This is a genomic window from Kitasatospora sp. NPDC001309, assembly GCF_042896295.1.
In the GTDB taxonomy this organism is placed as follows: Bacteria; Actinomycetota; Actinomycetes; order Streptomycetales; family Streptomycetaceae; genus Kitasatospora.
Genome location: NZ_JBIAXC010000025.1, coordinates 1 through 109,475, shown reverse-complemented (window position 1 = coordinate 109,475; position 109,475 = coordinate 1). Strand labels below are relative to the sequence as shown.

At 73.7% G+C, this 109,475-nt stretch carries 104 protein-coding genes, 1 tRNA gene and 1 pseudogene (1 of these 106 running past the window's edge); 46 read left to right on the top strand and 60 right to left on the bottom strand.

Features of this window, described 5'->3' with window-relative positions:
* Positions 1 to 74, top strand: the end of a protein-coding gene (locus ACFY2K_RS24365; RefSeq protein ID WP_380588664.1) for an SDR family oxidoreductase. 670 nt of this gene lie to the left of the window's left edge; 74 of the gene's 744 nt are visible here — the last part of the coding sequence; its start codon lies off the left edge, out of view; it ends in the stop codon at positions 72 to 74.
* A gap of 97 nt (positions 75 to 171) precedes the next feature.
* Positions 172 to 597, top strand: coding sequence for a hypothetical protein (locus tag ACFY2K_RS24360; protein WP_375891143.1), 426 nt, complete (start codon positions 172 to 174; stop codon positions 595 to 597).
* Positions 598 to 618: 21 nt separating this feature from the next.
* Here ACFY2K_RS24360 and ACFY2K_RS24355 read toward each other — a convergent pair whose 3' ends face one another.
* From ACFY2K_RS24355 to ACFY2K_RS24345, 3 genes are all read right to left on the bottom strand, one after another.
* A complete protein-coding gene (locus ACFY2K_RS24355) occupies positions 619 to 2,025 on the bottom strand; it encodes an SDR family NAD(P)-dependent oxidoreductase (RefSeq protein ID WP_387713943.1) in 1,407 nt (468 codons plus the stop codon).
* Positions 2,026 to 2,239: 214 nt separating this feature from the next.
* Positions 2,240 to 3,736, bottom strand: coding sequence for a carbohydrate binding domain-containing protein (locus ACFY2K_RS24350; RefSeq protein ID WP_387713941.1), 1,497 nt, complete (start codon positions 3,734 to 3,736; stop codon positions 2,240 to 2,242).
* Between the two features lie 229 nt (positions 3,737 to 3,965).
* Complete coding sequence (locus ACFY2K_RS24345) at positions 3,966 to 4,577, bottom strand: choice-of-anchor C family protein (protein ID WP_380644082.1); 612 nt, start codon at positions 4,575 to 4,577, stop codon at positions 3,966 to 3,968.
* Between the two features lie 425 nt (positions 4,578 to 5,002).
* On the opposite strand from ACFY2K_RS24345, the gene ACFY2K_RS24340 reads away from it, so the two are divergent.
* Positions 5,003 to 5,956, top strand: a complete 954-nt coding sequence (locus ACFY2K_RS24340; protein ID WP_380403183.1) for an aldo/keto reductase — start codon at positions 5,003 to 5,005, stop codon at positions 5,954 to 5,956.
* Positions 5,957 to 5,993: 37 nt separating this feature from the next.
* Here ACFY2K_RS24340 and ACFY2K_RS24335 read toward each other — a convergent pair whose 3' ends face one another.
* From ACFY2K_RS24335 to ACFY2K_RS24320, 4 genes are all read right to left on the bottom strand, one after another.
* Positions 5,994 to 6,596: a GNAT family N-acetyltransferase gene (locus ACFY2K_RS24335; protein ID WP_380523582.1), complete on the bottom strand. Its 603-nt coding sequence runs from the start codon at positions 6,594 to 6,596 to the stop codon at positions 5,994 to 5,996.
* Positions 6,597 to 6,716: 120 nt separating this feature from the next.
* Complete coding sequence (locus ACFY2K_RS24330; protein WP_375891153.1) at positions 6,717 to 7,391, bottom strand: nitroreductase family protein; 675 nt, start codon at positions 7,389 to 7,391, stop codon at positions 6,717 to 6,719.
* Positions 7,392 to 7,474: 83 nt separating this feature from the next.
* On the bottom strand, positions 7,475 to 9,112 hold the full coding sequence (locus ACFY2K_RS24325) for an ABC-F family ATP-binding cassette domain-containing protein (RefSeq protein WP_375891155.1): 1,638 nt from the start codon (positions 9,110 to 9,112) through the stop codon (positions 7,475 to 7,477).
* A 113-nt stretch (positions 9,113 to 9,225) separates the two neighbouring features.
* Positions 9,226 to 10,431 carry a trypsin-like serine peptidase gene (locus ACFY2K_RS24320; RefSeq protein WP_380523578.1) on the bottom strand — a complete coding sequence of 402 codons (1,206 nt, stop codon included), beginning with the start codon at positions 10,429 to 10,431 and terminating at the stop codon, positions 9,226 to 9,228.
* 545 nt (positions 10,432 to 10,976) lie between these two features.
* Between ACFY2K_RS24320 and ACFY2K_RS24315 the strand changes: the two genes are divergently transcribed.
* On the top strand, positions 10,977 to 12,584 hold the full coding sequence (locus ACFY2K_RS24315; protein ID WP_375891158.1) for an ABC-F family ATP-binding cassette domain-containing protein: 1,608 nt from the start codon (positions 10,977 to 10,979) through the stop codon (positions 12,582 to 12,584).
* Between the two features lie 9 nt (positions 12,585 to 12,593).
* On the opposite strand, the gene ACFY2K_RS24310 is transcribed toward ACFY2K_RS24315, so the two are convergent.
* The 9 genes from ACFY2K_RS24310 to ACFY2K_RS24270 form a co-directional block, all read right to left on the bottom strand.
* Positions 12,594 to 14,126, bottom strand: coding sequence for a S41 family peptidase (locus ACFY2K_RS24310; protein WP_387713934.1), 1,533 nt, complete (start codon positions 14,124 to 14,126; stop codon positions 12,594 to 12,596).
* A 234-nt stretch (positions 14,127 to 14,360) separates the two neighbouring features.
* A complete protein-coding gene (locus ACFY2K_RS24305; RefSeq protein ID WP_380588646.1) occupies positions 14,361 to 15,014 on the bottom strand; it encodes a Pr6Pr family membrane protein in 654 nt (217 codons plus the stop codon).
* Positions 15,015 to 15,193: 179 nt separating this feature from the next.
* Positions 15,194 to 15,895 (bottom strand): response regulator, encoded by a 702-nt coding sequence (locus tag ACFY2K_RS24300; protein WP_387713931.1) that lies wholly within the window; start codon positions 15,893 to 15,895, stop codon positions 15,194 to 15,196.
* Positions 15,892 to 17,160: a sensor histidine kinase gene (locus ACFY2K_RS24295; RefSeq protein ID WP_387713928.1), complete on the bottom strand. Its 1,269-nt coding sequence runs from the start codon at positions 17,158 to 17,160 to the stop codon at positions 15,892 to 15,894. Before ACFY2K_RS24295 ends, ACFY2K_RS24300 begins: the two co-directional genes overlap by 4 nt.
* Positions 17,157 to 18,194, bottom strand: coding sequence for a hypothetical protein (locus ACFY2K_RS24290; protein WP_387713925.1), 1,038 nt, complete (start codon positions 18,192 to 18,194; stop codon positions 17,157 to 17,159). Before ACFY2K_RS24290 ends, ACFY2K_RS24295 begins: the two co-directional genes overlap by 4 nt.
* A gap of 88 nt (positions 18,195 to 18,282) precedes the next feature.
* Positions 18,283 to 18,822 (bottom strand): GNAT family N-acetyltransferase, encoded by a 540-nt coding sequence (locus ACFY2K_RS24285; protein WP_380523565.1) that lies wholly within the window; start codon positions 18,820 to 18,822, stop codon positions 18,283 to 18,285.
* A 74-nt stretch (positions 18,823 to 18,896) separates the two neighbouring features.
* Positions 18,897 to 19,931 (bottom strand): hypothetical protein, encoded by a 1,035-nt coding sequence (locus ACFY2K_RS24280; RefSeq protein WP_387713923.1) that lies wholly within the window; start codon positions 19,929 to 19,931, stop codon positions 18,897 to 18,899.
* 5 nt (positions 19,932 to 19,936) lie between these two features.
* Positions 19,937 to 22,081, bottom strand: a complete 2,145-nt coding sequence (locus ACFY2K_RS24275) for a hypothetical protein (RefSeq protein WP_387713920.1) — start codon at positions 22,079 to 22,081, stop codon at positions 19,937 to 19,939.
* Positions 22,082 to 22,102: 21 nt separating this feature from the next.
* Positions 22,103 to 22,576 (bottom strand): hypothetical protein, encoded by a 474-nt coding sequence (locus ACFY2K_RS24270; RefSeq protein ID WP_375891174.1) that lies wholly within the window; start codon positions 22,574 to 22,576, stop codon positions 22,103 to 22,105.
* Between the two features lie 316 nt (positions 22,577 to 22,892).
* On the opposite strand from ACFY2K_RS24270, the gene ACFY2K_RS24265 reads away from it, so the two are divergent.
* The 4 genes from ACFY2K_RS24265 (at position 22,893) to ACFY2K_RS24250 (ending at position 28,736) form a co-directional block, all read left to right on the top strand.
* Entirely contained in the window at positions 22,893 to 24,035 is a 1,143-nt protein-coding gene (locus ACFY2K_RS24265; protein ID WP_387713983.1) for a CaiB/BaiF CoA transferase family protein, read from the top strand.
* Positions 24,036 to 24,037: 2 nt separating this feature from the next.
* Positions 24,038 to 25,180 carry an acyl-CoA dehydrogenase family protein gene (locus tag ACFY2K_RS24260; RefSeq protein ID WP_380523558.1) on the top strand — a complete coding sequence of 381 codons (1,143 nt, stop codon included), beginning with the start codon at positions 24,038 to 24,040 and terminating at the stop codon, positions 25,178 to 25,180.
* Between the two features lie 115 nt (positions 25,181 to 25,295).
* Positions 25,296 to 26,510 carry an acetyl-CoA C-acetyltransferase gene (locus ACFY2K_RS24255; protein ID WP_375891177.1) on the top strand — a complete coding sequence of 405 codons (1,215 nt, stop codon included), beginning with the start codon at positions 25,296 to 25,298 and terminating at the stop codon, positions 26,508 to 26,510.
* Positions 26,511 to 26,549: 39 nt separating this feature from the next.
* A complete protein-coding gene (locus tag ACFY2K_RS24250) occupies positions 26,550 to 28,736 on the top strand; it encodes a 3-hydroxyacyl-CoA dehydrogenase NAD-binding domain-containing protein (protein ID WP_387713915.1) in 2,187 nt (728 codons plus the stop codon).
* 122 nt (positions 28,737 to 28,858) lie between these two features.
* On the opposite strand, the gene ACFY2K_RS24245 is transcribed toward ACFY2K_RS24250, so the two are convergent.
* From ACFY2K_RS24245 to ACFY2K_RS24230, 4 genes are all read right to left on the bottom strand, one after another.
* Positions 28,859 to 29,653, bottom strand: coding sequence for a MerR family transcriptional regulator (locus ACFY2K_RS24245; protein WP_387713912.1), 795 nt, complete (start codon positions 29,651 to 29,653; stop codon positions 28,859 to 28,861).
* Between the two features lie 264 nt (positions 29,654 to 29,917).
* Entirely contained in the window at positions 29,918 to 30,964 is a 1,047-nt protein-coding gene (locus ACFY2K_RS24240; protein ID WP_380523551.1) for an isopenicillin N synthase family dioxygenase, read from the bottom strand.
* Between the two features lie 414 nt (positions 30,965 to 31,378).
* Positions 31,379 to 32,026 (bottom strand): response regulator, encoded by a 648-nt coding sequence (locus ACFY2K_RS24235; RefSeq protein ID WP_375891184.1) that lies wholly within the window; start codon positions 32,024 to 32,026, stop codon positions 31,379 to 31,381.
* Positions 31,978 to 33,429, bottom strand: a complete 1,452-nt coding sequence (locus tag ACFY2K_RS24230) for a histidine kinase (protein WP_380523549.1) — start codon at positions 33,427 to 33,429, stop codon at positions 31,978 to 31,980. The genes ACFY2K_RS24235 and ACFY2K_RS24230 overlap by 49 nt, the downstream gene beginning before the upstream one ends.
* A gap of 271 nt (positions 33,430 to 33,700) precedes the next feature.
* On the opposite strand from ACFY2K_RS24230, the gene ACFY2K_RS24225 reads away from it, so the two are divergent.
* On the top strand, positions 33,701 to 34,426 hold the full coding sequence (locus ACFY2K_RS24225; RefSeq protein ID WP_380403129.1) for an ABC transporter ATP-binding protein: 726 nt from the start codon (positions 33,701 to 33,703) through the stop codon (positions 34,424 to 34,426).
* Positions 34,423 to 36,813 (top strand): FtsX-like permease family protein, encoded by a 2,391-nt coding sequence (locus tag ACFY2K_RS24220; protein WP_387713906.1) that lies wholly within the window; start codon positions 34,423 to 34,425, stop codon positions 36,811 to 36,813. Before ACFY2K_RS24225 ends, ACFY2K_RS24220 begins: the two co-directional genes overlap by 4 nt.
* A gap of 187 nt (positions 36,814 to 37,000) precedes the next feature.
* On the opposite strand, the gene ACFY2K_RS24215 is transcribed toward ACFY2K_RS24220, so the two are convergent.
* Positions 37,001 to 37,765 carry a MerR family transcriptional regulator gene (locus tag ACFY2K_RS24215; protein ID WP_380523543.1) on the bottom strand — a complete coding sequence of 255 codons (765 nt, stop codon included), beginning with the start codon at positions 37,763 to 37,765 and terminating at the stop codon, positions 37,001 to 37,003.
* A gap of 244 nt (positions 37,766 to 38,009) precedes the next feature.
* Positions 38,010 to 38,900 (bottom strand): LysR family transcriptional regulator, encoded by an 891-nt coding sequence (locus tag ACFY2K_RS24210; RefSeq protein ID WP_380523598.1) that lies wholly within the window; start codon positions 38,898 to 38,900, stop codon positions 38,010 to 38,012.
* A gap of 153 nt (positions 38,901 to 39,053) precedes the next feature.
* Here ACFY2K_RS24210 and ACFY2K_RS24205 point away from each other — a divergent pair, with 153 nt between their 5' ends.
* Positions 39,054 to 40,097, top strand: coding sequence for an EamA family transporter (locus ACFY2K_RS24205; RefSeq protein ID WP_387713980.1), 1,044 nt, complete (start codon positions 39,054 to 39,056; stop codon positions 40,095 to 40,097).
* Between the two features lie 7 nt (positions 40,098 to 40,104).
* Entirely contained in the window at positions 40,105 to 41,577 is a 1,473-nt protein-coding gene (locus tag ACFY2K_RS24200) for an MFS transporter (protein ID WP_387713978.1), read from the top strand.
* On the opposite strand, the gene ACFY2K_RS24195 is transcribed toward ACFY2K_RS24200, so the two are convergent.
* The 8 genes from ACFY2K_RS24195 to ACFY2K_RS24160 form a co-directional block, all read right to left on the bottom strand.
* A complete protein-coding gene (locus ACFY2K_RS24195; protein ID WP_375891194.1) occupies positions 41,492 to 41,872 on the bottom strand; it encodes a hypothetical protein in 381 nt (126 codons plus the stop codon). The genes ACFY2K_RS24200 and ACFY2K_RS24195 overlap by 86 nt on opposite strands.
* A gap of 56 nt (positions 41,873 to 41,928) precedes the next feature.
* Positions 41,929 to 43,113 carry an SUKH-4 family immunity protein gene (locus tag ACFY2K_RS24190; RefSeq protein WP_387713903.1) on the bottom strand — a complete coding sequence of 395 codons (1,185 nt, stop codon included), beginning with the start codon at positions 43,111 to 43,113 and terminating at the stop codon, positions 41,929 to 41,931.
* A 327-nt stretch (positions 43,114 to 43,440) separates the two neighbouring features.
* Positions 43,441 to 43,905: a hypothetical protein gene (locus tag ACFY2K_RS24185; protein WP_380523538.1), complete on the bottom strand. Its 465-nt coding sequence runs from the start codon at positions 43,903 to 43,905 to the stop codon at positions 43,441 to 43,443.
* A 154-nt stretch (positions 43,906 to 44,059) separates the two neighbouring features.
* A complete protein-coding gene (locus tag ACFY2K_RS24180) occupies positions 44,060 to 44,650 on the bottom strand; it encodes a DinB family protein (RefSeq protein ID WP_375891200.1) in 591 nt (196 codons plus the stop codon).
* An 88-nt stretch (positions 44,651 to 44,738) separates the two neighbouring features.
* Entirely contained in the window at positions 44,739 to 45,047 is a 309-nt protein-coding gene (locus ACFY2K_RS24175) for a DUF6191 domain-containing protein (RefSeq protein ID WP_375891202.1), read from the bottom strand.
* A 128-nt stretch (positions 45,048 to 45,175) separates the two neighbouring features.
* The gene (locus tag ACFY2K_RS24170; RefSeq protein ID WP_375891204.1) at positions 45,176 to 45,748 is read right to left on the bottom strand and encodes a dihydrofolate reductase family protein; all 573 of its coding nucleotides are present in this window, start codon (positions 45,746 to 45,748) and stop codon (positions 45,176 to 45,178) included.
* Positions 45,749 to 45,874: 126 nt separating this feature from the next.
* Entirely contained in the window at positions 45,875 to 46,612 is a 738-nt protein-coding gene (locus ACFY2K_RS24165) for an SRPBCC domain-containing protein (protein WP_380641049.1), read from the bottom strand.
* The gene (locus ACFY2K_RS24160) at positions 46,609 to 47,307 is read right to left on the bottom strand and encodes a helix-turn-helix domain-containing protein (RefSeq protein ID WP_387713898.1); all 699 of its coding nucleotides are present in this window, start codon (positions 47,305 to 47,307) and stop codon (positions 46,609 to 46,611) included. Before ACFY2K_RS24160 ends, ACFY2K_RS24165 begins: the two co-directional genes overlap by 4 nt.
* A gap of 312 nt (positions 47,308 to 47,619) precedes the next feature.
* Here ACFY2K_RS24160 and ACFY2K_RS24155 point away from each other — a divergent pair, with 312 nt between their 5' ends.
* The 3 genes from ACFY2K_RS24155 (at position 47,620) to ACFY2K_RS24145 (ending at position 53,496) form a co-directional block, all read left to right on the top strand.
* Complete coding sequence (locus ACFY2K_RS24155) at positions 47,620 to 48,345, top strand: hypothetical protein (protein WP_387713896.1); 726 nt, start codon at positions 47,620 to 47,622, stop codon at positions 48,343 to 48,345.
* A 1-nt stretch (position 48,346) separates the two neighbouring features.
* The gene (locus tag ACFY2K_RS24150) at positions 48,347 to 50,134 is read left to right on the top strand and encodes a DNA polymerase Y family protein (protein WP_387713893.1); all 1,788 of its coding nucleotides are present in this window, start codon (positions 48,347 to 48,349) and stop codon (positions 50,132 to 50,134) included.
* Between the two features lie 68 nt (positions 50,135 to 50,202).
* Positions 50,203 to 53,496, top strand: coding sequence for an error-prone DNA polymerase (locus ACFY2K_RS24145; protein ID WP_387713890.1), 3,294 nt, complete (start codon positions 50,203 to 50,205; stop codon positions 53,494 to 53,496).
* Between the two features lie 202 nt (positions 53,497 to 53,698).
* On the opposite strand, the gene ACFY2K_RS24140 is transcribed toward ACFY2K_RS24145, so the two are convergent.
* On the bottom strand, positions 53,699 to 54,541 hold the full coding sequence (locus ACFY2K_RS24140) for a TIGR03084 family metal-binding protein (RefSeq protein ID WP_387713887.1): 843 nt from the start codon (positions 54,539 to 54,541) through the stop codon (positions 53,699 to 53,701).
* Between the two features lie 148 nt (positions 54,542 to 54,689).
* Between ACFY2K_RS24140 and ACFY2K_RS24135 the strand changes: the two genes are divergently transcribed.
* Complete coding sequence (locus ACFY2K_RS24135; protein WP_387713884.1) at positions 54,690 to 55,520, top strand: LuxR C-terminal-related transcriptional regulator; 831 nt, start codon at positions 54,690 to 54,692, stop codon at positions 55,518 to 55,520.
* On the opposite strand, the gene ACFY2K_RS24130 is transcribed toward ACFY2K_RS24135, so the two are convergent.
* Genes ACFY2K_RS24130 through ACFY2K_RS24120 form a run of 3 tightly spaced genes read right to left on the bottom strand, consistent with a single transcriptional unit; the run spans position 55,513 to position 58,263 of the window.
* Positions 55,513 to 57,048 (bottom strand): AMP-binding protein, encoded by a 1,536-nt coding sequence (locus tag ACFY2K_RS24130; protein ID WP_375891219.1) that lies wholly within the window; start codon positions 57,046 to 57,048, stop codon positions 55,513 to 55,515. The two genes, ACFY2K_RS24135 and ACFY2K_RS24130, sit on opposite strands and share 8 nt — an antisense overlap.
* A gap of 51 nt (positions 57,049 to 57,099) precedes the next feature.
* Positions 57,100 to 57,465, bottom strand: coding sequence for a MerR family transcriptional regulator (locus ACFY2K_RS24125; protein WP_380523515.1), 366 nt, complete (start codon positions 57,463 to 57,465; stop codon positions 57,100 to 57,102).
* A gap of 30 nt (positions 57,466 to 57,495) precedes the next feature.
* Positions 57,496 to 58,263 carry an SDR family NAD(P)-dependent oxidoreductase gene (locus ACFY2K_RS24120; protein ID WP_375891223.1) on the bottom strand — a complete coding sequence of 256 codons (768 nt, stop codon included), beginning with the start codon at positions 58,261 to 58,263 and terminating at the stop codon, positions 57,496 to 57,498.
* 215 nt (positions 58,264 to 58,478) lie between these two features.
* Here ACFY2K_RS24120 and ACFY2K_RS24115 point away from each other — a divergent pair, with 215 nt between their 5' ends.
* On the top strand, positions 58,479 to 58,703 hold the full coding sequence (locus ACFY2K_RS24115) for a hypothetical protein (protein WP_387713879.1): 225 nt from the start codon (positions 58,479 to 58,481) through the stop codon (positions 58,701 to 58,703).
* 4 nt (positions 58,704 to 58,707) lie between these two features.
* The gene (locus tag ACFY2K_RS24110; RefSeq protein ID WP_387713876.1) at positions 58,708 to 59,094 is read left to right on the top strand and encodes a VOC family protein; all 387 of its coding nucleotides are present in this window, start codon (positions 58,708 to 58,710) and stop codon (positions 59,092 to 59,094) included.
* Positions 59,095 to 59,221: 127 nt separating this feature from the next.
* Here ACFY2K_RS24110 and ACFY2K_RS24105 read toward each other — a convergent pair whose 3' ends face one another.
* Positions 59,222 to 59,617: a peptidoglycan-binding protein gene (locus ACFY2K_RS24105; RefSeq protein WP_387713874.1), complete on the bottom strand. Its 396-nt coding sequence runs from the start codon at positions 59,615 to 59,617 to the stop codon at positions 59,222 to 59,224.
* 408 nt (positions 59,618 to 60,025) lie between these two features.
* On the opposite strand from ACFY2K_RS24105, the gene ACFY2K_RS24100 reads away from it, so the two are divergent.
* Positions 60,026 to 60,676: an NAD(P)-dependent oxidoreductase gene (locus ACFY2K_RS24100; protein ID WP_380523507.1), complete on the top strand. Its 651-nt coding sequence runs from the start codon at positions 60,026 to 60,028 to the stop codon at positions 60,674 to 60,676.
* Positions 60,677 to 60,694: 18 nt separating this feature from the next.
* Here the strand turns inward: ACFY2K_RS24100 and ACFY2K_RS24095 are convergent, their stop codons facing one another.
* Positions 60,695 to 61,477: a dioxygenase gene (locus ACFY2K_RS24095; protein ID WP_380588589.1), complete on the bottom strand. Its 783-nt coding sequence runs from the start codon at positions 61,475 to 61,477 to the stop codon at positions 60,695 to 60,697.
* Positions 61,478 to 61,590: 113 nt separating this feature from the next.
* Here ACFY2K_RS24095 and ACFY2K_RS24090 point away from each other — a divergent pair, with 113 nt between their 5' ends.
* Positions 61,591 to 62,058: a MarR family transcriptional regulator gene (locus ACFY2K_RS24090; RefSeq protein ID WP_360237449.1), complete on the top strand. Its 468-nt coding sequence runs from the start codon at positions 61,591 to 61,593 to the stop codon at positions 62,056 to 62,058.
* On the opposite strand, the gene ACFY2K_RS24085 is transcribed toward ACFY2K_RS24090, so the two are convergent.
* The 3 genes from ACFY2K_RS24085 to ACFY2K_RS24075 form a co-directional block, all read right to left on the bottom strand.
* Positions 62,059 to 63,300 (bottom strand): RNA polymerase sigma factor, encoded by a 1,242-nt coding sequence (locus ACFY2K_RS24085; RefSeq protein WP_380523503.1) that lies wholly within the window; start codon positions 63,298 to 63,300, stop codon positions 62,059 to 62,061.
* Between the two features lie 86 nt (positions 63,301 to 63,386).
* Complete coding sequence (locus ACFY2K_RS24080) at positions 63,387 to 63,758, bottom strand: YciI family protein (RefSeq protein WP_375891234.1); 372 nt, start codon at positions 63,756 to 63,758, stop codon at positions 63,387 to 63,389.
* Between the two features lie 166 nt (positions 63,759 to 63,924).
* Positions 63,925 to 65,424 carry a PucR family transcriptional regulator gene (locus tag ACFY2K_RS24075; RefSeq protein WP_380523501.1) on the bottom strand — a complete coding sequence of 500 codons (1,500 nt, stop codon included), beginning with the start codon at positions 65,422 to 65,424 and terminating at the stop codon, positions 63,925 to 63,927.
* Positions 65,425 to 65,837: 413 nt separating this feature from the next.
* On the opposite strand from ACFY2K_RS24075, the gene ACFY2K_RS24070 reads away from it, so the two are divergent.
* From ACFY2K_RS24070 to ACFY2K_RS24060, 3 genes are all read left to right on the top strand, one after another.
* Positions 65,838 to 66,323, top strand: a complete 486-nt coding sequence (locus tag ACFY2K_RS24070; protein WP_375891237.1) for a molybdopterin-dependent oxidoreductase — start codon at positions 65,838 to 65,840, stop codon at positions 66,321 to 66,323.
* Positions 66,324 to 66,424: 101 nt separating this feature from the next.
* On the top strand, positions 66,425 to 66,943 hold the full coding sequence (locus ACFY2K_RS24065) for a GNAT family N-acetyltransferase (RefSeq protein ID WP_375891239.1): 519 nt from the start codon (positions 66,425 to 66,427) through the stop codon (positions 66,941 to 66,943).
* A gap of 232 nt (positions 66,944 to 67,175) precedes the next feature.
* Positions 67,176 to 68,213: a sphingomyelin phosphodiesterase gene (locus tag ACFY2K_RS24060; RefSeq protein ID WP_380523499.1), complete on the top strand. Its 1,038-nt coding sequence runs from the start codon at positions 67,176 to 67,178 to the stop codon at positions 68,211 to 68,213.
* 8 nt (positions 68,214 to 68,221) lie between these two features.
* Here the strand turns inward: ACFY2K_RS24060 and ACFY2K_RS24055 are convergent, their stop codons facing one another.
* Positions 68,222 to 69,256 carry a LacI family DNA-binding transcriptional regulator gene (locus tag ACFY2K_RS24055; RefSeq protein WP_380523497.1) on the bottom strand — a complete coding sequence of 345 codons (1,035 nt, stop codon included), beginning with the start codon at positions 69,254 to 69,256 and terminating at the stop codon, positions 68,222 to 68,224.
* Between the two features lie 159 nt (positions 69,257 to 69,415).
* Between ACFY2K_RS24055 and ACFY2K_RS24050 the strand changes: the two genes are divergently transcribed.
* Positions 69,416 to 70,369: a DUF4436 family protein gene (locus ACFY2K_RS24050; RefSeq protein ID WP_375891245.1), complete on the top strand. Its 954-nt coding sequence runs from the start codon at positions 69,416 to 69,418 to the stop codon at positions 70,367 to 70,369.
* Positions 70,370 to 70,387: 18 nt separating this feature from the next.
* Here ACFY2K_RS24050 and ACFY2K_RS24045 read toward each other — a convergent pair whose 3' ends face one another.
* On the bottom strand, positions 70,388 to 71,260 hold the full coding sequence (locus ACFY2K_RS24045) for a MurR/RpiR family transcriptional regulator (RefSeq protein ID WP_387713868.1): 873 nt from the start codon (positions 71,258 to 71,260) through the stop codon (positions 70,388 to 70,390).
* Positions 71,261 to 71,334: 74 nt separating this feature from the next.
* Here ACFY2K_RS24045 and ACFY2K_RS24040 point away from each other — a divergent pair, with 74 nt between their 5' ends.
* On the top strand, positions 71,335 to 72,192 hold the full coding sequence (locus ACFY2K_RS24040; protein ID WP_387713865.1) for an EamA family transporter: 858 nt from the start codon (positions 71,335 to 71,337) through the stop codon (positions 72,190 to 72,192).
* 81 nt (positions 72,193 to 72,273) lie between these two features.
* On the opposite strand, the gene ACFY2K_RS24035 is transcribed toward ACFY2K_RS24040, so the two are convergent.
* The 5 genes from ACFY2K_RS24035 to ACFY2K_RS24015 all read right to left on the bottom strand — a co-directional run bounded on the left by ACFY2K_RS24035 (position 72,274) and on the right by ACFY2K_RS24015 (position 77,284).
* Positions 72,274 to 73,029: a GNAT family N-acetyltransferase gene (locus ACFY2K_RS24035; protein WP_380523494.1), complete on the bottom strand. Its 756-nt coding sequence runs from the start codon at positions 73,027 to 73,029 to the stop codon at positions 72,274 to 72,276.
* Between the two features lie 137 nt (positions 73,030 to 73,166).
* Positions 73,167 to 74,261: a WD40/YVTN/BNR-like repeat-containing protein gene (locus ACFY2K_RS24030; RefSeq protein ID WP_375891253.1), complete on the bottom strand. Its 1,095-nt coding sequence runs from the start codon at positions 74,259 to 74,261 to the stop codon at positions 73,167 to 73,169.
* Positions 74,262 to 74,434: 173 nt separating this feature from the next.
* Positions 74,435 to 75,883 (bottom strand): dihydrolipoyl dehydrogenase family protein, encoded by a 1,449-nt coding sequence (locus ACFY2K_RS24025; RefSeq protein WP_380523492.1) that lies wholly within the window; start codon positions 75,881 to 75,883, stop codon positions 74,435 to 74,437.
* Positions 75,884 to 75,992: 109 nt separating this feature from the next.
* Positions 75,993 to 76,727 carry an alpha/beta fold hydrolase gene (locus ACFY2K_RS24020; protein WP_380523491.1) on the bottom strand — a complete coding sequence of 245 codons (735 nt, stop codon included), beginning with the start codon at positions 76,725 to 76,727 and terminating at the stop codon, positions 75,993 to 75,995.
* A 167-nt stretch (positions 76,728 to 76,894) separates the two neighbouring features.
* Complete coding sequence (locus ACFY2K_RS24015; protein WP_375891259.1) at positions 76,895 to 77,284, bottom strand: thioredoxin family protein; 390 nt, start codon at positions 77,282 to 77,284, stop codon at positions 76,895 to 76,897.
* 161 nt (positions 77,285 to 77,445) lie between these two features.
* Here ACFY2K_RS24015 and ACFY2K_RS24010 point away from each other — a divergent pair, with 161 nt between their 5' ends.
* Genes ACFY2K_RS24010 through ACFY2K_RS24000 form a run of 3 tightly spaced genes read left to right on the top strand, consistent with a single transcriptional unit; the run spans position 77,446 to position 79,384 of the window.
* A complete protein-coding gene (locus tag ACFY2K_RS24010) occupies positions 77,446 to 78,039 on the top strand; it encodes a hypothetical protein (protein WP_380523487.1) in 594 nt (197 codons plus the stop codon).
* A gap of 47 nt (positions 78,040 to 78,086) precedes the next feature.
* Positions 78,087 to 78,647 carry a sigma-70 family RNA polymerase sigma factor gene (locus tag ACFY2K_RS24005; RefSeq protein WP_375891263.1) on the top strand — a complete coding sequence of 187 codons (561 nt, stop codon included), beginning with the start codon at positions 78,087 to 78,089 and terminating at the stop codon, positions 78,645 to 78,647.
* Positions 78,644 to 79,384, top strand: a complete 741-nt coding sequence (locus ACFY2K_RS24000; RefSeq protein ID WP_380407433.1) for a zf-HC2 domain-containing protein — start codon at positions 78,644 to 78,646, stop codon at positions 79,382 to 79,384. Before ACFY2K_RS24005 ends, ACFY2K_RS24000 begins: the two co-directional genes overlap by 4 nt.
* Before the next feature lie 83 nt (positions 79,385 to 79,467).
* Here ACFY2K_RS24000 and ACFY2K_RS23995 read toward each other — a convergent pair whose 3' ends face one another.
* The 3 genes from ACFY2K_RS23995 to ACFY2K_RS23985 all read right to left on the bottom strand — a co-directional run bounded on the left by ACFY2K_RS23995 (position 79,468) and on the right by ACFY2K_RS23985 (position 81,718).
* A complete protein-coding gene (locus ACFY2K_RS23995; protein ID WP_387713860.1) occupies positions 79,468 to 80,172 on the bottom strand; it encodes a hypothetical protein in 705 nt (234 codons plus the stop codon).
* Positions 80,173 to 80,309: 137 nt separating this feature from the next.
* Positions 80,310 to 80,879, bottom strand: coding sequence for a DUF1990 family protein (locus ACFY2K_RS23990; protein WP_375891268.1), 570 nt, complete (start codon positions 80,877 to 80,879; stop codon positions 80,310 to 80,312).
* On the bottom strand, positions 80,876 to 81,718 hold the full coding sequence (locus ACFY2K_RS23985) for a YndJ family protein (protein WP_387713857.1): 843 nt from the start codon (positions 81,716 to 81,718) through the stop codon (positions 80,876 to 80,878). The genes ACFY2K_RS23990 and ACFY2K_RS23985 overlap by 4 nt, the downstream gene beginning before the upstream one ends.
* A gap of 158 nt (positions 81,719 to 81,876) precedes the next feature.
* On the opposite strand from ACFY2K_RS23985, the gene ACFY2K_RS23980 reads away from it, so the two are divergent.
* On the top strand, positions 81,877 to 82,146 hold the full coding sequence (locus ACFY2K_RS23980) for a DUF1876 domain-containing protein (protein ID WP_375891271.1): 270 nt from the start codon (positions 81,877 to 81,879) through the stop codon (positions 82,144 to 82,146).
* Positions 82,143 to 82,352: a hypothetical protein gene (locus ACFY2K_RS23975; RefSeq protein ID WP_375891273.1), complete on the top strand. Its 210-nt coding sequence runs from the start codon at positions 82,143 to 82,145 to the stop codon at positions 82,350 to 82,352. Before ACFY2K_RS23980 ends, ACFY2K_RS23975 begins: the two co-directional genes overlap by 4 nt.
* A gap of 107 nt (positions 82,353 to 82,459) precedes the next feature.
* On the opposite strand, the gene ACFY2K_RS23970 is transcribed toward ACFY2K_RS23975, so the two are convergent.
* The 4 genes from ACFY2K_RS23970 to ACFY2K_RS23955 form a co-directional block, all read right to left on the bottom strand.
* Entirely contained in the window at positions 82,460 to 82,900 is a 441-nt protein-coding gene (locus ACFY2K_RS23970) for a PPOX class F420-dependent oxidoreductase (RefSeq protein WP_375891275.1), read from the bottom strand.
* A gap of 29 nt (positions 82,901 to 82,929) precedes the next feature.
* Positions 82,930 to 84,576, bottom strand: coding sequence for a cytochrome bc complex cytochrome b subunit (locus ACFY2K_RS23965; RefSeq protein WP_380523478.1), 1,647 nt, complete (start codon positions 84,574 to 84,576; stop codon positions 82,930 to 82,932).
* Positions 84,577 to 84,843: 267 nt separating this feature from the next.
* Complete coding sequence (locus tag ACFY2K_RS23960; RefSeq protein ID WP_375891279.1) at positions 84,844 to 86,385, bottom strand: MFS transporter; 1,542 nt, start codon at positions 86,383 to 86,385, stop codon at positions 84,844 to 84,846.
* A gap of 184 nt (positions 86,386 to 86,569) precedes the next feature.
* A complete protein-coding gene (locus ACFY2K_RS23955; protein WP_380588560.1) occupies positions 86,570 to 87,250 on the bottom strand; it encodes a TetR/AcrR family transcriptional regulator in 681 nt (226 codons plus the stop codon).
* Positions 87,251 to 87,540: 290 nt separating this feature from the next.
* On the opposite strand from ACFY2K_RS23955, the gene ACFY2K_RS23950 reads away from it, so the two are divergent.
* Together ACFY2K_RS23950 and ACFY2K_RS23945 are read left to right on the top strand one after the other, a co-directional pair.
* Positions 87,541 to 88,008 carry a Uma2 family endonuclease gene (locus ACFY2K_RS23950; protein WP_387713851.1) on the top strand — a complete coding sequence of 156 codons (468 nt, stop codon included), beginning with the start codon at positions 87,541 to 87,543 and terminating at the stop codon, positions 88,006 to 88,008.
* Positions 88,009 to 88,129: 121 nt separating this feature from the next.
* Complete coding sequence (locus ACFY2K_RS23945; RefSeq protein ID WP_375891285.1) at positions 88,130 to 88,918, top strand: VOC family protein; 789 nt, start codon at positions 88,130 to 88,132, stop codon at positions 88,916 to 88,918.
* Between the two features lie 6 nt (positions 88,919 to 88,924).
* Here ACFY2K_RS23945 and ACFY2K_RS23940 read toward each other — a convergent pair whose 3' ends face one another.
* Positions 88,925 to 89,488 (bottom strand): hemerythrin domain-containing protein, encoded by a 564-nt coding sequence (locus tag ACFY2K_RS23940; RefSeq protein WP_380523472.1) that lies wholly within the window; start codon positions 89,486 to 89,488, stop codon positions 88,925 to 88,927.
* 122 nt (positions 89,489 to 89,610) lie between these two features.
* Positions 89,611 to 90,207: a TIGR03086 family metal-binding protein gene (locus ACFY2K_RS23935; RefSeq protein ID WP_387713848.1), complete on the bottom strand. Its 597-nt coding sequence runs from the start codon at positions 90,205 to 90,207 to the stop codon at positions 89,611 to 89,613.
* Positions 90,208 to 90,400: 193 nt separating this feature from the next.
* On the opposite strand from ACFY2K_RS23935, the gene ACFY2K_RS23930 reads away from it, so the two are divergent.
* On the top strand, positions 90,401 to 90,982 hold the full coding sequence (locus ACFY2K_RS23930) for a DoxX family protein (protein WP_375891290.1): 582 nt from the start codon (positions 90,401 to 90,403) through the stop codon (positions 90,980 to 90,982).
* Positions 90,983 to 91,095: 113 nt separating this feature from the next.
* On the opposite strand, the gene ACFY2K_RS23925 is transcribed toward ACFY2K_RS23930, so the two are convergent.
* Complete coding sequence (locus tag ACFY2K_RS23925) at positions 91,096 to 91,932, bottom strand: PP2C family protein-serine/threonine phosphatase (protein ID WP_387713845.1); 837 nt, start codon at positions 91,930 to 91,932, stop codon at positions 91,096 to 91,098.
* 146 nt (positions 91,933 to 92,078) lie between these two features.
* Between ACFY2K_RS23925 and ACFY2K_RS23920 the strand changes: the two genes are divergently transcribed.
* The 5 genes and pseudogenes from ACFY2K_RS23920 to ACFY2K_RS23900 form a co-directional block, all read left to right on the top strand.
* The gene (locus tag ACFY2K_RS23920; protein WP_380407403.1) at positions 92,079 to 93,176 is read left to right on the top strand and encodes an LLM class flavin-dependent oxidoreductase; all 1,098 of its coding nucleotides are present in this window, start codon (positions 92,079 to 92,081) and stop codon (positions 93,174 to 93,176) included.
* A complete protein-coding gene (locus tag ACFY2K_RS23915) occupies positions 93,173 to 93,802 on the top strand; it encodes an FMN reductase (RefSeq protein WP_380523463.1) in 630 nt (209 codons plus the stop codon). Before ACFY2K_RS23920 ends, ACFY2K_RS23915 begins: the two co-directional genes overlap by 4 nt.
* Positions 93,803 to 94,032: 230 nt before the next feature.
* On the top strand, positions 94,033 to 95,067 hold the full coding sequence (locus ACFY2K_RS23910; RefSeq protein ID WP_380641084.1) for a Dyp-type peroxidase: 1,035 nt from the start codon (positions 94,033 to 94,035) through the stop codon (positions 95,065 to 95,067).
* Positions 95,068 to 95,113: 46 nt separating this feature from the next.
* A complete protein-coding gene (locus ACFY2K_RS23905) occupies positions 95,114 to 95,914 on the top strand; it encodes a family 1 encapsulin nanocompartment shell protein (protein ID WP_387713841.1) in 801 nt (266 codons plus the stop codon).
* Between the two features lie 198 nt (positions 95,915 to 96,112).
* Positions 96,113 to 96,925: pseudogene (locus ACFY2K_RS23900) on the top strand (NB-ARC domain-containing protein); the annotation flags it as partial.
* Between the two features lie 1,295 nt (positions 96,926 to 98,220).
* Here ACFY2K_RS23900 and ACFY2K_RS23895 read toward each other — a convergent pair.
* Positions 98,221 to 99,441 carry a hypothetical protein gene (locus tag ACFY2K_RS23895; RefSeq protein WP_387713839.1) on the bottom strand — a complete coding sequence of 407 codons (1,221 nt, stop codon included), beginning with the start codon at positions 99,439 to 99,441 and terminating at the stop codon, positions 98,221 to 98,223.
* A 324-nt stretch (positions 99,442 to 99,765) separates the two neighbouring features.
* On the opposite strand from ACFY2K_RS23895, the gene ACFY2K_RS23890 reads away from it, so the two are divergent.
* Positions 99,766 to 100,551, top strand: a complete 786-nt coding sequence (locus ACFY2K_RS23890; protein WP_387713836.1) for an electron transfer flavoprotein subunit beta/FixA family protein — start codon at positions 99,766 to 99,768, stop codon at positions 100,549 to 100,551.
* Positions 100,552 to 100,625: 74 nt separating this feature from the next.
* The gene (locus ACFY2K_RS23885; protein WP_380408228.1) at positions 100,626 to 101,588 is read left to right on the top strand and encodes an electron transfer flavoprotein subunit alpha/FixB family protein; all 963 of its coding nucleotides are present in this window, start codon (positions 100,626 to 100,628) and stop codon (positions 101,586 to 101,588) included.
* A 161-nt stretch (positions 101,589 to 101,749) separates the two neighbouring features.
* Here the strand turns inward: ACFY2K_RS23885 and ACFY2K_RS23880 are convergent, their stop codons facing one another.
* The gene (locus ACFY2K_RS23880) at positions 101,750 to 102,184 is read right to left on the bottom strand and encodes a hypothetical protein (RefSeq protein WP_375891314.1); all 435 of its coding nucleotides are present in this window, start codon (positions 102,182 to 102,184) and stop codon (positions 101,750 to 101,752) included.
* A 183-nt stretch (positions 102,185 to 102,367) separates the two neighbouring features.
* Between ACFY2K_RS23880 and ACFY2K_RS23875 the strand changes: the two genes are divergently transcribed.
* A complete protein-coding gene (locus ACFY2K_RS23875; protein WP_387713832.1) occupies positions 102,368 to 103,519 on the top strand; it encodes an acyl-CoA dehydrogenase family protein in 1,152 nt (383 codons plus the stop codon).
* Between the two features lie 87 nt (positions 103,520 to 103,606).
* Entirely contained in the window at positions 103,607 to 104,350 is a 744-nt protein-coding gene (locus ACFY2K_RS23870; RefSeq protein WP_375897271.1) for a TetR family transcriptional regulator, read from the top strand.
* Between the two features lie 246 nt (positions 104,351 to 104,596).
* On the opposite strand, the gene ACFY2K_RS23865 is transcribed toward ACFY2K_RS23870, so the two are convergent.
* Positions 104,597 to 104,681 (bottom strand) — tRNA-Leu (locus tag ACFY2K_RS23865).
* Between the two features lie 303 nt (positions 104,682 to 104,984).
* On the opposite strand from ACFY2K_RS23865, the gene ACFY2K_RS23860 reads away from it, so the two are divergent.
* The 3 genes from ACFY2K_RS23860 to ACFY2K_RS23850 all read left to right on the top strand — a co-directional run bounded on the left by ACFY2K_RS23860 (position 104,985) and on the right by ACFY2K_RS23850 (position 108,010).
* Positions 104,985 to 106,316, top strand: a complete 1,332-nt coding sequence (locus tag ACFY2K_RS23860) for a M20/M25/M40 family metallo-hydrolase (RefSeq protein WP_360246117.1) — start codon at positions 104,985 to 104,987, stop codon at positions 106,314 to 106,316.
* 279 nt (positions 106,317 to 106,595) lie between these two features.
* Positions 106,596 to 106,838, top strand: coding sequence for a chaplin (locus tag ACFY2K_RS23855; RefSeq protein ID WP_375897268.1), 243 nt, complete (start codon positions 106,596 to 106,598; stop codon positions 106,836 to 106,838).
* Between the two features lie 317 nt (positions 106,839 to 107,155).
* Positions 107,156 to 108,010 carry a chaplin gene (locus ACFY2K_RS23850; protein ID WP_380595294.1) on the top strand — a complete coding sequence of 285 codons (855 nt, stop codon included), beginning with the start codon at positions 107,156 to 107,158 and terminating at the stop codon, positions 108,008 to 108,010.
* Positions 108,011 to 108,191: 181 nt separating this feature from the next.
* On the opposite strand, the gene ACFY2K_RS23845 is transcribed toward ACFY2K_RS23850, so the two are convergent.
* Positions 108,192 to 108,401 carry a DUF5703 family protein gene (locus ACFY2K_RS23845; protein ID WP_350517275.1) on the bottom strand — a complete coding sequence of 70 codons (210 nt, stop codon included), beginning with the start codon at positions 108,399 to 108,401 and terminating at the stop codon, positions 108,192 to 108,194.
* Between the two features lie 363 nt (positions 108,402 to 108,764).
* On the opposite strand from ACFY2K_RS23845, the gene ACFY2K_RS23840 reads away from it, so the two are divergent.
* Entirely contained in the window at positions 108,765 to 109,364 is a 600-nt protein-coding gene (locus ACFY2K_RS23840; protein WP_375897262.1) for a hypothetical protein, read from the top strand.
* Positions 109,365 to 109,475 lie beyond the last annotated feature (111 nt).

Genomic DNA, 109,475 nt, shown 5'->3' with positions numbered 1-109,475 from the left:
TCGCCGCCAACACCTTCGTCACCGGCGTGGTGCTCGACTGCACCGGTGGGGCCAACCTGCCGACCGGCCGCTGACCGCTGACCGCTGACCGCTGACCGCTGTACGGCGCGACGGCCCGCCCGGGAGCACCCCGGGCGGGCCGTCCTCGCAGGTCGGGCCTAGGGTTCGAGCATGAACGTACCCGCACTGATCCCGATCCGGCGCGAGCCGGACTGGCGCACGGACACCATCGGCCGCTGGCAGGGCGGCCAGTTCCTGGCCTCGGCCGTCGTGGCCGAGGGCCGACCGTACGCGGTGCTGCACCGTTTCGACCCGGCGGGGCAGCACCTGGAGTCGAGCATCCGGGCCGTCGGCACGGCGGCGGAGGCCCGTCGGCTGCTGGACGAGTGGCTGGACGCCCTGCCCGAGCGCGCGTACGGGGACATCGCGATCGCGCAGTTCTCCGTGGAGGTCGACGGCGTGCTCTTCGGGCTCCTCCTCGACGAGGAGGAAGCCGACGAGGACGACGAGGAGGGCGAGGAGGAAGGGCCCTGGGTCGAGCTCCGCCCCGACGGCCTCGGCTTCCACGCGCCGTGGGACGGCTGCTACGACACCTGAGCCGTCACCGCCCGCGGGCCGTCACCACTCCGCGACCCGGTAGTCCTTGAGGAACACCCCCGACACCGGGTGGCCCGCCTCGCCGCGCACGATCGGGTCGTACACCCGGGCCGCGCCGTCCACGATGTCCAGCGGGGTGCGGAAGCCCCGGGCGGCGATCCGGGTCTTCGCCGGCGCCGGGTTCTCGTCGGTGATCCAGCCGGTGTCGACGGCGCACATGTGCACGCCCCGTGGGGCGAGTTCGGCGGCGCTGGTGCGGGTGAGCATGTTGAGCGCGGCCTTGGCCATGTTGGTGTGCGGGTGGCGCGCGGTCTTGTTGCGGACGGCGAACCGGCCCTCCACCGCCGTGACGTTGACGATGTAGCGGGCGGGGTGCGGGGAGGCCAGCAGCAGCGGCAGTAGCCGGTCGCAGAGCAGGGCCGGGGCCAGCGAGTTGACCAGCTGGGTCTCCAGCAGCTCCGCCGGGTCGAGCGAACCGAGCGTGGCGGACCAGGAGTTGGCCGGTGCCAGGTCGGGCAGCAGCCCGGCCTCGTCGGTGAGGTCCAGCAGGGAGCCCGCCCCGGAAGGGAGTTGGGCCGCGACGGCGGACGGCCGGAAGCCGGGGGCGTGGGTGACGGCCCGGCGGTCGGCGCCCGGCAGGGCCGCGGCCTCGCCCGCCGCCAGCAGGGCGTAGGACTCCGGGGGGCGGCGCAGGGTCTGCGCGGCGTTGTTGACCAGGATGTCCAGCGGTCGGCCCTCGGCGCGCAACTGCTCGGTCAAGCCAAGGACTTGGCGCGGGTCACGGAGGTCGATGCCGACCACGGTCAGCCGCTCCCACCACTGCGCGCTGCCCTCGGCGGCGCGGAAGCGGCGGACGGTGTCCTGCGGGAAGCGGCTGGTGACGGTCAGCTCGGCGCCGTCCCGCAGCAGCATCAGCGCGAGCTGGAAGCCGATCTTCACCCGTCCGCCGGTGAGCAGCGCCCGGCGCCCGCGCAGGTCGGTGGAGAGGCCGCGGCGGGCGGTGTTGTCGGCCGCGCAGTCCGGGCACAGCATGTGGTAGAAGCCGTCGACCTGCCGGTACGCCTGCTTGCAGACGTAGCACTTGCGCGCGACGACCAGTTCGCCGACCGGCCCTCCCGGAGCCGTGGCGAGCGCTGTGTCCTCGCGGCGCTGCCGGGCGCCGGTCGCGGTGGCGGCGAGCAGTGCGGCGTCGGCCTGCCGGACGGCGTCCTTGGCCTCCTGGCGGCGGCGCTTGCGGCTCTCCATCACGAAGGAGCTGAGCTGGCGCTCGGCGACCAGCCGGGTGCGGTCGTGCGGGGGGAGGCCGCGCAGCCGGCCCAGGGTGACGCTGAACGCGCTGAGTTCCTCGGGGGTGAGGCCCGCCGCACACGCGGCTTCGCTGGTCGTGGTGGTGGTGATCAGCTGGTGGTGGTCGTCCCGGACCGTCATGTCCGCCCCCTCGTTCCGTACAGGTGGGAGGGACTGTAGTTGACGGTCCGGGACGATGAGATGCCAATTTCTTCCGGCTGCCCGAGCCGCCCGTGCCACCCGAGCTACCCGAGCTGCCCGAGCTGTCCGTGCCGCCCGAGAGTGTCGGCCCGGCCGTGACGCACGGAGGCGCCGACGGCCCCCTGGCCCGTCGGCGCCCCGCGGGGTCGTGGCGTCAGCCCGTGTACTTGCTGAAGATCTTCGCGAACTCGTACGGCTGCTGGGTGATGTTGGTGCACTTGGCCAGCGAGCCGGTGCAGGCGTTGGCGTCCCGGGTGGCGTCCCAGAAGGCGAGCAGGCCGAGGTGGTTCTGCTGGGCGAAGGTCGTCAACTGCTGGGCGGCGGCCTGGTTGTAGATCTGGTGATCGTCGTTCTCGCCGATCATCGGGGTGACCCCGACTATGGCCCACAGCTGGGCGTCGGTCTTCGCCGGGTAGAGCGCCTTGAGCTGGCCGAAGGTCGCCTGCGCGGCCTGGACGGCGGCGTTGCCGTAGTCGCTGCCGGAGCGGTAGTAGTCCATCGCCATGATGTTCACCAGGTCCAGGTCGACCCCGGCGTCCCGGGCGGACTTGACGATGGCGACGCCGTCGCTGGTCAGGCCCTCGGGCAGGACGGGCAGGGTGAGCGAGACCTTGAGGCCGGGGTGGGCCTGCTGGAGCTTGGCGAGTGCGGCGGAGCGGCGGTCGTTGGAGGCGGTGTCGGCGATCGCCGCGCCCTCGATGTCGTAGTCGACGTAGCGCAGGTTGTAGGCGTTGACGACCGCGTCGTACTCGTTGAACAGCGAGTCCACCGAGGTGCAGGCGGCGGCGAGTTCGGTGCCGCTGGCGCCGCCGAAGGAGAGCTTGACGTCGCCGCCGGCCGCGCGCAGCGCGTCGACCTGGTCCTTGGCCCAACCGGTGCGCGGGTCGTAGGCGTTGAACCAGCTGGCCTTGCAGCCGACGCCGGTGACGAAGCCCATGGTGTAGCCCTTGACGCTGCCGGCCTTGGCCATGTCGGGCATGGACGGGGTGGGCCAGGCGCCCATGTCGATGTACGGGGCGACGGGGAGGGCGACGTTCGGCGGCAGGGTGGTCGGGCCGCCGGTCGGGGTGGAGGTCGGCGGGGTGGTCGGGGGAGTGGTCGGTCCGCCGCCGCCGGGGCCGGTGAGGGTGACGTCGTCGGCGAGGTAGGCGCCCTGCCCGTACCAGCCGTGCAGGTAGACGTTGACGCTGGTGGTGCTCGGTCCGGTGGTGAAACTGGCGGACAGCTGCTGCCAGTTGGCGCCGCCCGGGGTCCACACGGCGGGGTCGGTGACGCCGCTGCCGGTGGCGCCGAGGTAGACGTACTGGCCCTGCACCCAGGCGCTCAGGGTGTAGGTGGTGTTGGGCTGGACGCTCACGGTCTGGCCGCACTGCGCGGTGTCGCTCGCGCTCACCGCCCCCTTGAGGGCGTCGGTTCCGCTGTGGGCGCCGGAGGTGACGATGCTTCCGGTGCCGGCGGAACAGCTCCACGGGGCGAGCGTGCCGCTCTCGAAGCCGCCGTTGGCGAGCAGGTTCGCGTCCGCGGCGCCGGCGTTCCCGGCGAGGGCGGCGAGGCCGCCGGCCGCGAGCGCGGTGGCGGCGGCGAGGCTCAGCAGGGTGGTCCGGCCGGCGGGGCGGCGGCGGGTGGGGGCGTGCTGGGGCGCGCTGGGCATGGGGGTGCCTCTCGGAGCGTGGGGCCGCCCGCGCCGCGAAGGGGGGAGACGCGGGGCGGGCGGCAGCATGGGGGCTGTTCCGGTGCGGGAGGAGCGCGGTGCTGAGGATCAAACTGGACTAGACCAGCTGTGCACGTCAAGCACTTCCCGGGGTTCGGGAGCCTTCCGAGAGCAGGTTTTAGGGAGGGTTTAAGGAGGGCGGGTCGGCCCGTGACGGCCCGTCAGCCGGTCAGCCGCCGCAGCAGGGCTTGCACTCCTTCACCTGGACGTCGTCGAGCACCGGCCCGAAGGCGCCCCGCACGGTGCTCTCGAAGGTCAGCGTGGTCGAGGAGTTGTACGCGACGAAGCTGAACTGCCGTCCGACGTAGCCCATGGCGGCGCGGGTCTTGCCGGTGACGTCGAAGGAGAAGTCCTGGAAGTCCTGTCCGTCGATCAGCACTCGGCCGGTCCGCAGGGCGGGCCCGCCGCCGGGGTTGCCGGCCAGTGCGTAGCTCACCGAGTAGGTGGCGCCGGGGATCGTGGTGAAGGTCTGGGCGATGGCGCCGCTGTCGGCACCGTTGAGGTCCACCGACTGGTCGCCCTCGGCGGCCTGCCAGAACCCGGCGCCGATCAGGTCGACGCTGCCGCTGGTGACCAGCCACGGGCCGATGCTCTGGCCGGCCACCGGCTCGGTGAAGGTGTTCGGCGCGATCTTGGGGGACTCGAAGCTGCCGTCGTCGAAGCGGCTGAGCGCGCGGTGGCCGGCCGCCTGGGCCGGGGTGGCGAGGCCGGCGGTGGTCAGCGCGGTGGCGGCGGCGAGGGTGAGGGCGAGGGCGGCGGTGCGGGTGCGCGAGAGCGACATGGGTTCCTCCCCGAGGCGGGCGACGTCTTCGGTCGCCTCCGTGGCGGCGGGCCGGGTCGACCGGCCGCGGACCGAGCCTCGACCGTCGCGGCGAGCCGTGCCAAGACCGGACCGGCGGCGCCAGGTGGCGCGATGATCCCGCGACCGGGCCCCCGCGCGCCGGTTTGGCGGGGCGGACGTCCGCCGGGCCCGGGCGGACCGTCCGGGGGCGAACGCCCGGGCCGACGGCCGGGTGCGGGAGCCCGGTGGTGAAACCGGAGGCGCGCGCCCCGTTCGCGCCGCACGGCGGTCCGATGACCGTACCGGAGGCGGGGGTTGACCTCGGAAGGCTTGACCTCGAGTGCACTCCAAGGGGGAAGCTGGCGGCGTTGATCCACTTCGGCTCAGCGGAACCACAGAGCGGAACCACAGAACGGAGCACCGTCATGCGCAGCGCCTTCTTCGGCAGCGGCGGCCCGGAGGTCGGCGTGATCGGCCTCGGCTGCATGGGGATGACCCACGCCTACGACGTCCGGAGCCGGGACGACGAGAGGTCCGTCCGGGTCATCCACCAGGCCCTGGACCTCGGCGTCACCCTGATCGACACCGCCGACGTCTACGGCCCGTACAGCAACGAGGAGGTGGTCGGCGCCGCCCTGGCCGGCCCGCACCGCGAGCGCGCCTTCCTCGCCACCAAGGTGGGCATCGTCCCGGGCGGCGGCGGCCCGAACGTGCGCGACGGCCGGCCCGAGCACGTGCGCCGCTCGATCGACGACAGCCTGCGCCGGCTCGGCACCGACCACGTCGACCTGTACCAGCTGCACCGGGTCGACCCGGCCGTCCCGATCGAGGAGACCTGGGGCGCGCTCGCCGAGGCCGTCCGGGCCGGAAAGGCCCGCCGGATCGGGCTCTCCGAGGTCGGCGTCGAGGAGATCCGGCGCGCCCAGGCGGTGCACCCGGTGGCCTCCGTGCAGTCCGAGCTGTCGCTGTGGACCAGGGACGTGCTGGCCGAGGTGCTGCCGTACACCGAGGAGCAGGGCATCGCCTTCCTGCCCTTCTCGCCGCTCGGCCGGGGCTTCCTGACCGGCAGCATCTCCTCCTTCGACGAGCTGCCCGAGGACGACCTCCGCCGCCGCCTGCCGCGCTTCCAGCAGGACGCGCTCAAGGCCAACCTGGCGCTGGTCGGCAGGGTCCGGGAGATCGCCGAGCGGCTCGGCACCACCCCGGCGCGGGTCGCGCTGGCCTGGGTGCTGGCGCAGGGCCGGTACGTCCTCCCGATCCCGGGCACCAAGACGCCGCGCTACCTGGAGGACAACGTGGGCGCGGCCGCGGTCGAGCTCTCGGCGGCCGACCTGGCCGAGCTGGACGCGCTGCCGGCCCCGGAGGGCGGGCGCTACTGAGCGCCCCGGGCGTCGCCCGCCCCGAGGGCCCGGGCCGTCACCGCTCCATGACCCAGACCAGCTGCCGTCCGGTCTCGCCCGGGGCCCGGACGGCGGCCTCGGTGACCCGGTCCAGCCGGTAGCCGAGCTTGCGCGGGACGGCCGCGCTGGCGGTGTTCGCCCGGTCGCAGCGGATCTCCACCCGGGCGATCCCGGGCAGCGCCAGCGCGGCCTGGGTCAGCGCCCCGGCCGCGGCGGTGGCGATGCCGCGGCCGACGTGCCGGGCCGCGACCCAGTAGCCGATCTCCAGCGCGCCCGGGCCGAGCCGCGCGTGCAGCCCGAGGGCGGCGACCACCCGGCCGGGGGCCTCGTCCAGGTCGGCGAGGTACATGAAGTCCGTCCCGGCCTCCCAGGCGGCGGTGCCGGCCCTGGTCCGTTCGGCGGTCCGGGCCCGGGTGGGGACCTCGGCCGCCCAGTCCAGCCAGGGCCGCAGGTGCTCCAGGTTGGCCCGGACCGCCCGGTGCAGCGCGGGTGCGTGGGCGCTGCGGCGGCGGTGCAGGCAGAGGCCGCCGGGCAGCCGCAGCAGTTCGGGCGGCCGCCCGGTGGTCACCTCGGGTGCCGCCCGGACGGGCTCGCAGGACTGCGGCAGTGCGGGGCTCATGGCGGCGATTATGTCCTTGGCCCGGACCTGCCACATCCGGACGGGGGCGCATCCCGTCCCGCCGACCGGCGGGGGCGGGCGGGAGCGGGAGAGGGGCGGGAGGAGGCGGCCTCCGGCGCGTCAGAGCCGGACCATCACCTCGTCCAGCTCCTTGCGCCGCAGGTCCGGCACCCGCGCCCCCTCGGCGGGGTAGCCGACCGGGATCACGTACGCGGCCCGCTCCTCCGCCGGGCGCCCGCACACCTCGTTGAGGAACCGCATCGGGCTCGGCGTGTGGGTCAGCGTGGCCAGCCCGGCCTGGTGCAGCGAGGCCAGCAGCAGTCCGACCGCGATCCCCACCGACTCCTTGGTGTAGTACGGGCGCGGCGAGTCGGGGCCCTTGTGCACCTCGAAGACCACGATCACGGCCGGCGCGTCCTCCAGGAACGGCTTGTGCCAGTCGGTGCCGATCGGCGCCAGCGCGGCCAGCCACTCCTCGGACGCCCGGTGGCCGTAGAACTCGCGCTCCTCCGCCTCGGCCGCCTCGCGCAGCAGCCGCTTGCGCTCCGGGTCGGTGATCACCACGAACCGCCAGGGCTGGACGTGGGCGCCGCTGGGCGCGGTGCTCGCGGTGCGGACGGCCCACTCGACCACCCCGTCCGGGATCGGTTCGGTGGAGTAGTCGCGGACGGTCCGGCGCTGCGCCATCACGTCGTGGAATGCCTTGCTGCGGGCCTCGGCCTGGTGGGCCGGCACCGTCATCGGGGTGAGCGGGACGGTCGGGTGGGGCGTCCCTGCCACTGCGCTGTCAACCATGGCCGACAGCACAGCACATGACGGCCGCTCCGGGAAGAGGTAGAGACCAATTCCCGGGGCGGCCGTCCGTGTCTCGAAGGAGCCTAGAGCTCGTGCACCCGGCCGCCCCGGACCTCGATCCGCCGGTTCACCGCCACCGTGTCCAGCATCCGCCGGTCGTGGGTGACCAGCAGCAGGGTGCCGGTGTACGAGCCGAGCGCGGACTCCAGCTGCTCGATCGCGGGCAGGTCCAGGTGGTTGGTGGGCTCGTCCAGCACCAGCAGGTTGACCCCGCGGGCCTGCAGCAGCGCCAGCGCGGCCCGGGTGCGCTCGCCGGGGGAGAGGGTGCCCGCCGGGCGCAGCACGTGCACCGCCTTGAGGCCGAACTTGGCCAGCAGGGTGCGCACCTCCTCCTCGGTGAGCTCCGGCACGGCGGCCGCGAAGGCGTCCGCCAGCGGCTCGCCCCCGAGGAAGAGCCCGCGCGCCTGGTCGACCTCGCCGACCACCACGCCGGAGCCCAGCACGGCACTGCCGGAGTCGAGTGCGAGCCGGCCGAGCAGGGCCGCCAGCAGGGTGGACTTGCCCGCGCCGTTGGCCCCGGTGATCGCGACCCGGTCGGCCCAGTCGATCTGCAGGTCCACCGGGCCGAAGGCGAAGTCGCCGCGCTGGGCGACGGCCGCCCGCAGGGTGGCCACCACCGAGCCGGAGCGCGGCGCGGTGGCGATCTCCATCCGCAGCTCCCACTCCTTGCGCGGCTCCTCGACCACGTCCAGCCGCTCGATCATCCGCTGGGTCTGCCGGGCCTTGGAGGCCTGCTTCTCGGTGGACTCGGTGCGCTTCGCCTTGGCGTTCTTGTCGTTGTCGCCGCCCTTGCGGCGGGCGTTGCGGACCCCGTGCTCCATCCAGTTGCGCTGCATCTGCGCCCGGGCCTCCAGCGAGGACTTGGTGTCGGCGTAGTCCTCGTACTCCTCGCGGGCGTGCCGGCGGGCCACCGCCCGCTCCTCCAGGTACGCCTCGTAGCCGCCGCCGTACAGGTTGACCTGCTGCTGGTGCAGGTCCAGCTCCAGCACCTTGGTCACGGTGCGGGCCAGGAACTCGCGGTCGTGGCTGATCAGCACGGTGCCGGCGCGCAGGCCCTTGACGAAGGCCTCCAGCCGCTCCAGGCCGTCCAGGTCGAGGTCGTTGGTGGGCTCGTCCAGCAGGAACACGTCGTAGCGGGAGAGCAGCAGCGAGGCCAGGCCCGCGCGGGCGGCCTGGCCGCCGGAGAGCGCCGTCATCGGCAGGTCGAGGGAGACCTTGAGGCCGAGCGAGTCGGCCACCTCCTCGGCCCGCTCGTCCAGGTCGGCGCCGCCGAGGTCCAGCCAGCGGTCCAGGCTCGCCGCGTAGGCGTCGTCGGCGCCGGGGCGGCCCTCGACCAGGCCCTCGGTGGCCTCGTCCAGCTCGGCCTGGGCGGCCGCCACGCCGGTGCGCCGGGCCAGGAAGCCGCGCACCGACTCGCCCTCGCGCCGCTCCGGCTCCTGCGGCAGGTGGCCGACGTTGGCGCTCGCCGGGCTGAGCCGCAGCGACCCGCCCTCGGGGGTGTCCAGCCCGGCCAGCAGCCGCAGCAGGGTCGACTTGCCGGCGCCGTTCACGCCGACCAGGCCGATCACGTCGCCGGGGGCGACGACCAGGTCCAGGCCGGTGAAGAGGGTGCGTTCGCCGTGGCCGGCGGCGAGGTCCTTGACTACGAGTGTCGCGCTCATGATGGAGCCGATTGTAGGAGGACCGGGCCCCGAGCCGGAAAAGGCGGCGGGGCCGCGGCTGCCTTCCGGCAGTCGCGGCCCCGCACGGGACCGGGGCGGGTCTCAGCCGCCGATCACTTGGCCTTCTTGGAGAAGTAGTCGAACATGTGCGCCGCGACGTCCTCCAGGTAGGGGCCCGCCTCGTAGGTGTTGGCGCCGTTGCCGACGGAGGTGTCGCTGACCAGGGCCGGCTTGCCGTCCTTGGTGGTGTACCAGCCGCCGCCGCTGCTGCCGCCGGTCATGTTGCAGCCGATCATCAGCATCGCCGGGCGGCTCGGGTCACCGGGCTTCGCGGCCGGCTTGCCGCCGTCGCAGTGCTCCAGCTCGACGCCGTCGAAGGGCTTGCCCTCCGGGAAACCGTAGTTGGCGACGGAGGCGAGCTGGTCGCGCGGGGCGTTGAACCACAGCGGCACGGAGCCGCCGACGGTCTCCTCCAGCGACTTGCCGCTCGGGTCGGGGTTGGTGACCTTGATGATGCCGAAGTCGTACTGGCTCCACGGGCCGCCCTTCTCCGGGTCGGCCTCCTGGGTCCACTGCGGGGAGACCATGCCGGCGGTCGCGCCCCACTCGCCGTACGGCTCGGCGTCGTCCAGCTTGGACTTCTGCTTGTTGCCGTTGCTCAGCACGCCGTTGCTGTTGAAGGCGGGGGCGAAGGTGATGTCGGTGTAGTACTTGTTGCCCTTGCCGCCGTGCAGGCAGTGGCTCGCGGTCCACACCAGGTTGCTCTTGCCCGGGTTGGCCGGGTCGGAGACGACGGTGCCGGAGCAGACGTAGTCCTCGTTGCCGTCCTTGAAGAAGATCTTGCCGTTGACGTGCATGTTCTTCGGGAAGGGGTGCGCCACGGGCTTGGCGGCGACGACCGGGGGCAGCTGGTCCGGGCCGGTCGGCGGCTGGGCGGCGGTGGGCTGGGCCGGGGCCGCGCTCGTCGGCTGGGCGGTCGGCTGCCCGGTGGGCTGGGCCGGCGCCTGCGGCAGCGGCTTCGGCTTGGCGTTCAGCAGCTTCTGCAGGGTCCAGTAGCCCTTGGCCGCCGGGGTGATCACGTTGGCCTGGGCCCATTTGTCCCAGTCGTCGAGCTTCCAGGTCTTCAGCTCTTCGACCGTCGGCAGCTTGATCGGAGCCGCGCCCGGCTTCCCGGAGGCACTGGCCGCGACCGACGGCGCGGAGGTCTGGGCGCCGGCCGGGTCGCTGTTGTCCGGGCCGCAGCCGCTGGCGACCACCATGGTGAGCGCGGCGACGGTGGCGCCGAGGACGGCACGGCTCGGCCTGGATATCGGTGACATGATTTCAAATCCCCCTGTTGACTACCGCCATACGGCCCGGTCCTCGGGTGCGGCCGACCGGGGCCGCAGGTATGGCAGGTGAGGAGTCTGCCATGCGGATAAGGAACTCCTTACAGGCGCCCCCGGCCGGTACGAGGCCGTCACCGGATCGGCACCGGATCGGCACGGGGCCGCGTTCGGCCCGGCGCGCGGGCGGTCCGGAAAACCGGTTGCGACCGTTCGCCGACGTGCCTAGCGTGGTTCGCGTCATCCGCCAGACAAGGAGAAGGCCGTTGCTCTACTGAGGTCCCGGGACACCGCCCCCGCCACGCAGGCCCCGCTGCCGCTGTCGTTCTGACGGCCGCAGTTGTCGCCGCAGTCGCAGTCGCAGCCGTAGTCATAGCTGTAGCTGTGGCCCTTGCCGCGTGGTGTGCGAGTGTGCGACCTCAGTCACGGCCCGTGGCGCGTCATCGCGCCGTCCTGTCCTCCGGCCGTCCCGGTTCCGCACCCGCGGTGTCTCCCCGTGTTGCTCGTCACCCCTTCAGCAACCACCCGGGAGGCCTTGCATGGCACAACCCACCACCGCCGTCCTCTGCACCGACCTCGCGTTCGAGTGGCCCGACGGCAAGTCCGTCCTGGACGGCTTCCACCTCGCCGTCGGCCCCGGCCGCACCGGACTCATCGGCCTCAACGGGGCCGGCAAGTCGACCCTGCTGCGGCTGATCGCCGGCGAACTCACCCCCACCGGCGGCACCGTCCGGGTCGAGGGCGAACTCGGCCACCTGCCGCAGGGCCTCACCCTCGACACCGGCCTGCGGGTCGACGAGGCGCTCGGCATCCGGGCCGCCCGCGAGGCCCTGCACGCCATCGAGTCGGGCGACACCGACCAGCGGCACTTCGACGCCGTCGGCGACGACTGGGACGTCGAGGAGCGCGCCCGCGCCACCCTCGACAAGCTCGGCCTGCGCCGCCTCGGCCTCGACCGCACCACCGGCGAACTCTCCGGCGGCGAGGCGGTGTTGCTGCGACTGGCCGCCCTGCTGCTGAGCCGCCCCGACGTGCTGCTGCTGGACGAGCCCACCAACAACCTCGACCGGGCCGCCCGCGAGCGGCTCTACGAGACGGTGGCCGGCTGGCAGGGCGCCATGGTGATCGTCAGCCACGACCGCGAACTGCTCCGGCACGTCGACCAGATCGCCGACCTCCGGGACGGCGGGGTGACGTGGTACGGCGGCAACTACGACGACTACGAGCGCACCCTCGCCGCCCAGCAGGAGACGGCCGAGCGGCTGCTGCGCAACGCCGAGGCCGACGTCCAGCGCCAGAAGCGGGACTTGGCCGAGGCCCGCACCAGGCTGGACCGCAGCGCCAGCTACGGCAAGAAGCGCGCGGTCACCCGCAACGACCCGCACATCTTCGCCGGGATGCTCAAACGCAAGGGCCAGGAGACGGCCGGCCGGCTCACCGGCATGCACGCCGAACGCCTGGAGGAGGCCAGGGCGCGGCTGACCGCCGCCGAGGAGGCGGTGCGCGACGACGCCGAGATCCGGATCGACCTGCCGCGCACCGAGGTGCCGGCCGGGCGCACCGTGCTCACCCTGCAGAAGGTCCGGCTGCCCTTCGGCGCCACCGTCGACCTCGACCTGCGCGGCCCCGAGCGGATCGCCCTGGTCGGGCGCAACGGCTCCGGCAAGACCACGCTGCTGCGCACCATCGCGGGCGAACTCTCCCCGCTGGAGGGGCAGATCACCACCCCGGAGGGGCTGCGCCACCTGCCGCAGCGGCTCGACCTGCTGGACGACGCACTCACCGTCGTGGAGAACGTCAAGCGGTTCGCCCCCGCCGCCGGGGACAACGCGATCCGCGCCCGGCTGGCCCGCTTCCTGTTCCGGGGCGCCCGGGCCGAGCAGCCGGTCGGCACGCTGTCCGGCGGCGAACGCTTCCGGGCGACGCTGGCCGCCCTGCTGCTGGCCGACCCGCCGCCGCAGCTGCTGCTGCTCGACGAGCCGACCAACAACCTGGACCTCGCCAGCGTCCACCAGCTCACCCAGGCGCTGGCCGCCTACCGGGGCGCGCTGATCGTGGTCAGCCACGACCTGCCCTTCCTGCGCGGCCTGGGCCTGACCAGGTGGCTGGAGCTGGACGGCGAACTGAGGGCGGTGGATCCGATGTAGCGGCTCCTGCTACCGCTGCCGCAGGGGGCCCTGGTCGCCCCGGGCGTCCTCGGCGAGCACCCGGCGGGCCGTGCTCAGGGCGGAGTCCTTGAGCGCGGCCAGCTCCTCGGGGCTGTACACCGGGGTCCGGAGGTCCGGCGTGATGCCCGGGCCGTCGAAGGTGCTGCCACTGCGGGTGAGGTACTCCTCGTTCGGCAGGACGACCGCGAAGTCCGGCGAGAGCGGCTTGATCAGGACGTCCGAGTAGACGCCCTGGGTGTTCTCGCCGATCCGGGTCACGTGCGGGGAGCGGCCCATCAGCGCCTGGGTGAAGGTCTCCGCCGCGCTGGCCGAGATCGAGGAGGTGAGCAGGGCCACCGGCCCGGTGAAGTGCTCGCCGTCCGAGGGCTCCACGCGGACGGGTACGGGCCGGGTGAACTTCGTCGGGTCGGCCGGGTCGTTCCGCGCCACCTTCCGGTAGGCGAGGTACGGGCGGTCGGTGAGCCGGGCGGCGATGTGCAGCCCGAGCGCGTCCGAGCCGCCGCCGTTCAGCCGGACGTCGAGCACCAGCCCGGTGAGCCCGTCCGGGTCGGCGAGCAGGGCGTCCAGCGCCCTGTCCAGCTCGGCGACCTGGCTGCGGTAGTCGCCGCCGGTGTAGCCGTCGAAGCTGCCCACCCGCAGGTAGCCGACGTCGTCGGGAAGCCGGCCCACGCCGAGCTTCCCGGCGGCGAAGAGCTGCTCCGGCCCGGTGAGCTGGGCGGCGACGGCCTCCCCGGCCCGGGTGGTCAGCTCCTTGGTGCGCACCGTCGAGCCGGGCCGCCGTCCGCCGAACACCCCGGTCGGCTGCCCGTCGACGATCCGCGCCAGCCCGGTGTGGGCGTCGCCGAGCGGCCGCAGCATGTCGACGAACACCTCCTGCAACTGGTCGGTGGTCGTCGTCGGCGTGATCCGTCGCCGCTGCTCGTCCCGGACGGCGTGCCAGTCGATCCCCTTGGCCGCGAAGAAGGGGTAGTTCTCCTCGAAGTCCTCCCAGAACCGGTCGAAGACCGCGAGCGTGTCGTTCGGTGCCGGGGTGGTGCACAGGGCCGGCAGGGCGGGGAGCCGGTACAGGTCCTTGGTGCCGACCCCGCCCTCCTCGCGGTCGACCAGCCGGTCACGGCCCTTCGGGGTGAGGGTCACCGCGTTGCTGCCCACGACGTAGCGGACGGTACCGTCCGGTCCCGGCGGGCCGGCCTGCGTCGCGGTGATCCAGCCGGGCACGCAGCTGTGCGCGGTCACGTCGTAGGTGGTCAGCTTGCCCCCGTCGACGGCGACCACCGTGCCGTAGCCGTCCATCCGCCAGACGCCGGTCGGCGGACTCCCCGGCCGCCCCTCGGCGGCGGCCGCCGTCCCCGCCGCCGGCCCGACCGCCGCGGCGAGCACCAGTGCCGTCGCCAGCGCCGTGGTGGTGGCCGCCGCCCTGGCGACCTTCCGGGACCTCGCCCTCGGCCCCCGCCGTCCCTGTTCGAGGTTCGGCCTCCGCCGACCCTGCTCGATGTTCGACCCCCGCCGACTCTGCTGCATGTCCGGCCTCCGCCGAGTGTCCGGCCTCCCCCGCGGAACCCCTCCGCCACCGTGCCCACGACGCTACGGTCGCCCGCACCGCCCGGTCGTCATCCGACGCGCCGCTCCCGTCCCCTCCTCCGGGCCCACTCGCACGCCCGGTCGAACCACCTCGGGAGGGATGGACGGCAAACCCTTTTGACGGCGGGTGGAAATCCGTCGTGGCGGATCCGAGGCCGGCCGCGTCCGCCTCTCCTACTCCTGCGCCTCTTCCCGCTTCCACCTGTCCGCGACCAGGGTGCCCAGCCGGTCCAGCCCGACGACGGCCGCGCCGAGCACGATGAACTCGACCGTCAGCTGGGCTATCTGGCCCCAGACGTAGCCGTAGCCCTTGGTCGTCGGGTCGAAGAAGAAGTACGGGTAGGGCCTCGGGAAGTCGGCGAACAGCGCGTTGCGGGCGAGCACGATCGCCGCGTAGCCGAGCGGGAAGGCCAGCCAGAGCGGGAGGTTCTTCCAGGTCGACGCATTGCGCGGCTTCAACGCCACCCAGTCGACCAGCACCATCACCGGCGTGACGTAGTGCAGGAAGAAGGAGGACCAGTGCGCCAGCCGGTCCGGCCCGTCGACCAGTCCGGGCAGCGGGCTGGCGCCGTGCTGGAGCAGGACGTGCGAGACCAGTCCGGTGATCAGGATGTACAGCGTGGCGGCCCCGCGCAGCCGGGGCGCGGGCGCGTCCACGGTGTCGCGCTGGAGCATCCAGTACACCGCGCCGATGAAGTAGCCGAGCACGATGACGTTGCTCTGCACGGTGAAGTACACCAGCGACGCGTCCCCGAGGGTCAGGCCGAGGCCGGCCGAGAGCACGATGCCCATGCGCCACCACAGCGCGGGACGGGTCCGGACGGTCATGCGGCCACCAGTTCGTTCCAGGCGATACGGGAGGTATCGGACGTTCGGAGGGGAAGATCGCACTCTACTCGGTGGTACCCATCGAGGGAACTTGTGTACGAACTTCTGCCGCCGAACCGCCGCCGAACCGCTGTGGAACCGCCGCCGAACCGCGGCGGAACCGTCGCGGCCCCCTTCGGTCACCCCGGCAGGACGAAGCCCGACTCGTAGGCCGCGATCACGGCCTGGGTGCGGTCCCGGGCGCCCAGCTTGGCCAGCACGCTGCCGACGTGGGTCTTCACCGTCTCCTGGCTCACCACCAACTGCCGCGCGATCTCCGCGTTGTTGAGTCCGGTGGCCATCAACCGCAGCACCTGGCCCTCCCGTTCGGTCAACCGCCCGATCGGCCCCCGGTCCGCGGCGGCCTCCCGGCGGCCGTCCGCACCGTGCCGCAGCGCGAGTTCGCGCACCGCCGCCGGGAACAGCAGCGAGTCACCGCGCGCGACCAGTCGCACCGCCTGCACCATCTCCTCGGCCCGGGCCCGCTTCAACAGGAAGCCGGCCGCGCCCGCGCGCAGCGCGTCGTACACGTGGTCGTCGTGCTCGAAGGTGGTGACCACCAGGATCCGCGGTGGCTCGGCCATCCCGCGGACCAGCTGCTCGGTGGCCCGGATCCCGTCGATGCCGGGCATCCGGACGTCCATCAGCACCACGTCCGGGCGCAGTTCGCGCGCCAGCGGTACGACCTCGGCGCCGTCGGCGGCCTCGCCGACCACGGAGAGGTCCGGTTCGGCGTCGATCACCACCCGCAGGCCCATCCGGACCAGGCGCTCGTCGTCCGCGATCACCACGCGGATGGGCCCGCCCTCCGTGCCGCCCCCCGCGCCGTTGCCGTCGTTCATCCCCCAGTCCCTCCCAGCGGCAGCCACACGGCCAGCCGCCACGTCGTCCCGTCCTCGCTCGGCCCGACGGCGCTCCTGCCGCGCAGGGCCGCCGCCCGTTCCCCGATCCCGCGCAGCCCGCGCCCGCCGCCGGGGCGGCTCGGGCGGGCCGCGCCCAGCGGGTTGGTCAGTTCGATCTCCAGTCGGCCCGCGTCCAGCGCGACCCGCAGCCCTGCCGGGGCGGGCCCGGCGTGCCGGAGCACATTGGTCAGGCCCTCCTGGACGATTCGGTACGCCTCGCGGGAGACCCCGGCGGGCAGTGCGCCCAGGCCGGGCGCCAGCTCGGCGTCCACCGTCACGCCGGTGCGGGCGAGTTGGCGCAGCAGGTCGTCCAGCCCGGCCAGCGTGGGCCCGGCCGGTCCGGTGCCACCGTCCTCCTCCTCGCGCAACAGCCCCAGCACGGTGTCCAGTTCGGCGACGGCCCCGCGCGCGGTCTCCTCGATCGCGCACAGCGCCTCCGCGGCGAAGTCCGGGTCGGTGCGCAGCACCCGGGCGGCCGCCGAGGCCTGGATGCCGACCGCGCTGAGCGCGTGCCCGACCGAGTCGTGCAGTTCCCGGGCCAGCCGGTTGCGCTGGGCGAGCACGGTGGCACGCCGTTCGGCGGCGGCCAGCCGCTCCTCCGGGGTGGGGCCGAGCAGCCTGGGCGCCCAACGGGCCAGCAGCGCACCGCAGCCGGCGTTGCTGACGACGATCAGCAGCAGAACGGCCAGGCCCAGTGCGGGGCCGGTGAGCATCCAGCCGGGGAAGCGGTCCGTCCAGTAGCCGGAGAGGTCCTCGGACCCGATGAGGCCGAACATCAGCACCACCGCGAAGGGCGCCCCGGCCAGCGTCATCCCGGCGACCACCCCGCCGGTGAACAGGTGCAGCACGAAGAACGCGGCGGTCCGCCACCGGGCGGCCCAGGACCGGGACGGCCCGGTGGCCAGTTCCTCCGGCCGGGCCACCGCGCACAGCGCCCGGGCGGCCGCGCCCTCCAGCCCCCGGACGGTCGGCACCAGCGCGGTCACCGCGGCCATCGGCAGCGAGGTGAACAACGACAGCATCTGCAACAGCAGTTGGCGGGCGTGGCCCTGGTTCGGGTTGAGCGCCCCGAGTCCCACCGTCGACAGCAGGTAGTAGGGCATCAGCAGCGCGCCGCCCAGCACCAGGTGCACCCAGCGCAGTCGGGCCCGCCGTCCGAACAACACCTCGCCCGCCCGCCGGATCCGGCGGCCCCCCGTACTCACCCGGGCGACTTTACGTCAGCACCGCCGGGGCCGTCAGTGCCGTCGGGCCCGTCAGTGCCGTCGGGTCCGGCTCCCCGGCCGGGCGCGGCCCCCCGTTCGGTCAGGGCCACCGCGCCCGCGGCCAGCATCAGGGCCCCGGCCGTGAACTGCCCGGCCTCCACCAGGGCCAGGAACCCCGGTACGGCCCGCGGCAGGTCCGGCACCGTCGTCGAGGTCCCGAACGCCACCAGCAGGAAGCCGCCCCAGCCGAACAGCGAGCCCGCGCCGGTCCAGGCCACCAGCAGCGGCACCCGCAGCCGCCGTCGCGGCCCGATCCGGAAGACCAGCACCAGCAGGGCCAGGGCCGCGGCGACGGCGGTCACGGCGGTGGCCGCGTCCATCGTCGCCATCGACCGGTCGTACTCCTCGGCCATCCGCAGCGGCAGTCCCACCGTCCCGCCCGCCGCCCAGTACGCCCGGGCCGTCGCGACCCCCAGCGCGACCAGCGCGGCCACCACGGCGAAGGCCCGCTGCACGTTGCGGGTGGGGGAGTCGGGCAGGTCGCCGATTCGGTCGTGGAGCAGGCCCGTCCAGCGTCGGCGGGCGTACAGCGCGAACGCGGTGAACAGGGCGGCGCCCTGCACCCCGAAGCCCCCGTAGACCACGGCGTACACCCACCCCGCGAGGCCGTCGTCGGCCTGCTGCGCCGCCGTCCGGTGCTCCGCCCCGAACACCAGCGAGCCCAGCAGGTCCAGTGGGACGACCACCAGGATCGTCCCCAGCAGCCCGGTCGCCACCCACATCGGGAACGCCACCAGCGCGGCCGGGGCCCGCCGCCCCCACGGCCGGACGAAGGCGAGCGCGAGCAGCAGCGCGACCACCTCCATGCCGAAGGTGAGGAGGTTGAGCGTCCACAGCCCGTCCAACGCCTTCGCGTCGCGCACGCCCACGGGGGAGCCGGACAGCCACAGCAGTTTCAGCGTCAGATAGGGCACCGTGGCGGCCATCGCGATCCCGGCCGCCGCCCCCCGCACCACGTCTTCCTTGCGCCTCATGCCCCCTACGCTGCCGCCCCACCCCGGGCCGCGGCCTCGGCCCGGGGTGCGATCCCCCTCCCCCCGGCGGGGGATCTCCGGCCCCTCCCTACGCCATCCGGTGGATCAGCCGGTCCTCCTGGTCGACCCGCCCGTCCGGGTCCGGCACCAGCCCGAGCCGCTCGGCCAGCCGGCGCGACGGCAGATTGTCCGCCCTGATCAGCGCCGTCACCGGAATCCCGGGGAACCGCGGCAGCGCCTCCGCCATCGCCGCCCGGCACGCCTCCGCCGCGTACCCCTTGCCCCACGCCGACGGCCGGAACCGGTAGTACAGGTTGAACACCGGCTCCCCGTCCAGCGAGTGCAGGAACAGCCCGGCGACCCCGATCACCACCCCCGGCTCCTCCCGGGTCGCCACCATGCAGTACCCCACCCCGTCCCGCGGCCAGTCCGCGATGAACCCGGCCAACTGCTCCCGCGCCGCCCCGAGATCCCGCTGCGGCCCGTCTGGGTTGTACCGGTTGGTCTCCGGATCCCCGTGGATCGCGAACATCGCCTCCGCGTCCCCCTCCTGCGGCCGGCTCAACACCAGCCGCTCGGACACGGCGACGACCGTGCGGGCATCGGTGGGCAGATCAGTGGTGGTCATGGAGGCTCCCCCTGCGGTGCGTAATGGTCCGATGGCACGATAGACCATTACGCCGACACCCGCCCGTCCATTTCCTACAGGATCGGCTCACACCCGATCGCCTTGCCCCCGGCGACGAGGAACTGCTTCCAGGTCTCGTCGGTGTCGGTGAACAGCGGTTCAAGGAAGTTGGAGTCCATCCGGAAGTAGGTGGGCCTGCCGTGACAGGTTGCCATCACCTCCCGGTCGGTGATGGGTGAGCCGGCCCAGCGGGAGCGGCCGAATGCGGGCGACGCGGTCTTCTCGGCCAGCGGTCCGCGGAGCCGGGGATCGGTGCCGATGGTGAACGAGTAGGCGAAGGGGTTCTTCTCGCGACTGATCCGGCAGGTCCACACCGGGTCGAATGCCGTGCTGGCGATCTCCTTGTACCCCTTGTCCCCTGCTGCGCCGGCTGCGGCGAATCCTGGTAGGTCGCAGACCGAGGCGAGGTTCAGATCGTGCTCCTGCCCGGATCGGGACAGCCCGTTCGGGGTGGGAAGCGGTGACTTCCCGCAACCCTGGTCCGCCGCGACGCCGTTCGCCGCGGCCACTGCGAGTCGGGCCAGCTTCTCGGCACCCGGTGCGCCGCCGCCTGACTGGACCTCGGCTCGCAGGCCGGTGTCGCACCCGCCGGGAAGCAGTGCCCACGCCCGGTCGTCACGAGCTGCTCCGGCCGCGCCACTGTCCGCCGGACCAGCGAACAGCTGGTCCCCCGCGCTGGCCGGATAGGGCCCCAGGTCATCGGCCTGGACTACCCGCACGAAGACGGACCGGCTGTTGCCGAAGACCCCGTAGCTCACCGTCGCAGTGCAGAGAGCCCCGCTCCGGGGTGATTCCCAGGCGCCGTTGTCCCGGCTGCTGACCTGGCCCGGCCCGAGCGCGTCGTTGAGCGCGTCGGCACTCACAGCGCCACCGCACACGCTGTCCGGCCCGAAGGCATTGCTCAGGTTGTTCGCGAGGAACGCCCCCGCTCCGGCCACCACTGCCGTCACGCCGGCTGCGGCTACCGCGGCCCGTAGCCGGAGCGGCCAGGTGGTGAACCCGCGCCGGTCCAGGGCCGCGTCGGGACCTCCGTGCTGAGACTTCGTCATTCCGATCACGCGTTTCCGAGGCCGGCGCGATAGGCGTTGGAGATGGATGTTTCGTAGTGGTCGTTGGCCCTGGACGCGAGCTGCTTGACGATACTGCCGTCCGCCGCGATGTCGGCCTCCGGAATGCCCAGGCTCAAGGCCTTCTCCTTGAGCATGACGGCCATCTGCGGTTGGCCCATGGCGTAGAGCTTGCTGATGTTGGCCTGGGCATCGGTGTCGAGAGCGGAGTTGGCCTGATTCGCCCAGTCGGAGGTTGCTACGTCGACGATGCGTTGGGCGACGTCGCCCAGGGGGATCCAGTCCACGCCCGGCACCTTCAGCATGTTCGCGGCGGTTCCCCAGTAGTGGTAGTCCATCTTGGCCTTCCAGTTGTTCCTGAACTGCTGGTCGGCCTTGTGGTCCATGATCGTGTCTGCTTGGACGGCGTCGAGCGCTCCGAGGGCTTTGCTGGATTCGAGCACGAAGCCCTCGAGCTTCGGGTCGGGGCGCCCGGCTACGGCTTGGAAGGACTCGGGTCCGTACTCGGCCAGCCTCCGCGCCACTTCCTGCCTCTCGGCCATGTGGATCAGGGCGTATGCGTCGGGGTCCTCCGCGGTGCCGCGGATCACGCGGAGCAATTGCTCGCGGGAGGTGTTCAGGCCGCCCGGGTGGGAAGGGCCGGGCAGGTCCTTGCCGAGGATGTCGTGGGCGTCCGGCGCGTACTCGGCGATCACGTTGGCGAGCGGGCGGCGCAGCCCGGCGTACAACTCGTTCTCGTGGCCTGCACTGTCGCCGCCCAGGACGGAGAGCGCGGTATCGGTGATCCGCGTCATCACCGCACTGTGCGGGCGCGTCGGGGACTGGTGTCCCACGGGGTCGCGGCCCGTCGCTGCGGCCTCGAGCATCTCCGCGAACATCTGGTGGGAGGTGTTGGGCAGGGCGCCGGTGGGGAGTTTGTGCTCCTGGTCCTCGCTGAGCCAGCCGCGGTCCCTGAGCAGGTGGTTGAGGTTCTGGTTCTGGTTCGGGTCGAGGAAGGCCTGGGTCGTCGCCAGATCGCCCTTCATCATCCGCAGCAGCGGGGCCAGCGGGTCGCCCTTCTCGGGGTTGTTGAGCCAGTTCGGGCCCCACAACGACTCGCCCTTGACCTTGCTGGAGGCCTCGTAGTCGAGCAGGTCGGTGCCGACCCTGCGGACGAAGGCCGGGTCGAAGTTCCCTTTCGCCTCCATGAGGGCGGTGAGTGCCGGGTAGTTGTCGTTCCACCCCGCCGCATTGCCGCCCGGACGGCGGGCGGCCGCGAAGAGCCCGGCCTCCCATTCCTTGCCCATGCCCCCGTCCCGGGTGGCATTGGCGAGGAGTACCGACAGGTTGCCGTAGACGTCCTGGTAGCCCTTGGCGTTGTGGTTGGCGTGGGCGAGGTCACCGTAGGCCTTGCTGTACTCCAGGAAGGCTTCCGGGCCGGTCTTGCCGCCGTAGTTGAGGCCGTTGAGCAGGGTGGTGGAGAAGTCCTTGTTCTCCGCGTTGGCGGCCAGCAGGGCCTGCAACTGCTTGAGCTGGTCGTCGGAGAGGCTGCCGCCCTTGGACATCAGGTCGGTCGCGCGCTTGGCGTCGGCGACCGGGCCGCTGCCGCCGGGGGTGGGGTTGAAGGCGGTGGTGCTGGTGCCGATGTCGGCCTGGAGGTCGACCGAGGCGCGCTGGTCGGCGGCGGTGGCCTTCTGGACGGCCTTGGTCAGGCGGGCCGAGATGGCCTTGGCCTTGGCGTCCAGGTCCTGGGCCAGCAGCCTGCTGTCCGGATCGTTCCTCGCCTCCTTCGGCAGCGTCCAACTGACGGTGCCGTCCGCCGAGACCGTCAGGTCCTGTGCCTGGGCGTCGTGGAGTGCCGTGTCGAGGTCGCGGCGGGCGGCGGCGAAGTCCTCGGCAGCGGTCTTCATGATCGCGGCGAGGGCGGTGGCGACGGCCGAGGCCTGTTTGAAGTCGCCGTCGATGCCCTGCATCACCTTGGTCGCCTCGTCGGCGGCCGCGCCCTTCCAGCCGGCCCGCTGCGGGGTGCTGGTGAGGTCCTTGGTGACCCGGCCGTCCAAGGCGGTGAGGGCCTTGGCGACCCCGGCCCACGCCTCGGCGGCGTCGGAGACCGCGGAGAACTCGGCCTCGTGAAGTTCCTTGAAGGACACCATCTCTCTGTTCCCCCTGTCTTTCTAGCGGGCCGCGCGGAGGTCGGCGACGGTGGTGATCTCGTTGCCGTGGTAGTACTCGCGGGTCCGGTCGAGGCTGTTGGCGGCACCGGTGACCTTGTCGTGCAAGGTCTTGCACTGCTGCAGCCACCGTTCGGTGCTGCCGGTGAGGGCGCCGCCGAAGGAGAAGCCGCGGATCTTGGTCGAGGCGGTGCTCGCGTATTCGGTGAGGCTGTGCGCGCCGGGCCCGGCCTTGCTGTTGGCGCCGTCGAGGTCGGTGGCGATCTGGCGGGCCAGTCCGGCCGAGGCGGTGAGCTCGTACGGGGTGTCCAGTTGGGTGGTCGGCTTGCCCGGGGGGATCAGCGGGAAAGGGGGCACGGTGTTGCCGCCGTCGCCCGGGGCCGCCGGGTTCGCGTACGGCGACTTCTTGGCCGTCGTGCTCGGCATCGGGTCCGTGGCCGGGGCGACCGGCCCGGTGGTGAAGTACGGGCTGCCCATGTCTGCGTGTTCCTCCCCTGGTCGGCGGGGGTTCGCACGCCCCCTTCGGCATGACGACCGTACAGGTCGGCTCCGTCAGTACACCGACGCACCCTCCGTGCCGCCGGTTGCACTGGCTGTGATCGGCTCCATCAAGGTTTCGTCAGGGGGGAGTTGGCGGGTGTCCGGCGACGCGGCCGCGGGGCCGAGGGCTTGTTACCGGCCGGTCGCTTCCCTATCATCGCGAGTGTTACAGCTTTACTGTCAAACCCCGGAGGGTCTGCAGCCAGTGCGTGACACAACCAGTACGGCCGCCGGCTCCGGCCCGTTGGCAGGGGTGCGGGTGGTCGAACTCGCCGGGATCGGGCCGGGGCCGTTCGCGGCCATGCTGCTGGGTGACCTCGGGGCGGACGTGGTGCGGGTGGACCGCCCGGAGCCCTCGCCGCTCGGGACGGACCCGGCGTACGACCTGACCAACCGGAACAAGCGGTCGGTGCTGGTGGACCTCAAGTCGCCGGAGGGGCCCGGCCTGGTGCTGGGCCTGGTCGAGCGGGCCGACCTGCTGATCGAGGGCTACCGGCCGGGGGTGGCGGAGCGGCTCGGGGTGGGCCCCGAGGTGTGCCTGGCGCGCAATCCGGCCCTGGTGTACGGGCGGATGACCGGGTGGGGCCAGCACGGTCCGCGGGCCGCCACCGCCGGGCACGACCTCGGGTACGCGGCGGTGGCCGGGGTGCTCGGGCTGGTCGCCGCGGAGGGCGGGGCCGAGGCGCCGCCCGGGATCCCGGCGAACCTGCTCGGCGACTACGCGGGCGGCTCGCTCTACCTGGTGGTCGGCCTGCTCGCCGGGCTGCACCATGCCCGAGTCACCGGCGCCGGGCAGGTGGTGGACGCCGCGATCGTGGACGGCGCGGCGCACCTGGGCAGCATGCTCTGGGGCCTGCTCGCGGCCGGTCACTGGCAGGACCGCCGGGGCGTCAACCTGCTGGACGGCGGCGCCCCGTTCTACGCGTTCTACCGGGCCGCCGACGGCGGGCACCTCGCGGTGGGCGCCCTGGAGCCCCGGTTCTACGCGGAGTTCGCCCGCCTGCTGGAGCTGGGCCCGGACGCGCCCGGCCAGTACGACCTCGCCCGCTGGCCCGAACTGCGGGCCCTGATCGCCGCCCGCTTCGCCACCCGGACCAGGGCCGAGTGGGAGGCCGTCTTCGCGGGCTCCGACGCCTGCGTGGAGCCGGTGCTGACGATGCGTCAGGCCGCTGCCGAGGAACACCTGTTGGCGCGCGGTACGTACGTCGAGGCGGATGGCGTCACCCAGCCCGCCCCCGCCCCGCGGTTCTCCGCCACCCCCGGGGCGCTGCGCCGCCCGCCGACCCGCCCGGGCGCGGACACCGCGGAGGTGGCCCGGGACTGGGGCCTGCCGGCGCTCCACCCGCCGGCCGCCACCACCGAACCTCTCAACTCCGCGACCGAACAAGGGGAGTAGCGTTGCAGCGCGAGATCTTCACCGAGCAGCACGAGGACTTCCGGGCCACCGTGAAGGCCTTCCTCGCCAAGGAGGTGCTGCCGCACTACGACCGCTGGGAGAAGGCGGGCATCGTCGACCGCTCGGTCTGGCTGGCGGCGGGCCGGCAGGGCCTGCTGGGCATCGCGGTGCCCGAGGAGTTCGGTGGCGGCGGTTCGCCCGACTTCCGCTACGCCGCCGTGGTGGCCGAGGAGTTCGCCCGGGCCGGTGCGTCGGGGCTGGCGATCGGGTTGCACAACGACATCATCGGCCCGTACCTCACCTCGCTCGCCACCGAGGAGCAGAAGCGGCGCTGGCTGCCCGGCTTCTGCAGCGGTGAGCTGATCACCGCGATCGCGATGACCGAGCCCGGCACCGGTTCCGACCTCCAGGGCATCCGCACCCAGGCGGTGGACCGGGGCGACCACTTCGTGCTGAACGGCGCCAAGACCTTCATCTCCAACGGCATCCTGGCCGACCTGGTCGTCGTGGTCGCCCGGACCACGCCGGAGGGCGGTGCGCACGGGCTGAGCCTGCTGGTGGTCGAGCGCGGGACGCCCGGGTTCGAGCGCGGCCGCAACCTCGACAAGATCGGCCAGAAGGCCCAGGACACCGCCGAGTTGTTCTTCGAGGACGTCCGGGTGCCGAAGGAGAACCTGCTCGGCGAGCTCAACGGCGGCTTCGTCCACCTGATGCAGAACCTCGCCCAGGAGCGGCTCACCATCGCCGCCGCGGCGATCGCCGGTGCCGAGTACCTGGTCGAGATCACCACCGACTACGTCAAGCAGCGCGAGGCCTTCGGACGGCCGCTGGCCAAGCTCCAGCACGTGCGCTTCGAGATCGCCGAACTGGCCACCGAGTGCGCGATCACCCGGACCTTCGTCGACCGCTGCATCACCGAGCACAACCGCTACGCGCTCACCCCGGCGGACGCCTCGATGGCCAAGTGGTGGGCCACCGAACTGCAGAAGCGCACGGCCGACCGCTGCCTCCAACTCCACGGCGGCTACGGGTACATGAGCGAGTTCCCGGTCGCCCGGGCGTTCACCGACGGCCGCATCCAGACGATCTACGGCGGCACCACCGAGATCATGAAGGAGATCGTCGGCCGCTCCATCCTCGGCTGACCCCTCCGCCGACCCCGCTCCGCCCCGTCTCGCCCCGCCCCGTTCAGCCAACCCCGCTCCGCTCCGCCCCGCCCACCCCGCTCCGCCCGGCCCCGCCCCGAAAGGCATCCCCATCGTGACCACCGAAGCGTACGTCTACGACGCGATCCGCACCCCGCGCGGCCGCGGCAAGGCCACCGGCTCGCTGCACGGCACCAAGCCGATCGACCTGGTCGTCGGCCTGATCCACGAGATCCGCCGCCGCTACCCCGAGTTGGACCCGGCGGCGATCGACGACATCGTGCTCGGCGTGGTCAGCCCGATCGGCGACCAGGGCTCCGACATCGCCCGGATCGCCGCCATCGCGGCCGGCCTGCCCGACACGGTGGCCGGCGTCCAGGAGAACCGCTTCTGCGCCTCGGGCCTGGAAGCCGTCAACCTGGCCGCCGCCAAGGTCCGTTCGGGCTGGGAGGACCTGATCCTGGCCGGCGGCGTGGAGTCGATGTCCCGGGTCAAGATGGCCTCGGACGGCGGCGCCTGGTTCGCCGACCCGATGACCTCGTACGAGACCAACTTCGCCCCGCAGGGCATCGGCGCCGACCTCATCGCCACCATCGGGGGCTTCTCCCGCACCGACGTGGACGCCTTCGCCGCCGAGTCCCAGGCGCGCGCCGCCAAGGCGCAGGCGGACGGCCTGTTCGACCGCTCGGTGGTCCCGGTGCGCGACCGCAACGGCCTGGTCGTGCTGGAGCGCGACGAGTTCATCCGCCCCGGCACCACCGTCGAGACCCTGGCCGGCCTCAAGCCCTCCTTCGCCGCGATCGGCGAGGCCGGCGGCTTCGACGCCGTCGCCCTGCAGAAGTACCACTGGGTGGAGGCCATCGACCACGTCCACCACGCGGGCAACTCCTCCGGCATCGTGGACGGCGCCGCCCTCGTCGCGATCGGCAACCGCGAGGTCGGCGAGCGGTACGGGCTGCGCCCGCGCGCCCGGATCGTCTCCGCGGCCGTGTCCGGCTCCGAGCCGACCATCATGCTGACCGGCCCCGCCCCGGCCACCCGCAAGGCCCTCGCCAAGGCCGGGCTCACCGCCGCCGACATCGACCTGGTCGAGATCAACGAGGCCTTCGCGGCGGTCGCCCTGCGCTTCATCGGCGAACTCGGCTTCCGGCCGGACCAGGTGAACGTCAACGGCGGCGCGATCGCGCTCGGCCACCCGCTCGGCGCGACCGGCGCGATGCTGCTCGGCACCGTCGTCGACGAGCTGGAGCGGCGCGACCTGCGCTACGGCCTGATCACCCTGTGCGTGGGCGGCGGCATGGGCGTCGCCACCATCGTCGAGCGCGTCTGATCCCCCTCTCCCCCCGGTAGACCTGGAGACCTTGAACCCATGAGCGACACCACCACCATCCGCTGGGAGCAGGACCGGGACGGCGTGGTCACCCTCGTCCTCGACGACCCCACCCAGTCCGTCAACACCATGAACGAGGCCTTCACGGCCGACTTCGAGGCCACCGTCGAGCGGCTGGCCGGCCTCGGCGACGCGTTGCGCGGCGTGGTGGTCACCTCCGGCAAGAAGACCTTCTTCGCCGGGGGAGACCTGCGGATGCTGTCCGCCGCCCGCCCCGAGGACGCCGAGGCCGTCTTCGAGAAGTCCATGCGGATCAAGCGCTCGCTGCGCAAGCTGGAGACCCTCGGCAAGCCGGTCGTCGCCGCCGTCAACGGCAGCGCCCTCGGCGGCGGTCTGGAGATCGCCCTCGCCTGCCACCACCGGATCGCGCTGGACACCCCCGCCAGCCGGATCGGCCTGCCCGAGGTCACCCTCGGCCTGCTCCCGGGCGGCGGCGGCGTGGTCCGCACGGTGCGGCTGTTCGGCATCACCGACGCCCTGCTGAAGTTCCTGCTGCAGGGCCGCCAGTACCGCCCGGCGCAGGCGCTGGAGCACGGACTGGTGCACGAACTGGTCGACACCCCGGAGGAGTTGACGGCCCGGGCGAAGGCCTGGATCGAGGCCAACCCGACCGCCGTCCAGCCCTGGGACGTCAAGGGCTACAAGATTCCCGGCGGCACCCCCGCCACCCCCGCCTTCGCCGCCAACCTGCCCGCCTTCCCGGCCAACCTGCGCAAGCAGCTCAACGGCGCGCCCTACCCGGCCCCGCGCAACGTGCTGGCCACCGCGGTGGAGAGCAGCCAGGTCGACGTCGACACCGCGATGGTGATCGAGGCCCGCTACTTCACCGAGCTGGCCTGCGGGCAGACCAGCAAGAACATGATCCAGGCGCTGTTCTTCGACATGCAGGCGGTCAACTCCGGCGCGGGGCGGCCCAAGGACGTCGAGAAGCAGCTGGTCCGCAAGGTCGCGGTGCTCGGCGCCGGGATGATGGGTGCCGGCATCGCGTACGCCTGCGCCAAGGCCGGCATCGAGGTCGTGCTCAAGGACGTCAGCACCGAGGCCGCCGAGCGCGGAAAGGCCTACTCCGAGGGCCTGCTGAACAAGGCGATCGCCCGCGGCCGCTCCACCGAGGCGCAGCGCGACGAGCTGCTGGCCCGGATCACCCCCACCGGCGACGCCGCCGACCTGGCCGGCTGCGACGCGGTGATCGAGGCCGTCTTCGAGAACACCGAGCTCAAGCACAAGGTGTTCCAGGAGATCGAGGGCGTGGTCGCCCCGGACGCGCTGCTCTGCTCCAACACCTCCACCCTGCCGATCGGGGTGCTCGCCGAAGGCGTCCGGCGCACCGGCGACTTCATCGGCCTGCACTTCTTCTCGCCGGTCGACAAGATGCGCCTGGTCGAGATCATCCGGGGCCCGCAGACCGGCGACGAGGCGCTCGCCCGCGCCTTCGACTTGGTCCGGCAGATCGACAGGACCCCGATCGTGGTCAACGACTCCCGGGGCTTCTTCACCTCGCGGGTGATCGGCCAGTTCCTCAACGAGGGCGTCGCCATGGTCGGCGAGGGCATCCACCCGGCCTCCGTCGAGCAGGCCGCCGCCCAGGCCGGCTACCCCGCCAAGGTGCTCTCCCTGATGGACGAGCTCACCCTCACCCTGCCGCGCAAGATCCGCGACGAGTACCGGCGCGCGGTCGAGGCCGCCGGCGGCACCTGGACCCCGCACCCGGCGGACGCGGTGGTGGACCGGATGGTCGACGAGTTCGGCCGCCCCGGGCGCAGCGGCGGCGCGGGCTTCTACGAGTACGGCGCGGCCGGCAAGCGCGGCCGGCTCTGGCCGGGGCTGCTGGAGCACTTCGCCGGTGGCACCGGACCGGTCGACCCCGCGGAGGTCCCGTTCGAGGACCTCAAGGAGCGGATGCTGTTCAGCGAGGCGATCGACTCGGTGCGCTGCCTGGAGGAGGGCGTGCTCACCTCGGTCGCCGACGCCAACGTGGGCTCCATCCTGGGCATCGGCTTCCCGGCCTGGACGGGCGGCGTCTTCCAGTACATCAACGGCTACCCGGGCGGCCCGGCCGGCTTCGCGGCCCGCGCCCGCGAGCTCGCCGCCGCCTACGGCGAGCGGTTCGCGCCGCCGGCCCTGCTGGAGCGGATCGCGGCGGAGGGGCGGACCTTCACCGACTGATCCTTCACCGACTGATCGTCACCGACTGATCGTCACTGACTGTTCGTCACCGACTGCCCGGGACAGGGCGGGCGGGCCGGGTGGGGGCGTGCGCGCGAGGGCACGGCCCCACCCGGCTCCTGCTAGTTGCCGGTTTCCCCGCCCGACTCCTCGCCCGACCTCTCGCCCGACTTCTCGATCGGCTCCTCGCCCAGCTCGTCGCCCAACTCCTCGCGCAGGAAGCGTTGGAACGCGGTGACCAGCGCCTGCGCCACCATCGGCTGGATGTGGTCGGTCAGCTCCTTCATCCGGGCCAGCTCCGCCGGATCCGGCTCGCTCTCCCGGTACGGCTTCCAGACCGTCTCCCGGAACAGCCGCTGCAACTCCCGCGCGGTCGCCCGGCTGTGCTCCACCACCACCGCCCGGGCGGCCAGCAGCGTCTCCAGCGGGATCGGCACGTCCAGGATCCGCACGCCCAGCGGCAGCAGGCCCGGATCCGTCCGGAACACCTCCGGGTCGGCGGTGCGCTCCAGCGCCCCCATCGCGACCAGGCGTTCCACCTGCTCCTCCGACAACCCCCGACCGGCGCGCCGCTCCAACTGGGCGCGGCCCACCTCCTCGGCGGTCTCCGGCGTCCAGGACGCCACCAGCGCCCGGTGGATGGCCAGGCCCAGCGGGGTGCTGTCCTCCGGCAGCCGGGCCAGGTAGCGCTCGATCGCGGCCAGGGTCAGCCCCTGCCGCTGCAACTCCTCGATCAGCCCCAGCCGGTCCAGGTGCGCGGCCCCGTACAGCCCTACCCGCCGCGGGCCCAGTTCCGGCGGCGGGAGCAGCCCCTTCGTCCCGTAGAACCGCACCGTCCGCACCGTCACCCCGGCCCGCGCCGCCAACTCGTCCACCGTCAGCCGCACCTCGCCCACCCCGGCGCCGTGCTCCCCCATCTGCTGCCTCCCGCGCTGGCACACTCCTGCTGTGACAGCTGCAGTGTGACAGTGCGGTGCGATCAGGTCCATCGGACGGGGTGGGCGCCCCGGGGACGGCGAAACGGGGACGGCCGTCCGGGAGCGGCGGTCCGGGAGTCGCGGCCCGGAGACGGCGAACCGGCGCCGGCCCCGGTGTCGGGGCGGGCGCCGGTTTCGGGTCGCCTGTGGGTCCCGCGCGGGCGGTGGGTCCTCGCAGGCGGTGGGTCCCTCGCAGGTGGCGGGTCAGGCGAGGGCGGCGTGGTGGCGGCGGGTGACCTCGGGGTGGGCCCGGGTGTAGCCCTTCCACTCGTTGAAGCCGAAGTCGGCGAAGAGCGGGTTGGCCGGGTCCTCGGTGGCGCCGGGGGCGTGGTGGGCGAGGGGGAAGTCGAGCGGCTCGACGTGGGCGTCGAGGCGGGGGTTGTAGAAGAAGGGGACGGAGTAGCGCTCGCGGGCTCCGGCCGGGCTGACCACGCGGTGGCTGGTCGCCTTGAGGTAGCCGTCGGTGGCCACCTCCAGCAGCTCGCCGAGGTTGACCACGAAGGCGCCGTCGAGCGGCGGGACGTTCAGGAAGGTGCCGTCCGGGCGCTCCACCTGGAGGCCGCCGACGGTGTCCTGGAGGAGCAGGGTGATGAACCCGTAGTCCTTGTGGGCGCCGACGCCCTGGCCGGCGCCGTCCGGTGCGGTGCCCGGGTAGCGGACCAGCTTGAGCCGCAGGTGGGGGTGGCCCGCGAAGGCGTCGTCGTAGAAGTCGGGGCGGGCGCCGATCGAGGCGAGGAGCTCGTGCAGCAGGCGGCGGGCGACCGCGCCGAGGTGGTCGATCCAGCCGAGCGCGGCGGTGCGCAGCTCGGGCAACGCGGCCGGCCACTGGTTGGGGCCCTCCAGCCACCAGTACGGGGGCTCGCCGCTTCCGGGGGTGTGCGGGGGCAGCTCGGCGCCGATGTCCAGCTGGTCGCGCCAGTCCTGGCTGCCGCCGGTGCGCTCGTCGCCGGTGCGGGTGTAGCCGCGGTAGTGGGGGGAGTTGAGGTTGCTCACGGAGAGCCGGTCGGCCTCGGGGAGGGCGAAGAAGGCGCGCATGGCTCCGGTGAGCGCGGCCGTCTCCTCCGGGGTGATGCCGTGGCCGACGAGCTGGAAGAAGCCGACGCCGGTGGCGGCGGCGCGGAGCTCGTCGTGCAGGCGGCGGCGGTCCTCGGGGCTGCCGTCGGCGAGCGAGAGGTCGATCACCGGGAGGGCCTCGGGGTGCGCCTCCGGGGTGGAGCCGGTACCGGATATGGGCGTGTACTGCTGCGTCATGTGTGACATCCGCTGGTCTCGTCCCGGCTGGTCCCGGTGGTCGACCAGGGAAGGCCGGAGCCGCGCCTGGTGCGGCGGGTGCTCCGGGTAGCCGGGAGGTGGTGGCGGCCGCGTCGGGGCTGCCGTGAGGGTGGGTGGCGCGAGGTTCAGCCGGAGCGTCGACAGGACATGGTCGTCACGCGGAGCAGGTCCACGTGGCGGCGGCGAACAAGGATGAGCACCTCACCAGGGTAGATGACCCGTTCGGTGGAGGGCGAGCCCCCTGGCGCGGAGGGGCACCCCTCACTTGTCCGTGCTCAATCAATCGCAGTTGCTTCCCTTCCTGCCTGCTTGGTCCCGCTGCCTCCCGTCCTTGCCTCCTCCCTCGTGCTCCAGTCCTTCCGGGGACGTCTCCTTCCGGGGACGTCGAGGCCCTCAGGAGTTGTTGAGGTAGGCCAGGACGGCCAGGACCCGGCGGTTGTCGTCGTCGGAGGGCTGGAGGTCGAGACGGACGAAGATCGACGCGGTGTGCTTGGCGACCGCCCGCTCGGTGATCACCAGCTGCTGGGCGATCGCCGCGTTGGAGCGGCCCTCGGCCATCAGCGCCAGCACCTGCCGCTCGCGCGGGGAGAGGGTGGAGACCGGGCCGGCCGAGGAGTTGTGGGTGAGCAGTCGGGTGATCACCTCCGGGTCCATGGCCGTACCGCCCTGGGAGACCCGGCGGACGGCGTCGAGAAACTGGGCACCGTCCAGCACGCGGTCCTTGAGCAGGTAGCCGATCCCGCCGGAGCTGCCGGCCAGCAGCTCACGGGCGTAGAGCTGCTCCACGAACTGTGAGAGCACCAGTACGGGGAGTCCCGGGTGGGCCTGCCGGGCCGCGAGTGCCGCGCGCAGCCCTTCGTCCGTGAAGCTCGGCGGCAGCCGCACGTCGACCACGGCGATGTCGGGCCGGTCGGCGGCGATCGCGGCGAGCAGCTGCTCGCCGTTCTCGACCGCCGCGGTGACCTTCATGCCGTTGGCCTCCAGCAACCGGGTCAGCCCGTCCCGGAGGAGGAAGAGGTCTTCGGCGATGACAACGCGCACGGGATCTCCAGGTTCACGATGGTCGGTCCGCCGGACGGACTGCTGATCGCGAGTACCCCGTCGAAGGCGGCCAGTCGGCGTTCGGTTCCACTGAGGCCGGTGCCCTGGGACGGGTCCGCGCCTCCGCGCCCGTCGTCGGTGACCGATATCCGCAGCAGCCCGTCACTGTGCCCTATCTCGATCCACAAGTGCGAGGCCCCGGCGTGTTTCACCGCGTTGGCCAGCAGTTCGCTCACTGCGAAGTAGGCGGCCGACTCCACCGGAGCCGGCGCCCGGCCGGGCAGCCCGCCGGTGAAGGTGACCGGAAGGGGCAGGTCCAGCGCGGTGGCCTCCACCGCGTCGGCCAGGCCTCGGTCGGCCAGGACCGGGGGATGGATGCCCCGGACCAAGTCCCGTAGCTCGCTGAGCGCCTTGACCGAGGACGTCCGCGCCTCGGCGAGCAGCGGCCCGAGGGCGTCCGGGTCGTGCTTCACCTGCTCGGCGACGGTCAGCAGCATGCCCAGCGCCACCAGCCGGGCCTGCGCCCCGTCGTGGAGGTCCCGCTCGATCCGGCGCAGCTCGGCCGCCCCGGCGTCGATGGTGTCCGCCCTGGTGCGCGCCAGATGGCTGACCTGGCGGGCGAGTTCGGTCTGCCGGGAGGGCCCGAGCAGGGACCTGGCCGCCCTCTCGTGCACCCTCAGGACGGGCGGTGCGGCCCACAGGAGGGCGAACGGGGCCACCCAGAGGCCCATGCCGTAGACGATCATCAGCGGGAACAGCAGCCCGTTCCGGCCGAAGACCTCCATCGCGAGCGGTGTCAGCACCACGACCGCGGCCGTCAGTAGTACGGCGGATCCGGTGAGGAGCGTCCAGGCGAGGTCCCGCCAGGTCGCCGGGTCGGCCAACCAGCCGCCGGCCCGCAGCCGTTGCCAGGCGCCGGCGTCGCCGACCGGGCGGTGGTACGGCGCCGGGACCGGCCGCCCGCTCCACCGCTCGACGACGCGTCGGCTCTCGGTGGCGATCCAGCGCGCGCCGAACAGCCCGAGCACCAGCAGCGACGGTGCCAGCCAGAGCGAGACGGACCGGCCGCCGGGCGCGGCGCCGCCGTACAGGTGGGTCGCCGTCACCGCGAGCGCGCCCGGGGCGAACAGCACGGCCCCCACCGCCCGGCCGGAGCCGCCGGTGGCCCAGCAGAGCGCCCAGAGGGCGACCGGCCCCAGTGGCACCGTCAGGATCAGCGGCCCGCCCGGCCCGAAGTGCCCGGACTCGTCCGGGCCGAACAGCGCGGAACCCAGCACGATCGGCCCGGCCAGCAGCGAGATCAGCCCCGTCACGGCCATCGTCGCCACGTACCAGGCGCGCACACCGTCCGCGCAGGCCCGGCCCAGCCGTCGAGCCACCCCGGTGATCACTCCCACCCCCATGTCGGCCCCCTTTCCGTCCCGGGCCCCGCGGGGCCCGAAGTCTGTGTTCCGGAGCCCTCGGTGGGCGTCCGTCCCGATCTTCCGCGGAGTCAGTCTGCCCGGCGTGATCGTCCGGCGCTCTAGGCCTGAACACCCAGTTCGGGGTGTATCTGGATACACCCCCAGGAGGCCGCCCAGACGGCTGTCCGGGCCCGGTCGCGGCTTCGTAGCGTGATGTTCCGTCAGCCGGTCCCGGGCCTCCCGGAGCCGGACCCCGAACCGTGGAGGGCCCGTGAACGCGCCGATCATCAGGATCCGCGGCGTCAGCAAGACGTACGAGCGATCCGACGCAGCCCGTCCCGCCCTGGCCGGGCTCGACCTCGAGGTGCGGGCCGGCGAGGCGGTGGCCGTGCTCGGCCGCTCGGGCAGCGGCAAGTCCACCCTGCTGAACCTGGTCGCCGGCCTCGACCGTCCGAGCGAGGGCGGCGTCGAGGTGGACGGCGTGGCCGTCCACGAACTCGGCGAGGCCGCGCTCGCCGAGTACCGGCGGACCAGGATCGGCATGGTGTTCCAGTTCTTCAACCTGCTGGACGACCTGAACGTCGAGGACAACGTGCTGCTCCCGGCCCAACTCGCCGGGATGCGGCGGGAGGCGGCCCGGGCCCGGGCGGGGGAGCTGCTGGAGCGGCTCGGGGTGGCCCGGCACGCCAAGGCCTTCCCGGGCCGGCTCTCCGGCGGCGAGCGCCAGCGCGTCGCGGTGGCCCGGGCGCTGATGAACCGTCCGCCGCTGCTGCTGGCCGACGAGCCGACCGGGGCGCTGGACACCGCCTCCGCCGCCGACGTCCGCGAGCTGCTCCGCGGGCTCAACGCCGAGGGCCAGACGATCCTGCTGGTCACCCATGACACCGCGCTCGCCGAGGCCTGCGCCGACCGGACGATCGAGCTGCTCGACGGCCGCCTGGTCAGGGACACGGCCGCCGCGTCGCTCCCCGGCGACCGGAGCGGGGTGGGCGCATGAGTGTGATGGGCAAGGTGGTCCGGGCGGGGGTGGGCCGCAAGCGGGTGCAGACCCTGGTCATGGTGCTCACCACGATGATGTCCGTGACGGCGTGCATCCTCGCCCTCGGGCTGGTGGTCGCCGCCCAGGGCCCGTACGAGCGCGCCTTCGCCGACCAGCACGGCGCCCACCTCAACGTGCTGTACGACCCGACGAAGGCGAGCCCCGCCCAACTCGCCGCGGCCGCGCACGTGCCCGGGGTGACGGCCTCGGCCGGCCCCTACCCGGCGGTCACCCTCCAGCCGCGGGCCGGCCAGGACAGCAGGATCCCGCCGGCCGGCAGCCTGCTGCCGCCGATGACGCTGGTCGGCCGGGCCCAGGACGGCCCGATGGACGACCTGCGGGTCACCAGGGGCCGCTGGATCGCGGGCCCCGGCGAGGTGGTGTTCCTGAACGGGCGCTCCCCGCTGTCGGTGGGCGACACCGCGCAGTTCCCCGACCTGCCCGGGCGCCCGACGCTCAAGGTCGTCGGCCTGGCCGACTCGGTCTCCTGGAGCGCGGACGGCTGGGTCGCCCCCGAGCAGGTGGCGGGGCTGACGGCGCCCGGCACGACGCCCGCCGCCCAGTACCTCTACCGCTTCGCCCACGCGGGCAGTGACGCCGAGGTGGACGCCGACCACGCGGCGATCGCCGCCGCGGTGCCGAGCGGTGCGCTCACCAAGGCGACCACCTACCGGCCCGCCCGGGAGGAGGCCAACCGGACGGCGTCGACCTTCGTCCCGTTCGTCACGGCCTTCGGGGTGCTCGGCCTGGCCATGTCGGTGCTGATCATCGGCGTGGTGGTCAGCGGCGCCGTGAGCGCCGCCACCCGGCGGATCGGCATCCTCAAGGCCCTGGGCTTCACCCCGGCCCAGGTGGCGCGCGCCTACGTCGGCCAGGCGCTGATCCCCGCCGGGGTCGGCACCGCACTCGGCGTGCTCGGGGGAAACCTGCTGTCCGTACCGGTGCTGGGAGTGGCCCGCAAGGCCCTGCGCGGCGGTCTGCTCGGCATCCCGGTCTGGGTGGACGTGGTGGTCGCGGGCGCGGCCCTGGCCGCAGTGGTCGGCACCGCGCTGGTGCCGGCGCTGAGGGCCGGACGGCTGCGCACGGTCGAGGCGCTCGCGGTCGGCCGGACGGCGCCCGGCACCAAGCGGGCGGCGGCCAGGGGCACGACGGGTCGGGCCGGTCCGGCGGGCCTCTTGTCCGCGGCGCAGGACCTGATCGGCCGGCTTCCGGTGCCGCGAGCGCTCAGCCTCGGGCTGGCGTCCCCGCTGAACCGGCCGGGCCGCTCGGCGACCACCGCCGCCGCGGTGGTGCTCGGCACGGCCGGGGTCACCCTCTGCGTCGGGCTGACGCTCTCCCTGGGGTCGATCCAGGACGGCCTGGCGGCGGACAGCGCGGGCAAGGTCCTGGTCCAGGTCCCGGTCGACGGCTCCGCCCCGGTCGACCACGTGGACGAGGCGGCCGTGGTGAAGGCGATCGAATCCCGTCCCGGGACCAGGGCCTGGTACAGCACCGTGCCCGCCGCGGCCACGGTGGCCGGGGCCACCGATCGCTACGAACTGGTCGCCTTCACCGGCGACGCCTCCTGGAGCGGCTTCCAACTGGTCACGGGCCACTGGTTCCACGGCCCCGGCGAGACGGTGGTCAGCGCCGCCTTCCTGCGGGCCAACCAGAAGAAGGTCGGTGACACCGTCACCCTCACCGACCACGGGCGCACCACCCCGGCGAAGATCACCGGGGAGGTCATGACCACCCAGGACGTGGTGTTCGTGGACCGCGCCTCGCTGGAGCCACTCGGCGGCGCGATCCACGCCGAAGCGGTCTCCTTCCACATCGACCTCACCTCGGGCACCGACGCGCCGTCCTACGCCGACGGACTGGACGCAGTGGTGAAGCCGATGGGGCTGAGCGCCGACCCCGGTGAGGGCCGCCTCAACATCGTGGTGCTGGCGATGAACACCCTGGCGGGCACGCTCACCCTGCTGCTCGCGGTGGTCGCGGGGCTCGGGGTGCTCAACACCGTGCTGCTGGACACCCGGGAACGGGTGCACGACCTGGGGGTGTTCAAGGCCCTCGGGATGTCGCCCCGGCAGACCGTCGGCATGGTGCTCACCTCCGTCTGCGGCAGCGGGCTGGTGGCCGGGCTGATCGGGGTCCCGATCGGGATCGGGGTGCACCACCTGGTGATGCCGGCGATGGCCCGCGCCGCCGGCATCGGGGTGCCGGACGCGGACCTCACGGTGTTCGCCCCGTCGGTGGTGGGGCCGCTGATATGCGGCGGGGTGGCGCTGGCCCTGCTCGGCGCCCTCCTGCCCGCGACCTGGGCCGCCCGCACCCGGACGGTCACGGCCCTGCGGACGGAGTGACGCCGGGGCGCCCCCGGGGCGACTTCCGGCGGGGTGGCCGACCAGGACCGCGGTGGCCGACCCGGACCGGGACGGCCACCGGGGGGCGGGGGCTGCCGTGCGGACTCCCCGATGGGGGCGGCTCCGCCGAGCCGCCCCCGCCCCACCGGGCGGGGTCGGGCCGCCGGTCCGAGCCCCGTGCCTCGGCTCAGGAGAGCCGAGCCGCCGCGTACGCCTCCATGGCGGCGCGCTGGTAGGCAGCCAGCCCGGGAGCGATGGCCTCGTACGCGGCGCTCCACTGCTCGTTCTCCGTGCACGAGCGGGCGAGGGCGAGGTACTCGTCCAGCGGAACACCGGTCCGCAGACCGATGAGTACTCGGTAGTCCTCAGCGACCATCTGCTGCGTGCGCTCGCCCTCGGCCGGGTGGCCGGCGGCCATCAGTTCCGCCAGGCGGACCATCCGCGCGGTCCGCTCGCGCTGGCCGGCTTCGATCTCCGCCGGGGTCATCCCGGCGGTCGCGAGCCGGGTGGCCTCGATGTGCTCGGGGAAGTCCCGCAGGCTGCTCTCGATGTCGGCGGGCTGGATGCCGTCGAACAGGTTCTCGGGCCGGTTGATGCTGGTCATGGGTGTGCCGTCCTTCCGGGAGCGTTCCAGGTCGGCGATCGTGCGCGAGACGGTGGCGGCCAGGGTGTCGAGCCGGTCGCGCTCGGCGACCAGTCGGCGGTGGTGGCCCCGCAGGGCCTCCAGTTCGTCGACCTGGGCGCCGACGATCCGGGAGATCTCGGTCAGCCCCACGCCCAGTGCCCGCAGCACGAGGATCTGCTGCAGCTTCAGCAACTGCCGCTCCTCGTAGTAGCGGTGGCCGTTGGAGCCGATCCAGGCCGGGGGCAGCAGCCCGATCTCGGCGTAGTGCCGCAAGGTGCGGGCCGTCACGCCCGACATCCGGGCGACTTCCGCGATCGGCCAGGCCATCGCCGTCTCCTCTCCTGCGGGGCTGTCGCCCCGTTCCGTCACCGTGCACGTCCGCTCGGACCGGGGCCGGTTCCTCCGGCCCCGGTCACGACCGTAGGAGCTGCCGCTGCGGCAACTTCAAGTCCGACCGCTGCAGCCCGATCACCGCGTGCGCCGCGCGCGCGATCACCGCCTGCGCCGCGCGGGCGGTGATCGCCCGCACCGCCTCCGTCGCCCACTCCGCCGACAACCCACCCCCCGCCACCTACACCGTCCGCACCGCCGACGCGGGAGCTGCCACCGATCGGAGTGCTGCCACCAGCGCCCCGAGCACCGGCTGCCCCCAGGCACCCTCCCGTACGGCGGCGTGCAGGGTCCGTACCGGCTCCGGGCCGCGCACCCGGCAGACCGTGACGCCCGGGTGGCGCTGCGTCAGGCCCAGTTCCGGAAGCAGCGACACTCCCAGCCCCGCCGCGACGAAGCCCTGCGCGGTGACGTAGTCCGCGCCGTCCACCGCGAGTGCCGGACGGAATCCGGCCGCGTCGCAGGCGTCCTCCACCAGGCTCCGACAGGGGCCGGGCGGCTCGGCGCCGACCCAGGGCTCCTCCGCCAGCTCGGACAGGTCCAGCACGCGCCGCCCGGCCAGCCGGTGGCCCCGGGGCAGTACGGCGCGGTACGGATCGTCCTGCAAGTGCACCAACCGCAGCCCGGTCGGGGCGTCCTCGGCCCGGAACACCACCGCGAGGTCGGCCCGGCCGTCCCGCACCTCGATGAGCGGGTCGACGGGGTCGGTCAGGCCCAGGTCGAGCCGAACGCCCGGGTACTCGCGGCGGAAGACGGCCAACGCGGGTGCCACCAGGGCGGAACCGGCCGTGGTGAAGTACCGGACGGTCAGGCAGCCGGTCCGTCCGGCCCGCAGGTCGGCCAGTGCCGCGCCCGCCTCGGCGACCTGCCGGTCGATGGCTGCCGCGTGCCCGGCGAGCAGCAGTCCGGCGGCGGTCGGTCGCACGCCGCGCCCGATCCGTTCCAGCAGCGCCGTCCCGGTCTCCCGCTCCAGCGTCGCCACCTGCTGGCTGACGGCGGACGGGGTGTAGCCGAGTGCGCCGGCGGCCGCGCTCACCGAGCCGTGGTCGACCACGGCGCGCAGCACCTGCATCCGGCGGACGTCGAGTGAGGCAATCATGCAGCGCAGCTTAAAGGTGGTTCAGAACTTTTCGCTTGTGCTAAGTGATCACCGCGCGCGACCGTCATCGGGCACCCCGAAACCCGACCGACACCACCATCGACAAGGAGCTGGACCGTGCTGCGGATGGCCGTCCTCGCCCTGCTCTGGGGCTCAGGCTTCCTCTGGATCAGGATCGCGCTGCAGCACGGGCTCACCCCGGTGCAGATCACCGTGCTGCGCGCCGCCCTCGGCGCCGCCGTCCTGCTGTTGCTCGCCCGCTCCGCCGGGCAACGTCTGCCACGCGGCGGCGCGCTCTGGCGGCGGCTCGCCGTGGCCGCGTTCTTCTGCAACGCCCTGCCGTTCCTGCTGACCGCCTACGGCGAACGCAGCGTCGGCTCCGGCCTGGCCGGGGTGCTGCACGCGACCACCCCGCTCTGGTCGCTGCTGATCGGCTTCGCCCTCGGGACCGAGCGGGCCCGGGGCCCACTGCGCCTCGTCGGTCTGCTGCTCGGCTTCGCCGGCGTGCTGCTGATCCTCGCCCCGTGGCGCGACGGCGGCGGAATCGGTGACGGAATCGGTGATGGGATCGGCGGCGCCGGCGGGGGCATCAGCATCCCCGGGGCGCTCACCCTGCTCGGCGCGGCGGCGAGTTACGCCATCGCCTTCGCCTACATGGCCCGGGCATTCGCCGGGACGGACACCGCCCCGCTCGCCCTCTCCGCCGCCCAGCTCTCCGCCGCCGCCGGGCTGAGCGCGATCGCCCTGCCCACGGTCGGCCCGCTGAACCCGCTCGCCGGCGCCGATCCGCTCGGCCTGGCCGCCGTCACCGTCCTCGGCATCGCCTGCACCGGGCTGACCTTCCACCTCAACTACCGCCTGATCGCCACCGAGGGCCCGACCGGTGCCGCCACCGTCGGCTACCTGCTGCCGGTCGTGTCCACCGCGCTCGGCGCCCTGTTCCTCGGTGAGCAGCTGACCGCACGGGCGGTGGCCGGGATGGCCGTCGTCCTGGCCGGGGTGTTCCTCGTGAAGCACCGGCCGAAGCCCGCCCCCGCCCCGGCCTCCGCCCCCGCCCCCGTCCTCCCGGACCCCGCCCCCGTCCTCCCGGACCCCGCCCCCGTCCTCCCGGACCCCGCCCCCGTCCTCCCGGACCCCGCCCCCGTCCTCCCGGACCTCGCACGTGACTGAACGGACCATGCGCCCCGACTCCCTCTGGCGGATCCCCGACTTCCGCACCCTCTTCACCGCCACCGCTCTCACCCAACTCGGCACCAACGTCGGCTACGTCGCCGTCCCCCTGGTCGCCGTCGAGGCCCTCGGCGCGGGCCCCGGCCAGGCCGGTCTGCTCGCCACCCTGAGCACCCTCGCCTTCCTGCTGATCGGGCTGCCCGCCGGCGCCTGGGTCGACCGGATGCACCACCGCCGCGTCCTGATCGTGGCCGACCTGGTGAAGGCCGCGCTCTACGCCTCCGTCCCGCTGGCCTGGTGGCTCGGCGGGCTCACCCTCGGGCAGCTGTACGCGGTCGCGCTGCTCACCGGCGGTGCCACGGTCTTCTTCGACGTCGGCTCGCAGAGCGTGCTACCCGGGCTGGTCGGCCGGGAGCATCTGGTGGACGCGAACTCCGCCGTGGTCGGGCTGATGGCGGTCGGCAACGTCGCCGGACGCGGTGCGGGCGGGATGCTGGTCCAGTTGCTCACCGCGCCACTGGCGATCGCGGTGACCGCGCTCAGCCACCTCGGCTCCGCCCTGCGGCTCACCGCGCTGCGCCGCACCCCCGCCGATGACGTCCCCGCCGCCGACATCCCCGCCGATGACGTCCCCACGGCCGCCCACCCCGACACCGCCACCCGCCCCGTCATCCCCGTCCCCGTCCCCGTCCCCGTCCCCGGCCTCGGCGCGCAGATCGCCGAGGGCCTGAGGCACGTCCTCGGCAACCCGGAGCTGCGGGCCCTGGCCGCCACCGCCTCCCTCAACAACCTCGGCTCGCAACTGGTCAACACCCTGCTCCCGGTGCTGTTCGTCCGTGAACTGAACCTCCCGGCCTGGGCGTTGGGCCTGTTCTGGGCGGTCGGCGGGGTCGGCATCCTGCTCGGTTCGCGCTGCGCCCGCCCGGTCTCGGCCCGGTTCGGTGACGGTCGCACCCTCGCCCTGGCGGGTCTGTGCCTGGCGCCCGCCGGACTGCTGGTGCCGATGATCGTCGGCGGGCCGTGGCTGTTCCTGGCCGGGGCGGGCTGGCTGCTGGTCTCGCTCAAGACCGGCATGGACAACGTGCTCGGGGTGAGCCTGCGTCAGCGGATGACCTCGGACCACCTGCTCGGCCGGATGAACGCCACTTTCCGCTTCCTGCTCTTCGGCGCGCTCGCGATCGGCTCCGCGCTCTCCGGGCTGCTCGGCGAACTCCTCGGCCTGCGCACCACGCTCTGGCTCGGCGGGGCCGTCCTCGCGACGGCCTTCCTGCCGGTCTACCTGTCCCCGCTGCGCACCCGCCGCCGACCGCCCGCAGCACCGGTGAGCACGGCCACCAGCACCGCCCTCAGCGGCGCGGCCCCCACCGCCCCCACCGGCACAACCACCTGCGCGCCTACCAGCCCGGCCCGGTACCGTGCCTCGGCTGCCAGTCCAGCCCCGGGTCCGGACGCGGACGGACGGTGTGCACCAGCGCGATGACCGACCAGACCACCACGGTCAGCAGTGCGTAGAACAGCAGCAGCGCCCAGAACGGCGTGGTGGACAGGCTCCGGTCCTCGAACCGGCACCAGGCGTCCGGCGGGAGCCAGGAGGCGCCCGTCTCCAGCAGCCGACCGCCGCCCGATACCAGGCCGCGCTCGCAGCGCTCCCCGTAGTCCAGCGACCGCACGTACAGCAGGGCGTACAGCGCGCCCGCCGAGGTGAGGGAGAGGCCGGCGCCGATGCCGAGGAGCACCACCCGTCTTCGCCCGGCCGCCGTACGGATGTTCGTCACCGGGGCAGCGTACCGGCGCGGCGGCGCCGGCCGAGGGAGGAGCGTCCCCCCGGCGTTCAGCCGAGCAGCCCGCCCAGGTGCCCGTCCTCCGCGAGCAGCCGCCAGGACCGCCCGGGCGAGGCGAAGGCCTCCGGGTCGACGCCCTCGACCAGCCGGTCCACCACGGTGCTCAGCAGCGACTGCGGGTCGAACACCGCCCAGGTGTCCCGACCCCGGCCGTGCTCGCCACCGTGCTCGCGGCCGTGCTCGCCGCCGCGTTCCCGGCCGTGCTCCCAGCGCTCCCACTCGGCGCGCAGCCGCTCGTACGTCCACAGGGCGTAGAGCAGGGCGGTCAGGTCGCGGTTGAGGTAGGCCTCGGGCTGCCCGTCGTCGTACCAGTCGGGCAGTTCCAGCCGCCCGGTGGCGCCGTCCAGGGCGATGGTGAGGTCGGACGGCCAGTCCCCGAGCGCGAGGTAGTCCCGCTGGTACGGGCGTTCCTCCTCGCCGTCGAAGTACTCGGGGTACGCCTCCGCCATGGTGACCAGCGGCTCCTCGCACACCCCGAACATCGCGCCGCCGAGCGGCAGGCCGACCTCGGTCAGCAGTCGGCGGGTCGGCTCGTGGGTGAGCGCGGCGGGCAGCGACTCCGGCCGGAACCGGTGCACCCGGCCCGCCCCGCCGTCCTCGTCGGTCAGCGCCGCGAGCTCGGCGACCAGTTCGGTGTCGACCCGGTACGCGGGGCCGCCCGGGCCGCCGGGCAGCGCGCCCCAGCCCAGTGCGCGGACCAGCAGGGCCGTACTCCAGTGCGCGGGCGTGGCGTCGCGCCCGAACAGCCCGGGGTCGATTTCCCGCATCCGCCGCTCGGCACCGGCCGTCACCTCGGCCACCACCGCGGGCCCGCGCCGTCCGTCCAGCGCCTCCGGGCGCCGGGCCGCTTCGCCCACGGCCTCCACCTCCCGTACCAGCGCGGCCAGTGCGGGCAGGTCGGAGGCCAGCAGGTCCCGTCGGGGGCCGCCGTTGCCGAGGAGCACCTCGCCGGTGGTCCCGTCCAGCAGCACCAGGTCGCCGACGGGGGCGAAGGGGGTGCAGTAGTCCGTCTCCCCGAGGATGAAGAGCCGCTCCGCGCCGGCGGTCGGGAAGGCCTTCAGCGAGCCGCCGCCGAGCACCCGGAAGTCCAGGAACGCCCCGGCCGCCGGCAGCCCCTCCCGCACCAGGAACTCCCGGCTCCCCTCGTGCACCACGCCACCCGGCACCCCGGCCACCCGCACACACTCCACGTGCCCCGCCCTTCCCCGTTCCGCCCCCTGTTCCACCCGACCCTAGCGGGCCGACCCGACAGCGCCACGGCGGTTTCCCCGGCCGGCAGCCGGCCCCCGGGTCCGCCCCCTCGAAGCTGCGAGTCCGCACCCACCCCTTCGTGCCGGTGCCTACGGGTGCACCACCTCGTCCACGTTCCACCGCTCCGGCAGGTCCGCGTCGCAGAAGACGCAGACGTGGTGCCCCTCCCGGACGATGCCGCACCGCCCGCCCGTCCAGGCGGCGAACTCGCCCTCGGCGCGTACGGGTCGGCCGCCCGGATTCCCGGGGGCCTACGGCCGCAATTCCGACGGCTGCATCCCCGCTGGCCGCAACTCCGCCGACCGCGGCCCCGACGGGTACAACTCCGGCGGCCCCACATAGCGGTACGCCCGCCCGAAGCCCTCCTCGACCTCCGCCGCGACACCCCGCTCAGCCAGCTGCACCTGCCACCACGCCATCTCGACGGCCGTCCCACTCAGCCCGAACTCCCGTAGTTCGTCGAGCAGTTCGTGAGCCTCGTGGAGCGTGACCCCGGCCCCGTCCCGCAGCACCCGCAGGGCCGCCACCGGATCCCCGAGCGGATCCCCGAGCGGATCGCCGGGCGGATCGTCGGGCGGACCGGAGAGCCGCAGTCGGGCCGGACCGTGGGCGGCCAGCAGCGCCGCCCGGACGTCCGTCGGCATCGCCTCCGGGCCCGCGTGCTCGCACAGGTGCGGGCCGCAGGACGGGCAGTGCAGCTCGGCGTCCCACCACAACTCCCGCCCCTGGTGCAGGAACTGCCCGATGCTCCGGACGGCGGCGCCCCCGCACTGCGCGCACCGTACGGACGTCCTGACGCCCGCCCCGTGTCCGCCCCCGCCCCCGTCCCTGTCCCCATCCCTGTCCCCGCTCCCACTCCCGCCCCCGGGCTCAAGCGAGTCCGCCGGCCCGTCGGGCCGCCTGCTCCACCCGGTCGTGGTGGGCCCGCCACCACGAGGCGTCGCCGGGGGCCGTGTTGGCGCCGTCGGACCGCTGGCCGGTGGCGCCGTCGATGAGTTCGCGGACCAGGTCGGCGTGGCCGGCGTGCCGGTGGGTCTCGGCGATCAGGTGGACGAGTACCCGGTGCAGGGTCTGCTGCGGGCGGTCGCCGAACGGGAGCCGGCCGACGGCGTCCAGCGGCAGCGCCTCGATGGTGGCGTCCGAGTGCGCCCAGACCCGGCGGTAGCGCCCGAGGACCTCCTCGGTGCTCTCCTCGGCCCGGGCCCACAGGTCGCCGTTCGGCTCGTCGGTGCCGACGAACCACAGCGGGGTCGGTTCGGGGAAGGGGCGCCCGAAGGTCTCGCCGAGGTACAGCGCCTCGGCCCCGGTGACGTGCTTGACCAGCCCCAGGAGGTTGGTGCCGGTGGGTGTGAGCGGTCGCCGGAGGTCGTACTCGGAGAGGCCGTCCAGCTTCCACAGCAGGGCGTCGCGGGCGTCCTGGACGTAGATCCGCAGGTCGTTCTTGTCGTCGTTCGCCGTCATGGGATCAGTCTGGTGACGGCCGGGAGCCTGTCCACCGGTTTAAGACCGACCGGTTCAAGCGTGACGGGACGTCAGCCCTCCTGCCCGGTCAGCCCCGCCGGATCACCGCCGTGCCCCGGGCCAGGTCCACCCCGGTGGGGTTGCGCGGTGCGCCGTTCTCGTCGTCGTCGCGCTGCATCAGCGAGGACTGCCGCTCCTTGAGCTCGTGCTGCTTGCCCGCCGAGAAGCTGGCGTGCAGCTGCTCGAAGCCGGTGGCGGAGATCTGGCCCTGTCGCGCCGGGGTCCGCCAGGGCAGCAGCCCGGCCCGTCCGGCGCGCAGCAGCAACTGGTCGACCAGGGCCAGCACGGTGAGCAGCACCACCAGCCCGGGCAGGGTGACGAAGACGAGGAGTCCCATGGGTCGAGTATCCGTGTCCCCGGCGGTCCGCAACAGGCCCGGGCGCCGGGAACGCATGCCGGGAACGCGCGGCGGGAACGCCGGGAACGCACACCAGGAACGCCGGGAACGCGCGGCGGGAACGCCGGTCAGCGCACGACGTCGAAGATCTGCTTCTGCAGGCCGTTGCCGTAGACCTGGTGCTCGACCAGCTCCAGCTTCTGGGCGTCCTTGTCCGTGGCGCTGAACAGGCGCTTGCCCGCGCCGAGCAGCAGCGGGTAGACGAGCAGGTGGTAGCGGTCGATCAGGCCGGCGTCCGAGAGGCTGTGGTTCAGGGCGGCGCTGCCGTGCAGGATGATCGGCCCGCCCTCGGTCTCCTTGAGGGCCGCGACCTGGTCGACCGAGCGCAGGATGGTGGTCTCGCCCCAGTTCGACACCAGGTCGTCCTCGGTGAGGGTGGTGGAGACGACGTACTTCGGCAGCGTCTTGTAGCGGGCGAACTCCGGCATGTCCGGCCACACCGGGCTGAACGCCTGGTAGCTGACCCGGCCCAGCAGCATCGCGGTGGCCTCCTCCTGCTCCTGTCCCTTGATCTCGTAGGCCTCGGGGACGAACTCGACGTCCTTGAAGGTCCAGCCGGAGTTCCGGTAGCCGGGTTCGCCGCCGGGGGCCTCGACGACGCCGTCGAGCGAGACGAAGGCGGTGCTGATCAGGGTACGCATGGGTGGTTCCTCGGTTCTCGTGGCTCTGCGGTTCTTGTGGGACTGCGGCTCTCGGGACTGCGGTTCTCGCGGGTCTACGGTTCTCGTGGCTCTGCGGATGTCGGACGGGCGATGCGTGCGCGTCGGTCAGGCGAGGAGCCCGGCCAGCCATCGCTGCCAGGCGGCTTCGGCCCCGTCCGTCGCGGGCCCGAAGAGGTGGTGGAACATCAGCACCGTCCCCGCGCCGTGGTGGAAGGTGTAGAGCCCGTCGGCGGTGCGGAGTTCGAAGCGTTCGTCGTCCGCCCAGACCACCTCCCCGTCCAGTGCGGGCAGTCCGGCCGGTCCGGCGTGGGCCCGGGCACCCACGGTGACCGGGAGCGGCAGTGACAGGGCGTCGGCGAGCAGGCCGCGGACCTCCGGGTCCGGGCGTCCGCCTCCGGGCGCCGCGGCGAAGACCGGGGTGCCGGTGCGGCCGGGGAAGTGGGTGAGGTACTCGCGGAGCGTGTGCAGGTGGAACGGCCAGCCGCGGCGCAGCGCGTCGTACTCGTCCTGCCAGTCGTCGCCGAGCAGGCCGCTGTGGACGACGCGGAGCACGGTGCTGCCGCCGTCCCGGCCCTCGATCAGGTACTCGAAGGCCATGAACCGGCCGTCCTCGGCGGTGGCGGTGCGGGTGGCCAGGCGCTTGCCGGGCTCGTGGGCGGTGACCACCGCCTCCGTGCGGTGGCCGCCGATCTCCATGCCGGCGGTTCCGCCCTCGCGCGGATCGAGTTCGTTGCGGCCCATGAACCAGGAGTCGAGGCCCGGTCCGGTGGCGATGGCCTCCCAGACCTGTTCCGGGCTCGCCGGGAGGGTCGTCTCCAGTTCGATCTCGAAGGGGTGGGTCATGTCCGGTTCTCCTGGTCGGCCTCGGGCCGCGGTCGGGTGTCCGTGGGCCGCGGTCGGGTGTCCGTGGGCCGCGGTCGGGTGTCCGCGGGTTGCGGTCGGTCGTCCTCGGGTTGCGGTGCCGAGGGGATCTGGTGGAGTCCGACGACCACCCGGTGGCTGCGGCCCCCGGGGGCGGACTCGTCGTGGTAGCGGCTGACCAGGGTGGCCACGGCCAGGGACAGTTCCTCGGCGAAGGCCGTCCGGTCGGCGGCGGAGGCGAACCGCACCTGGGCGTCGATGCCGAAGGAGGCGACCCGGCGCCCGGCGCGGGAGGCGCCGGTGAGCAGGGCCCCGACCTCCTGCACCAGCCGGGAGCCCAGGGCGAGCAGCCAGCGGGCGGAGAGCTGGTCGGGGGAACGGGAGGGGTCGGGGCTCACGGCGGCCAGGACGCTGGGGGAGATCACGTAGGAGGCGGCGGTGGCGCGGTACACCCGTTCGGTGACGTTGCCCTTGCGTCGTTCCTCGGCGAGTTCGACGAGTCCGTGCCGTTCCAGTTCTTTCAGGTGGTAGTTGACCTTCTGCCGGGGCAGTTCCAGCCGGGTGGCCAGCATGGCGGCCGAGCCGGGCTCGGCGAGGGCGGCGAGGATCCGGGACCGGATCGGGTCCAGGGAGGCCTCGGCCGCGGCGGGTTCTTCGATCACGGCGACGTCCAGCACCTCTCCAGCATCCGACCGACAAAAAAATTTGTCAAGGAAAAAAGGGTTGTCGGTCACCTGGAAGAGCCAAGGGGGCTCCGGCATTCGGCGCATCCGACACGGAGCGTGACGGATGGGGGTGGTGGGGTGGACTTGAATCTTTGCGAACGGATGTTCGATCCTGGGGCTGTGCCCGTTTTCGAACCTTCTTTCGAATCCACCGTCGAACAGCAGCCCGCACGCCCCGTGCTGCGGCCGGTGGCGCTCCCGGCTGCCGTGCCCGCGTCCGAGAGCGTGCGGACGGACGGGTTGACGGACGGGATGACGGCTGGCTTGACGGCTGGGCAGGCGGCCGGGCGCGGACTGGTGCCCGTGGTGCCCGCCCTGCGCGAGGTACTGCCGGACGGCGGACTGCGGCGCGGGACGGCGGTGTCGGTGGCGGGCGGGGACGCCGGACTGCTGCTCGCGCTGGCCGCCGGGGTCCGGGAGACCGGGGGCGGCTGGGCGGCCGCGGTCGGGCTGCCGGAGCTGGGCCTCGCCGCCGCCGAGGGGTACGGCCTGGACCTGCGCCGCCTGCTGGTCGCCGACGACCCGGGGCGGCACTGGCCCGAGGTGGTGTCGGTGCTGGCCGGCGCGGTCGAACTGATCATGCTGCGCCCGGACGGGCCGGTGCCCCCGAAGCTGGCCGCCCGTCTGGCCGCCGTGCTGCGGCGCACCGGCTGCGTGCTGCTGGTGGCCGGGCCGTGGCCGGGGGCGGTGCTGCGGCTGGGGGTGCGGTCCGGGCGCTGGTTCGGGCTGGGGGACGGCCACGGGCAGCTCGCCGGGCGTCAGGTGGAGGTGGTGGCCGAGGGGCGCGGTTCGGCGGTGCGCGGCCGGACGGCCCGGCTCTGGCTGCCGGACGAGCACGGCGCGGTGCGCCCGGTCCGGGAGCAGCCGCAGCCCCTCGCCGTTCCCCTGGGCCCCGCGGCCGTCCCCGCCGTTCCTGCCATGCCCGCCGTAGTGCCCGCCGTCGTCCCCGCCGTTCCCGTGGCGGCTCCGCTCGTGGCGGCGGTGGTGTGACATGCCGACGACGCCCGACGGCAACCGGACCCCCAGGGTCCTGGTGGTCTGGTGCCCGGACTGGCCGGTGGTGGCCGTCACCGGTGACGACCCGGTGGCCGTGACCGAGGCCGGCCGGATCCTCGCCTGCTCCGCGGGCGCCCGGGCTGCCGGGGTGCGGCAGGGGCAGCGGCTCAAGCTGGCCCAGCGGCTCTGCCCGGAACTGGAGCTGCGCGACCGCGACCCGGAGGCGGAGACCCGCCGTTTCGAGCCGGTGGTCGCGGCGGTAGAGGCGTTCACGCCCCGGGTGGAGGTGATCCGCCCGGGTCTGTGCGCGATTCCGGTGAAGGGCCCGGGCCGCTACTTCGGCGGCGAGGAGGCGCTCGCGGCCCTGGTCGGCGCGGCGGTGGCGGATGCCCTCGGGCGACCGCCCGTCCCGGACGCCGTCCCCGGCGCGGTGGCAGTGCCCGCCACGCCAGGCCCGCCCGCCACCCCAGGCCCGCCCGCCGCACCGGTCACCGGACCCACCGCCGTACCTATCACCGGACCCACCGCCGAACCCACCGCCGCACCGGCCACCGGACCGACCGCCCCCCACGCCCGGATCGGCGTCGCCGACGGCCTGTTCGCCGCCGTGCTCGCTGCCCGCGCCGGGGTGCTGGTGCCCGCCGGTCGTACGGCGGAGTTCCTCGCCCCCTACCCGGTGGCCACGCTGGGTGACGAGACGCTGGCCGAGCTGCTGGGGCGGCTCGGCCTGCCCACCGTCGGGGCCTTCGCCGCGCTGCCGCCCGAGGCGGTCGCGGACCGCTTCGGCCCGACCGGGACGGTCGCGCACCGGCTGGCCCGCGGCCTGCAGCCGCGCCCGCTGGTGCCGCGCGGCGAGGAGCCGGACCTCGCCGTCGAGCAGCGCTTCGACCCGCCGGAGCCGTCGACCGAGCCGCTGGTGTTCGTCGCCCGCACGCTGGCCGAGCAGCTGCACCGGCGGCTGGCCGGAGCCGGGCTGACCTGCCGCCGGGTGGCGGTCGAGGTGGCCTGCGCGGACGGCCGGACGGTCTCCCGACTGTGGCGGCACGAGGGCCGGCTGTCCGCGACGGCCCTGGCCGAACGGGTCCGCTGGCAGCTCCAGGCCTGGCAGGGCATGGGCACCTTCACCAGCGGCCCCGGCAGTACCGGCAACACCGACGGCCAGGGCAGCACTGGCAGCACCGGCAGCCCCGCCAGCCCCGGGGGCGAGGAGGGCTTCGCCCTGCTCCGCCTCGCCCCCGACGGCTTCTCCCCGGACCAGGGCCGCCAGCTCGCCCTGTGGGGCCAGGCCGTCGCGGACGACCGGGTGGAGCGCGCGGTGGCCCGGGTGCAGGCGGTGCTCGGGCATGCCGGGTTGCGCCGGATCGAGCCGGCGGGCGGGCGTGGTCCGGGCGAGCAGCAGGTCCGGGTGCCGTGGGGCGAGCCGTACGAGGCGGCGGCCGCGGCGGACGCGCCCTGGCCGGGGCGGCTGGCGGAGCGGTCGGCGGACCTCTGGCCGGCCGTGGTGCTGCGCGAGCCGGCGCCGGTCCGGGTGCTGGACGAGGCCGGCCGACCGGTCACGGTGGACGGCCGGGCGGGGGTGTCGGGCCGCCCGGCCCTGGTCGTGGCCCGGGGCCGGGAGGAGCGGGTGGCGGCCTGGACCGGGCCCTGGCCGGCGGTCGAGTACTGGTGGGACCAGTCGCTCGCCCGCCGCCGGGCGCGGTTCCAGGTGGTGGTGGACGGCGGCCGGGCGCTGCTGCTCACCGTGGAGGGGGGTGCGTGGTACCTGGAGGCCGGCTACGACTAGCGGCCCGAAGGCCCGCGGCAGGGGGACAGGGGGGCAGGACCAGTACGAGAGCGACGAAGGCAACCCCGATGGGCTTCACCAGCCACCCCACCGTCCCCTGGAGCGAACTGCACCGCCGGCTGGCCGGCGCCGCGCCGGACCGCACGGTCGTCCCGCTGCGCCGCCCCGCCTCGGAGGCCCCCACCGAGGAAGCCCCCACCTCGGAGACCCCCACCGAACCCCCCACCGAAGAAGCCCCCACCGAACCCCCCACCGAGGAACCCCCCACCGAACCCTGGGCCGAACTGCACGTCCACTCCGCCTTCAGCTTCCTGGACGGCGCCAGCGACCCGGAGGACCTGGTCGCCGAGGCGGCCCGGCTGGGCGTGGAGAGCCTGGCGATCACCGACCACGACGGCCTGTACGGAGCGGTCCGGCTCGCCGAGGCGGCCCGGGGGACGGGCGTGGCCACCGTCTTCGGGGCCGAACTGACGATCCGTCACGGCGCGAGGGGTGCGGGTGCCGAGGACGTCGAGCACCTGCTCGTCCTGGCCCGCGACCCGGCCGGCTACCGCCGTCTCTCCGCCGCGATCGCCGCCGCCCAGCTGGCCGGCGGTGCCAAGGGCCGTCCGGCGTACGACTTCGCCGCGCTCGCCGAGGCGCACGACGGCCACTGGGCGGTGCTCACCGGCTGCCGCCTCGGCCGGGTCCCGGCGGCCCTCGCGACCGGCGGGGCGGAGCAGCGACTGCGCACCCTCACCGAGGCGTTCGGCCGCGAGAACGTGTACGTCGAGCTGATCGACCAGTGGCTGCCCGGCGACGACCGGCGCAACGACGCCCTCGCCGCGCTCGCCGGAGAACTGCGGCTGCCGGTCGTCGCCTCCACCAACGCCCACCACGCCGGCCCCGCCCAGGGCCGGCTCGCCCAGAGCCTGGCCGCCCTGCGCGGGCGCCGCACCCTCCAGGAGGCGGCCGGCTGGACGAGGGCCTCCGGCACCGCGCACCTGCGCTCGGGCCGGGAGATGGCCGCCCGGCTGGCCCGCTTCCCCGGCGTCCGGCGGGCCACCGCCGAACTCGGCCGGGCCTGCGCCTTCGACTTCGCCAAGCTGGACCCGGAACTGCCCGGCTACCCTGTCCCCGAGGGGGAGACCGAGATCGGCCACCTGCGCGCCCTGGTCGCGGCCGGCGGCCCGGCCCGCTTCGGCCCCGGCAACGCCGCCGCCCGCCGCCAGCTCGCCAAGGAACTGGACGTGATCGAGGACCTCGACCTGGCCGGCTACTTCCTGATCGTCCACGACATCGTGGACTTCTGCCGGAGCCAGGACATCTGGTGCCAGGGCCGCGGTTCGGCCGCCAACTCGGCGGTCTGCTACGCCCTCGGGATCACCGCCGTCGACCCGGTCCACTACAAGCTGCTGTTCGAGCGCTTCCTGTCCACCGCCCGGGACGGCCCGCCCGACATCGACCTGGACATCGAGAACCGCCGCCGCGAGGAGGTCATCCAGTACGTCTACCGCCGCTACGGGCGCGAGCACGCCGCCCAGGTCGCCAACGTGATCACCTACCGCCCCCGGCTGGCGATCCGCGACGCCGCCCGGGTGCTCGGCTACCCGCAGGGGCAGGTGGACGCCTTCAGCCGGCAGACCGACTTCCGTTCCGCCCCCGGCGCGGACGCTGTCATCCCCGCCGACGTGCTCTCGCTCGCCGCCCAACTCCACGGCCTGCCGCGCCACCTGGGCATCCACTCGGGCGGCATGGTGCTCACCAGGGAGCCGATCGGGGAGATCTGCCCGACCGAGTGGGCCCGGATGCCCGGGCGCTCCGTCCTCCAGTGGGACAAGGAGTCCACCGCGGGCGCCGGGCTGGTGAAGATCGACCTGCTCGGCCTCGGCATGCTCGCCGCGCTGCACGACGCCTGCGACCTGATCGCGCTCCACCACGGCCTGCGCTACGACCTGGCCGGCATCCCGGGCGACGACGAGGGCGTGTACGCGATGCTGCGCCGCGCCGACACCGTGGGCGTCTTCCAGGTCGAGTCCCGGGCGCAGATGGCCACCCTGCCCCGGCTCAAGCCGGACCACTTCTACGACCTGGTGGTCGAGGTCGCGCTGATCCGCCCCGGCCCGATCCAGGGCGGCTCCGTCCACCCGTACCTGCGCCGCCGCGCCGGGGCGGAGCCGCCCGGCTGCCCGCACCCGCTGATGGAGAACGCCCTCGGCAAGACCCTCGGGGTGCCGCTGTTCCAGGAGCAGATGATGCAACTCGCCATCGACTGCGCCGGGTTCACGCCCGCCGAGGCCGACCGGCTGCGCCAGGCGATGGGCGCCAAGCGCTCGCACGAGCGGGTCGCCCGGCTGCGCGACCGGCTGCTCACCGGGATGGCCGAGCGCGGCATCCCGGCCGAGGTCGCCGAGGACGTCTACGGCAAGATCGAGGCCTTCTCCAACTACGGCTTCCCGGAGTCGCACGCGATCAGCTTCGCCTACCTGGTGTACGCCAGCGCCTGGCTCAAGCACCACTTCCCGGCGGCCTTCACCTGCGCTCTGCTGGCCAACCAGCCGATGGGCTTCTACTCGCCGCTCAGCCTGGTCGCGGACGTCCGTCGGCACGGCGTACGGGTGCGCGGGGTGGACGTCAACGCCAGCGGGCCGCGCCCCACCCTGGAGCCGTACCGGGGCCCGACCCCCGCGCCGCCGCTGACCGCCGGCCGGCCCCAACCGGCCATCCGGCTCGGCCTGGAGACGGTGCGCGGCATCGGCACCCCGCAGGCCGAGCTGATCGCGGCCGGGCAGCCGTACGCCGACCTGGAGGACTTCGCCCGCCGCACCGGTCTGCCCGCGCCCGCCCTGGAGGCGCTGGCGACGGCCGGGGCCTTCGACTGCTTCGGCCTGACGAGACGTCAGGCGCTGTGGGCGGCAGGCGCGTTCGCGGGGATCTCGGCCGAACTGCTCCCCGGCACCACGCCCGGCACCGAGGCGCCGGAACTGCCCGGGATGAGCCCGGTCGAGGAGACCATCGCCGACCTGTGGGCCACCGGCACCTCCGCCACCAGCCACCCGCTCCAGCACCTGCGCGCCCACCTGGACCGCGGCGGCGCGCTCAGCGCCGCCCAACTCCCGCACGTGCCACCGGGAACGGCCGTGGTGGTCGGCGGCCTGGTCACCCACCGCCAGCGCCCGCCGACGGCCGGCGGGGTGCTCTTCCTCAGCCTGGAGGACGAGACCGGCCTGATCAACGTGATCTGCAACCGCCCGGTCTGGGAGTCCCAGCGCCGCACCGCTCTGGACCGGGCCGGCCTCCTGGTGCACGGCCACATCGAACGCGACCGCGGCGCCACCAACCTGATCGCCACCCGCCTCACCCCACTCCGGACCGGCCTCTGAGGCCCCGGTCCGCCCGGTCGTGCTCAGCCCGGTCGTGCTCAGCCCGGTCGCGCTCAGTCCGGGTAACGCACCAGCCCGCTCAGCTCCAGCTCGAAGTCGAACGGCTCGGGAACGCGCATGCTGTCCCCGAACTTCCGGTCGTGCCGCGCGTGGTAGCGGTCGTGGTCCGGTGCAGTCTGTGCGCGGACCCGCTCCGGGCCGGTCAGGCTCCGGCGCCGGGCTGCCGGCCCTTGCCGGGAGGGCCGGCGAAGGTCTGGGCGATCGGCAGCCAGATGGTGGCGATCGGGCCGGTGGCGGTCAGGGCGAGGTCGTCGCGGTGGCGGCGCTGGGTGACCAGGAGGCAGAAGTCCAGGGCCGGGCCGGTCACCACGTCCATCGCGTCGGTCGGGCCGAAGGCCCACGAACCCCCGTCGGGTGCGGTCAGTTCGAGGCGCACCGGGCGTTGCGGCGCGGGCAGGCCGTGGGCCGCGAAGGCGAAGCCGAGGGTGCGCAGGCCCAGGTGGGCGATGTGCCGCAGCCGGTCGGTGGGTTCCCGGGTCGTGCCCAGCGCGTCCGCCACGTCCTGGCCGTGCGCCCAGGTCTCCATCAGTCGGGCGGTGGCCATCGAGGCGGGCTTCATCGGCGGGCCGAACCAGGGCAGCCGGACGTCGGCGGGGGCGGCGGCGAGGGCGGCCTGTACCTGCGCCCGCCCGGCCCGCCAGCGGGCGAGCAGGGCGGCGGGTTCGGCGGCCGCACCCTCCCGGGCGCCGTCCTCGACCGGGTCGGCGCCGGCGGCCAGCAGCTGGGTGAAGCGGCCGCCGAGCGAGGCGGTGAAGCCCTCCGGGGCGCGGGTGGCCAGTGCCGTCCAGTCGTCGGTCCAGGCCAGGTGGGCGATCTGGTGCGCGACCGTCCAGCCCTCGGCCGGGGTGGGCGCGGCCCAGTCCGCGGCCGACAGTCCGGCCACCAGTCCGTCCAGGACGGCGCTCTCGGCCCGCAGGTCGGCCAGCAGGCCGTGCAGGACGTGGCCCGGGGCGCCCGGCGTGCCCGGGGTGTCGGGGTCGGTCATCGGCTCTTCCCTCCGCTCGGCGCGGTTGCTACTCGTCGGTAGCCCGCGGCCGCACCCTACGCCCCGACCGGCGCCGACGCCCGCCACTCCACGGAACACGCACGTCAGGACTCTCGCCTCCGGTCGCACCGCGTGTGACAATTCCGCGATGACCAGGGCTGCGGACCCCCTCACTGCCGTGCCGTTCGGCGCCCCCGAGCGCCCGGACCACCCCGAGCGCCCCCACCACTCCCACCACTCCCACCACCCCGCCGACTCCGACGACCCCGAACTCGCCGCCCGCGCCGCCGAGCTGGTGCGCCGCGCGGTGCTCGGAGACCTCGCCCGCCGGGTGGTGGCCGAGTGCGGTGCCGACGTCGGGCTGGTCGGCGTGCCCGAGCCGCTGCCCGGCCGCCGCCCCGGCAGCGAGGGCATGGTGCTGCGCCACTGGGCCGGCACCCGGGCGGACCTGCTGCACGACGTGCCCGTCCCGGCCGGCCTCGGCCTCGGCGGCCGGGCGCTCGCCGAGCGCGCGCCCACCTGGGTACCCGACTACCGTGCGGCCACGACCATTTCGCACCAGTACGACGCGGCCGTGGCCGCCGACGACCTGTACGCGATGCTCACCGTCCCGCTGCTGGACGGCGACACCGTGCACGGCGTGGTGTACGCCTCGCTGCGCACCGTCGTCCCGTTCGGGGACGTCCGGATCTCCGCCGTCGGCCGGCTGGCGGCGACGGCCGCCCGGGCGCTCGCCGGGGCGGCGGCCTGGAGCCGTACGAAGCCCGAACCGGTGCCGCCCGCACGGCCGTTGACCCGGCGCGAGCACGAGGTGCTGCGCTGGGCGGCGACCGGCCGGACCAATCCGGAGATCGCCGCCCACCTGGGCCTGACCTGCAACACCGTGACCGGCTACCTCAAGTCCGCGATGCACAAGCTCGGTGTCCGCAACCGGACCGAACTCGCCCTGGCGGCCAGGGCGACCGGACTCGTCAGTTGACCTGGCGCTCCCGCCCGCTCCAGTACGGCTCGCGCAGCCGGAACTTCTGCAGCTTCCCGGTGGCCGTGCGCGGCAGTTCGGCGCGGAACTCCACCGAGGTGGGTGACTTGTAGCCGGCCAGCCGCTGCTTGCAGTGCGCGATCAACTCCGCCTCGGTGACGGCCGCCCGGTCCTCCCGGAGCACCACCAGGGCCTTGACCGTCTCGCCCCACTTCTCGTGCGGCACCCCGATCACCGCGACCTCGGCCACCGCCGGGTGGCCGTACAGGCAGTCCTCCACCTCGATCGAGGAGACGTTCTCCCCGCCGCTGATGATGACGTCCTTCTTCCGGTCCGAGATGGACAGTTGGCCGTCGGTGAGGGTGCCGCCGTCGCCGGTGTGGAACCACTCGCCCCGCAGCGCCTCGGCGCTCGCCTCCGGTTGCTGCCAGTACCCGTCCAGCACGGTGTTGGAGCGCACCAGCACCTCGCCCTGGGCGTCGACCCGCAGCTGGGTGCCGAGCGCGGGCGCGCCGGCCTGCACCAGCTTCTCGGCCCGTTCGGCGGCCGGCAGGGCGTCCCACTCGGCGCGCGAGCGGTTGACGGTGACGATCGGCGCGGTCTCGGTCAGGCCGTAGAGCTGCATGAACTCCCAGCCCAGCTGCTCCTCGACCTGCTGCACCACGGAGGTCGGCGGCGGGGCGCCGGCCACGATCATCCGCACCCTGTCCCGGCCGGGCACCGGGCCGTCCCAGTCGGCGGCCGCGTCCAGCACCATCTGCACCACGGCGGGCGCGCCGGACAGGAAGGTCACCCCGTGCCGCTCGACCCGGCGCAGGATCTCGGCGCCGTCCACCTTGCGCAGCACGATGTGCCGGGCGCCGAGTCCGGTGAGCGAGAACGGCAGGCCCCAGCCGTTGGCGTGGAACATCGGCAGGGTGTGCAGGTACACGTCCCGGTCGTTCGCGCCGTAGTGCAGGCCCATCAGCGTCGCGTTCAGCCAGACGTTGCGGTGGGTGAGCTGAACCCCCTTGGGGCGGGCGGTGGTTCCGCTGGTGTAGTTGATGGTCGCGGTGTCGTTCTCGGAGATCGCGTACCGGCGGGGCGCGTGGTCGAAGTCGTACAGCAGCGCGTCACTGTCCGCGCCGAGCACGAACTTGTGCTTGGCCACCACCCCGTGCAGCGCGTCGGCGAGTTCGGGGTCGACCAGCAGGACGGAGGCGCCGCTCTGCTCGACGATGTACGCGACCTCCTCGGCCCGCAGCCGGAAGTTGACCGGCACCAGTACCCGGCCGTACCCGCTCACCCCGAAGAAGGCGGTGAGCAGCCGGGCCGAGTTGTGCGAGACGATCGCGACCCGCTCGCCCGGACCGACGCCGAGCCGGTCCAGCCCGGCGGCCTGGGCCCGGGCGAGCCCGGCGATCCGCCGGTAGCTCAGCTCGCCCCAGGATTCGGCCGGTTGCACCGGCTCGTCGACGATGCCGACCCGGTCGCCGTAGACCAGCTCGGCCCGGTCGAGGAAGTCCAGCACGGAGAGTGGAATCTGCATGCGCCCACTGTCCTATCCCGCGCGCCCGCTGCACACCCCCGATCGGGGGTGTCACCCGTTCGAACGCAGCCGCTCGGCCGCCGTCAGCGCCACCAGCAGCCGGTCCCGGGCCTCGGTCTGGGCGGCGATCCGGCGTTCGAGCGCCGCCAGCCGCTCCCGGACGACCCCCAGCACCCGCTCGGACGGCGGCCGGGCGAGGACGTCCCCGTCCAGGCAGGTGAGCATCGGCCGGAGGTCCTCCATGGTGAGCCCGGCGGCGACCAGAGCGCGGATGTTGCGGACCCGCGGGACGGCCGAATCCCGGTACTCCCGGTAGCCGTTGGCCGCCCGCTCGGAGTCGATCAGCCCGGCCTGCTCGTAGTGCCGCAGCGCCCGGGCCGTACTGCCCGTCCGCCGCGCCAGTTCACCGATCCGCACCGCCGCCCCGCCCGTCCGTCCGTCGGTTCCTCAGGCCACCAGCGCGCCCCCGTCCACGGACAACACTACGCCGGTCACGAACGAGGCCTGCGGCGAGGCGAGTTGGGTGATCGCCCAGGCCACCTCGGCGGGCCGCCCGATCCGGCCCAGCGGGGTGAGCCCCAACTGCCACTCCAGGATCGCCGCCGACAGCTCGGGGCTGAAACCGGAGTGCTCGCCGATCGGGGTGTCGATCGCCCCGGGCGCCACCGCGACCACCCGGATGCCGCGCGGAGCCAGCTCCACCGCCCAGCTGCGGGTGATCGTCTCCAGCGCCGCCTTGCCCGCCGCGTACACCGAGTTGGTCGGCCAGCCGCGCTGTCCGACGGCGGTGCTGACGTTGACCACCACGCCCCGGCTCTCGGCCAGTGCGGGCAGCGCGGCCTGGCCGAGCAGCACCGGGGCGACCAGGTTGGTGGCCAGCAGTGTCTCGATCCCGGCCCGGTGGAAGTCGCCGAGGCGCTGGGTGTTCTGCACGATGCCGGCGTTGTTCACCAGCACGTCGAGCCGCCCGTACCGCTCCAGGGCCGTTCCGACGATCCGCTCCGGGGCGTCCGGTCCGGTGACGTCCGCCACCAGCGGCTCGATCAGCCCCGGGTGCGCGGCCGCCGTCTCCGCCAGCGGCCCGGGGCGCCGCCCGACCGCCACCACCCGGGCGCCCTCGGCCGCGAAGGCCCGCGCGGTCTCCCGCCCGATCCCCGTCCCGGCCCCGGTGACCACCACGACCCGACCCGTCCCCGCTTCGTTCTGTTCGCTCATGGGAGCACTCTCCGACCCTGCCGCCAGCGTCAAGGTCAAGCCGCAACCGTCGAGCGGTGGCCGGCCGTCCGTCAGGAAGATCGTGCAGCGGTTCCGAACCCAGGGGGAGAGCACCATGAACCACCACCGACCCGACCCGGCCCTGACCACCTTCCCGACGGCGGACGGCCTGCTGCTGCGCCCCTTCGAGGACGCCGACGCCCCGGCCCTGCGCGGTGGAGGCGCTGACCGTCTGGGCCTTCGAGGTCTTCGCCGCGGACGGCCTGGTCCGGATCGACCTGCTGCACGAGGGCGACGACGACGCCTCCTGCCGGGTCGCGGAGAAGAGCGGCTACGCGTTCGCGGAGGTCGTCCCGGCCTTCCCGCCGTCGTACCCGCTGGACGGGCACCGGCACTGCCGGAAAAGGCTGGACACGACCGAACGGTACCGGCCAGAGTGAGCCCATGGCTTCTCTGGTACGTCATGTGACGATCGACTGCGCGGACCCGTTCGCCCTCGCGGACTTCTGGGCGAAGGTGCTGGACGGCACCCTCGCCGAGGACGACAACCCGGGTGACCCGGAGGCGGTGGTGAAGTCCGCCGGTGCCGATCTGCTGTTCATCCGGGTGCCCGAGGGCAAGACCGTGAAGAACCGGGTCCACCTGGACCTCCAGCCGCAGGACCGCAGCCGTGACGAGGAGGTCGAGCGCCTGCTCGCCCTGGGCGCCACGGTGGTGTCGGACCAGCGCCGCCCGGACGGCACCGGCTGGGTCACCCTGGCCGACCCGGAGGGCAACGAGCTGTGCGTCGAGCGCAGCCAGGCCGAGCGCACCGCCACCGGCGCGTCCTGAACCGACCGCCCTGCACCCGGCCCGGGTCACGTACGGGCCGGGTACGGCGCCGGGGGTGGTTCCGCGCCCGGTGCGGGACGCGGGACCACCCCCGGTCAGTTGCTCACCGCTGGTGGGGCGGCGGTGGTCAGCCCGGGAGCTGGCTGTTGCAGTTGCTCATCCAGGAGCCCATCAGGCTCTGGGTGTTGTAGTCGCCGGAGTGGTGCGCGGCGACGTAGACGTTGTAGATGTCGGACTTGATGGCGGAGCCGGTGTTCGGGCCGACCTGGCCGTCCTGCTGCAGGTTGCCCTTCGAGCCCTGGTAGGAGTACACCGCGTTGTAGGTGTTCTGGCCGAACTGGCCGTCGACCGAGAGGCCGGCGTTCTCGAGGTAGTTCATGGCCTGCTGGACGCACACCACCGGCTGGCCGGTGCTGCCCCACTGGATGAGGGAGGCGGCGTTGGCCGTGCCGACGGCGAGCCCGAGCGCGGCGCCCGCTCCGAGGGTGAGGGTGGCTGCGCGAAGTGCCCACTTCTTCTGCATGTCGAGTCTCCTCAGTCGCACAATCCGCAAGGGAAGCAGGAGAGTTGTGGTTTCACTCCTGCCGCTTCCGATCGTGCGCCGTCCCGCCGCCGCGGACCAGACCCGCCGACCGGGTTGGCCGAAAGCCCGTAAGGCGCAGGGGTGTTCGGGGGTGGTGCCGGGTCGGCTCGGGCGGGTGGGGGCCGACCGGGCGGTCGGTCGGTGAAGTTCGACAATGGTCGACGTATTGGCCTGCTGCCATCCGAAGTCTTTACCGGCCGCCGGGCCGGATCCGCCCGCGTGGCGGAACGAGGGCCTCCGGCCGGGCTGTCGCACGTCCCGGGGGCGGCCGGTTGGCCGATAATCGCCGGTGACTGACGGAAAGTCATAACACCGCACACCGCCACCGAACGGACAGGTAGGTATCCCATGGCCAAAATCGCCGTGATCGGCGCCAATGGCGGCATCGGCAGCGCCGTCGTCGCGGAGGCGGCGGCCCGCGGGCACGAGGTCACCGCCGTGGTCCGCGAGCCGGACCGCTACCGGGGTGCGGCGGCCCGGGTGGAGCGCGGCGACGTACTGGACCCGGCCGACGTGGCCCGGGTGGCGGCCGGCCGGGACGTCCTGGTGAGCGCCGTCGGCGGCGGCGACGGCCCGGGCCACCTGGCGCTGATCGAGCCCGCCGCCCGTTCACTGGTCGAGGGCCTGCGGGCGGTCGCCGACGGCGCCGCGCCCCGCCTGATCGCGGTCGGCGGCGCGGGCAGCCTGGAGACCGCCCCGGGCGTGCGGGTCTGGGACGCCCCGGGCCTGCCGGAGCCGATCCTGCAGATCATGCACGCCCACGGCGAGGCGCTGGACTACTACCGGACCGTCTCCGACGTCCGCTGGACGGTACTCAGCCCGGCCGCGGAGATCGGCCCGGGGGAGCGGACCGGCCGCTACCGGACCGGCCTGGAGCAACTGCTCACGGACGCCGGGGGCCACAGCCGGATCTCGGTGCCGGACTACGCGGTCGCCCTGGTGGACGAGATCGAGCAGCCCGAGCACATCGGCGAGCGCTTCACCTGCTGCTCGCTGTAGCGCGCCGGGCTCACCCGTTCAGCCCAGCTGGATCGACCGCTTGGCCAGCCCCATCCAGAACCCGTCGATCACGCTGCGCTGGCTGCCGAGGTCGGCCTCGCCGGCGCCGAGGGTCACGAACAGCGGCGCGAAGTGCTCGGTGCGCGGGTGGGCGAGCCGCCCGGCCGGGGCCTTGCGCTCGAAGTCGAGCAGCGCGTCCAGGTCCTGGGCGTCCAGGGCGCGCCTGCCCCAGTCGTCGAACTCGGCCATCACCGAGCTGGTCCGGCCGTCGCTGTTGAGCGCCCGCAGGTTGTGGGTGAAGAAGCCGCTGCCGATGATCAGCACGCCCTCGTCGCGCAGCGGGGCGAGTCGGCGGCCGATCTCCAGCAGGCGCTGCGGGTCCAGGGTGGGCAGGGAGATCTGCAGCACCGGGACGTCGGCCTCCGGGAACATCTCCACCAGCGGGACGTACGCGCCGTGGTCGAGCCCGCGGTCGGGGATGTCCTGGACGGGCGTGCCGGGGGCGCGCAGCAGCTTGCGCACGCGCTCGGCCAACTCGGGGGCGCCGGGGGCGGCGTACCGGACGGCGTAGTAGTGCTCGGGGAAGCCCCAGAAGTCGTAGACCAGCGGGACGGTGGTGACGGCGCCGACGGCCAGCGGGGCCTCCTCCCAGTGGGCGGAGACCATCAGGACGGCCTTGGGCCGGGGCAGGTCGGCGGACCAGGCGGCCAGCTGGCCCGGCCAGATCGGGTCGTCGGCGAGCGGCGGCGCGCCGTGCGAGAGGTACAGGGCGGGCATGCGCTCGGGGGCCGCGGTGCTCAAGGTGTCCTCCTCAAGGGGAACGAGTGGGTAGTTCAAATTTGAACCTCTACTCCGGGACGGTACACCTTCGTTCGAATTTGAACAACAGGAGTAGGCTTCACCCCATGTCCTCACTGAACGAACCCCGCTGGCTCGACCAGGACGAGATGGCCGCCTGGCGGGGCTTCGTCGTCGCGAGCAACCTGCTCAACCGGCGGCTGGAGCGCCAGCTCAAGGACGACTCCGGCCTCTCGCACCAGCAGTACGAGATCCTGGTGCACCTGTCCGCCGCCCCCGGCGACTCGCTGCGGATGACCGAACTCGCCGACAAGCTGGTCACCTCCAAGAGCGGCCTGACCTACCAGGTCACCCAACTGGAGCGGATGGGCCTGGTCGGCCGCCGCTCCTGCCCCAGTGACGTGCGCGGCGTCATCGCCGAACTCACCGACCAGGGGCGGGAGACGCTCCGCCAGGCCGCCCCCGGCCACGTCGCCCTGGTGCGCGAGCTGCTGATCGACGTGCTCACCCGCGAGCAGCTCGCCGTCCTCGCCGAAGGCCTCGGCGCGGTCAGCGCCCGCCTGCGCCAGGACGACACCCCCTAGCTAGGGCCTGTCGCCCAGTGCGGCCGCCCGCTCCCGCAGCAGCTCCCGCTCCCGCTCGTTGCGGGTCAGCCCCGCCGCCCGCTCGAACTCCGCCCGGGCCTGGGCCGTCCGCCCCAGCCGGGCCAGCAGGTCGCCCCGCACGCTCGGCAGCAGGTGGTAGTCGCGCAGCGCCGGCTCCGCCGCCAGGGCGTCCACCAACTCCAGGGCGGCGGCCGGGCCCCGGGCCATCGAGACGGCCACCGCCCGGTTCAGCGCCACCACCGGTGAGGGCGTCAGCACCAGCAGCCGCTCGTACAGCGCGGCGATCGTCGCCCAGTCGGTGTCCTCGTACCGCCGCGCCCTGGCGTGGCAGGCGGCGATCGCGGCCTGCGCCGAGTACGGCCCGCTGCCCGCCCGCCCGAACGCCTCGAAGCCGCGCCGGATCAGCAGCCCGTCCCAGCGCGCCCGGTTCTGCTCGGCCAGCAGCACCGGCCGCCCGTCGGGGCCGGTGCGGGCGGCCGTCCGGGAGGCCTGGAACTCCAGCAGCGCGGCCAGCCCGTGCGCCTCCGGCTCCCCGGGCACCAGCGCGGCCAGCACCCGGGCCAGCCGCAGGGCGTCCTCGCACAGCTGCGGGCGCAGCAGGTCGTCCCCGGCGGTGGCCGAGTAGCCCTCGTTGAAGATCAGGTAGACGACCTCCAGCACCGAGGACAGCCGCTGCGCCCGGTCCTCGCCGTACGGCACCTCGAACGGCACGCCCGCCTTCGCCAGCGTCCGCTTCGCCCGGACGATCCGCTGGGCCACCGTCGCCTCCGGCACCAGGAAGGCGCGGGCGATCTCCGGGGTGGTCAGCCCGCCCAGCAGCCGCAGGGTGAGCGCGATCCGCGCCTGCGCCGACAGCACCGGGTGGCAGGCGGTGAAGATCAGCCGCAGCAGGTCGTCGTCGATGTCGTCCGGGCCGGACGGCTCCGGTGGCTCCGGCGCGTCCTCCAGCGACCGCCCCACCTCGGCGAGTTTGCGGGCGTAGACCTCCCGGCGGCGTACCAGGTCGACCGCCCGCCGCTTGGCGGTGGCCGTCAGCCAGGCGCCCGGGTTGTCCGGCACGCCGTCGCGCGGCCACTGCTCCAGCGCGGCCACCAGCGCGTCCTGCGCCAACTCCTCGGCCAGGCCGACGTCCCGGACGATCCGCGCGGCCGCGGCGATGATCCGCGCGGACTCGATCCGGTACGCCGCCTCGACGACCGCCGTCGCCTCCCTCTCCGTCACGGCCACCCATCAGAGCAGCCGGCGGAGCGGGAGGCAACGTGCGCCACGGTCGCTACGGCCCTTACTGCCCTACCGCCCTACCGCCCTTACTGCGGGGGCCGCGGTGCCTCGTCGAGCTGCCGGACCTCCGCCTCGACCTGCCAGTGCGCCGGGTGGGTCTGCAGGAAGCGCCTGGTCCACTCCAGTGCCTCCGCCTTGTCCTTGCACTGCATGATCGCGTAGCCGCCGATGACCTCCTTGGTCTCGGTGAACGGCCCGTCGGTGTAGCCGACCTTCCCGTCGGCCCAGGTCACCCGGGTGCCCTGGGCGGTCGGGGTCAGCCCGGCGGTGTCCAGCATCACCCCGGCCCTGGTGATCTCCTCGAACAGGGCCCCCATCCGCTGCTCGAACCCCGGGTCGGGCTCCCAGTCGCCCCGGGCGCTCTCGTCGATCCGGATCAGTGACATGAAGCGCGGCATGGTGACTCCTCGGTCCTGCGGGCGGGGCCGTTCCCCGCCGCTCACCCCTGCGTCGATCGGGCCGGCGCCGGATCGACATCGGCCGGGAAGAATCTTTTTCCTACCTGTCGTCCGTCCGGGCCCTGCTCGCCGACCGGACGGTCACCGGACGGCGGTCACCGGGCGGTCACCGGACGGCCGCCGCCGGCGCGCACAGCAGTGCCGCCCGCAGGTCGGTCCGGTCGCGGAGGCGGGCCAGGTTGCGGCCGGTCAGCTCCTCGATCCGGCGGATCCGGTAGTGGACGGTGTTGACGTGGATGTGGAGCTGCTCGGCCGTCCGCGCCCAGGAGCCGTCATGGTCGAGGAACACCGCCAGGGTGCCGAGCAGCGAGACGCCGTTCTCGGCGTCGTGGGCGGTCAGCGGGGCCAGCAGCCGGGCGTGGAAGGCGGCCGTCACCTCGGGCGGGATGCCGCGCAACAGCCCGTCCAGGGAGTCCAGTTCGGCGGTGCTGCCGACCGGGCCGGGGGCGCCCGCCAAGACGTACCGGGCCTGCACCAGGGCCGCCCGCAGCGCCTGGGGGGTGGCCGGGGCGGCCGGGCCGACGCCGATCCGCAGGGTGCGCCGGCCGGTCAGCCGGGCCTGGAGGGCGGGCCGGGCCCGGCGCAGCCGTTCGGCGACCCGCTCGGCGGGTGCGGCCACCAGTGCGGCGGTGAGCCCGGTGCGGTCGGTGCCGGCCGCGTACGGGACGTCCAGCGGGTGCAGGGCCTCGGCCAGCGCGTGCGCCGCCCAGTCGACCGGCGCCTCGTCGCCGGCCCGGCCGGGCTCGATCCGCGCGGTGACCGCCACCAGCGGGCCGGTCTCGGCCAGCCCGCAGGCGGCGAGCGGTTCGGTGAGTCCGGCGTCGTCGGCCAACGCGTCCAGCAGCCGTCCGGCGGCCCGCCGCCGGGTGCCGGCCGCGGCCCGGGCGCGGGCGGCGAGCGGGGCGAGCAGGTCGGCGAGGCCCTGGAGCGCCGGTTCCACGGCGGGGGTGTGCGGGTGGGCCCGCAGCCGCCAGCCGTCGAACGGGGAGCCGTCCTGCGGGCCGACCGGCAGCCCGGGCCCGCCGCGACCGGCGGCCGGTGCGGGCTGGGGCGGGCCGGCCACCGGGCGGCCGCCGGCGGTGGTGATCGAGCACTCGGGCAGCCCGAGCCGGCCGACCGCGCGGGCCAGCACCTGGCCGGGTGCGGCCTCGGTGCGGACCAGGTCGAGCAGTTCGCTGCGGACGGTCTCCGGGATCGCCGCGGTGTCCTGCGCCCCCGCCCGCAGGTCGCCCCAGAGCCGCAGGTAGACCCGGTCGGTGACGGCCCGGAAGCTCACCCCGGCGGGCACCGCGAGCAGCGGGATGGCGTGGGTGCGGCAGGCCTCGGCCAGGCCGTCCGGGATGCTGCCGTGGGTGCCCTCGCCGGCCAGCAGGGCGGCCACCCCGGCGCTGCGCAGCGCGGTGGCGAAGCGCAGCGCGCCGGAGGCGTCGGCGGGCTGCCACCAGACCAGGCCGGTGAGCACGAGTTCGCCGGGCTGGAGGTAGCGGGCCGGGTCCTGGAGGTCGGTGGAGCTGACGCCGGTGACCGGGCGGTCGAGCAGGTCGGGGGTGCCCCAGGCCAGCCGGATGGACAGGTCGTCGAGGTGCAGCAGGTCGCCGACGATCATCTTTCGCTCGCTCTCGCCAGGGGTGTCGCTCTGGTGCGCCGCGTCGCTTCCTCTCGCAGATGAGAGGGATGTCGACGCATGTGCATCGTAAATGCCAGTGGAACAACCGCGAATCTTCTTGTCGGATCATCCAGCCGAGGGCCCCGTGACCGGTGTGCGGAACCAGTGGTCCGCCCGATTGCCGGGTTGCTTGAATCGGTGTGCGGGGCGCGCCGGTCCTTCTCCTCCGGCGGGCGCCGCGGCCTCCGGCGTGCACCGCGACCGGTCTCGCACCTGCGAGCTGAACCGTCGCCCGGTCATCTCAGCTGCCGCTGAATGAGGGCATTCAGCGCCGCAACCGCGAATGTCGGAGCTGCCCCTCGGGTAGTCCTCCTCCCGGGCCGCAGTGGCGCGGCCCGGGAGGAAGGAGCGCCATGATCCGGACCGGCCCCGGCGTGACCCCGGCACCACCCACCGTCCGGCTGCACGGCCACCTCGACGAGCCGGCCGAGCTGACCGTCGAGCAACTGCGCACCCTCCCCGCGCACCGGGTCGAGGTCAGCTTCGACTGCCTGACCGAGGGCGAGCAGCGGCACGGCTACGAGGGCCCGGCCCTGCTGGACGTCCTGCTCGCCGCCCGGCCCCGGATCGACTTCTCCGGCCGCAAGCAGCGGCTGCGCTTCCTGCTCAACGTGGTCGGTGCGGACGGCCACCGGGCGGTGGTCTCCTGGGCCGAGATCGACCCGGACTTCGGCGGCCGCCGGATCCTGCTCGCCACCAGCATGGACGGCGCCCCGCTGGACGCGGACGGCCCGCAGCTGGTCGTCCCGGACGACCACTGCGGCGCCCGCTACGTCAGTGCCGTCACCGCCGTCTGGCTGGGCCCGCTCGGCGACCAGGAGCGGCCCGCCGCGGGCTGACCGCCCGGCTCGCGGCCCCGGCCCGCCCCGTGCCGCGGTGCCGGGCGGGGCCCCTGGAAAACCGCTGGCCAGAGGCGGCTTTCCGTGCCAACATGCCCCATATGGGGACGATTCTGCACGGCACCCTGGTCACCCTCCGCCCGGCCACCGCCGACGACATCCCGGCACTGGTGGCGATCCGCAGCACGCCCGAGGTGTTCGCCCGCTGGCGGGGCGGTGACGACCTGGTCGACGAGGTCGCCCGGGACTTGGACGCCCCCGAGACCGAGACCTTCGCGATCGACGTGGGCGGCCGGGTGGTCGGCGCCGTGCAGTGGTACGCCGAGAACGACGACGAGTACCGGCACGCCGGGATGGACATCTTCCTCGACCCCTCGGTGCACGGTCTGGGCCTGGGGACGGACGCCGTGCGCACCCTGGCCCGGCACCTGGTGCACGACCACCACTACCACCGGCTGGTGATCGACCCGGCCGCGGACAACCTGGCCGCCATCCGCTGCTACACCAAGGTCGGCTTCCGCCCGGTCGGCACCATGCGCCAGTACGAGCGCGGCTCGGACGGCACCTGGCACGACAACCTGCTGATGGACCTGCTCGCGGACGAACTGTCGGACGGCTGACGGCCGTTCACCGGCCGGCCGGCGGTGGGTACCAGGGTGTACAGACATCTTGTCGGCCGACGGCCCTGAGCTGTACAGACATCTCAGCGCCACAGGAGCGATCGCAACTGATCGCCTGGCGTTCTTCCCGACGTACCGAGCAGTAGCTAGCGTTCCCCCGCCAATCACCGGCGGCCGGTCACCCCGGCCCGCCCGGAACCCCACCGGTTGACGGACCCCCAGGAGAACGCCCATGCTCTCGCGCCGCACGGCCACCGCCCTCACCTCGGCGGCCGCCGCCGCACTGCTGCTCGGCGGCACCGCCCCGAGCGCCTCCGCCACCACCGCGGCGAGCCCCACCGCGCTGTCCGTCCTCGCCTTCAACGTCGACCTCGGCACCGCGATCGTCGACAGCACCCAGAACGAGCAGGCCGCCCGCCGCACCCCGGTGATCGAGCAGATCGTCCGGCAGCACAACGCCGACGTGGTCGTCCTGGACGAGCAGTTCAACAACAGCTCGACCGCCGACATCAACGCCAAGCTCGCCGACCTCTACCCGTACCGCACCCCGGTGGTCGGCGGGACCTGCTCCGGCGGCGGCTGGACGGGCGTCAGCGGCAACTGCTCCAGCTCGTGGTTCGTCATCAACGGCGGCACGATGATCCTCTCCAAGTACCCGATCACCGCCCAGTACGCCCACGTGTTCAGCAACTCCACCTACGGCACCTGGGACTACCACGCCAACAAGGGCGCGGCGCTGGTGCAGGTGAAGAAGAACGGCAGCACCGCGTGGGTGGTCGGCACCCACCTCCAGGCGGACGAGGCCGACACCTCCACCGACACCACCCAGTCCACCCGGCTCGGCCAGCTCGCCGAGATCCGCGCCTGGGTCGACGGCATCGTGGGCAGCGGCGCGCCGGTGCTGATCGGCGGCGACCTCAACGTCGAGTACTTCCACGGCCAGGCCCGTGGCGACTACGCCAACGCCCAGAACGCGGTCAACGGCGTGCTCGGCACCCCGGCCACCGCCCCGAACCAGACCCGCACCACCATGGACTGCCCGGTCTCCTCCTGGTGCCAGTACATGGCGGGCGTGGAGACCTTCCCGACCGACTACCGGGACGACCTGGACTACCTCGGCTACCTCAACGCCCCGGGCCGCCCGGTGCCGAACTCGATGTCCGACGTGAAGGTCGACTTCGACCCCCAGGCCGGCTGGGTACCGGGGCAGCCGGACACCAACGCGCCCAGCGACCACTACCCGGTCGAGGCCACCTTCCAGCTCAACTGACCTGCGGTCTAGGGCTGTTGCCCGGCACCGCCGGCCGGGCAGCCGCAGGAGCGCCGCACCACCAGCCGGGCCGGGAAGGTCCGGGCCCCGGCGGCGCGGCGCTCCGGGCCGCCGAGCACCAGGTCCACCGCGGCCCGGGCCATCTCGTCCTGCGCGGTGGTGACGGTGGTCAGCGCCGGTCCGGCGATCACCGCCTCCGCGATGTCGTCGAACCCGGCCACCGCGAGCTCCTCGGGCACCCGGATGCCCAGGTCGTCGGCGGCCCGCAGCAGGCCGATCGCCTGGTCGTCCGTCGCGCAGAAGACGGCGGACGGCCGGTCGGGCCGGCTCAGCAGGGTGAGCGCCTCGGCGTGCGCCCGGACCCGGTCGAAGGGCGCCGGGGTGAGCCGGCCGTCGGTGGACAGCCCGGCCTCGGCCAGCGCCTCGGCCCAGCCGGCCGTCCGCCCGGTGACCGGGTCGAGCGGGCTGAGCGCCAGGGTGCCGCCGAAGCAGTGCACCTCGGCGTGGCCGTGGTCGAGCAGGTGGCGGACCACCTCGCGGGCGCCGCCCTCGTCGTCGGCCACCACGGCCACGCCGTCGACGCTCTCGGTGCGGTGGTGCAGCAGCACGACCGGGGTGCCGTCGGCCGAGTCGAAGCCGCTCAGCCCGGGGGCGGCCGGGTCCTGGGTGACCAGGATCAGCCCGTCCACCTGCATCCCCAGGAAGGCCCGGATGTAGTGCGCCTCGCGCTCGTCCGCGTAGTCGGAGTTGCCGATCAGCAGCAGCCGGCCGTGCTCGGTGGCGGCCTGCTCCACGGCGTGGGCGAGCCCGGCGAAGAAGGGCTGCCGGGCGTCCGGCACGACCATGCCGAGCAGGTCGGTCCGGCGGCGGGCCATCGCCTGGGCGACCCGGTTGGGCCGGTAGCCGAGCTCCTCCACCGCCGCGAGCACCCGCGCCCGGGTGGCCGGTGCCACCGGACGCGGTCCGTCGTTGATCACATAACTCACGACCGCCGTGGACGTCCCCGCCACCCGCGCCACATCGTCCCGTGTCACCCTCGCCATGACGGATGAGCCTACACAGCGGCTCCGACCAGCGTGTTTTCCGCGTCTGCGGGGAGGCCCCGGGCGGCCCGCCCCGGTTGCGGAGCAGGTGGTAGCGTGCCGACGCTGGCGGGACGGGCGGCAGCAGGTGCCGCCGCCGCCGACCGTGGGAGCAGGTCGATGAGCACGCCGCCGCACCGCAGGGCCGTCCGGCCCCTGCGTCCGACCGCCCGGCCCAAGGTCCGCATCGACGCCCGGGTGCGCGCCACGAGCGCCACCCGGCCGAAGGTCCGCCCCTGGCGGGCGTACGCCGTGCTGGTGGCGATCGTGCTGTTCGTGGCCGCCGGCCTGGTGCTCTACTCCGACGAGCGCTCCACCCGCGGTCGGGCCCAGGAGGTGGGCGTCGACCACCCGTCGGACTTCCTGGAGGTCGACGTGGTGCTCCAGCGGGTCGACGCGGCCGCCCAGACCGTCGCCGCCAAGATCCTGGTGGTGCCGCACGGCGCCCTGGGGACGTCCGGCATCCAGCAGATCCCGGCGCAGGACGTGGCGCTGGAGACCACCTCGCTGGAGCAGACCGTGCTCAAGTACCCGGCCGGCCAGCCGATCCCCTCCAGCCCGGTGTCGTTCAGCCTCGCCGAGGGGCGGGTCACCGACTACCCCTTCGACGGCTACCGCGCGCAGGTCGGCTTCCGGGCCACCGTCGGGGGGCGGCCGGTCCCGGTGACGATCGGGATCCAGGAGGCCGACCCGTTCTTCGCCTTCACCCAGGGGGAGAAGGAGACCGACGGCCTCGGCATCGCCGTCACCGAGCAGATCAGCCGCTCGCGCAGCACCTACATCCTGGCCTGGTTCATGATGGCGGCGATGTGGGCACTGGCGCTGTCCGTCCTGGTGGCGGCCTGGCTGATCGTCCGGCAGCGGCGCGGGATCGTCTGGCCGGCCCTGAGCTGGATGGCGGCCACCCTGTTCGCCCTGGTCGGCATGCGCAACGCCGCGCCCGGCAGCCCGCCGATCGGCTCACTGCTGGACTACGCGGCGTTCTTCTGGGCGGAGCTGCTGGTCGCGGTGGGCCTGACCATGGTCGTGGTGCGCGGCGCCCGGATCGAGGGTGCCCACCGGCCCAGCACGTAGCCGTCCTGATCGCCGGGGTCAGTACACGTAGTCCGCGCAGACGTCGGCGGCGAGCCGCAGGGCCTGCTCCGCGCGGGGCCCGCGCAGCGCCAGCAGGGTCTGGGCGAGCGCGTCCACGGCGGCCAGGTGGGCCAGCCGGCTGGCGGTGGTCTCCAGACCGAAGACCAGGTCCTGCCCGCCCGCGACCAGGACGCAGGTCGCCGTCTCGGTGAGCGGTGAGCGGGCGTAGCTGGTGAGCGCCAGCACCTCGGCCCCGGACGCCCGGGCGGCCCGGGCGGCGGCCACCACGCTGTGGGTGGCGCCGGTGTGGCTGACGGCCAGGCAGACGGCGCCCGGCGGCAGCCCGGCGGCGACCAGCTGGGCGGTCATCGAGTCGGCCGGGGCGTCCACCACCAGGCCGAGCGCCCGCAGCCGGTAGGCGATGTCCAGAGCGACGGCGCCGGACAGCCCGGTGCCGACCAGCAGCACCCGGGGGGCGTCGTCCAGCAGTTCGGCGGCGGCCCGCAGGTCGTCCGGGCCGAGCGTGGCGGTGATGCCCTCCAGGGCGGCCCGGGCGGCGCGCAGGGTGTCGGCGAGGGCCCGGGCGGCCGGGTCGTCGGCGTCCGCGGCCGGTTCCGCGGCGGGGGCGGCCGGGGCGTGCAGGGCCGCGGCGATCTTCAACTCCTGGAAGCCGCGGAAGCCGAGCCGCTGGCAGGCCCGGACCACCGAGGAGGGTGCCGTCCCGGCCAGCGCCGCCACGTCGCTGACGCTCAGGTGCACCAGTTCGGCGCCCCGGTCCAGCACCACCCGGGCGACCCGCGCCTCGGTGCCGCGCAGTTCGCCGAGCCTGGCCCGGATCTGCGCGGCCAGCTGGGATTCCAGGGGCGTGAAAAATTTGGAACGTTCTTCCATGGCTCTAGGGTAGCGTGGAATCCAGTTCCAGCGCCGCCGGAAATCCGGCAGGCTGACGGGAGGGGAGCTTCGCCATGTCAGAAATCGGATCGGCCGTGCCGCTGGCCGTGCTCACGGCCGCCGTGCTGCACGCGGTGTGGAACGGGCTGGCGCACCGGATCCCGGACAAGATGGTCGGCTTCGCGCTGATCAACCTGACGTACACCGCCTGCGCGGTGGTGTTGGTGGCGGTCAACCCGCTGCCGGCGGCCGCCGCCTGGCCGTACCTGCTGGCCTCCACGGTGGTCCAGACGGTCTCGACGGTCCTGCTGCTGCGGGCCTACCAGCTGGGCGACTTCGGGCAGATGTACCCGATCGCCCGCGGTTCGGCGCCGCTGCTGGTCGCCCTGCTGTCGGTCACGGTGCTCGGCCAGCCCCTGGGCGCGGGCGAGCTGGCGGGCGTGGTGGTGATCTCCTGCGGGCTGATCGGGCTGGCCTTCGCCCAGGGCATACCCGGGCGGGCGCAGCTGCCCGCTCTCACGGCCGCCGCCGGCACCGGGGCGATGATCGCCGGGTACACGGTGCTGGACGGCAGCGGCGTCCGGCACGCCGGCACCGTCGGCGGGTACGTGGCCTGGCTGTTCCTGCTCCAGGGGCCGGCGCTCCTCGCAGTGGTCTGGGCCCGGCGCGGCCGCACCCTGCTCACCGGGATGCGCGGGGTGCTGCCGGTCGGGGTCCTCGGCGGGGTGCTCTCGCTGACGGCGTACGGCCTGGTGGTCTGGGCGCAGTCCCGGGGCAACCTGGCGACGATCGCGGCGCTGCGCGAGACCAGCATCGTGATCGCCGCGCTGATCGCCACCGTGGTGTTCCGCGAGCGGCTCGGGCGGCTGCGGCTGACCGCCGCGTTCACCGTCCTCGGCGGGATCGCCGTCCTGGAGCTGGCCCGGCCCTGAGCCCTGGCGCCCGCGGCTCAGGGTTCAGGACTCAGCGCTCAGGGCTCAGGCTCAGGCTCAGGGCCTTGGGCCCGGCGGGCCTCAGGCGGCGTCCGGCACGATCACGGTCAGCGAGGTCTCCCGCAGCTCGAAGCCCAGGGCCTCGTAGACCCGGCGCGCCGGGTTGCCCTCGGAGACCACCAGGTGCACGTCGGCCAGCCCGCGCCCGGCGGCGTCCGCGACCGCCCGGCGGAGCAGGTCGGCGCCGAGGCCGCGGTAGCCGCGCCGCGGGTGGCGGAAGACCTCCGCGACCCAGGGCAGGCCGTCGCGATCGGTCAGCACGGCGGCGCCGACCACCCGGTCCTCGGCGTCCACGGCGAGCAGGCTGGACGGCAGCACCGGGCCGATGGCGTTCCCGGCCAGCAGCGGGCCGATCCGCTCGGCCAGGGCCCGGGCGTCGTCCCCGGGGAAGTGGTCCACGTGCGCCGGGTCGAAGGCGGCCCGCCACGGCTCCAGCAGTTCCTCGGGCGCGCGGTCGCAGGGCACCGCCCGCAGCCCCTCCCGCAGCGGGGCCCCGGCCCAGTCGGCGGGCGGGGGATCGGCGCGCAGGTCCCGCCGGAAGGTGTGGGCGTGGCGCAGGGCCGTCGCCCCCTGCGCGAGCAGCCGCTGCCCGAGCTCGGGGCTGCCGGAGACCACCCAGCCCGCCAGCTCTGTGCGGACGTACGCCACGGCGTCCGCCGAGTCGTCCAGCACCTCCAGCAGGTCGGCCCAGGGGCGTCCCTCCCGCTCGCCCTGCTGGTACCGCAGCACCGGTGCTCCGGCGCCGTCGTGCCTGATCACCCAGTCCGTTTCGGGCATGGCCCCACCCCACTTCGCGAGAATCACGAGATCGTTCGTCGGCGGCCCATGCTCACCAGAACCGGAGCGCCCCGGCAACCGGTTTTCGACCGGCCCGGCCGCCGGTCGCTCGGCCCACCGGCCCGGCCGCCGGTCGCTCAGCCCACCACCGCCGCCCGGACGCAGAGCACGTCCGGCAGGTGGGAGACCAGCAGTGACCAGGTCTCGCCCTCGTCGCGGCTGCCGTACACGTCGCCGGTCCGGTTGCCGAAGTAGATCCCGGCCGGGTCGGCGTCGTCGGTGCGCAGGGCGTCGCGCAGCACGATGCCGTAGTGGTCCTCGCCGGGCAGCCCGTCGGCCAGCTGCTGCCAGCTGGTGCCGCCGTCGGTGGTGCGGAAGACCCGGCAGCGGCGGCCGGGCGGGATCCGGTCGTCCGAGCCGCCGAGCGGGAAGAGGTAGGCGGTGTCGCCGCGGCGCGGGTGGGCGGCGACCGCGAAGCCGAACTCGGCGGGCAGGCCGTCCGCGATGGAGTGCCAGCTCCCGCCCCGGTCGTCGCTGCGGTAGACCCCGCCGTGGTTCTGGAGGTAGAGCCGGTCGGGGTGGACCGGGTCGGCGGCGATCTTGTGCACGCACTGGCCGAACTCGGGGTACTGGCGCTCCTCCGGGAAGAACTCGGCGCGCAGGCCGGTGTTGGAGGGCTCCCAGCTGTCGCCGCCGTCCTTGCTGCGGTAGACGCCGCCGCTGGAGACCGCGACCAGCAGCCGTTGCGGGTCGCGCGGGTCGGTGAGGACGGTGTGCAGGCCCTGGCCGCCGTAGCCGGCGCCCCACGCGGACCGCTGGGGGTGGTTCCAGAGCGGTTCGACCAGCGTGAAGCTCTCGCCCCCGTCGGTGGAGCGGAACAGCGCGGCGGGTTCGGTGCCCGCGTACACCACCCCGGGGGCCTCCGGCCCGGCGGGCTGGAGCTGCCAGACCCGGGTGAGCGAGGCGCCGGTCGACTCGGGGAAGCGGATCGCCGGCCGGGCCGGCTCGTGCCAGCGGGCGCCGAGGTCGTCGGAGCGCCACACCGAGGGCCCCCAGTGGCTGCTGTCGGCGCCGACCAGCAGTCTGGTGCGGCCCTCGCGGCGGTCGATCGAGACGGAGTAGATCGCGTTCATCGGGAAGTGCGGCCCGCTGAAATCCCAGTCCAGCCGGTCGCGGCTGCGGCCGAGAAAGAGGCCCTTCTCGGTTCCGACGGCCAACAGCACCTCGGTCATGTCTCACACCACCTGATCGCGAGCGGCCCCCCACGACGACCCCCCGGGGCGCGGCGGACGCGCGACCCCACCGCCCAGTGTCCCGCCGTCCACCGGCGGTCACACCTCGCCGCGCCGCGCCCCCTGAGGGGGAGGGGTGCCCCGGGAGGGGCGTCCGGAGGGCTGCCGGGGGATCAGCCCCGGCAGCCCTCCAGCAGTCGCAGCCACACCTCGCTGATCGTCGGGTAGGCGGGGACGGCGTGCCAGAGCCGGTCGACCGGCACCTCGCCGACCACCGCGACGGTCGCCGAGTGCAGCAGTTCGGCGACGGCCGGGCCGACCAGGCAGGCGCCGATGATCACCTGCCGGTCCAGGTCGAAGACCACCCGGGCGCGGCCGCGGTAGTCGTCGGCGTAGAGCGAGGCCCCGGCGACGTTGCCGATCTCGTGGTCGACGGCCTTGACCCGCAGGTCGAGCCGCTCGGCCTCGGCCAGGGTCAGGCCGACGGCCGCGACCTCGGGTCGGGTGAACACCACCTGCGGCGCTCCGGCGAGGTCGGCGGAGGCGGAGTGCGCGCCCCAGCGCGAGGTGTCCAGGGCGCGCCCTTCGGCCCGGGCGGCGATCGCCCCGCCGGTGATCCGGGCCTGGTACTTGCCCTGGTGGGTGAGCAGCGCCCGGTGGTTGACGTCCCCGGCGGCGTACAGCCACTCGCCGTCCACGCCCAGCACCGTGCAGCTGTCGTCCACGTCCAGCCAGCTGCCCGGCCGCAGTCCGACCTGCTCCAGCCCGATGTCGGCGGTGCGCGGGGCCCGGCCGGTGGCGTACAGCACCTCGTCGACGGTCAGTTGATCGCCGCCGGAGAGCGTCAGCACCGCCGGCCCGGTGGCGTCGGCGCGCTCCAGGGCCGTCACCTCGGTGCCGAAGCGGAGGTCCACGCCGGCCTCCCACAGCCCCTCGGCCACCAGCTCGCCCGCGAAGGGCTCCATCCGCGGCAACAGGGTGTCGCCGCGCACCAGCAGCACCACCTCGGAGCCGAGCGCCCGCCAGGCGGTGGCCATCTCCACGCCGACCACCCCGCCGCCGACCACCGCGAGCCGCCCGGGGACGGTCGGCGAGCCGGTCGCCTCCCGGTTGGTCCACGGGTGGGCCTCCGCCAGCCCGGGCACGGTGGCGGGCAGCACCGGGCGGCTGCCGGTGCACACGGCGACGGCGTGCCGGGCGGTGAGCACCCGCTCGGTGCCGTCCTCCGCCTCCACCGTGACGGTCCGCACGCCTGCCAGCCGACCGTGGCCGCGGACCAGCTCGATGCCGGTGTCCCGCAGCCACTGCACCTGGCCGTCGTCCTTCCAGTGCGAGGCGAAGGAGTCCCGGCGGGCCAGCACTGCCGCCGCGTCCAGCCGCCCGTCGCCGACCGCCTCCCGGGCGCCGCCCACCGCGCGGGCGTCGTCCAGCGCGGCGGCCGGGCGCAGCAGCGCCTTGCTCGGCATGCAGGCCCAGTACGAGCACTCGCCGCCGACCAGTTCGGCCTCCACGATCACCGTGCTCAGGCCCGCGGCGACGGTCCGGTCGGCCACGTTCTCGCCGGTCGGCCCGGCGCCCAGGACGATGACGTCGTACTCCCCGGTGGTGCTGCTGCTGGTCATGTCCGGTCCTCCGTGGTCTCGCGGGTCGCCCGGTCCCCGACCGGGTGCGGCGTGCGCCCCATCCTGCGACGCGGACCGGCCGGAGCACGGGCGAACACGCCAACCGTGATCAGATCGCCGCGAGTTCCGCGAGCAGCGCGGCGGTGTCGGCGGGGCGGGAGAACATCGGCCAGTGCCCGGTGGGCAGTTCGCGCAGTTCCCAGTTCGGCCCGTCCAGCCCGACGAACCACGGGTGGCCGGCCGCGATCATCTCCCGCACCCGGTCGAGCGGGAAGGAGCAGGAGACCAGGGCCTGCGGCAGGGCGGCCCCGGCGCCGGTCAGCCGGAGCCGGTCCCGGTACGAGCCGGCCGGGTGCGGGGTGACCCGGGTGCCGATCCGGGCCAGCGCGGCCCCGTCCAGGCCCTCGGTGCTGGCGCCGGAGGCGGCGATCGCGTCCCACGGTGGCATCGGCAGGCGGCCGTCGACCACCGAGGCGTCGGCGGCCTCGCGGTAGTCGGGCTGCCAGAGGTCGTAGAGCGAACCGCCGTCCGCCATCGGCCCGCTGTCCAGGTAGACCACCCGCCGGATCCGCTCCGGCATCCGGTCCGCGACCCCGCCGACCGGGGCGCAGGCGCCGCTGTGCGCGACCAGCACCACGTCCCACAGGTCCTCGCGTACCAGCAGGTCGGCGAGGTCCGCGATGTGCTCCTCCAGCCCGAAGTCGCCCTGCTCGCCGGCCCGTTCGGCGAGCCCGGGCAGGCTCACCGGGTGGACCCGGTGCCCGGCCGCGCGCAGCGGCGCGGCCACCTCGTCCCAGGCCCAGGCGCCGAGCCAGAATCCGGGAACCAGTACGAAGGTGCTCATGGTGGACCGTCCTTCCGCGGTGGGGACCCCCGTCACCCGCGACTCTAGGAGCGGATCGGGGCGGAGCCCACCGGATGACCCGGCCCGGGAGGGGCGTCCCCGGCGGAACACCCGGAGAGCCGCAGCTCCCCGGGCCCCCGGACGGCCCAGGACCCAGGGCCCGGAGATCAGGCCTGGCCCTCGGCCGCCTGCTCCTCCGCCACCTTGCGCTTGACCTCGGTCATGTCCAGCTCGCGGGCCTGGCCGATCAGGTCCTCGAACACCGGCTCCGGCAGCGCCCCGGCCTGGGAGAAGATCAGCACGCCCTCGCGGATGATCGCCAGCGTGGGGATCGACTGGATGCCGAACGCGGCGGCCAGCTCCTGCTGGGCCTCGGTGTCGACCTTGGCGAAGACGAGGTCCGAGTGGCGCTCCGCGGCCTTCTCGTACACCGGGGAGAACTGGCGGCACGGCCCGCACCACCCGGCCCAGAAGTCGATCAGGACGAAGTCCTTGCCCTCCGGGCCCGGGACGATGTCGTCGAAGTTCTCCTTGGTCAGCTCGACCGTGTTGCTCATCTCGCGGGTCCTTCCCTTCCGAAGGTGCCGGTACGGATCATGCGCCCGGGACAACGGTGATGCCCGCCGGGGTATTCCGGGCCCGGCCGGTATTGAGCACCGGGCGGCCACCGTCCGTACTGAGGGGTGTCCAGTCCGTTCACCGACGCGGGAGGCTCCCCATGCGCAGCACCCCACCCCGCACCCGCCGGGCCGTCGTGCTCGCCGCCTCCGGCCTCGCCGCGGCGGCCCTGGTCGCCGGCTGCGGGTCCTCCGGATCGAGCAAGTCGAGTGCGCCGAGCCCGTCGAGCAGCTCCAGCGCCCCGGCCGCCGCCACCCTCCGGACCGCCGACGACCCCAAGCTCGGCACCGTAGTCACCGACAGCGCGGGCTTCACGCTCTACCGCTTCGACCAGGACCAGAGCAACCCCTCGGACTCGTACTGCAACGGTAACTGCGCCACCCTGTGGCCGCCCGAGCACGCCAACGGCGACATCACGGCCAAGGGCATCGACAGCAAGCTGGTCGGCAGCTTCACCCGCGACGACGGCACCAAGCAGGTCACCGTCAACGGCTGGCCCGTCTACCGCTACTCGCCGGACGCCAAGCCCGGCGACACCAAGGGCGAGGGCGTGGCCGGCCAGTGGTTCGCGGTGACCCCGACCGGCGGCAAGGCGATGCCGAGCGGCACCCCGGCACCCGCCACCCCGGCACCCGCCACCCCGGCGCCGAGCACCCCCACACCGACGCCCACCCCGCCGTCGTCGGGCTACTGACCGACCGCCGACCACCGCTGACCATCGCCCTCGACCGGGAGGCCCGGGTGCGCAACCATGAAGTGGTGACCGAGGAGCACCCCGCCGCACACGGCCAGGGGGCCGCAGACGAGGAGCTGATGCGGGCCCTGTACCGCGAGCATGCCGGACCGCTGTTCGGCTTCGTGCTCCACCTGGTCGCCGGGGACCGGCAGCGCGCCGAGGACGTCGTCCAGGAGACCCTGGTCCGGGCCTGGCGCAACATCCACCGGCTCGACCCGCAGGCCGGCTCGCTGCGCCCCTGGCTGGTCACCGTGGCCCGCCGGATCGTGATCGACGGCCACCGCAGTGCCGGCGCCCGCCCGCGCGAGGTGGAGGCGGCGGCCCTGGAGCAGCTGCCCGCCGAGGACGAGATCGACCGGGCGCTGCGGATGATGACCGTCGCCGACGCGCTCGCCGACCTCTCGCCCGCCCACCGGGAGATCATCGTCGAGACCTACCTCAAGGGCCGCACCGCCAAGGAGGCGGCCGCCGTCCTCGGCATCCCGGCCGGGACCGTCCGGTCGAGGGTGTTCTACGCACTGCGCTCGCTCAGGCTCGCGCTGGAGGAACGGGGAGTGACATCGTGACCGAGCGGCCCGACCTCCGCCCCGGCCCGTCCGGTGGCCCCGAGCACCTGGACGTCGCGTCGTACGTCCTCGGCCTGCTGGAGCCCGCCGAGCGCGCGGCCTTCGAGCGGCACCTGGCGGACTGCCCGCAGTGCACCGGGCAGGTCGGCGAACTGGGCTTCGTGGAGCCGATGCTGGGCGAGTACGTGGCGTCGGCGCGGGCCGCCGGGCTGGACCCGGCCGACTTCGCGCCGGCACCGGACGGGCGGCTCCTGGACCGGCTGGTCGCCGAGGTCGCGGCCGGCCGTCGGCGTGGCCGGGTGCGGCGGCTGGTGCTCGCCCTGGCCGCGACCGCGATGGTCGCGGCCGGCCCGGCCGTCACGGCCGCGGTGCTCACCGCGGAGACCACGCCCGCCGTGGTCGCCGTCGCCGAGCAGTTCAGCGCCAGCGACCCGGCCACCGGGGCCAAGGCCACCGTCGGCGTCGACGGCACCACCTGGGGCAGCCGGGTCAGCCTGCAACTCTCCGGTGTGCAGGGCCCGTTGACCTGCCGCCTGGTCGCCGTCTCGCACGGCGGCGAGCACCAGACCGTCACCACCTGGTACGTCCCGGCGGACGGCTACGGCGAACCCGACGCCCCGGGCGTGCTGCGCACCACCGGCGGGGCGGCCATGCAGCCGGGCGCCATCGACCACTTCGAGGTGCGGGTCCAGAACTCCGACGCCCTGCTGGTCTCCGTCCCCGCGCACCGATCGTGACCGCGCACCCGGGGTAGCCGCGCACCGGGCGTGACCGCGCACCCGGGGTGGCCGCGCACCGATCGTGACCGGGCGGGACCGGTTCAGCCCGGAAGGTGCAGCACGACGTACCCCATCAGCCGCCGCACCCGGGCCGCGCCCAGGTGGGCGGGCCAGTACGGGTTGGGCTCGCCGCCACCGGTCATGTGCTCCCGCCGCCAGGTCCGGCCCCAGCCGACCCGCAGCTCCTGCTGGAAGCTGTGCCACCGGCCGCACGGGCACGGCACCAGCACCCGGGCGCAGGTGCGGCACAGTTCGGCCCGGTCGTGGCCGGTCGACACCTCCACCGCGGGCCCTTCCTCCCCGCAGGCCGGGCAGCCGGGCAGTTCGGCCCCGTCCAGCAGCGCGTTCTGCCGTCGGACGTAGTCGGGCAGGCGCAACGCCGGGTGCAGGAAGGGGTCGTGGCGCCAGGCGTCGTTCGGTGAGGTCCACCAGGGCTGGTTCCACCACACCGGCGTCGCCGCCCGGCGGCCGTCCCGCTTCTCGGTCCGCCGCTGCGCCGCGTACCGCTCCGCCCGGGCCAGCCACAGCTGCCGCGCCTCGTGCAGTTCCTCCACCGCCCGCACCAGGGACTCCGGGTCGGCCTCCAGGTGCCGGGGCATCCGGGCGCTGAGCGTCAGGTGGTGGTAGGTCGCCCGCAGGCCGTACGGGGCGAAGCCGGTCAGGCAGGTGCGCAGGGCGCTGTGGCGCCGGTGGACGGGCAGCGCGGCGTCGAGGACCAGGGCCCGGTGGGTGTGGAAGCTGGTCACGGCGCCGGCTCCTCGCCGTCCTCGGGGGTGACCGCCCCTGGAGCCGGAACCGGCACCGGGGGCGGCGGTGTCATCCGGCGATCATGCCGCAGACCCGGGCCGGGCGGCGAGCGGATTCACGCCGCCGCCGGGCGGGGTCAGCGCGGTCCGCCCCGGGCGGCGTCCGCCGCGATCGCCGCCAGCACCCGCCCGCAGCGCCGGACGAAGGCGTGCTGGAGGAGCGGGAACAGCGGGCCGACCAGCCGGGCCCACCAGGCGACCGGCCGGCTGAACGCGGTGACGCCGAACCAGACCGTCCCGTCGGGCGCCAGCTCGACCAGGAAGGTCTCCTCGCCCCGGCCGAGGTGTCCGGGCCTGGTCCCGTAGGTGAAGCCGTACCGGTCCGGGCCGTCGACGGCGGCCAGCACCCGGTTGGGCGCGCCCGCCCGCAGCGGACCGACGCCGATCGCGCAGCGGACGGCGACGCCCGGGGCCGCCCGGTCGGCCTCCGCGTCGATCCGGACGCCGGCCAGCCGGTGCATCCGCCAGCCGAGCAGCGCGGCCCCGGCGACCTCCAGGGCGGCGCGTCCGTGGCCGATCGGGGCCCGGTGCCGCAGGTGGTGGTAGCCGGCGGGCAGCTCGCCGGTGCGGCTGGCGCCCTGCTCGGGGTAGCTGTAGTCGGCTCCGGGGTGACCGGGGTCGGTCCCGAGGTGGCTGCGGTCGTTCATCGGGCGTCCTCCGCGGTGGTGATCCGGCGCCAGGCGAGGAGCGCGCAGAGCGCGAAGCCGAGCGCGTTGCCGAGGCCGTGGGTGGCGGCCATCCAGGCCAGGGTGGGGTGGGGGAGCCCGGCGGCCCGGCCGAGCGCCCACCACAGGGCGAGCAGCATGGTGAGCGCCAGCACGCCCGAGGAGACGGTGAGCAGTCCGGCGGTGACCGGGTCGGCCGCGCGGGCGCGCAGGTCGCGCCAGCTGACCAGGCCGACCAGCCACATCCCGGTGCTGAGGACGACCGCCCCGGCGAACTGCCACCAGTTGCCGAGGAAGTACCCGGCGAGCACCAGCAGGGTGCCGGCCGGGACGCTGAGCGCCGCGCAGCGGGCCGCCGCGGAGCCGGGCGCCGAGGCGCGGCAGACCAGTCCGGCGACCAGCGCGGCGGTGAATCCGGCGTAGTGGAAGTGCGGGACGGTCAGTGCCAGGATGTGCGGTTCGAAGCCGAACAGCGGGTAGCCGGAGCGTTCGGCGACCAGCGCGACCCCGGCCACCGAGGGCGCGGCGAGTGCGGTGAGCACGGCGATCTCGGCGGGGGCGAGCGAGCGGGTGCGGGCCAGTCGCCGGGGCGCGTGCAGGGCGACGGCCAGGGTGCCGAGGGCGTAGAGGACGGCGGTGGCGGTGGCGAGGCCGCCGCGGGGCAGCCAGAGCGACAGCGCCCCGGGGACGGCGGCGAGCGGCCAGAGCCGGCGGATCCGGGCCAGCCCGGGTTCGTCGACCAGGGCCAGGCCGAGCGGCAGGACGGCGCCCATGCCGAGCAGGACCAGCAGGTCGACCAGTTCGGTCGTGCCCTTGTCCATGGCGGGCACACCCCCTCTTGAACGCGTTCAAATACCCTTCGTCCGCGACTCTACGTCGCCGAGTTGAACATGTTCAACCTGACCCCCGGGCCGGCTGGCCTGGTGATCACGCTGGGTGCGGCGCACTCTGGAGGAGTAACCGATGGAGGTGATCCGCCATGCAGACTCTGGTCGGTTGGCACATCGAGATGGAGTTCCGCGAGGAGGGCGCGCGGACGACCGCCGCCGCCCTGCTGCGGCTCGGCGACGGGACGGAGGTGCGGGCCCACGGCTACAGCAGCCGCCACCCCTCCGACCCGGAACAGCTGCGGGTGGGCGAGGAGATCGCGGGCGCCCGCGCGCTCAACGACCTGGCCTCGCAGCTGCTCACCAAGGCCCACGGCGAGATCCAGGACGTCAGCCCGGTCCCGACCCACCCGCTCTCGTGACCGCCCCGCACCCGGACGGCGGCCAAGGCCAGGCCGGACGGGACCCGAACCGGCCGCGCATCCCGCTGATCTGCCCGCGCTGCGGCCACGAGCAGCGGGTCGTCCCCGGCGGCCCCGAGCGGGCGGTCAGGGTCGTGCACCTGGGGACCGGCCGGGAGGCCTGCGAACCGGGGGACCTGGCCCGGGCCCCGGACGACGGGGCCTGACCCGCGACGCCCCGAACGCCGGCGCCGGAAACGCCGAGCGCCGGGCCCGTTCCCACGGATCCCGGCACTCGACGCGCTCCGGGGTGCCCGAAGCCCTTCCGCGCCGCTCAGTTGACGCAGTACGTCCCCGGCGGGCGCCACTCCGGCCCGACCAGCCGCTGCTCCAGCTCGTTCGGCGTGATCCGGATCCCGACCGTCCCGGACAGCCCGACCCGGAACCGACTCCGGGCCAGCGTGAGCAGGGCCGTCAGGCCGTACTTGTTGATCAGTGAGGTGCGGTAGCGCGCGGTCGCGTCGGCGTCGCAGAGCCGGGCGCGGGCCGGGAGCCGGCGGCCGGTGGGCCGCCCGTGGGCGTCGCAGGGGCCGATCAGCACCCGGGGGTGGCGGCGGATCCGTTCGGCCTCACCGGAGTGGGCCGGGGTCCAGACGCCGAGCGCCCGGCCGTCCGCGACCACCCACAGCTGGGTGTCCAGTCGGCTGCCGTCGTCGCCGAAGGTGGTCAGCAGGAGGTACTTGCTGTCGGCGAGCCGGTCGGTGGGGTCGTGCATGATCTCCTCCCTCGCACAGGGGGGCGGGGTCAGTGGTGACCGTGGCCCTCGCCCTCGGTGATCTCGCGGTGCTCGCGGTGCTCGTGGTGCTCGCGGTACTCCTCGGCGGTGGGCTTCCCGATCCGCGCGTGCTCGCCGTGGAACCCGCGGGACAGCCGCACGCGGGTGCGGGTGAGCGCGCCCGCCGGCCGGGCCACTCCATTCTCGTCGACCGCGGGCGGCAGTTCGAGGGGGCGGGGCTGCTCGTGTGCGGTGAGCCGGTGCAGTTCGGCGGGCGCGAGCCCGGCGTGCACCTCGGTGAACTCGCCGTGCGGCAGCCGCTTGACGACGCCGGTCTCCCGGCCGTGCAGCACCTTGTCGCGGTCCCGCCGTTGCAGGCCCAGGCACCAGCGCTTGGTGACCACGAAGACGGCCACCGGGACGACGAAGAAGCCGATCCGTACGGCGTAGGTGATGGCGTTGAGCGACAGGTGCAGATGGGTGGCGATGAGGTCGTTGCCGCCGCCCGCGAGCATCACCAGGTAGACGCTGATCCAGGCCGCGCCGAGGGCGGTGCGGACCGGCGCGTTGCGCGGCCGGTCGAGCAGGTGGTGCTCGCGGGCGTCGTTCGTCACCCAGCCCTCGACGAACGGGTAGACCGCGATCGCGCCGAGGATCACCGGGAACAGCGTGAACGGGATCAGCACCCCGAGGTTGAGGGTGTGCCCCCACAGGCCGACCTCCCAGCCCGGCATCACCCGGATCAGGCCCTCGGCGAAGCCCATGTACCAGTCGGGCTGGGCGTCGGTGGAGACCTGGTCCGGACGGTACGGGCCGTACGCCCAGATCGGGTTGATCGTGGCGATCGCCGACATCAGGGCGACGATCCCGAAGACCAGGAAGAAGAAGCCGCCGGCCTTCGCCATGTAGACCGGCATCAGCGGCATGCCGACGACGTTCTTCTCGGTCCTGCCGGGGCCCGCCCACTGCGTGTGCTTGTGGTAGAAGACCAGGATCAGGTGCGCCACCAGCAGCCCGAGCATGATGCCGGGCACGAGCAGTACGTGGACGGTGAAGAACCTCGGGATGATGTCGTGCCCGGGGAACTCCCCGCCGAACAGGAACATCTGGATGTAGGTGCCGACCAGCGGCACGGCCAGCACCACGCCCTCGATGAACCGGATGCCGGTGCCGGAGAGCAGGTCGTCCGGGAGCGAGTAGCCGAAGAAGCCGTCCAGCATGCCGAGGAACAGCAGCAGGAAGCCGAAGACCCAGTTGACCTCGCGCGGCTTGCGGAACGCACCGGTGAAGAACACCCGCATCATGTGCACGAACATCGCCGCGACGAAGACGATCGCCGCCCAGTGGTGGATCTGCCGGATCAGCAGTCCGCCGCGGACCTCGAAGCTGATGTCCACGGTGGAGGCGTAGGCCTCGGACATCCGGATGCCCTTGAGCGGGACGTACGAGCCGCTGTAGACCACCTCGCCCATGCTCGGCTTGAAGAACAGGGTCAGCCAGACGCCGGTCAGGATGATGATCAGGAAGGTGTAGAGGCAGATCTCGCCCAGCATGAAGGACCAGTGGTCCGGGAAGATCTTGCGCAGGTTGGCCCTGGCGAGGGAGTGGATCCCCAGTCGGCCGTCCGCCCAGTCGGCGGCCCGCTGCCCCCGCCCTGGGTTCTGATTCCGGGTCATGTGCACGCACCTCGGTCCGAAGGAAACGGGGATCAGTCCCCGCTTCGTACGGACGCCACCATAATCGGGGACTGATCCCCACTTCCACCCGGGGCTCCTTCCGCCGCGGCTCGCCGCTCCCGGACGGCCCGTTCGGAAACGGCGAACGGCGCGTCCCGGAAACGGCGAACGGCCCCTCCGGAAACGGCGAACGGCCCGTCCGGTGTCGTGGAAGACACCGGACGGGCCGCATGCGCACCCGAGTCACCCCGTGGGGTCCCGCGAGGGTCAGTGCACCAGCACCGGCACCTCGTCGCTCTTCGCCGCACCCGAGCCGGCACCCGTGGTGTCGGGGCGACCGGCGTTGATGAAGGTGAAGGCGACGGCGGCGGCCGCCACCAGGATCCCGAAGGACACCCAGATCGCGGTCGAGAAGCCGTGCACCATGCCCTGGAACTGCACGAGCTTGGCGGCCTCCGGGCTGGCCGCGGTGGCCAGCGAGGTGGCGTGCGAGGTCAGCCAGCTGGTGGTGGCGCTGGCCGCGATGGTGTTCAGCAGCGCGGTGCCGATGGCGCCGCCGACCTGCTGCGAGGTGTTGACCATGGCCGAGGCCACGCCCGCGTCACGCGGCTGGACGCCGTAGGTCGCGAGGCTCATGGCCGGCATGAAGGCGGTGCCCATGCCGAGGCCCATCAGGACCAGGCCGGGCAGGATCAGCGCCGGGTACGAGGTGTCCAGGCCGATGTGGGTCAGCAGGAACATGCCGACCGAGGCGGTCAGGAAGCCGGGCGCCATCAGGTAGCGCGCCGGGACGCGGGTCATCAGCCGGGCGCCGATCTGGGTCGAGCCCGTGATCATGCCCGCCACCATCGGCAGGAAGGCGACGCCGGTCAGCACCGGGCTGTAGCCGCGCACGACCTGGAGGTAGTAGGTCAGGAAGAGGAACAGACCGAACATGCCGATCACGGCCATGCCCAGCGACAGGTAGACCCCACCCCGGTTGCGGTTGAGCACCACGCGCAGCGGCAGCAGCGGGGCGGCGACCGCGCGCTCCACGATCACGAAGGCGGTCAGCAGCACGACGGCCGCGGCGAACAGCGCCAGGGTGCTGCCGGCGGTCCAGCCGCTGGACTCGGCGCGGGTGAAGCCGTACACCAGCGAGACCAGGCCGGTGGTCACCAGCACCACGCCGGGGATGTCCAGCTTGTTGCGGTTGCGGCCCCCGACGGGCTCGCTGATCACCAGGACGGCGCCGGCGATGGCCGCGATGGCGAACGGGATGTTGACGTAGAAGGTCCAGCGCCAGTTCAGGTACTCGGTCAGCGCGCCGCCGAGGATCAGACCGATGGCGCCACCGCCACCGGCGATCGCCCCGTAGATGCCGAAGGCCTTGGCGCGCTCCTTGGCCTCGGTGAAGGTCACGGCGAGCAGCGACAGCGCGGCCGGGGCGAGCAGCGCGCCGAACACGCCCTGGAGGGCGCGGGCGCCGAGCAGCATCGCGGTGTTGACCGCCATGCCGCCGAGCGCGGAGGCGAGGGCGAAGCCGGTCAGACCGACGATGAAGGTCCGCTTGCGGCCCCAGAGGTCCGCGATCCGGCCGCCGAACAGCAGCAGGCCGCCGAAGGCCAGCGCGTAGGCGGTGATCACCCACTGGCGGTTGCCGTCGGATATGCCCAGGTCGGTCTGGGCGGACGGCAGGGCGATGTTCACGATGGTGGCGTCGAGGACGACCATCAGCTGGGCCAGGCCGATGAAGATCAGCGCCTTCCAGCGCCTGGGATCGGGGATCGTCGCCGGAGCGGCGTCGGTCTGAGACATGGGGGTACCCATTTCACGGTGCGTGGTGTGCGAGAACGGTCAACTGCCGTACGGGAACGGCAGGTTGCCGTACGGGTGCGAGGGCGCGCGGACGCGCCCGGAGGCGACTCCGGTCAGTCGCGCGGAAGGTGGGGTGCGAGGGGGGTCGGATCGGCTCGGATCAGGATCGGATCAGTGGTTGGGTCCAGGTGGTCGGTCAGTGCCGAGGGCGGAAGTCCTCGAAGGTCGCGGCCCGGCCGGGCAGCGCCGAGCGGGCCGGCGCGCGCAGGCCGTCCAGGAACAGCTGCAGGTGGCGGTGGACGAAGTCGTCGAGCAGCTGGCAGGAGGTGCCCGGCAGCGGCCGGGTCAGCTGGCTCATCGCGACGAACAGGTCCCCGTGGTCGACGTCCGGCCGGAGCTCGCCGGTGGCCCGGGCGCGCTCCATCAGTCCGCTCACGGCGGACCGCAGGCGCTCCCGCGTCTCGGTCAACTCCGGGTCGTCCGGATCGACGGTGCTGGTGAAGACGGCGCAGAGCCCGCCGACCTTCTCCGCCACGGTCGCGTGCACGAACCGCTGCAGAGCGTCGAACGGACCGCCGCCCACTCCCGCGTCCGCCTCGGCCGTCGCCGTCTCGGCGAGGGCCAGGATGCGGTTCTTGACGAGCAGCGCCACTTCCTGGATCAGCGCCGCGCGGTCCGGGAAGTTCCGGTACAGCGTGGCATTGCCGACCCCCGCCCGCTTCGCGATCTCGTCCAGCGGCACCTCGGCACCGTGCTCGACGAACGCGTCCCGGGCCGCCAGTACGATCCGCTCCCGGTTCCGGCTCGCGTCCGCACGCAACTTCGGCGTGCGCACACTCCCCGTGGAATGGGCCGGCTCTGCGGCGACGGTGGTCATGGCGACGTGCTCCTCCAGAATACCGGGGAAGTTCTCCCCGCTTTCTCCAACGTACTCGCAAACGGGGAATCTGTCCCCGCAATTTCCTCCCGTGCTGTGACCTGCGTCACGTTTACGGTTCCCGCCCGCCGATCTCCTCGTTGTCCGATCGGACAACCAGGCGGCGGAGGAGGACCCGTGAGCGTGATCCCTGGACGCCCGCAGATGGTGCCCGAGGAGTTCGAGGAGCTCGCGCGTCTCGCCCCCGGGCGGTCGAAGGAATCCGGCTGGAGTTCCTCGGCGGGCGGCTGGTGGTCCAGCCCCGACCCGACGGCAACCACGGACGGGTGGTCGAGTGGCTGGTGCGCAGGTGCCTGCACGTGCGGCCGGAACAGTTCCTGCACAGCCACGGCCTGAAGGTGCAGGCGCTCCGGGACGGGCGGGCGCACCCTGACGGCGTCCTGGCGCCCTCGGAGGCCTTCGCCGGCCTCGGTGCGTGGGCGGAGGCCGAGGAGGTGCTGATGGTCTTCGAGGTCGCTGACGACGATGCGGACGCCGACCACCGGGCCCGCGTCGAGAAGCCGTGTGCCTACGCCGAGGCCGGCATCCCCGTCTACCTGCTGATCGATCGCGACTCCGCCGAAGCCGTCGTCCACAGCCGGCCGGGCGGCGTTCGCTACGAAACCGTCCGGACCTTCGCCTTCGGCAAGAGCGTCCGCCTCCCCGACCCGGTCGGCATCGTCCTCGACACCGAGCCGCTCAAGAACTGGGTGCGCTGAGCCCGGCCGTGCCTTCCCGGGCGGGCTGCTCCGCCCGCCCTAGGCTGTGGGCGTCCCGGGCGGCCGGTGGGCCGCGGGAGTCGGGAGGGGCCCGGCGGCCGGGTGGGCGAGGAGGTCCGCGATGGGCAGCGAGGAGACGACCGCCAAGGTGCGCTGCGTGGCGGCCGTTCCGTGCTGGGTGAGCCTGATGGCCCGGGACCTGGAGAGCGCCACGGGGTTCTACGGTCCGCTGCTGGGTTGGGAGTTCGAGCCCGGCCCGGAGCGCTTCGGCCCGTACGTGCACGCGGTGACCGGCGGGGAGGCGGTGGCCGGGTTGGGGGTGGCGGGCCTGGGGGCGGTGCCGCTCGCCTGGACCAGTTACTTCGGGACGGAGAGCGCCGACGCCGCCGCCGACGCCGTGCGCGAGCGCGGCGCGACCCTGGCGGTCGGCCCGCTGGCCTTCGACGCCGGGCGGGTGGCCTTCGCGGCGGACCCGGCCGGGGCGGTGTTCGGCATCTGGGAGGGCCCGCCGGGCCGGGCCCGGCGGCTGGACGTGCCGGGAGCGCCGGTCTGGATCGAGCTGCGCACCCCGGACCCCTTCGCGGCGGCGCTGTTCTACGGCGAGGTGTTCCGCTGGGACGGCCGGGACCCGGAGCGCTTCGAGGTCCGCTGGGAGCACGACCGGGTGGTGCTGCGCGCGGAGGGGCACAGCGTCGCGGCGCTGGCCAAGGAGCAGGCGGGCGGACCGGCGGGCCCACCGCCGCACTGGGAGGTCTCCTTCGCCGTCCCGGACACCGACCGGGCGGTGGCGCGGGCGGTTGAGCTGGGCGGGGCGGGGATCGGACCGGTCTTCGACTCCCCGTACGGCCGGGTGGCCCGGCTGCGGGACCGTGACGGCGCCCGCTTCGCGGTGATCAGCCCGAAGAGCTGACCGGCCTCAGCCCGCGGGGCCGCTGCCCGCCGGTTCGGTGCCCGCCTGTTCGGTGCCCGTCGCCTCGGTGCCCGCTGGTTCGGTGCCTCTCGCTTCGGTGCCCGCAGGATCGCTGCCCGTCGGCTCGGTGTCCGCCCGCTGGGCCCGGAGCCGTTCGCCGAGCTCCGCGCGGGTCGCTGCGGGCAGGGCCTTGCGGGCGGCCGGGAAGACCGTCTTCTCCTCGCCGGTGAGGTGCCGCCGGAGGGTGTCGCCGAGGCCGTGCAGGAGGGTGTCGAACGCCGGGTCGTCCGGGCCGAGTCCTTGCAGGTCGGCGAGGTACTGCCCGATCGCGAGGTGGTCGTGGATGCTGCTGAACACCAGGGCTCCGCCCTCGGGCACGTCGTGCTGGACGAGTGGGAAGAGGTGCTCCTCCTCAGCGGCGCAGTGGCTGAACAGCAGGTCGGTCAGCCTGCTGACCAGCTCGCCGCGCTCGGCCGAGCCGGCCGGCGCCGCCTCGGCGCGGTCGAGCAGGTCGGTGGCCGCCTTGTGGTCGGCGGTGAACTCGCCGAGGATGTCCGGCCTGCGGCTCATGGCGTGCCCGCCTCTCGTCCGGGATCAGGACTCGCCCCCCGTACTGTCCAGTATCCGGCGCCGCCGCGCGAAACCCCGGTCCGGGCCGCTGCTGGGTGCGGGTTCCGCGGGGAGATCCCTGCTCAGCCGCCGTCCCGCCGCCCGGTGAGGGCCAGCAGCCGGGTCTGCGGGGCGGCGTCCGAGGGGACCGGCAGCGGCGGGTCGAAGAGTCCGCTGCCGGAGAGGTCGCCGTAGCCGCCGATCTCGCCGAGCGCGAAGTCCACCAGGCCGGCCGGGAGCCGGGTACGGGTGCCGATGCCCTCGGCGAGGTCCCAGGCGTGGACGACCAGGTCGGTGGTGAGCTGGTCCAGGTAGTACTGCCCGGAGACGTCCGCGAAGGAGAGGTGGACGGTGAGTTCGGTGGCGCCGGGCACCTCCCAGGCCTGCCGGGCGGCTTCGGCGGCGGAGTTCCAGGCGGCGACCGGGTCGTCGCCGAGCACGTCGCCGTCGTAGCGGCCGCCGACCTCGGCGATGGTGGCGCCCATCAGCAGGTCGGGGACCCAGAGCTGCTCGCCGGTGAGGTGGTTGACCAGGTCCCGCACCGTCCAGTCGGCGCACGGGGTGGGGGAGTCCCAGTGGCCGGGGGCGATCAGCCGGACCCGTTCGTCGAAGGCGGCGAGCGCCTCGGGGTAGGGCGTGCCGGGCCGGTCGGCCGGCGGGCGTTGCCTGCGGTGAGCCATGTCTCCACCCTGCCCCGGCCCCGGTGGGGTGCGCGAGTCGTCCATGCACCGTCAGTTGTTCAAATTCGAACTCCACGGTACGGTCGAGGAGTGGCCGGTTCAAATTTGAACAAAAGGCGCGGCGTGTCCCACCCCGCCCGGCCGCATCACCACACACACCCCCTACGACCGACCCCGATCGATGGAGACGCGCATGCCGAGCAGCAGCCCGAGCACGACCGCCGCCACCAGTCCCACCAGCCCCGCCGCCCGCTCCGCACGGGGCGGCTCCGGGTCCGCGACGACCTCCCCGCACGCCTACGACGCCGGACTCCTGCTCCTGCGCCTGGTGCTCGGCCTGACCATGGCCGCGCACGGCAGCCAGAAGCTGTTCGGCTGGTTCGGGGGCGGCGGGATCGACGGCACCGGTCAGTTCTTCACCATGAGCGGTTACCCGGCCGGCAACGCCATGGCCGTGGTGGCCGGCCTGACCGAGGTCCTGGGCGGACTCGGCCTCGCCGTCGGCCTGCTGACCCCGCTGGCGGGCGCTGCGATCGTCGGCACGATGGTCAACGCGATCGCCGTCACCTGGGGCGGCGGCTTCTTCGCCCCGAAGGGCAGCGAGTACGAGCTGCTGCTGACGGCGGGCGCCGCCGCCCTGGCGCTGACCGGCCCGGGCCGCTACGCGGTGGACCGCTTCCTGCCGGTGTTGAAGGCGCACCGCCTGGCGTACGGCGCGGCTGCCGTGCTGGTCGGCCTGGTGACGGCCGGAGTGATCCTGCTGCTGCGCAAGTAGCCGCCCGGCAGTGGCCCAACTCGCTTTTCCGGAGGCCGTGCTGACGAACCGTCGGCACGGCTTCCGGCGTTCCGGCATCCCGGTCTCCGGTGCTTCCGGGGCATCGCGCGCGGCTACTCGCCGATCCGCACCAGCGCCAGGGTGATGTTGTCCGGACCGCCCGCCTCGACGGCCGCCTTCCACAGCTCGAAGGCGGCCCTGCCGTCGGCCCGGTCGGAGGGCCCGTCCGCGCGGGCGAGCAGTCCGGCGAGCTCCTCCTCGGGTACCGGGTCGGTCAGGCCGTCGCTGCACACCAGGTAGCGGTCGCCGGCGGCGAGCGGCGAGACCCGTACGTGCGGTTCGACGAAGGTGAGTCCGAGCGAGCCGCCCAGGGTCTGGGTGACCAGCGGGGTGGTGCGCTGTCCGGGCGGCAGCGGCGGGCTGTCGTCCACGCTCACCCGCTCCAGGCTCACCCGCTCCGGGGCCTCCCGCGCCGAGGTCCCCCGCTCCGGGCTCGACCGCTCCGGGGGCGACGGCTCCGGCCCGCCACTGCTGATCCGGTAGACCCGGCTGTCGCCGACGTTGAAGACCACGGCCCGGTCGGGCAGCAGCACCAGCCCGGCGACCGTCGTCCCCATCGCGGCCAGCTCCGGCTCCCCGGCGGCGGCCGCGTAGACCGCCCGGTTGCACTCCTGGAGCTCCGCCCGGACGGCCTCCTCGCCGTCCAGTCCGCCCCCGGCGGCGGCGAGCCGGCGGGCGACCAGGGCGCTGGCCACCTCGCCGCCGGGGTGGCCGCCGAGGCCGTCGGTCACGGCGACCACGCAGGGCGGGCCGAGCGGGAAGAGCAGGGTCTGCGGGTTGGTGGTCACGGTGGCGCAGAGCGTCCACGGGCCGATCGTGAGGCTGTCCTCGTTGTGCTCCCGCACCAGGCCCTCGTGGCTCAGTGCGCTCACCGCGATGTACGGCGCCATCGGTTCGCCGTCCTTCCGCGGGCTCCGGCGGTTGCCGGGGCCCGCCTTCTATTGTCGGCGGGAAGCGCGGGAATAACGATCCGCGCCTGCGTGCTAGGGTGGTTGAAAGTTGAACGACTTGGACCTCCTGGAGTGTGGTGAGCAGCATGCAGTTCGGAATCTTCACCGTCGGCGACGTCACCCCCGACCCGACCACCGGACGCACCCCGAGCGAGCACGAGCGGATCAAGGCGATGGTGGCCATCGCGCGCAAGGCCGAGGAAGTGGGCCTGGACGTCTTCGCGACCGGCGAGCACCACAACCCGCCGTTCGTCCCGTCCTCGCCGACGACCATGCTCGGCTACATCGCCGCGCAGACGGACCGGATCATCCTCTCGACCTCGACCACGCTGATCACCACCAACGACCCGGTGAAGATCGCCGAGGACTTCGCGATGCTCCAGCACCTCGCCGACGGCCGGGTGGACCTCATGATGGGCCGCGGCAACACCGGCCCGGTCTACCCGTGGTTCGGCAAGGACATCCGCCAGGGCATCCCGCTCGCGGTCGAGAACTACGCGCTGCTGCACCAGCTGTGGCGCGAGGAGGTCGTCGACTGGCAGGGCCGCTTCCGCACCCCGCTGCAGTCCTTCACCTCCACCCCGCGCCCGCTGGACGACGTCCCGCCGTTCGTCTGGCACGGCTCGATCCGCAGCCCGGAGATCGCCGAACAGGCCGCCTACTACGGGGACGGCTTCTTCGCGAACAACATCTTCTGGCCCAAGGAGCACTTCCAGAAGCTGATCGACCTCTACCGCGAGCGCTACGCCCACTACGGGCACGGCACCCCCGAGCAGGCGGTCGTCGGCCTCGGCGGCCAGCTGTTCATGCGGAAGAACTCCCAGGACGCGGTCCGCGAGTTCCGCCCGTACTTCGACAACGCGCCGGTGTACGGGCACGGGCCCTCGCTGGAGGAGTTCACCGAGCAGACCCCGCTGACCGTCGGCAGCCCGCAGGAGGTCATCGAGAAGACGCTGACCTTCCGCGAGACCTTCGGCGACTACCAGCGCCAGCTGTTCCTGATGGACCACGCCGGCCTGCCGCTCAAGACCGTGCTGGAGCAGCTGGACCTGCTGGGCGAGGAGGTCGTGCCGGTGCTGCGCGAGGAGTTCGCCAAGGGCCGTCCGGCCGAGGTCCCGGACGGGCCGACCCACGCCGCGCTGGTCGCGGCCCGTGACAAGGAGACCGTGGAGGTGGCCGAGTGACCGCGTTCAAGCTGGCCGTGGTGAGCGCCGGCCTCAGCAAGCCGTCCTCGACGCGGCTGCTGGCCGACCGGCTCGCCGAGTCGACCGTGCGCCGGCTCGCCCTGGAGGGGCGGGAGGTCGAGGTCACCGTGGTCGAGTTGCGCGACCTCGCCGTGGACATCGCCAACAACTTCGTCACCGGCTTCCCGGCCGCCGCGCTGCGCGGGGCGATCGGGACGGTGACGGGGGCGGACGCGGTGATCGCGGTGACGCCGATCTTCACGGCCTCCTACAGCGGCCTGTTCAAGTCCTTCTTCGACCTGGTCGACCACGACGCGCTCACCGGCAAGCCGGTGCTGATCGCCGCCACCGGCGGCACGCCACGGCACTCGCTCGCCCTGGAGCACGCCGTCCGGCCGCTGTTCAGCTACCTGCGCGCGGTGGTGCTGCCGACCGCCGTGTACGCGGCCACCGACGACTGGGGCACGGCGGGCGACGCGCTCACCGACGGCCTGCCGGGCCGGATCGACCGCGCGGCGGGCGAGCTGGCGGCCCTGCTGGCGGGGCGGGCCCCGGCGGCGGAGGCGGCGGCGGTGCCGGAGCAGGTGGTCCCGTTCGCCGAGCAGCTGGCGGCGTTGCGGGTCTGAGGGCCGGACCTGAGGGGCGGGTGCGCGACGGTGCGCCCCGCCCCTTCCGCACGTCCACCCCTCCGCAGGTCCGCCCCTTCGGCCTGTCCGCTCCTTCCGCAGGTCCGCGCCCGGCCGCCCGCCGTGCGAGGTCCTCATCGGCATGATCAGATTGGTGCTGATCCGTCGCGATCCGTTCACACCCCGTGAGAGAGCGCTCCGCGAGCCGCCTCCCGAGGAGGACCCCCGCCGTGCAGCCCGAACCCCAAGCCGTGCTCTCCCCGCTGACCAGTGCGGCGGTCTTCCTGGTCCTCACCGTGGAACCCGGCGGCGAGCCCACCGTCCGCGACCTGCTGCCCGACCTCGCCGGACTGCGCCGGGCCGTCGGCTTCCGGGCCCCCGAGGGCGGCCTCACCTGCGTCACCGGCATCGGCTCCGACCTCTGGGACCGGCTCTTCACCGGCCCCCGTCCCGCCGGACTCCACCCCTTCCAGGAGGTGGTCGGCCCCCGCCACCGCGCCCCGGCCACCCCCGGTGACCTGCTGCTGCACCTGCGGGCCGAACGGATGGACCTCTGCTTCGAACTCGCCACCCGCCTGGTCGACCGGCTCGCCGGGGCGGCCACCGTGGTCGACTCCGTCCAGGGCTTCAAGTACTTCGACGACCGCGACCTGCTCGGCTTCGTCGACGGGACCGAGAACCCCGAGGGCCGTGCGGCCGAGACCGCCGCCGTGGTGGGGGAGGAGGACCCGGGCTTCGCCGGCGGCAGCTACGTCATCGTCCAGAAGTACCTGCACGACCTCGACACGTGGAACGCCCTCGCCGTCGAGCAGCAGGAGGGGGCCGTCGGCCGCACCAAACTCACCGACATCGAGCTGGACGACGACGTCAAACCCGCCGACTCGCACGTCGCCCTCACCGTGATCACCGGCCCGGACGGCGCCGAGCGGAAGATCCTCCGGTTCAACATGCCCTTCGGTTCCTTCGACCGCAGCGGCGAGTTCGGCACCTACTTCATCGGCTACGCGCGCGACCCCGGGGTCACCGAGGAGATGCTGCGCAACATGTTCCTCGGCCGCCCGCCCGGCACCACCGACCGGCTGCTCGACTTCTCCACCGCCGTCACCGGTTCGCTGTTCTTCGTCCCGACCGCCGACCTCCTGGACACCCCGCCCCCGGCCGCCCCGGCCTCGGGCCCGACCCCGACCCCGACCCCGGCCCCGGCTGCGCCCGCAGCCCGCCCGGACGGCTCACTCGGCATCGGCAGCCTCAGACCGACCTCCTGAACAGCCGACCTCCTGAACGGCCGACCTCCTGAACAGGACCCGCACCATGAGCAACCTGCACCGAGAACTCGCCCCCGTCTCCGCCGCCGCCTGGGAGGAGATCGAGGAGGAGGCCCGGCAGACCTTCAAACTCCACGTCGCCGGCCGCCGCGTGGTCGACCTCGACGGTCCCGACGGCCCCACCCTCGCCGCCGTCGGCACCGGCCACCTCACCACCATCGACCCACCCCTCGACGGCGTCCAGGCCCACGCCCGCACCAGCCGTCCGGTGGTCGAACTGCGCGTCCCCTTCACCGTCAGCCGCTCCGCCGTCGACGACGTCGAACGCGGCTCCCGCGACTCCGACTGGCAACCCGTCAAGGACGCCGCCCGCACCCTCGCCCGCGCCGAGGACCGCACCGTCTTCGCCGGCTACCCCGCCGCCCACATCGAGGGCATTCGCGCCGACTCCACCAACCCGCCGGTCCAACTCCCGCCCGACGTCCGCGAATACCCCGAAGCCGTCAGCCAGGCCCTCACCGCTCTCCGCCTCGCCGGCGTCGGCGGCCCCTACGCCCTCCTCCTCGGCGCCGACGCCTACACCGCCGTCAACGAGACCTCCGACCACGGCTACCCCGTCGCCAGCCACATCGCCCGCCTCCTCGACGGGGACATCATCTGGGCCCCCGCCATCGAGGGCGCCTTCCTGCTCTCCACCCGCGGCGGCGACTTCGAACTCCACCTGGGCCAGGACGTTTCCGTCGGCTACCTCTCCCACGACGGTGACTCGGTACGGCTCTATCTGCAGGAGTCGTTGACCTTCAGCGTCTACACGGGAGAGGCAGCCGTCGCGTTGACCGCTGCCTGACCTCGTGGCCCCGCGTCCACGGGCCGGCGCGAACCGCACCGGCCCGTGGTGCCGGACGGCGCGGGGCGATCAGGCTGACGATCCGTCATGTCTCGTGGTATCAGTGATGCCCGGACGATTCCGGCGCCTTCTCCGGCCGTCTCCGTCCTTCGTTCGTGCTGTGCCTGACGGGTAGGGGGAGCCGATGGAACCGGATTCGTGCGGGGCGCCGCGAGTTCGACGTCCTCGCCGGTCCGGCGGCGGCCGGTGAGCGCGGCGGACTCCACCCGTGAGCCGAGTTCCACGGTGCGCAACTCCCTTGCCGGGAGCGAGGTCGCCGGTGCGGTCGTCCAGGCGGGCCGGATCCGCGACCTGACCGTCTACTCCTCGCCCGCTGGCTCCTCGCCCCCGGTACCTCGGCAGCTTCCCCCCGTGCCGCGTCGGCTGGTCGGACGGGACGCCGACCTCGCCTGCCTGGACCGAGAGTTGGGCAGGGCGGGCGGTCCGGTCGACCTGACCGTGGTGCTCACCGGGCCCGCCGGGGTGGGGAAGACCGCCCTCGGTGTCCACTGGCTGCGAGGCCATTCCGAGCGCTTCCCGGACGGTCGGCTCTTCGCCGACCTGCGGGCCCACGCCCCCGGCGGTCCGGCGGATCCTGCCGAGGTGCTGGCGGGCTTCCTGCGCGCCCTCGGCGTCTCGCCGGTGCCACGCGACCCCTCCGAGGGCGCCGCGCTCTGGCGCTCGCTCGCCGCCGAACGCCGGATAGCCGTCCTGCTCGACGACGCATCCAGCGCCGCCCAGGTCCGCTCGCTGCTGCCCGGCGCGGAGCACGCCGTGGTCGTGGTCACCAGCCGCCGTCGACTCACCCGGCTCGGCACGGACGGTGCCGTTCTCCGGCCGGTCGACCTGCTGTCGGACGAGGACTCGGTGCGACTGTTCGCCCAGCTGGTCGGCGAGGAGCGGGTGGCGCGGGAGCAGGCGGTCGCGGAACTGGTGGTGGGGTGCTGCGCAGGGCTTCCGCTGGCCGTCTGTCTTGCCGCCGCCAGGGTCGCGGCCCGGCCCGCGCAGTCGCTCCTGGGCGCCGCCGGACCCGTCGTCGACGAGTCCCGGCGGCTCGTCGCACTCGACATCGACGGAGAGGGCGTGCGGCAGCCACTGGACGCCTCCCTGGCCGGACTGGGCCCGGGGACTGTCCGGCTGTACCGGCTGCTGGGTCTCCTGCCGTTCCCGGTCTTCACCCTGGACGTCGTCCGGGTGCTCGGCGATCTGGAACGGGCCGAGGCCGAGCCGCTGCTCGACCGGTTGGTCGACGTCCACCTGCTGGAGGCGGCGGCGGACGGCTTCCGCTTCCACGGCCTGGTGAAGCTGCACGCGTCGGCGTGCGGGGAGGGGATCCGCGACCACCCCGAGGGGCGGGCTGCCGTCGACCGCCTCCTCGACTGGTACCTGGCCACTGCCACGGCCGCGGAGGCCCTGCTGACCCCGAGTCATCGAACCCTGCGCCGTGACTTCGTGACCGGACCGGTGCCCGGGGAGTTCGCCGGAGAAGCGGCGGCGGTCGACTGGCTCGACGCGGAGACCGGGCGGCTCGCCGACGCCGTCCGCTGGGCCGCCGACACCGGTCGTGCCGCCACCGCCTGGCAGCTGGTCGACGCCATGTGGCCGCTCTTCCTCCAGCTGCGTCCCGTCCCGCTGTGGGTCGAGGCCCACCGGATCGGCCTGATCGCCGCCCGCTCGGCGGGCCACCGCGACGGCGAGCTACGCATGCTCACCTCCGGCGGCGCCGGTCTGCGCAACGTCGGCCGGGGCGCGGAGGCCGCCGCGTGGTACACCGAGGCGCTCCACCTGGCCCGTGGCGCCGGCAACGCGCTCGCCGAGGCCGACGCCCTCTACGGCCTCGGCCAGACCCACCACGCGGAGGGCCGGTTCGCCCAGGCGGCGGACTGCCTGCGCAGGACGGCCGCGATCCGGGCGGCCCGAGGCTACCGACGGGGTACGGCGCTGGCCCGACTCGCCCTCGGCGGCATCCTGCTGGAGGAGGGTCGGGCCGCCGAGGCCGTCCCGGTCCTCATCGGAGCCCACCGGGAGCTCGCCACCCTCCCCACGGCGTACGAGGCCGCCCGTGCGCTGGCCTTCCTCGGCCGGGCGCACACGGTCCTCGGGGCCCACGAGGAGGCGGGGCGGTGCTTCGCGGAGGCGCTCGGGGTCTTCCGGGAAGGCCGGGCGAGGCGCTGGGAGGCCCGGGTCCTCGAACTCACGGGAAACCTCGCCCTGGCCTGCGGCGACCCCGCCGGGGCGGACGCCCGCTGGCAGGAGTCCCTCGACCTCTACCGGGCGCTGGGCGCCCCCGATGCCGCGCGTGTCGCCGCCGTGATGGCTGCTGGTGCACCGACCCCGTCGTCGGCCGCGGGCCACAACGGCGAGGGCAGCGGCAGTACGGGAGGTACGGGCGGAGGAGTGGGTTCGGCCAGGCCGAGGACGCGGTAGAGCAGCTGACGCATCCTGAGGTCGAACCGGCCGGGCTCCGAGCTGATCCGGGCCGCGACAGCGGCGTAGTCCTCGCGCCGGTACCGCTCGGCGGCGCGGTCGAGCTGGGCGGTGAGCGAGCGGGACGGGCTGAGTGCCGGCGCGGTGCGGGCGAGCCGCGCGCCGGGCGAGCGCGGGTTGATGCCGTGCTGCGGGTAGGCGGCGAGCAGGATCGGGGCGCCGGTCATGGTGCCGTAGAGGGTGACCGAGCCGTGGTCGCCGATGACGAAGTCGGCGGCGACCAGCAGGGGGCGCCAGTCCTCCTCCGGCCCGGGCACGCTGACCGCCCCGGGTGCGGTGCCGGCCACCCGTGCGCGGACGGCCCGGGGGCCGTGCGCGGCGGCCACGTTGGGATGGACCAGCAGTGCGGCGCGGTGGCCGTGGCGGGGCAGCTCGGCGGCCAGCCGCGGCAGGACGGTGTCGAGCCGCGCGAACAGCGAGCCGCTGCCCCAGGTGGAGCAGAGCAGCACCAGCCGCTCATCGGGCGCCAGTCCGAGTGCGGTCCGGTACCGCTCCCGGTCGGGCAGCGCGGCGGCGATCCGGTCGTGGTCGGCATCGCCCACGACCTCGGCGATCGACAGCGCCTCCGGGCAGCCGCGACCGAGCTCGGTGCGGTCGTCCCGGTGCGCGAGCGCGTACGCGGCGGGCACCAGCCGTCCCTGCCAGACGAGGTACTCGGGCCCGAGCCCGGCGACGGTGCGCCCGGCCCCGACGCCGGACGGCGACAGCTTGTTGTGTCCGACGCCGTGCGTCAGCCGGACCGTCGGGCCGTGCAGTCGCTCCAGCCCTCGCGAACCCGCGGCGAGCACCAGGTCGAAACTCCGGCGGACGGCCTCCGCCCAGGGCAGCACGGTGGCGCCGAGCCGTCGGACGTGGGCGGCCGCACCCCGGTTGAACGTGTGCGGCGCCACCGTGAACCGGACCCGCACCCGCGGGTCGGCGTCGAGGAGGGCGTGGACGCTGCGCAGCCGCTGGCCGTAGACCGTGGTGTGCACGACCACCAGCACGTCCACCGACGTCATCTCCGCCGCCTCCTCCGGTGCCGATCCGCCGCCCCGGGCCCCGGTTCGGCACTGCGGGCGGCACGCTCGGGCATTCTGGTGCACTCCGGCACGGCCCCGGACACCGGGTAGGGTACTGAGTGCCTTTACCAGGGGTACTGAGTGCCGTATTCTCTCGGTGGAGCCTCTGATGCCAGTCGCAGACAGCCGACCCGGCATGCCGGTCCAGGTGGCGCTTGCGGCACGCGGGCCGTTGCCGGGCCGGGGTTGGCACTCAGTACCCTCGGCCTGACCTGAGGCCATGGATCCAGTGCATCCGTGCACCCGTGACAGGAGAAACCGCTCATGAGCTTGAGGATCGTCGTCTGTGTGAAGTACGTGCCGGATGCGACGGGTGACCGTCGTTTCGCGGACGACCACACCACGGACCGGGAGGGTGTGGACGGCCTCCTGTCGGAGCTGGACGAGTACGGCGTGGAGCAGGCGCTGCGGATCGCGGAGGCGAACGAGGGTGCCGAGGTGACGGTGCTCACGGTGGGTCCGGACGATGCGAAGGACGCGCTGCGCAAGGCGTTGTCGATGGGTGCGGACAAGGCCGTGCACGTGAACGACGACGACATCCACGGTTCGGATGTGATCGGGACGTCGGCGGTGCTGGCGAAGGCGCTGGAGAAGACCGGGTTCGACCTGGTGATCGGTGGGATGGCGTCGACGGACGGCACGATGGGTGTGCTGCCGGCGCTGCTCGCGGAGCGGCTGGGTGTGCCGCAGGTGACGCTGCTGTCCGAGGTGTCGGTCGAGGGCGGCGTGGTGAAGGGCCGTCGGGACGGTGACGCGGCGACGGAGCTGGTCGAGGCGGCGCTGCCGGCGGTGGTCTCGGTGACGGACCAGTCGGGTGAGGCCCGGTACCCGTCGTTCAAGGGGATCATGGCGGCGAAGAAGAAGCCGGTGCAGTCGCTGGACCTGGACGACCTGGGGATCGAGGCGGACGAGGTCGGTCTGGCGGGTTCGTGGACGGCGGTCGACTCGGTGGCGGCGCGTCCGGCGCGCACCGCGGGCACGGTCGTCAAGGACGAGGGCGAGGGCGGCAAGCAGCTCGCCGCGTTCCTGGCCGACCAGAAGTTCATCTAGTCCGCCCCGCCCCGACCCCGATCCGGCTGGTCCAGTGATCCGGCCGATCCCGCTGAACACGGAGACATAGAGCAATGGCTGAGATTCTCGTCCTGGTCGACCACGCCGACGGCGCGGTCCGCAAGCCCGCCCTGGAGCTGCTGACCCTGGCCCGCCGTATCGGTGAGCCGTCCGCCGTCGTGCTGGGCGCGGGTGCCGCGGCCGCCGACATCGCCGCCAAGGCCGCCGAGTTCGGTGCCGCCAAGGTGTACGTCGCCGACGGCGCCGAGTTCGCCGACCAGCTGGTCGTCCCCAAGGTGGACGCCCTGGCCCAGATCGCCAAGGCCAACGACGTGGCCGCCGTCCTGGTGACGTCCTCCGGCGAGGGCAAGGAGGTCGCCGCCCGCGTCGCGCTGCGCCTCGGCTCGGGCATCATCACCGACGCCGTGGACGTCCGCGCCGGCGAGCAGGGCCCGATCGCCACCCAGTCGGTGTTCGCCGCCTCGTTCACCGTCGACTCCCGCGTGAGCAACGGCGTGCCGGTCATCACCGTCAAGCCGAACGCCGTGGCCCCGGAGGCCGTCGCGGCCGCCGGTGCGGTGGAGAACGTGTCGGTGGAGTTCACCGGCAACGCCGCCAAGGTCACCTCGCGCACCCCGCGCGTCTCCACCGGCCGTCCCGAGCTGACCGAGGCCGCCATCGTGGTCTCCGGCGGCCGTGGCGTCGGTGCCGCCGAGGGCTTCGGCGTGGTCGAGGAGCTCGCGGACGCGCTGGACGCGGCCGTCGGTGCCTCGCGTGCCGCCGTCGACGCCGGCTGGTACCCGCACAGCTCCCAGGTCGGCCAGACCGGCAAGCAGGTCTCGCCCCAGCTGTACGTGGCCAACGGCATCTCGGGCGCCATCCAGCACCGGGCCGGCATGCAGACCTCGAAGACCATCGTGGCCGTCAACAAGGACCCCGAGGCCCCGATCTTCGAGCTCGCCGACTACGGCGTGGTCGGCGACCTCTTCGAGGTGCTGCCGCAGCTCACCGCCGAGGTGAAGGCCCGCAAGGGCTGATCCCCGCGAACCGCCGGAGGGCGTGGCACTCGGTACCCCGGTACCGAGTGCCACGCCCTCCGCCGTTTCCCGGTCCGTTTCCTGGTCCGTTTCCTGGTCCGTTTCCTGGTCCGCCCGTCCGCCCGTCCGCCCGTCCGCCCGCTCCCGTCCGGGGCCGTCGGCTATTCGGCGAAGGCCGCGAGGTGCTGGGTGAAGCCGCCCTTGGTGGGCGGCAGCGGCCGCGGTTCGAGGTCGTGCACCGGCGGCGGCTCCTCCATCGGCAGCAGCCGCAGCTCGGGCTGCTCGGAGTCGGGGGAGGAGTACAGCCGCACCCGGGTGCCGACCGGGACGGTGCTGCGCATCCCGTCCACGATGCACCAGACGTCGAACCCCTCCTCCATCCGGATCAGCGACTTCTGCCGGACCAGCGGCGTCCGGGCCTGTTCGACCGCGCAGCGCCGGACCACGCCGGTGCCCTCGCTGGGCTCCAGCCGCAGCTCGGTGGAGCCGCAGGTGGGGCAGAGCAGGCGTTGGAAGGTCGGGTTGTTGCACCAGGTACAGCGCTGGAAGTACAGCGTCGTGCTCCGGGTGTCGGCATCGATGGCTGAGTGGACCACGCTGTCATCTCCCTGCGCTCGGACCGGCTCTGTCGGCTGAAGTACGTCAGTAGTTCGGCGGTAGTTCGGCAGGAAAAGGATAGGGAACTCAGTGCCGCCCTGGGAAGGCACTGAGTTCCCTTTTTGCCACGCACGTGCATAATGAAGGGTACTGAGTACCGTCGTGAAACAGGAGTGGCGATCATGAGCCAGGACTTCGATCTCTTCCGTATCTCCGAGGAGCACGGGATGCTCCGTGAGGCGGTGCGTTCGCTGGCCGAGGCGAAGATCGCTCCGTTCGCGGCGGAGGTGGACGAGCAGGGCCGGTTCCCGCAGGAGGCGTTGGACGCGCTGACGGGCAGCGATCTGCATGCGGTGCACGTGCCGGAGGAGTTCGGTGGTGCGGGGGCGGACGCGTTGGCGACGGTGATCGTGATCGAGGAGGTCGCGCGGGTGTGCGGCTCGTCGTCGTTGATCCCGGCGGTGAACAAGCTGGGTTCGTTGCCGGTGCAGTTGTCGGGTTCGGAGGAGTTGAAGGCGAAGTACCTGGGGGCGTTGGCGCGGGGCGAGGGGATGTTCTCGTACTGCCTGTCGGAGCCGGAGGCGGGCAGTGACGCGGCGGGGATGAAGACGCGGGCGGTGCGTGACGGTGACTTCTGGGTGCTGAACGGGGTGAAGCGCTGGATCACCAACGCGGGGGTGTCGGAGTTCTACACGGTGATGGCCGTGACGGATCCTTCGATGCGGTCGAAGGGGATCTCGGCGTTCGTGGTGGAGAAGGGCGATGCGGGGGTGTCGTTCGGGGCTCCGGAGAAGAAGTTGGGGATCAAGGGGTCGCCGACGCGTGAGGTGTACTTCGACAACGTGCGGATCCCGGCGGACCGGATGATCGGTGCGGAGGGTACGGGTTTCGCGACGGCGATGAGGACGCTGGACCACACCCGGGTGACGATCGCGGCGCAGGCGGTGGGTATCGCGCAGGGGGCGTTGGACTATGCGAAGGGCTATGTCCAGGAGCGTAAGCAGTTCGGGAAGGCGATCGCGGAGTTCCAGGGTGTGCAGTTCATGCTGGCGGACATGGCGATGAAGCTGGAGGCCGCGCGGCAGATGACGTACGTGGCGGCGGCGAAGTCGCAGCGTGGGGATGCGGATCTGACGTTCTTCGGTGCGGCGGCGAAGTGTTTCGCGTCGGACGTGGCGATGGAGGTGACCACGGACGCGGTGCAGTTGCTGGGTGGTTACGGGTACACGCGGGACTACCCGGTGGAGCGGATGATGCGGGACGCGAAGATCACCCAGATCTACGAGGGCACCAACCAGGTCCAGCGGATCGTGATGGCCCGCAACCTGCCGTAACGACGGCCCGACGGGCCCCGACGGCCGGCCGGTCCAGCCGACCGGCCGTCGGGGCCGCCCCGTCGCGCCGATGCTAAGTTCCGGAGAATGAGCGAGAAGGAAGAGCAGGACCTGCCCATGAACGACGGGCCCTCGAAGCCGGCCATGCGCGAGGCGCTGGTGGCCGCGGCCTTCGAACTCTTCCTGGAGCGCGGCTTCGAGCAGACGACGGTCGACGACATCGTCTCGCTCGCCGGTGTCGGCCGGCGCTCCTTCTTCCGCTACTTCCCGGCCAAGGAGGACGTGGTCTTCCCCGACCACGAGCGCAGCCTCGCCGAGATGACGGAGTTCCTGGAGTCCGGCAGCGGTGAGGAGGACCCGGTCCGGCACGCCTGCGAGGCGGCCCGCCTGGTCCTGCGGATGTACGCGGAGCAGCCCTCCTTCTCCGTCCAGCGCTACCGCCTCACCCGCAAGGTCCCCGGCCTGCGCGCGTACGAGCTGTCGGTGGTCTGGCGCTACGAGCACACCCTCGCCGCCTACCTGCGCGGCCGCTTCGCCGCCCGCCCGGACGGCCCGCTGCGCGCCGACGTGATCGCCGCCGCCGTGGTCGCCGCGCACAACCACGCCCTGCGCACCTGGCTGCGCTCGGGCGGCGAGAGCGACTGGGTGGCCGAGGTGGACGCGGCGATGGCCTTCGTCACCTCCACCTGGAGCGACCGCCCCGCCGACGCGGCCCAGGAGGGCGAGGGCCCGGGCGACGACGTGGTCGTGCTGGTCGCCAGCCGCCACGCGCCGCTCTGGCGGATGGTCCAGGGCATCGAGAGCGCCATCGGCGACTCCCGCCGGATCTGACGACGACGGTCGGGCTACGACGATCGGGCCACGGCGGTCGGGCCACGGCGGTCGGGTCACGGCGGTCGGGTCACGGCGGAACCCGACGGGCCGCCGGCCCCGATCCGCCTTCCCGCGCACCCTCCTGACCGATCGTCCGTCGGTCCCACCGCTGTGCGCGCCGCTGCCCGCCCGCCCGCGCCCCGGCCGCCGGCAAAGTCCCGGAAAACAAAGAGAACCCCAGATCAACTGGGGTTCTCTCGTCGGTGTCCGAGGGGGGACTTGAACCCCCACGCCCGATAAAGGGCACTAGCACCTCAAGCTAGCGCGTCTGCCATTCCGCCACCCGGACTAGGTGTCGCCCTCGCGGCTTCCGATCTCTCGTCCGTCGCGCTGACAGATGTAACTGTAGCAAAGATCGGCTTGAGCTCCCAAAACGGCTCCGGAGCGGGCGGACGTGCTGGTGGCGGGGCTGGCGGCGGGGGCGGGGGGTGGTCTGTGGCGGGGGTGTGACCAGCGGGTTTCGGGGGCGTGCGGGGGGTGGATCGCGATCGAGGGCTGGGGGAGGATGGGCGGACGTGCTCGTACGGCCCGGGTGCAGGTCCTGGGGGTGGCGCGCTGGTGCGTCGGTGCGGGCCAAAGACGAGGAGTGACCGTGAGCGAGCGGAGCGAGTCGGCGGCGCCGAAGGTGACGGCTGAGTCGGAGGTCGCCGAGATCTGTCGCGATCTGATCCGGATCGACACCAGCAACTACGGTGACGGCTCCGGCCCGGGCGAGCGCAAGGCGGCCGAGTACGTGGCCGAGCAGCTCGCGGAGTTCGGGATCGAGCCGCAGATCTTCGAGTCGGCCAAGGGGCGGGCCTCGACGGTGGTCCGGATCGAGGGCGAGGACCGGTCCCGTCCCGGCCTGCTGATCCACGGCCACACCGACGTGGTGCCGGCCAATGCCGCGGACTGGACGTACGACCCCTTCGGCGGCGAGATCGCCGACGGCTGCGTCTGGGGACGCGGCGCGGTCGACATGAAGGACATGGACGCGATGACCCTCGCCGTCGTCCGTGACCGGCTGCGCACCGGCCGCAAGCCCCCGCGCGACCTGGTGCTCGCCTTCCTCGCGGACGAGGAGGCGGGCGGCACGTACGGCGCCCGCTTCCTGGTGGACAAGCACCCGGAGCTGTTCGAGGGTGTGACCGAGGGCATCGGCGAGGTCGGCGGCTTCTCCTTCACCGTCAACGACCAGGCCCGGTTCTACCTGGTGGAGACGGCCGAGAAGGGCATGCACTGGATGCGCCTGACGGTCGAGGGCCGGGCCGGGCACGGCTCGATGTCGAACGACGACAACGCGATCACCGAGCTGTGCGAGGCCGTCGCCCGGCTCGGCCGCCACAAGTTCCCGCTGCGGATCACCCCGAGCGTGCGGGCCTTCCTGGACGAGCTGTCGGACGTCCTCGGGTACCGGCTGGACCCGGAGGACATGGACGAGGTGGTCCGCGTGCTCGGCGGCATCGCCAAGATGATCGGCACCACGTTCCGCAACACCGCCCAGCCGACCATGCTCGGCGCCGGCTACAAGGTGAACGTGATCCCCGGTCAGGCCACCGCCCATGTGGACGGGCGCTTCCTGCCCGGCTACGAGGAGGAGTTCCTCGCCGAGCTGGACAGCGTGCTGGGCCCGCGCGTGAAGCGGGAGAGCCTGCACTCGGACCGGGCGATCGAGACCGACTTCGACGGCGCGCTGGTCGAGGCCATGCAGACCGCGCTGCGGGCGGAGGACCCGATCGCCCGGGCGGTGCCGTACTGCCTGTCGGGCGGGACGGACGCCAAGTCCTTCCAGGACCTCGGCATCCGCTGCTTCGGCTTCGCGCCGTTGCAGCTGCCGCCGGAGCTGGACTTCGCCGGGATGTTCCACGGCGTGGACGAGCGGGTGCCGGTGGACGGGTTGAAGTTCGGCGTCCGGGTGCTGGACCGCTTCATCGACGCCTGCTGATCGATCGACCGATCGATCGACGTCTGCTGATCAGGCGACTGGGTCGGCCCGCTCCCGGACTGCCGGGGCGGGCCGACCGCATTGTCGGAGCGCATGATTGTGGGACGGGTGGAAAGTGATCAACAGAAACGATTCTGCTTGCCGTTCCGCGCCGGTCGTCTGTGCGAAGGATCACCGTTGCGGGTGAATGGGAAATCTGTTCCGTACCCCGTTTGCCGCAGCGTCGTTCATTCCTTTGCAGCCCGCCGAACGGGTTGCGTTGTCCGTACAGGAGGAATGATGAAGATCAAGAAGATCGCCGCTGTCGCCGCCGCCACCGGTGGCCTGGTGCTCGCCGCCGCCGGTGTCGCGTCCGCTCACGGCGGTGCCGGTGCCGAGGGTGTGGCCGCGGGTTCCCCGGGTGTCGTCTCGGGCAACCAGGTTCAGGTCCCGGTCCACGTGCCGGTGAACCTGTGCGGCAACACCGTCAGCGTGATCGGCGTGCTGAACCCGGCGTTCGGCAACCACTGCGCCAACTTCTGAGCCGACCTCCGGGCCGCTGAGGCCCGTTGAGCCGGGCTCGGTACGGCCCCCGGGCGGCGGACGCGCCGCGCCGGGGGCCTTTGCGTGCCGGGGCTTCTGCATACCAGGGGCCTTGGCGAACCGGACTCGACAAGGTTCGAACGCCCAGATCGCTCGATCGGGTGAAGCTGCTTCGTTCGGCTCAACCTCCCCGTTGGCCTCTCGTTGACTCCTGTGCAGTCAAAGGCCTTGCGCGATTTCCGGATATACGGAAATTCCGACTTTCATACGAGTTCATGCCAAGGTCGCCACGCCGTCTCGAAACGTCAGGGGAAATCATGAGGAATGTCGCCAAGAAGGGGATCCTCACTGCCGTGGCCACCGGCAGCGTGCTGGCCTCGACCGCCGGCTACGCCTACGCGGGCGCCGAAGCGCAGGGGGGTGCCACAGGATCACCGGGTGTCGCCTCCGGGAACTCGGTGCAGGTGCCGGTCGAGGTACCGATCAACGCCTGTGGCAACACGGTCGACGTGATCGGCGCCCTGAACCCGACGTACGGCAACCACTGTGCCAATGCCTCCGGCGGCGGCCGCCACGCCGCCCCGCGGCCCGGCCAGGGCGGCCAGGGCGGCCACCCCGGGGGCGTCGCCGGTTCCGGTGCGGGTGCCTCCCGGGGCTCCTCCGCCTCCGGTGCCTCCGCGAGCGGTGCCGCGGCGAACTCGGCCGGGGTGATCTCCGGCAACAGCGTCCAGGCCCCGGTGCACGTCCCGGTCAACGCCTGCGGCAACTCCGTGAACGTGGTGGGCGTCGGCAACCCGGCCTTCGGCAACGAGTGCGGCAACGTGGCCCACCCCGCCCCGAACCCGGCCCCGAAGCCGACCGACGACTGCCCCGAGGGCCACACCCCGCCGCCGTCGACCGGTGGCGACACCGGCACGGGCGGCCCGCGCAACGGCGGCCCGTCGACCGGTGTCACCCCGAGCACCCCGGTCGCCCAGCCGTCGAGCAACGGCGGCACCCAGGCCGTCCCGGCCGCCGCCCGCACCAGCGCCCCGGCCGCCCAGAGCGTCGCCGCGAACAGCGAGCTCGCCCACACCGGCGCCGGTGACGTGGAGATGCTCGGCGCCGCCGGGCTCGCGCTGCTGATCGGCGGCGGCGTGCTCTACCGCCGGGCCCGCGCCGGCGCCCGCTGAGTCCACCGGACCCGCTCGCGGTTGCTGTCGACGGGCAGGGTGAACAGCTGAACAGATGAACGGACGCACCCGCGGCCGCCCGGTTCGAACGGGCGGCCGCGGGTGCGTGAAGTCTCGGCGCGCACTGGTTCGGTGCGCGCTGGTTCGGTGTGCGGCGACTCGGGGTGAGGTGCCCCGCCCGTCACCAGCTCCGGATCTGCCGGATGATCCGTCGCTTGAGTCGGACCGTCCGGCTGCCGTCGGGGAACAGTCGCAGTCGGTCGAGCTCCCAGTGCCCGTACTCGGCGTGCTCGGTGAGCAGTTGGCGCGCCGCGTTGCGGGTGGTACCGCGCGGCATGCGCAGCGACTGGTACTCGTACTCCGGCTGCCGGACCGGCTTCGGTGGGGTCAAAACGCTCCTCCTGAGGATCACCTGCACGCAAGCCTACGGCCTGCCCCGGACAGTCGGCCGGGGTATTTCCGGCCGTCCTCCCGCCCCGGTGCGGCGGTTCGACGGCGCCCGGTCCGGAGGCCCGTCTGACAGCGCATCAGTTCTGTTGCTGCTGTGGAGGGGATACCCCGATACCGGCGCGCGAAGCGGTACCCGGACGGCCCCGCCGGACCGCCTGCGCGCCCTCTGCGCCCGCCCCGCGCCGGTCCCGGCGGGGGACAGAACGCACGGAATCGGACATCAGGGGGGAAGTTGCGGTGAAATCGCGGGTGTAGGTGACAACCGCTGTGCGTACCGGCGCCGCGGGGAGATAGCGTCTGCACCATGTCTGATGCCGCGCAGCCCACCATTGCCGAGGTACGCGCCGCCGCTGAGGCGGTCAAGGCCGCCATCGACCGTCATCTGGAAGCGGTGTCAAGCCCCAACGCAGCTGATGATCCCGCCGTCACCGCTGCCTACGAGCAGCTCGCGACGGCGGCCATCGCCTACGACCAACTCCTGTACGAGGTCTACGACGAGGTCACCCCCTTCGAGATCCCCGGCGACGAGGGACCGGGCGGCTACCACGGCCCGGAGCAGCCCGAGGCGATCAGCGTGCTGATCCGCCGCGACTACCACGTGGTCGACCCCAAGCGGCTGCGCGCGCAGGCCGAGCGGCTCGACGAGTCGTTGACCCCGGGGGGTGCCGGCGGCGTGAACTCCGCGATCGGCGTGCTGTTCGGCGAGTACGAGCCGGACGAGATCGCCGCCCGCAGTGAGGAGTTCGGCCTGGAGGAGGCGGACTCGACGCTCTGGGTGGCGGCGGCCGAGCCGACCGAACCGGGGGAGTGGCTGCCGGAGCCCTTCGAGCACGCGGACCCGCAGTTGCTGATCTGCCGGTTCGACGTGAGCGAGGTCTACGACGACGAGGACCCGGACGACTGACGTGGGGGGGCCGCCGGGGGGGGGGGGGGCGCCCCGGCGCGGGGGGGCCCCCCGGGGGGGCCCCGCCCCGGGGGGGCGGGGGGGGCGCGGGGCGGGCGCGCGCGGCGGGCG

Coding starts and splice junctions, on each gene's coding strand:
- ACFY2K_RS24360 (WP_375891143.1), top strand. CDS start 172: ATGAACGTACCCGCACTGATCCCGATCCGGCGCGAGCCGGACTGGCGC.
- ACFY2K_RS24355 (WP_387713943.1), bottom strand. CDS start 2,025: ATGACGGTCCGGGACGACCACCACCAGCTGATCACCACCACCACGACC.
- ACFY2K_RS24350 (WP_387713941.1), bottom strand. CDS start 3,736: ATGCCCAGCGCGCCCCAGCACGCCCCCACCCGCCGCCGCCCCGCCGGC.
- ACFY2K_RS24345 (WP_380644082.1), bottom strand. CDS start 4,577: ATGTCGCTCTCGCGCACCCGCACCGCCGCCCTCGCCCTCACCCTCGCC.
- ACFY2K_RS24340 (WP_380403183.1), top strand. CDS start 5,003: ATGCGCAGCGCCTTCTTCGGCAGCGGCGGCCCGGAGGTCGGCGTGATC.
- ACFY2K_RS24335 (WP_380523582.1), bottom strand. CDS start 6,596: ATGAGCCCCGCACTGCCGCAGTCCTGCGAGCCCGTCCGGGCGGCACCC.
- ACFY2K_RS24330 (WP_375891153.1), bottom strand. CDS start 7,391: ATGGTTGACAGCGCAGTGGCAGGGACGCCCCACCCGACCGTCCCGCTC.
- ACFY2K_RS24325 (WP_375891155.1), bottom strand. CDS start 9,112: ATGAGCGCGACACTCGTAGTCAAGGACCTCGCCGCCGGCCACGGCGAA.
- ACFY2K_RS24320 (WP_380523578.1), bottom strand. CDS start 10,431: ATGTCACCGATATCCAGGCCGAGCCGTGCCGTCCTCGGCGCCACCGTC.
- ACFY2K_RS24315 (WP_375891158.1), top strand. CDS start 10,977: ATGGCACAACCCACCACCGCCGTCCTCTGCACCGACCTCGCGTTCGAG.
- ACFY2K_RS24310 (WP_387713934.1), bottom strand. CDS start 14,126: ATGCAGCAGAGTCGGCGGGGGTCGAACATCGAGCAGGGTCGGCGGAGG.
- ACFY2K_RS24305 (WP_380588646.1), bottom strand. CDS start 15,014: ATGACCGTCCGGACCCGTCCCGCGCTGTGGTGGCGCATGGGCATCGTG.
- ACFY2K_RS24300 (WP_387713931.1), bottom strand. CDS start 15,895: ATGAACGACGGCAACGGCGCGGGGGGCGGCACGGAGGGCGGGCCCATC.
- ACFY2K_RS24290 (WP_387713925.1), bottom strand. CDS start 18,194: ATGAGGCGCAAGGAAGACGTGGTGCGGGGGGCGGCGGCCGGGATCGCG.
- ACFY2K_RS24285 (WP_380523565.1), bottom strand. CDS start 18,822: ATGACCACCACTGATCTGCCCACCGATGCCCGCACGGTCGTCGCCGTG.
- ACFY2K_RS24280 (WP_387713923.1), bottom strand. CDS start 19,931: ATGACGAAGTCTCAGCACGGAGGTCCCGACGCGGCCCTGGACCGGCGC.
- ACFY2K_RS24275 (WP_387713920.1), bottom strand. CDS start 22,081: ATGGTGTCCTTCAAGGAACTTCACGAGGCCGAGTTCTCCGCGGTCTCC.
- ACFY2K_RS24270 (WP_375891174.1), bottom strand. CDS start 22,576: ATGGGCAGCCCGTACTTCACCACCGGGCCGGTCGCCCCGGCCACGGAC.
- ACFY2K_RS24250 (WP_387713915.1), top strand. CDS start 26,550: ATGAGCGACACCACCACCATCCGCTGGGAGCAGGACCGGGACGGCGTG.
- ACFY2K_RS24245 (WP_387713912.1), bottom strand. CDS start 29,653: ATGGGGGAGCACGGCGCCGGGGTGGGCGAGGTGCGGCTGACGGTGGAC.
- ACFY2K_RS24240 (WP_380523551.1), bottom strand. CDS start 30,964: ATGACGCAGCAGTACACGCCCATATCCGGTACCGGCTCCACCCCGGAG.
- ACFY2K_RS24230 (WP_380523549.1), bottom strand. CDS start 33,429: ATGGGGGTGGGAGTGATCACCGGGGTGGCTCGACGGCTGGGCCGGGCC.
- ACFY2K_RS24220 (WP_387713906.1), top strand. CDS start 34,423: ATGAGTGTGATGGGCAAGGTGGTCCGGGCGGGGGTGGGCCGCAAGCGG.
- ACFY2K_RS24215 (WP_380523543.1), bottom strand. CDS start 37,765: ATGGCCTGGCCGATCGCGGAAGTCGCCCGGATGTCGGGCGTGACGGCC.
- ACFY2K_RS24210 (WP_380523598.1), bottom strand. CDS start 38,900: ATGCAGGTGCTGCGCGCCGTGGTCGACCACGGCTCGGTGAGCGCGGCC.
- ACFY2K_RS24205 (WP_387713980.1), top strand. CDS start 39,054: ATGGCCGTCCTCGCCCTGCTCTGGGGCTCAGGCTTCCTCTGGATCAGG.
- ACFY2K_RS24200 (WP_387713978.1), top strand. CDS start 40,105: ATGCGCCCCGACTCCCTCTGGCGGATCCCCGACTTCCGCACCCTCTTC.
- ACFY2K_RS24180 (WP_375891200.1), bottom strand. CDS start 44,650: ATGACGGCGAACGACGACAAGAACGACCTGCGGATCTACGTCCAGGAC.
- ACFY2K_RS24175 (WP_375891202.1), bottom strand. CDS start 45,047: ATGGGACTCCTCGTCTTCGTCACCCTGCCCGGGCTGGTGGTGCTGCTC.
- ACFY2K_RS24170 (WP_375891204.1), bottom strand. CDS start 45,748: ATGCGTACCCTGATCAGCACCGCCTTCGTCTCGCTCGACGGCGTCGTC.
- ACFY2K_RS24165 (WP_380641049.1), bottom strand. CDS start 46,612: ATGACCCACCCCTTCGAGATCGAACTGGAGACGACCCTCCCGGCGAGC.
- ACFY2K_RS24150 (WP_387713893.1), top strand. CDS start 48,347: ATGCCGACGACGCCCGACGGCAACCGGACCCCCAGGGTCCTGGTGGTC.
- ACFY2K_RS24145 (WP_387713890.1), top strand. CDS start 50,203: ATGGGCTTCACCAGCCACCCCACCGTCCCCTGGAGCGAACTGCACCGC.
- ACFY2K_RS24140 (WP_387713887.1), bottom strand. CDS start 54,541: ATGACCGACCCCGACACCCCGGGCACGCCGGGCGCCCCGGGCCACGTC.
- ACFY2K_RS24135 (WP_387713884.1), top strand. CDS start 54,690: ATGACCAGGGCTGCGGACCCCCTCACTGCCGTGCCGTTCGGCGCCCCC.
- ACFY2K_RS24130 (WP_375891219.1), bottom strand. CDS start 57,048: ATGCAGATTCCACTCTCCGTGCTGGACTTCCTCGACCGGGCCGAGCTG.
- ACFY2K_RS24120 (WP_375891223.1), bottom strand. CDS start 58,263: ATGAGCGAACAGAACGAAGCGGGGACGGGTCGGGTCGTGGTGGTCACC.
- ACFY2K_RS24110 (WP_387713876.1), top strand. CDS start 58,708: ATGGCTTCTCTGGTACGTCATGTGACGATCGACTGCGCGGACCCGTTC.
- ACFY2K_RS24105 (WP_387713874.1), bottom strand. CDS start 59,617: ATGCAGAAGAAGTGGGCACTTCGCGCAGCCACCCTCACCCTCGGAGCG.
- ACFY2K_RS24100 (WP_380523507.1), top strand. CDS start 60,026: ATGGCCAAAATCGCCGTGATCGGCGCCAATGGCGGCATCGGCAGCGCC.
- ACFY2K_RS24080 (WP_375891234.1), bottom strand. CDS start 63,758: ATGCCGCGCTTCATGTCACTGATCCGGATCGACGAGAGCGCCCGGGGC.
- ACFY2K_RS24075 (WP_380523501.1), bottom strand. CDS start 65,424: ATGATCGTCGGCGACCTGCTGCACCTCGACGACCTGTCCATCCGGCTG.
- ACFY2K_RS24070 (WP_375891237.1), top strand. CDS start 65,838: ATGATCCGGACCGGCCCCGGCGTGACCCCGGCACCACCCACCGTCCGG.
- ACFY2K_RS24065 (WP_375891239.1), top strand. CDS start 66,425: ATGGGGACGATTCTGCACGGCACCCTGGTCACCCTCCGCCCGGCCACC.
- ACFY2K_RS24060 (WP_380523499.1), top strand. CDS start 67,176: ATGCTCTCGCGCCGCACGGCCACCGCCCTCACCTCGGCGGCCGCCGCC.
- ACFY2K_RS24055 (WP_380523497.1), bottom strand. CDS start 69,256: ATGGCGAGGGTGACACGGGACGATGTGGCGCGGGTGGCGGGGACGTCC.
- ACFY2K_RS24050 (WP_375891245.1), top strand. CDS start 69,416: ATGAGCACGCCGCCGCACCGCAGGGCCGTCCGGCCCCTGCGTCCGACC.
- ACFY2K_RS24045 (WP_387713868.1), bottom strand. CDS start 71,260: ATGGAAGAACGTTCCAAATTTTTCACGCCCCTGGAATCCCAGCTGGCC.
- ACFY2K_RS24040 (WP_387713865.1), top strand. CDS start 71,335: ATGTCAGAAATCGGATCGGCCGTGCCGCTGGCCGTGCTCACGGCCGCC.
- ACFY2K_RS24035 (WP_380523494.1), bottom strand. CDS start 73,029: ATGCCCGAAACGGACTGGGTGATCAGGCACGACGGCGCCGGAGCACCG.
- ACFY2K_RS24030 (WP_375891253.1), bottom strand. CDS start 74,261: ATGACCGAGGTGCTGTTGGCCGTCGGAACCGAGAAGGGCCTCTTTCTC.
- ACFY2K_RS24025 (WP_380523492.1), bottom strand. CDS start 75,883: ATGACCAGCAGCAGCACCACCGGGGAGTACGACGTCATCGTCCTGGGC.
- ACFY2K_RS24020 (WP_380523491.1), bottom strand. CDS start 76,727: ATGAGCACCTTCGTACTGGTTCCCGGATTCTGGCTCGGCGCCTGGGCC.
- ACFY2K_RS24015 (WP_375891259.1), bottom strand. CDS start 77,284: ATGAGCAACACGGTCGAGCTGACCAAGGAGAACTTCGACGACATCGTC.
- ACFY2K_RS24010 (WP_380523487.1), top strand. CDS start 77,446: ATGCGCAGCACCCCACCCCGCACCCGCCGGGCCGTCGTGCTCGCCGCC.
- ACFY2K_RS23990 (WP_375891268.1), bottom strand. CDS start 80,879: ATGAACGACCGCAGCCACCTCGGGACCGACCCCGGTCACCCCGGAGCC.
- ACFY2K_RS23985 (WP_387713857.1), bottom strand. CDS start 81,718: ATGGACAAGGGCACGACCGAACTGGTCGACCTGCTGGTCCTGCTCGGC.
- ACFY2K_RS23980 (WP_375891271.1), top strand. CDS start 81,877: ATGCAGACTCTGGTCGGTTGGCACATCGAGATGGAGTTCCGCGAGGAG.
- ACFY2K_RS23970 (WP_375891275.1), bottom strand. CDS start 82,900: ATGCACGACCCCACCGACCGGCTCGCCGACAGCAAGTACCTCCTGCTG.
- ACFY2K_RS23965 (WP_380523478.1), bottom strand. CDS start 84,576: ATGACCCGGAATCAGAACCCAGGGCGGGGGCAGCGGGCCGCCGACTGG.
- ACFY2K_RS23960 (WP_375891279.1), bottom strand. CDS start 86,385: ATGGGTACCCCCATGTCTCAGACCGACGCCGCTCCGGCGACGATCCCC.
- ACFY2K_RS23955 (WP_380588560.1), bottom strand. CDS start 87,250: ATGACCACCGTCGCCGCAGAGCCGGCCCATTCCACGGGGAGTGTGCGC.
- ACFY2K_RS23945 (WP_375891285.1), top strand. CDS start 88,130: ATGGGCAGCGAGGAGACGACCGCCAAGGTGCGCTGCGTGGCGGCCGTT.
- ACFY2K_RS23940 (WP_380523472.1), bottom strand. CDS start 89,488: ATGAGCCGCAGGCCGGACATCCTCGGCGAGTTCACCGCCGACCACAAG.
- ACFY2K_RS23935 (WP_387713848.1), bottom strand. CDS start 90,207: ATGGCTCACCGCAGGCAACGCCCGCCGGCCGACCGGCCCGGCACGCCC.
- ACFY2K_RS23930 (WP_375891290.1), top strand. CDS start 90,401: ATGCCGAGCAGCAGCCCGAGCACGACCGCCGCCACCAGTCCCACCAGC.
- ACFY2K_RS23925 (WP_387713845.1), bottom strand. CDS start 91,932: ATGGCGCCGTACATCGCGGTGAGCGCACTGAGCCACGAGGGCCTGGTG.
- ACFY2K_RS23920 (WP_380407403.1), top strand. CDS start 92,079: ATGCAGTTCGGAATCTTCACCGTCGGCGACGTCACCCCCGACCCGACC.
- ACFY2K_RS23905 (WP_387713841.1), top strand. CDS start 95,114: ATGAGCAACCTGCACCGAGAACTCGCCCCCGTCTCCGCCGCCGCCTGG.
- ACFY2K_RS23895 (WP_387713839.1), bottom strand. CDS start 99,441: ATGACGTCGGTGGACGTGCTGGTGGTCGTGCACACCACGGTCTACGGC.
- ACFY2K_RS23890 (WP_387713836.1), top strand. CDS start 99,766: ATGAGCTTGAGGATCGTCGTCTGTGTGAAGTACGTGCCGGATGCGACG.
- ACFY2K_RS23885 (WP_380408228.1), top strand. CDS start 100,626: ATGGCTGAGATTCTCGTCCTGGTCGACCACGCCGACGGCGCGGTCCGC.
- ACFY2K_RS23875 (WP_387713832.1), top strand. CDS start 102,368: ATGAGCCAGGACTTCGATCTCTTCCGTATCTCCGAGGAGCACGGGATG.
- ACFY2K_RS23870 (WP_375897271.1), top strand. CDS start 103,607: ATGAGCGAGAAGGAAGAGCAGGACCTGCCCATGAACGACGGGCCCTCG.
- ACFY2K_RS23855 (WP_375897268.1), top strand. CDS start 106,596: ATGAAGATCAAGAAGATCGCCGCTGTCGCCGCCGCCACCGGTGGCCTG.
- ACFY2K_RS23850 (WP_380595294.1), top strand. CDS start 107,156: ATGAGGAATGTCGCCAAGAAGGGGATCCTCACTGCCGTGGCCACCGGC.
- ACFY2K_RS23840 (WP_375897262.1), top strand. CDS start 108,765: ATGTCTGATGCCGCGCAGCCCACCATTGCCGAGGTACGCGCCGCCGCT.